The organism is Pontibacter ruber, from assembly GCF_023630205.1.
Classification (GTDB): domain Bacteria; phylum Bacteroidota; class Bacteroidia; order Cytophagales; family Hymenobacteraceae; genus Pontibacter; species Pontibacter ruber.
This window is the reverse complement of the sequence record NZ_JALPRR010000001.1, coordinates 403700-519042: the sequence shown is the minus strand read 5'-3', so window position 1 is coordinate 519042 and position 115343 is coordinate 403700. Positions and strand designations below refer to the sequence as shown.

Genomic DNA, 115343 nt, shown 5'->3' with positions numbered 1-115343 from the left:
GTTGTATACCTAAGTTATTACCTCCGGCGAATCCCAGATTGGTCTTGCTGGCGATAAGTATAATTTCCGGGAAAGCACGTTTGAACAATTCCGGGGAGCATTCGGTGGAAGCGTTGTCTACTACAAGTATTTCAAAACTTACTCCTTCTGTAAACTCATAAATGGATGCAATGCACTCGCAGGTGAGATCAAAGGTATTGTAGTTTAAAATAATGACGGAAACGTCCACCATAGTCATGCAAGCAGAAGTATAGTTGCAAATATAACCCTACTTTGGGGTTTTACCCTAAAAGCAAAAGAGGAGGCACTTACTTGTGCCTCCTCTTTTGCTTGGAAGTATAATTATACTTATGGTTTGAGAACTACCTTCACGCAGTTGTCTTCTTTCTTGTTAAAGATGTCATACATCCTGGAGGCTTCGCTAAGCGGCACATTATGCGTGATGATGTCGTCGAGCACCACCTTGCCGTCCTGCACGAGCGAAATGAGGTTATCGATGTAGCGGTGCACCCAGGCCTGGCCACCCATCAGTTTAATGCCTTTATCGAACCACTGGTGCAGCGGGAAGTTGTTGTAAGGCGAACCGTATACGCCCACCACCGATACCGTACCGGCGCGGCGAACCGAATCAAAGCATCGTTCCAGAACTTTCATCGAGCCTTTTTCCATTTGCACCACATTCATCGCTTTTTCCATAGCGGTGCGGTCTGCCTCCATGCCTACCGCGTCAATGCATACATCTGCACCGTAGCCGCCGGTCATGTCGCGGATTACCTCTACGGCATCTACGTTTCTGGCATTGATGGTCTCTACATTGGCGCTTTTTTCTGCCATTCGCAGGCGGTAATCCTGTATGTCTATGCCAATCACGCGCTTGGCGCCCTGCAACCAAGCTGACTTCATGGCCATAATACCTACAGGTCCGCAGCCCCAAACCGCTACTGTTTCGCCTCCCTGCAGGTTCGCCCAGTCTACTGCTGCCCAACCGGTTGGGAAGATGTCTGTCAGGAAGAGTACCTGTTCATCGGTGAAGTTATCCGGCACTTTGCGTGGTCCGTAATCGGCGTAAGGAACGCGCACGTACTCTGCCTGTCCTCCGTTATAGCCGCCGTACAGGTCAGTGTAGCCGAACAAAGCAGCGCCTTTGCCTTTCAGCAGTTCGCCTTCCGGGCCATAGTTTTCCGGGTTGGAGTTCTCGCAGTGCGTAGGCAGTTGCATGTTACAGAATCGGCAGGTGCCACACGAGATCGGGAACGGTACCACCACACGGTCGCCTTTCTTCAGGTTCTTCACACCCGGGCCAACCTCTTCCACGATCCCCATAAACTCATGGCCTAGTACCATGTTTCGGGGCTGCGGGAACATCCCGTTATAAATGTGCAGGTCAGAGCCACAGATGGCTGTGGAGGTAACGCGAAGTATGGCATCGCGGGCTTCTTCTATGCGCGGATCGTCTATTGTCTCGACCCGGACATCTTTCGGATTGTGGAATACAACTGCTCTCATAGTTTATATTTTGTTGGTTTATGTACTGCCACTCTAACAGGCAGTAGTGAAGTATGTTTAACGGCATACTATGCAACAGGTTAGCAAAGTATAAGCGTATGCGTTAGAGAAGCAGCCTTCCTTTGCCGATTTGCCGGGGGAGTGCGCCGGCTTTGAAAAGTATAAAACCTCCTCAACTGAAACTATGGAAAATTACCGCTTTGCTTTCCTCTCCGAAAAAGAGCTTCCCGAGCTGCATCAGACTTTCCTGAAAGCTTTTGCCGATTACTATGTGCCGATACAGTTAACGTGGGAGCAGTTTGAAGCTAAAATAAAACGGGAGGGAGTGGAGCCTACTTTCTGCGCGGCAGCTTTTCACGGAGACGAAATGGCCGGCTTTATTCTGACAGGGCTGGGAGAGTGGCTGCGCAGGCCTACTGCCTATAATGGAGGCACAGGCGTTGTGCCGGAGCACCGGGGGCAAAACCTGTCGCAGCGGTTGTATGAATTTATGCTTCCGAAACTGCGTGAAAGCGGCATGGAGCAATGCCTGCTGGAAGTGCTGCAGCAAAACGAGCCTGCCAAAAAGGTATACACCACCACAGGTTTCCGAACTACGCGTGTGCTTGATTGCTTCCGGACACCGAAGGCTGACGTACTGCTGCGAAACACTGCTGCCGACGTAACCGTCGAGAAGGCGTTAAAGCCGGATTGGGCAACTTATACTTCTTTTTGGGATATACAGCCTTCCTGGCAAAACACAGTAACGGCGCTGCGCAGATGTCCGGCTGAAAAAGTGGTGCTGGAGGCCCGGTTGGAGGATGAACTTGTTGGTTATATTATTTTTTACCCTAGCAACGGAGCCGTGGCCCAACTTGCCGTGGACCCGACACATCGTGCTAAAGGTATCGGAACCCTGCTGCTGCAGGAAGCCTTGCAACTGATTAAAGCGCCTGCCGTGATGCTGATAAACGTGGATGAAGCCGGCGCTTCGATCATCAGCTTTCTGGAGCGGCGCCATTTTAAGTGCGTGCTGGTGCAGGAAGAGATGTTGCTGACGCTCTGAGCTGGCCGGGTTGAATCGTTTTCTTTTCTTACCTTTACCCAAGAACAAAGTATAGCGGCACAAAATGAATACAGCCTGGGTTTACCTTATTTTAGCGGGCATCTGTGAGATTGGCTGGGCTTTCGGCCTGAAGTATAGCGAAGGATTTACGAAGATAGGTATCAGCATCGTAACGGTGGTGGTGATGATCTTAAGTTTTGTGCTGCTGTCGCAAGCCATGAAAACACTGCCCCTGGGCACAGCCTATGGCATCTGGACAGGCATTGGTGCTGCCGGTACGGCTATACTGGGCATCGTTTTCCTCAACGAGCCCCGCGACCTGATTCGCATCATCTGCATCTTGATGATTGTTGCCGGCGTGGTAGGGCTGAAGGTGTTTGCCGGCGGAAAATAACTACTCCAAAGTATAAAGATCTACTTCGTTTTTCGTGAAGAGGAAAATGTTGTTGTCGCCTACCAGCGCACTTACATAGGCCTTGTTCCGGGGCAGGTCCAGCGTGCGCTCCTGCAGCTTGTAGAGATCAAAAAAGTGCAGCTTGCCTTCTTTTACAAAGTATAGCTCATTGCCTCTGAAGCCGATGTAGCTTAGGCCGGTAAAAGGGAGCTTCTTTTTATAGTTGCCCAGGTTGTCAAACACGTACACGCCACCATTGGCATCCAGCAGGTAAAGCATGTTCTGGTACTCGCGCATAAACCTTACATCAAACCTTGCTTTATCCAGCACCAGGTCCAGGGGCGTTTCCACAATTGGTTTCTGGTACCGGATATCGATCTTGCTGAGTGAAAAGTCCGTCTCGTTAAAAAGCCAGAAGCTGTCGTCTGATGCCAGTGTGGCTGCGCGTATGTTGCCGGTGTAGTTATAGTCTGCAAGGCGGGTGCTGCCTATCGGTCGCAAAAACCTGTCGAGCAGCAAAAGCTCCTGCCGGTCTTCGTAAAAGAGAAACAGCTTCATCGGGTTCCACACCTCAACAGCCGATATCCTGCCTCTGCTTGGAGGAGAGAAATTGCTTACCGGCTGCCCCAGCGAGTCGAGTTTGGTCAGGTTACGTCGTGTATCCAGGAAGTATACCGAGCCATTCCGGTCGATGGAGATGGTGGAGGGACTGCTTGTGGCAAAAGAGCGTCTATACGTTAGTTGCTGTTGCTGCGCAAAAACAGGAGCAGCCAGTAAAACCAGCGGCAGTAAAAGCAAGCTAACGTATAAACTAGGCTTCAAAGTGCTTCAGTTCTAAGGTTTGACCATCGTACACGGCATACGAGCAAAAATTGACCCATTCTCCCAGGTTTACATACCGGCTGCCGTCGCCAATGGGCAGATCCAGCGGCAGGTGGCGATGGCCGAACACGTAGTAATCGTGGTGCTGCTGTGCTTCCACCTCTTTGCAGTATTGCACCAGCCACTCATCATCCCCTAAAAACTGCTCATCTTTTTTGATGTTGCTGATGCGGCTCCTCCGCGACCACAGGTTGGCAATGCCAATGCCCGTGTTTGGGTGGATGCGCGCAAAAAGCCACTGGCAGGCTTTGTTGTTGAACACGCGCTTGAGCACCTTGTAGGTATGATCACCAGGACCAAGGCCGTCGCCATGGCCGATGTAGAAGGCCTTCTCACCCAAGTTGGTTGAGATCGGTTCGCGCAGGATGGGAATGTTGAGCTCCTTGGGGAAGTAATCGAACATCCACATGTCGTGGTTGCCCGTGAAAAACAGTACCGGAATACCGGCATCGGTTATTTCAGCAAGCTTGCCCTGCAACCGGATGTAGCCTTTCGGAATGGCATGCCGGTATTCGAACCAGAAGTCAAAGATATCGCCCAGCAGAAGTATAGCGGCTGCGTCGTGCTTTACGCTATCCAGCCAGCGCACGATCTTTTTTTCGCGCGCTTTGCTGCTCGCTTCGTCCGGCACACCCAAATGGAAATCAGAGGCAAAGTATATTTTCTTACCCGGCTCTAACTTGTTAATGCGGAAGGTCATCAATCAGAAATAGTACGAGTTGCTTCGGGCCGTGAGCACCCATTACCAACGTTTTTTCAATGTCGGCGGTGCGGCTCGGGCCACTTACAAGCGAAACCATAGACGGGAAATTCTCTTTATACTTGTTGCGAACCTTCTGCAGGCCGTCCTTTATATCGGGCACCAGCTGGCTTGCTTTTGCTACGACCATGTGCGTGGCAGGATAAATGCTAAGCCTTCTGCCGCCAGCGTTGGCAGAGCTTACCATAATGCTGCCGGTGCGCGTGATCAGGGCTTCGCAGGTGGTCAGGCTGGCGTCTGCGTCGCGTATAAAGGTCTCTTCACTTTCTATAAATTCGATGCCTGCATGGTATAAAATGCGCTGCACGTTAGATTCCCACACAAACATGTTGTGCAGGTTCTGCTCCTGCTTGTAGGCATACAACTGATCGAAAAAGTCCTCCTCTGATTCGCAATAGAAGAATACCCCGGCATTGGCGATAAACTTCTGGGCAAACTCTACGGACATGTCCTCGTTAGGTGCCGCATGGAGCGGCGAGGTGAAGTCGGGGGTAGGAGGCAGAAAAGGCGCTGACTTAGCCAGCGCCTCTCTTACTCTTCTTAATACTATTTCCTTGGATTTAGCTTCGTACATGCTATCTCTAAGCTGTTCTTGAGTTTACAGAATTGTCCTGACGGGCTGCCGCTTCCTCTTCGGTTAACGGCGTTCCGTTTTCCTGCTCTTTATGAGTAGGTAAACCATGTTCCAATGGATGCTTTTGCTCCAGGTCGCTCTTGGTCTCGCTGCGGTCCGTACCGGCTGTATGTGCCTGGTATGTTGTCAGCGTGTCAAACGGACGCTTGCCCACCAGACGCTCCAGATCGTTCTGGAACAGGATCTCTTTTTGCAACAGCTCCTGCGATACAATTTCCAGTTCGTGGCGCTTGGCCATAAGCAGGTCTTTGGTACGCTGGTAAGCAGCCTCGATGATGTTGCGCACTTCGTTGTCGATGGTTTCGGCTGTCGCTTCAGAGTATGGTTTGTTGAACGTCATATCAGACTGCTTCGAATCGTAGAACGAAACATTTCCGATTTTAGAGTTCATGCCATACATGGTAACGATGCTGTAAGCCATTTTGGTGATACGCTCCAGGTCGCTCAGGGCGCCGGTTGATATCTTGCCAAATACGATCTCCTCAGCCGCACGTCCGCCCAGGGCCATGCACATCTCGTCGATCAGCTGCTCGGTCGTGTACAGGAACTGCTCCTTCGGCAGGTACTGCGCATAACCCAGCGCGGCCACACCACGTGGAACAATGCTTACTTTTACCAACGGATCGGCGTGCTCCAGGAACCAGCCTGCAATGGCGTGGCCGGCCTCGTGGTACGCCACAATCTTTTTCTCTTCCGGAGAGATGATCTTGTTTTTCTTCTCCAGACCACCGATTACACGGTCAACGGCATCGTTGAAATCCTGCTGATCTACCGCTTTTTTGTTACGGCGGGCAGCAATCAGGGCTGCTTCGTTACAAACGTTGGCGATCTCGGCACCTGCAAAACCAGGCGTTTGCGCTGCCAGTTTCTTTGCGTCAACATCCGGAGCCAGGGTAAGTGGCTTCAGGTGCACGTTAAAGATCTCGGTACGTCCGTTAATGTCTGGCTTGTCGATGCTGATCTGGCGGTCGAAACGGCCCGGACGCAGCAAGGCAGAGTCCAGTGTATCTGGTCGGTTGGTAGCGGCAAGTATGATTACGCCTGAGTCGGTAGCAAAACCGTCCATCTCCACAAGCAGGGAGTTCAGCGTGTTTTCGCGCTCGTCGTTACCGCCCTGGATCTGGCCACGGCTACGGTGACGGCCAATGGCGTCGATCTCGTCGATGAAGATGATACAAGGGGCCTTTGCTTTTGCCTGCTTGAACAGGTCACGCACACGGGCAGCACCCACACCCACAAACATCTCCACGAAGTCAGAACCGGAAAGCGAGAAGAACGGCACGTCAGCTTCACCTGCCACGGCTTTTGCCAGCAAGGTTTTACCGGTACCCGGAGGGCCTACCAGCAGGGCGCCTTTCGGTATCTTACCACCCAGGATCGTGAATTTAGAAGGGTTTTTCAGGAACTCTACGATCTCCTGTACTTCTTCTTTGGCCTCTTCCAGGCCGGCCACGTCCTTAAACGTGATCTTTACTTTGTTCTCAGCGTCGAAGAGCGCTGCTTTCGATTTGCCGATGTTGAAGATCTGGCCACCGGCTCCGCCCGCTGTTACACGGCGCATCAGGAACCAGAAACCGAACAGCAACAGGATCAGGAAGCCCCACTGCAGGAAGAAGTCAGCAAAACCGGTACGTGTATCTAAAGTATAGCCCACGCGCTGGTCTTTTGGTATGTTCTCCTGCAGCTTCTCTAAGTCTTCTTTGAAAGATTCTGCTGAAATGATCTTGAAGTGATATTGCGGACCCTGACCAACGGTAAAAGAACCGCGGCTCTCCAGCTCGGCTTTATACTTGTCGTTCTGTAAGGCTTCTTCTTTCAGGTAAACCTCCACCAGGTTGCCGTTCACGATGGTCAGCTTGCTGACATCGTTGCTTAGCAGCATCTCTTCGAAGTCCTGTTGTGTGGTTTCAACAGAGGCACTGCTCTTGTTTAAGTATGTTAGGCCGAAGATCAGCAGTATCAGTACGGCCAGCATCCACAACTGCATCGTTGGCCGTGGAGGCGTAGACGGGATCATCGGCTTTTTCTTTTTGTTGCCTTTATTATTTTCTGCCATGAATGTTTAGTTACAATTTGGTAAAAACACCAGCCGGCCCGATTTGTTCAGACCGGCTACTATCTGAGTTAGACAGACTCAACGTGTTTGATGCTGGCATCGCCCCAAAGCTCCTCCAGTGCATAAAAATCACGCTTGTCTTTCAGGAAAATATGTGCCACTACGTCTACGTAATCCAGCAGCACCCACTCTTTGTTGGTGCGGCCTTCGCTTTGCCATGGGTTCTGGCGAATAGCTTTAAAAACTTCCTCCTCAACGGAACTGGCAATGGCGTCAAGTTGTGTATCGGAATTGGCTGATGCTATAACGAAGTAATCGGATACGGCGTTTTTTAGCGATTTAAGATTAATAACGACAATATCGGTAGCTTTCTTTTCCTGCATTCCTTTTACTACAATTTCTGCCAATATGTCCGAATTAGCCTCAACCTTGGTTTCTTTCATCTGTGTTACTTAAATTTGATATACAAAAGTATTAAATTCTGCTTAATATATGTTGCCTAATACGCTGTTTATGGGCCAGCAGCTGTATTTTCTGCCGGTTTGTGAATCAACTAACTCCGAGGCCCAACAGCTTCTTAACAAAAACAAAGCCACAGAAGGTTGCGTGGTACTTACAGACGAGCAAACGAAAGGTCGTGGCCAGCGGGGTAATGTATGGGAAGCTGCGCCTCACCGAAACATTACAATGTCTGTTATTCTGTCACCAACGTTTCTGGCTACCAGGCAACAGTTTTACCTGAACATGGCCATATCGCTGGCCGTGCTGGACCTTCTGCGCGAATACGGGGCAGAGCAGGCGCAGGTTAAATGGCCCAACGATCTGTACTTTGAAGACAAGAAGCTTGGCGGAATCCTGATTGAAAACACAATTAACAGCTACCACTTACAACACGCGATCGTTGGAATTGGTTTAAATATTAACCAACTGCATTTCAGTGTACTTACGGCTACTTCGCTGGCAAGTATAACCGGCGTTCAGTACGAGTTACCGGTGTTGGTGGCGCGCCTGCTGGAGCTGCTCGAAAAACGGTACCTGGAACTTAGAAACGGGAAACTGGCAAAGCTCAAGTATGAATACCTGCAGCGCCTGTATCGGTACCAGGAACCGCATACGTTTGAGGTGGAGGGCAAGCAGGTGGAAGGCTGTATTGCCGGAATAGATGAAGACGGGCGACTGGCTGTGGAAATTGACCGGGAGCTGCGCTACTTCGCCTTTAAAGAAATTGCCTACGTTATTTAGGAGAGCGCCTGGCGTGCAGGGTAACCTGGCGCTGTGCTACAGGCTTTGAGGCTGGCTGCAATAGCATATCTACCAGTACGTTAATATTCTCTGCTGCCACGCCGGAAGTAAGTTTGGGGGCTTCGATGGCATGATCCTGCAGGTTTACTGCAAAGTCGGCTACCAGTTGCAGGGCATCCCCGTGCCTGGTAAGTGTGCCTTTTATCGTGCGTTTCTGAGGGATTCCGTGTATGGTCAGGATGCCTTTTGCCATTACCTCCTGTGTTATTTCCTGCAAGGGAAGTGTAACTCCCACCAGTTCCCCCACAAAAGTGGCGCGCGGATGCCGGCTGCTCTGCATGTACTTGTCGTTGAAGCGCTCCTGCATCAACGAGATAGCAAACTGAAAAGAAGCAGAAGCAGCTTCGAAGCGGATCTTACCCGTTCTGGTATCAATAAAGCCACCAGCACTCGGAGAAGTAGCTTTGATAAGGTTTAAAGGGCCGTTAGCTGCAAAAGAAACTGAGCCCGTGCCTTTGAGGATGTTGTTTTGTGCCAGACTGCTGAAGCATTGGCAGCAGAGGCACAGGAGCAGCAGAAATAATGATCTCATGGCTGTTGATGTTTAGCAGGTGCCTATAGTTATATTTAACTGGTATTGAGCCAGATAGTTTTGTGTAAAGAATAAAAAAGCGGGAGTTTTTTGCTCCCGCTTTTAACTATGTGTCGGACTGGTTTCTTTAGCGAATTATCAGCTTCTGTGTTTGCAGGCTGCTGCCATCCTGGAGGCTTACCATGTACATGCCCTGTGGTATCTGCAGCGATGGCAGGGAGATATCTACCTGCTGCTCGCCGGCAGCAACTTCCTGGGTAAAGACCACCCGGCCGTTCATGTTTGTGATGCGGATAAGGGTATTACCCGAAGCTGCATTGCCTAACGAGATGGTAATGTTGCTGCCTGTGGCCGGGTTCGGATATACAACCATGCCCGTAGTTGCCAAGCTGGCTCTGTTCTCGATAGCGATCACGTTGCTTAGTTCATACTTGCCGTCGAAATCTACCTGGCGGATGCGGTAGTAGTTCGTGCCCTGCGCTGCCTTTTTGTCGGAGAAATTGTAGTGCAGTAGCACATTAGAGTTTCCGGCGCCTTTCACTGTACCAATTTTGGCAAACGTATGCCCGTCCTGGCTGTGCTCCACCTCAAACCTGTCGTTATCTTTCTCGGATGCGGTAGTCCAGTTCAGTTCGATGCTGCTTTGCGTTACCTTGCCCTGGAACGATACCAGTTCTACTGGCAGCGGGGTAAGCGGCGTGTCTTCGCAAGTTACCGTGTTGAAACCGGTTACAGAGGTAACGTCGCCGGCTGTTGCACTTAAGGTAAAGTATGGATTGGTGTTATACGCCTCGGTTGGCATGATTAACACGAACATATCGCGCTGGCCGTTGGCAAATCCTCTGGTGTTCTGTGCGTTGTAAGAGATAATGCCTGCTGCTGCATCAATTTCTACCTGGTAGTTATACTTGGCACGGTAGGCAGCGCCATTTCCTTCAATTGCTAGTGGCTGCGGAGCGTCTGCTACTTCAATGGTAAGTGCTTCCAGGTCAGTGGCGGTGTTGTTCTGCAGGCTGAAGCGTACCGTAGTGGTGCCATCTTCGTTGTCTGTCGCATTGATAAAGCCAAAGGTCATGTTTTCGTCGCCCAGCGTACAGAAGGGCTCAGGTGTTGTGGATCTGATACCGCAGGCTTCAAAGTTGAAGGATGTGTTGCTTACGGTACCGCCTGATTTTGCTTGGATTCTTACATCCTGCATGGCCATCAGGTCGGCTGTTTCCAGGTAGTAGCGGAAGGTGTCGATGGCTCCGTTGTTCAGATCATACTTGTTTTTGGCTGTAAACTGGATGGCATTGAACTCTGTTTCAATTTTTTTACCGCTTGTGGTGCCATTGTATACATTATACTTAGGGTCACGGGCATAGACATCGGCCGGAGTCGCTGCTTTCTTGCCTTCAGGTAATTCAAAAGCAACGTATTCTAAACGTTCTGAGCAGTTTACCTGCAAAGTATAGGTCAGGATGTGAATATTTGGGTCATCTGCATTTTCTGTAGCTCCAAGGTATTGAAACGTAAAACAACCCACCTCCTCTGTGCAACCTGCTGGTGTGCCGCCGTCCTGGGCAGTCACTTGTGTAAGCGAAGAGAAAATAAATACCAGCAAAAATATATAGCGTTTCATGTAAAGTTTTATCATTTAAAGTAATCCTATTTTGTTTATAGGCTTTACTAACGGAGTACTTTTTTGAGAGTTGCACAATATTTATATCTTGTTTCTATAATACAATCAGATTCTTTATAAAATTCAATATATAAAATGGACTATGTTTACCGAATAATGGCCTGAAAGCCTTGGTTGGCAGAATAGGAGGGGGTGGGATGTTAGAAGGGGTGTGTTCAATAGATTTGAACAATTTTTATAAAAGGTTATTGTTATTTTTCAATATAAATTGTAATGATAATTTGAAAAGTATAAAATATGGTGCATTTAAGGTGTTGCGTGTAGGTATGAAGCAGAGGCCATAAGGAAGTGTTTTGTAGAAAGGGTATGCTACTTAAAGTAAAGGCATGGTTCTTGCTAAACTTCAAGAGTTGGCAGAACAAAACAGGACGTGAGTAATTTCTGTGTAACACATCAAGAGCTTTTACTCACTAAATATTTTAGTTTTAATATTTACTTTATCATCTTTTGCTATATCTTTGAATGATATTGTCATGATATAGTTAACATTTTAAGCACGAGGCACTATATATGAATACTTTTACCCGATTGTTTTTAATTGTCACCCTGATAGGCTCGAATCTGAGCAGCTATGCTGTGAAAGCACATAGCACTGCCAGTAGCAGGCCGGAGGCGGGCGTGGCACCTGCATATAAAGGAGGTTCTACCCTATGGAAACTGATGCCTGAGAAAAAAGCAGGACCTGTTGTTTCTGCACAGAACGCTGCACCTGCTTTCGTATTGCATAAAAAGAACCATACTTGCTCCCCGTTGTATGCTTCTGCGGTAGGAGAGGCTTTCCATGCAGTAGAATCTGCTGAGATCAGCAAGAGTATGTATGCGGTTACGCTAGCCAGCATTGCACCGGGCCGAGACATCAAGCCTGTGCCGTCGATCAGCGCTTATCCGAATCCGTCGCGCGGCATAACCAAGCTGACGCTGAGCCAGACCAGCGGCGATAATTACAAGATCAGGATTTCCAACACCATTGGCAAAGTAGTAGAAATGCGCGAGCTGCATGCTGCCGAAACGAACTCGCTGGAACTGGATATGCGTGGCTACCCGGCCGGCGTATACTTCTACAGCTTGCTTGTAAACGATAAAACAGTTGAGACAAAGCGCCTTATACTTCAGAAATAAGCTGCTTCAAAGCGAAGGATCTACAGAAAGCCGGCCGAAAAAGCCGGCTTTTTTTTGTATTGTTAAGCAAAAGTGCAGAAGCACAAAAGATATTTAGTATTTTCGAAGCTGAATATTAAAAGCTATGACGGATTATCGAAAGATAAACAACATTGTGGGCTGGGTCGTGTTTTTGATCGCGACGGCCGTTTATGTGATGACGCTGGAACCAACAGCCAGTTACTGGGATGCGGGTGAATTCATTGCCTGTTCTTATAAACTGCTGGTACCACATCCTCCCGGAGCTCCCTTCTACCTGCTCCTTGGGCGCATCTTTTCCATGTTTGCAGGCGATGTAACACAGGTGGCCTGGTGGGTAAACCTGCTATCTGCGTTGTGTAGCTCCTTTACGGTGCTATTCCTGTTCTGGTCCATTACCATACTTTCGCGCAGGCTTCTGGTAAAAGAAGGGGTGGCACCAACCAACGGCAACACCGTGCTGATTATGGGGGCTGGCGCCGTAGGTGCCCTGGCATATACTTTCACCGATTCTGCCTGGTTCTCGGCCGTGGAGGCCGAAGTATACGCCATGTCTTCTTTCTTTACAGCCATCGTATTCTGGGCCATGCTGCGCTGGGAGTCTAAAGTGGGCGAGGCACTTTCAGATAAATGGCTCATCCTGATCGCTTACCTGATTGGTTTGTCAATCGGAGCTCACTTGCTGAACCTGGTAGCCATACCGGCGATTGCCTTTATTTACTACTTCCGTTTATACAAACCTTCTTTTAAAGGCGGTGTAATTGCGTTTCTGATCAGCGCCGTTATTGTGGTAGCCATTCTGTGGGGCATCATACCAGGGCTGCCATCGCTGGCCGGCAACGTGGAGGTGTTCTTTGTAAATACCTTTGGTTTGCCGTTCGGCTCCGGTATCATTGTGTTTGTAGCGCTGCTGGTAGGAGCTATCTTTTATGGTATCCGTTATTCTATCAAACATGACAACCGTATCCTTAACACAGCCATACTTTGCTTTGTGTTTATTCTGATCGGCTATTCTTCTTACATGATCATTCCGATCCGCTCGGGCTACAACCCGACCATCGACGAGAACGATCCGCAGGACATCCTGAGCTTTGTATCTTACCTGAAGCGTGAGCAGTATGGCGACCGTCCGTTGTTATACGGGCCTCAGTACAACGCGCAACCTGTAGACCAGAAGGAAGGAGCAGAACGTTTTGTGAAGGGCAAAGAGAAGTATGTGAGCACAGGCCGTAAAGTGGAGCCTGTTTATGATAGCAAAGATAAAACCCTGTTGCCGCGCATCTACAGCGACAATCCGCAGCACCTGCAGGAGTATAAAAAATGGGTAGATCTGCGCGAAGGGCAGATGCCAACGTTTGGTCAGAACATGAGCTTTTTGTTCCGTTACCAGCTGGGCCACATGTACTGGCGTTATTTCCTGTGGAACTTTGTAGGCCGCGAAGGCGATGTGCAGCAGTCGGGTGTGCTGTGGTTTGGCAAGAACAACGAAAACCTGCCCGACCGTGTAGCAAACAGCAAGGCACGTAATGCGTTTTATGCGCTGCCGTTGCTGCTGGGTATACTTGGTTTGATTTACCAGGTGCGTAAAAACGACCGCGATGCCTTTATCGTTGGTTTGCTGTTCTTCTTTACCGGTGTGGCCATTGCCCTGTACCTGAACCAGCCTCCGATTGAGCCGCGGGAGCGCGATTATACATTTGCCGGTTCCTTTTATGCCTTCTCTATCTGGATAGGTCTTGGGGTATTGGGCCTGGCCGATCTGCTGAGCAAAGTGATGCGCAATGCTACCGCCCGTGCTGCCGCGGCTACGGCAGTGGCATTGGTGGTTCCAGTTATACTTGCTGCCGAAGGCTGGGACGACCACGACCGTTCCAACCGCTACCATTCCGTAGACTCGGCTAAAAACCTGCTGGATTCCTGCGCACCAAATGCTATCTTATTCACCAACGGCGATAACGATACCTTCCCGCTGTGGTATGCACAGGAGGTGGAAGGCTACCGCACCGATGTGCGCGTGGCTGTACTCAGCTACCTGAACACCGACTGGTACATCGACCAGATGAAGCGCCAGGCATACAAATCCGACCCGTGGCCGCTGTCGCTGGAGAACGAGAACTACCGCCAGGGCACCAACGATTACCTGCCTTACGTGGAAAGGCCACAGGTTGCAGCGGGCATTGACCTGAAACAGTTCATCAGCCTGGTGAAACAGAACCACCCTGCGCTGCAAGTACAGTATGGCTCCGGCACTACCCTGATGAGCTTCCCGACCAAGAACTTCTTCCTGAACGTGGATAAAGAGAAAGTCAGAAGTATGGGCTTTATTCCGAAAGAGAAAGAAGGAGAGATAACAGACCGTATGCAGTGGACCACTTCGCAAGGGCTGCTGGAGAAAAAGCACCTGATCATCCTGGATCTGCTTGCTACCAACAACTGGGAGCGCCCGGTATACTTCTCCACAACAGTGAACAGTGCGGACTTTATCGGCCTTTCGGATTACTTTGAGTTGGATGGACTGGCATACCGCATCGTACCGGTTAAGTCGAACAACCCGGATATGCCTGGTTACATCAACAAGGAAGTGATGTACGAGAACCTGATGAAGAAATTCAGCTTCCGTGGCTTTGATGATCCGAGCATTTTCTACGACGAGAACTATTACCGTTTCTCAGCTAATGCCCGCGATAAATTCGGCAAGCTGGCGGCTGCTTACCTGGAGTCAGGAGACAAGGCCCGTGCGAAGCAGATCATCGATTACTGCTTTGAGCAGCTGCCTGTAAAAACAGTGCCTTACGACTACTACACGCCACAGTTCATATCGCTGATGAACGGAGTAGGAGAGGAGCAACGTGCCAAAGAACTGCTGGAAGCTATGGCTAAAAGTGCACAGGAGTCGCTGGATTATTTCTTTGCAAAAGGCTCTTTGTTCGATACTGAGATCCAGACAAATATGTATATGCTGCAGCAGTTAGCCGGTGAGGCCGAGAAAATAGGAATGCCGGAACGTTCGCAGCAATTACAACAATCGCTCATGCAATATCTGCAGCGCATGCGGCGTTAAACAAAATAGAGAGTTAAACAGTAAAAAAGCCAGGCCGCCCATAGTGGCCTGGCTTTTTGTTTTTTCTGGCTGTTGTGTTATCCTGTTGCAAATGAAGCACTCAACGACTCTGGTGCCCCTGCTGGCACTGTTACTAATGCTAACGGCCTGTGGTGGAGGCGATGTGCCAACTGCAGCCATCAGCCCACAAGGGCAAAGGCCGTCTGTTACCCGGCCCGTTAGCCCGGTCGTGACAATGCAACACGACTTTTATACTTACAACGATAGTCTCCATCTTTTCCTTCGGTTCGAGGACGCCAGCCAGGTAATGGACCTGCAGCAAACTACCCAGCAACTCGAGTATAGTGTCAGGTCGGGCAGCCGCGAAAGAGACGCTTTGCTTGTGACCGACACCCTGATGGTTACCGGGCAGAAAACAGCTGAAGGCGATGGAGGCGTATACTTTTCCTTTGCGGTTCCGAGCCAGCTGATCGCTGCACCCAACACACTGCACGTGCGGCTCTGGCAAAAACTCGCGGGGCAGGAGCGCGTCGCAACGCTGCACAGCCTGACCCTGAAGCCTGAAATGCTGCAGAAGAAATACCTGATGGTGCAGGCCGGTTCAGGCAAGCCGTTGTTCCGGAACTATGCCAACACCTCAGAAAGGCTTCTGCTGCAGCAATATGGGGAGGCGAAGCCGGTACGGTTTCAGCTGCTGGAGAGCCCCTTTACGCCTGCGCTGCCGCCCATGTCTGTGAAACAGGAGGCGCCCCCTAAGGGAATTCAGGTAATTGATACGCTGCAATTTGAACCAGCCGATACCATAAAGCTGGAGCAGCCGGGCTTATACTTGCTGGCATCGGATTATAAGGGTTCCGGCGGGCTGTTGGTGCAGCCCGGAGCTTTCCCGTTGGTGTCTACGGCACAGGAGCTGCTGCAACCTCTTATTTACCTGACAACATCTACCGAGCGGGAGGCGCTTTTCAGAACAAATAATCCCAAGGCTGCCGTCGATGGCTTCTGGCTGAAAGTAGCCGGAGACAAGAGCACTGCCCGTGACCTGATCAGAACCTATTACAGAAGAGTAGAGCACGCTAACCGGCTTTATACTTCGCACAAGGCCGGCTGGACCACTGACCGGGGCATGATCTATATCGTTTACGGAAGACCCAGCGACATCAGCCGGGTTGGGGCAACAGAAACCTGGATTTACCGTGAATCGGAGTCATCGCCTTACGTGAAGTTCGTTTTTAATAAAAAAGAGAATACCTTTACTGAAAATCACTATGAGCTGATACGGCACCGCGATTACGAGGAAAGCTGGTACAGCACCGTCGCACAATGGAGAGCAGGAGTAACCGAAATGTAGGCAACCGCTACGGAAGCCCAAGAACACCACGAGAAGAAAAGATTGAGATGATCTTCGGATCGCGCCCTATACTGGAAGCTATGCTGGCCGGGAAGGTGCTGGAGAAGATATTCCTGCAGAAAGGAGCGCGTAACCCAACTACCGACGAAATCATCGCGACAGCCAAGCGCTTTGATGTGCCGGTTGTGAGCGTGCCAGTAGAGAAACTAAATAACCTGACGCGTAAAAACCACCAGGGCGCGGTGGCCTTTATTTCGGCTATTACCTATTCGCCGCTGGAGGAGATTGTTACCTCGCTGTTCGAGCAGGGTAAAAACCCGCTGCTGCTTATACTGGACCGCATCACAGACGTGCGCAACTTTGGCTCTATTGCCCGTAATGCTGAATGCCTTGGGGTAGATGCCATCGTGATACCAAGCCGTGGCGGCGCCCAGATCAACGCCGATGCGATTAAAACCTCAGCCGGTGCCCTGCACCTGGTGCCTGTGTGCCGCGAAAACAATCTGAAAGATACCCTGGATTACCTCAAAAACTCAGGCATACAGCTTGTAGCCTGTACCGAGAAAACAGAGCAGAACCTGACGGATGGCAACGTTGACTTTGTAGGACCAACTGCCATTATCATGGGAAGTGAGGAAGACGGCATTTCGCCGGAATACCTGAAAAAAGCGGACGCTAAGCTGCGTATTCCGCTGCTGGGCCAGATCGGGTCGCTAAACGTGTCGGTGGCAACCGGCATCATACTTTACGAAGCCATGAGCCAGCGCCTGCGCGACAGCGGCTACTCCAGCCAAAGCACCTTCGAGCCAAGATAGCAGATTTATACTTTAAGAAAAAAGCCCCTGCAACCATTAGCTGCAGGGGCTTTTTATGTCCAAAAAATTACTAAGTCAGCGGGTTTATACTTCTCTGAATTCGTAATTCATCATTTTTAATTCATAATTCTGTTAAATGTACTCTGCGCCTTTTTTAGACTTGGCGTCGTACATGAACTCCTTTACTTTCTGTTCTTCCTCGAGCCGGCAGATCATCAGCACGTTGTCATATTCTGCCACGATAAAGCCTTCCATTCCCTGTAGTACCACCAGGCGCTCCTTCGGCGTTTTGATGATGCAGTTTTTAGTATCGTAGAGCATTACCTCGCCATCCACTACGTTGCCGCTTTCATCTTTCTGGCCAATGGTGTACAGCGAGTTCCAGGTGCCCAGGTCAGACCAGCCAAAGTCGCTGAGCACCACATATACGTTGTCTACTTTCTCCATGATGCCGTAGTCGATGGAAACGTTGCGGCAATGGGAGTAGGCACGCGTAATAAAGTTCTGTTCTGCCGGTGTGTTATAGATGCTGCTGCCTTCTTCGAAGATCTCGGTGATCTCTGGGAGGTAGAGGCGGAAGGCGCTAAGTATACTTTGCACGTTCCAGATAAAGATACCGGAGTTCCATACAAAGTCACCGCTGTTGATGAACATCTGCGCCAGTTCCAAGTTAGGCTTCTCTGTGAACGTCTTCACCTTTTTGATAGGTTGCGCCTCGTCGTCGATGAACTGGATGTAGCCATAGCCGGTATCAGGTCTGCTTGGTGTAATGCCCAACGTGATCAGTACATCGTCTTTGGCAGCGGCCTCAAGCGCCTGGTCAACTACGTTCGTAAAAGCGTCTTCCTTGAGCACTACGTGGTCGGAAGGTGCAACGATCAGGTTCGCCTGCGGGTTGATCTGCGCGATCTTGTAAGAGGCGTAGGCAATGCAGGGAGCGGTGTTGCGGCCGATCGGCTCCAGCAGGATCTGGTTATCGCTTAGCTGTGGCAACTGCTCTTTCACAAGCCCCTCGTAATCCTTGTTGGTTACGATGAACAGGTTCTCGGGCGGGCAAATGCCTCTGAAGCGTTCTGCTGTCATCTGCAGCATACTTTTGCCTACACCCAGCACATCATGAAACTGCTTGGGGTAATCGGTACGGCTAAACGGCCAGAAGCGGCTTCCGATGCCGCCTGCCATTATCACCACGTAGGTGTTCTTATCCATTTTATACAAGTCCTTCTTTCAGTAAATCGTGGAGGTGCACGAAGCCCTCAAATTTACCTGATTTTGTGACAATGAGTTGTGTAATATTTTTTTCTTGCATGATGGCCAAAGCCTCGGCTGCATAATGGTCCGGTTCAATGGTAAGTGGTGAAGGCGTCATGATATCTGCAGCCTGTATACCTTCCAAGTTATCAAATTTATTCAGCATACGGCGCAGGTCGCCATCAGTTATGATGCCAACCAGCTCGGCAGTGTTATCCTTTACCACTGCCGTGGCACCCAGTCTTTTAGAAGATATTTCTATAATAATTTCTTTCAGGCTGGCGTTCTCCCTAACACTTGGAGCCTGGTTCTGGCCATAGATGTCTTCAACCATCAGGTAGAGGCGTTTGCCAAGCGAGCCGCCCGGGTGAAGGTTGGCAAAGTCGGCGCTGCTAAAGCCACGGGCTTCGAGCAGGCTAACTGCCAGCGCATCGCCCAAAGCCAGTGCTGCCGTGGTGCTGGTAGTAGGAGCCAGGTTATGCGGGCAGGCTTCGCGCTCCACGTAAGCGTTAAGTATAAAATTGGCATTTTGAGCCAGGTAAGAGTCTTTGCCGGAAACAAGGGCAGCCAGTTGCGAGCCTTTGCGCTTGAGCAACGGAACCAATACCTTGATTTCGGGTGTATTACCGCTTTTGGAGATACAGATAACGAAGTCCTCGGGCTGGATCATGCCCAGGTCACCGTGAATGGCGTCGGCGGCATGCATAAACAAGGCAGGGGTACCGGTGGAGTTAAGGGTAGCAACGATCTTCTGGGCGATGTTGGCACTTTTGCCAATGCCTGTCACTACCACCCGGCCTTTGATCTGCAAAATGGCTTCGACACAATTTTCAAAGTCTTCGTCTATGAAATCAGCCAGTTTAGCGATTGCCTCCGCTTCAGAGTGCAATACTTTTTTTGCAGTAAGTGTAATGTTATTAACTAGATTCAAATTAAATTTGTGTTAAAGGCATCCTAAAAGGATACGTTAAAGATTAAATTTTCCGCAAGCTTACATGTCAGTAAAACAAGAGGTAAATCTCAAGAACAAATTAAAGGAAGTTTTCGGGTATAATCAATTCAGAGGAAATCAGGAGCTGATAATTAACAACATTATCAACGGAAAGAACACCTTTGTGATTATGCCGACCGGTGCGGGCAAGTCGTTGTGTTACCAACTGCCTGCTCTTTCACTTCCGGGTACAGCGATCGTGATATCGCCATTAATTGCCCTGATGAAGAACCAGGTGGATCAGCTGAATGCATTCGGTGTGAATGCGCAGTTCCTGAACTCCACGCTGTCGAAGTCTGAAATAAACAAGGTGAAAAAGGAGACGCTGGCCGGTGAGGTTAAGCTGTTGTATGTGGCCCCGGAGTCGCTTACGAAAGAAGAAACCGTGGAATTCCTGCGCGCTTCCAATATTTCCTTTGTCGCCATCGATGAGGCGCACTGTATCTCGGAGTGGGGCCACGACTTCCGTCCGGAGTACCGTCGTATCCGCGGCATCATCGACCAGATCGGGGAGTTGCCTGTTATTGCGCTGACAGCTACGGCTACGCCTAAAGTGCAGCTCGACATCCAACGTAACCTGCAGATGGACGAAGCTTCTGTGTTCAAATCCTCTTTTAACCGCACCAACTTATACTACGAGGTGCGCCCGAAACACAATACCAAAAAGCAGCTCATCCAGTATGTGAAGAAGAACAAAGGGAAGAGCGGCATTGTGTACTGCCTGAGCCGTAAGAAGGTAGAAGAGATTGCGGAATTACTGCGTGTAAACGATGTGAAGGCCCTGCCATACCATGCCGGTCTGGATGCCAACATACGCATGGCCAACCAGGATGCCTTCCTGAACGAGGAAGTGGACGTAATTGTAGCCACCATCGCTTTCGGTATGGGCATTGACAAGCCGGACGTTCGTTTTGTGATCCACTACGACACGCCTAAATCTATAGAAGGCTATTACCAGGAAACAGGTCGCGCCGGTCGCGATGGCCTGGAAGGTAACTGCATCATGTTCTATAGCTACGACGACATTATCAAGCTGGAGAAATTCAATAAAGACAAGCCGGTTACCGAGCGCGACAACTCCAAACTGCTGCTGCAGGAGATGGCCGCCTATGCCGACTCGGCTGTGTGCCGCCGCAAACAGCTGCTGCACTACTTTGGCGAAGCCTACGAGAAAGACTGTGGTTTCTGCGACAACTGCCTGCATCCGAAAGAGCGTTTTGAGGCGCAGGAAGAGGTAGTGCTTGCCCTGAAAGCGGTTCATCAGACAGGGGAGCGTTTTGGTATTGACCACCTCACGGCGGTGCTCACAGGGCTGCGCAACCAGTACGTTACCAGCTACGACCACGACAAACTGGAAGTGTTTGCCCAAGGTAAAGAGCAGGACGTGCAGTTCTGGAGCTCTGTGCTGCGCCAGATCCTTTTATCAGAGTACCTGGAGAAGGATATCGAGAACTTCGGCGTACTCAAAATGACGCAGAAAGGACTTGATTTTATCCAGAAGCCACACGAAATACAGCTGACCAAAGACCACAACTACGAGCAGGAAGTAAAGGAAGACGAGGAGAAAGAAGAAACGCAGGCCCAGGCCGGCCACGATGAAGTACTGTTCGACCTGCTGAAAAACCTGCGCAAGAAGCTTGCCCGCGAGAAGAACCTGCCACCTTATGTGCTGTTCCAGGACCCTTCTCTGAAGGAGATGGCTACGGTGTACCCGACCACGAAAGAAGAGCTGGCGCATATCGCCGGAGTGGGTATGGGCAAGGTTCAGAAGTTTGGCAAGCCGTTCCTGGACATGATCAGCAAGTACGTAGAGGAGAACGACATTGTAACAGCCTCTGACGTAGTGGTGAAAACCACTGTAAACAAGTCCAAGATCAAGATCTACATCATCCAGCAGATTGACAAGAAAGTGGACCTGGAGGAGATCGCAGCATCCAAGGACCTGACCATGCAGGAACTCATCGAGGAGATCGAGCACATCTGCTACTCGGGCACCAAGCTGAACCTGAACTATTATATCAACAGCATTTTGGACGACGAACGCCAGGATGAGATCTACGACTACTTCATGAATGCCAGCACCGATAACATCGGGGTGGCGCTGAAGGAGCTTGGCACCGACGACTATACCGAAGAGGACCTGCGCCTGATGCGCATCAAGTTCCTGTCGGAGTATGCGAATTAAATTGTTGATTGATCCATTGTTGATTGTCTGACAGAAAAAAACAGCAGGAATACGTGCAAAGAGACCGTTGTATCAGAGCAGCGGTCTCTTTGTTTTAAATACTCTTTGAAAGTAAAAACAATGGTTTGTGCTGCACTGGCAATTATAAATCTTTAACTTCGCAACAGTAGTTGAGTAAAGCTGAGTACAGCAAAAAACAATCAGCAATTAGAGATTAAGAAGACTATGAACGTACTGATAATAGGGTCTGGAGCGCGCGAGCACGCTATTGCCTGGAAACTAAGCCAGAGTGAGTACTGCGATAAAGTGTTTGTGGCCCCCGGCAATGCGGGCACCACTTGTTTTCACACAACCGCAAGTATAGATATCTATGATTTTGAGGAGATAGCCAAGTTTGCTTCCGATTTCAATATCATGATGATCGTGGTAGGATCAGAAAATGCGCTGGTTGAAGGGATTCATGATTACTTCCAGAGTACGGAGTACCTGAAGCATATTCTGGTTGTAGGGCCAATGAAACTTGGTGCACAGCTGGAAGGCAGCAAAGACTTCTGCAAAGGATTTCTGCAGAAGTACAACATCCCTACTGCCCGTTACCAGACATTTACAGAAGAAACATTCCGTAACGCAGTAGAGTACCTGCGCAACCATACGTACCCTGCAGTGCTGAAAGCCGATGGACTGGCTGCAGGCAAGGGCGTTATCATTGCCAAAGATTATGAGGAGGCCATTTTTGCCCTGGAAGACATGCTGCGCAACAAGCGTTTTGGCAATGCCAGCAGCAAAGTGGTGATCGAAGAATACATGCAGGGAATCGAAGTATCGGTGTTTATACTTACCGATGGCAAAGAGTATGTGCTGCTGCCGGAAGCAAAAGACTACAAGCGCATAGGCGAAGGCGACACCGGGCTGAATACAGGCGGTATGGGTGCTATTTCGCCGGTGCCGTTTGCCGATGAGGTATTCATGCAGAAAGTGAAAGCCAGGATCATCGAGCCTACGTTGCAGGGCCTGCAGGCAGAGAACATCCCGTACACCGGCTTCCTGTTCATCGGGCTGATGAACGTGAACGGCGAACCTTATGTAATTGAGTACAACGTACGCCTGGGCGACCCGGAAACCGAAGCCATTCTGCCGCGCATCAAATCTGACCTGTTCGAGCTGTTCCGTGCCCTGCACGACCATACTCTGGGAAGCTATAAACTGGAGATAGACCCCAGAACGGCAGCTACGGTGTTCCTGGTATCAGGTGGTTATCCGGAAGGCTTTGAGAAAGGCAAAGAGATCTCAGGCCTCGAGAATGTGCCGGAAGATGTGCTGGTGTTCCATGCAGGCACCAAGCTGGTAGACGATAAACTGGTAAGCAGCGGCGGCCGCGTAATAGCAGTTACAGCCCTGGGCGATACCTTGGATGCTGCGCTGGCAAAAGCAAATGCAGCCGCAGAAGCTATTACCTGGCAGGACCGCTACTACCGCCACGACATCGGTTTTGACCTGCGGCAGGTGAGTGCCCGGTAATGCACGTATAAAGTATAAATAAGTATAAAAGTAAAAGGCCGATGAGAAATCATCGGCCTTTTACTTTTAACGGTTTCTGAAAACTTAGCAGTATGCTTCGAAAGCACCCTGCAAGTTGTCTACAATGCGGTTCAGGTCGTTGCCCTCGATGTGGTAACGCTCGATCATGTGCACCAGTTCGCCGTTCTTGAACAACGCGATAGACGGTGAAGACGGAGGATAAGGCAGCATGAACTCACGAGCCTTTGCTACAGCTTCCTGCTCCATGCCTGCAAACACGGTGATGAGTTTATCCGGTCTTTTCTCGCTGGCTGCAACAGCCATTTTCAAAGCAGGGCGTGCCTTAGAAGCAGCACAACCGCATACCGAGTTGATTGCCACCAGTACAGTACCGTTGTCAGTAGACAAAGCCTGTTGTACCTCTTCTGGTGTCATCAGCTGCTCGAAGCCTGCAGAAGTCAGGTCCTCACGAATCGGGGCAACCATATATTCAGGATACATTCCCATAATTATCTGTTTTTAAGTATGTAATAAAGTAATGGTACAAAAGTAACAAATATTCCACAATTAAAAGTTTACAAAGCAGCATGTGCTTTTATTTCCTTTCCGGGGTTCTGTAAAATCACTAAACTGATATTCTTGCCATAATTTATGGGATAGATTTATGAACTTTTGCAAAGAATAAAACCATAATACGACATCTTCTGTATATGCCGTTTACAATAAGATACAGTGCAATTCGACAACCAGTGATTTCAGCAGAAAGTGTCCTGAGCAAGTGTGGATTAGAGCATATCCCTTGCTTAACTACCAATGCAGAGTTGCCCCGAATCATTTATATAAAACAGAAGGTACAGGTAAATTAAGTTTGGTTTGGCTGCACAGTCATACTTTGGCTGCCGAACTACTTATAATACAGTTATTGTACCTGACGCCGAATGTAGGAAATGTTACCCTATTGATATGAAAAGCACTCACCCGGAAAAGCAGAAAGTGCAGGTTAGTTATTACTACATGCCTGCCGGACATGACAGGAAAGCTGAAATCATCCAGATAATCAACAGCGATTCGTGGTGCATCGAAGTACCGACCCGGGAGGAGGACCTGGAGCTGTTTTCCTTTTTTCAGAGAATAGCCACTGTTACCGAGATTGCTCAGTTTGGAACAAGCCAGACCTGGCGGATCTTTACCTCCTGGGAAGCGCTGGAAGAAGATCATCATCTGTACCAGGTAGACCAGGATATCCTTGCCATCCTGATGGCGCACCGGGGTAATTACAGGCTATCAGAAGAAATAGCGGCTTAGCCGCTGAAAGTATAACATAACTTAAAATAGGGCGCTGCTTACGGGTAGTGAGCAGTGTACCTGAAGTATACATAAAAGGGCGGCAGCGTTAAGTTGCCGCCCTTTTATGTATAACACCAGCCTTCCAGCAGTTGTACTTTAGTGCCTTTAAAGCTATATTACCTATACACTTATAAAAAAAAACATCATTTAAATAGCTAATATCTGATTTACAGTTACTTGCGTATAGCTGTTTAAATGTTTTAATGATAACTAACAATTTATAGTTGAACGTGTTCGGGTATGAGGTACAGGTTTGTTCATACCATGCCGACAGCATGGTCGCTGGAAGAGCAGGAACTACTTGATGAGGCTGTTACTTTTACAAATGATTATGTAGGAGACGATTTCTTCAGAGATGTCAGTGTTTTCATTTCGGAGAAGCTGGCAATCGATTATGTTGTAATCGGCAAGTTCGTGCAGCCTGATAATGAAAAAATAAGAACTCTGATTGCTGTGCATGACGGTGAGCCGTTCGGGAACTTTGACTATGACGTGAAAAATACGCCCTGTGAGCATGTACTCATCAATGGCGTGTGCTTTTACCCAAGCGATGTAGCAGATCATTTCCCGGAGGATGTAGCCTTGCAGGAGCTATCCATACAGAGCTATATGGGTACGCCCCTCACCGATGTCGATGATAACCGCATCGGGCTGATCGTGCTGATGAATATTGGAGAGATCAGGAACCCAAATCTTGTACAAACTTTTCTGACCATTATTTCTCCCAGAATAGAAGAGGAAATCCTAAAAGGAGAACAGCAGGCAGCTGGCTAAGAAATAAGACAGGAGAGGTACAAGAATCTGCAGAAATTAAAAAGCCCATCAGATCGCTCTAATGGGCTTTTTCGGTGGTCGCGAAGGGAGTCGAACCCCTAACCTTCTGATTCGTAGTCAGATGCTCTATCCAGTTGAGCTACGTGACCGTTTCCGTTATTGTGAGTGCAAAGTAAAGGCCTTTTTCCTTTCAAAGCAAGCCCTCCCTGCAAAAAAAATCAACTTTTTACGGACGCGTCTTTTAAAGCTTTCTTCAGTGCGCGGTCAAAAACAAAGTATAAACCGCCTATCGAAATGATTATCAGCGCGATCATGAGCAGCTGACCGCCGCTGCCGCTGTCCGGGTTCTGCAATAAATTTATGACATCGCTGGCCTGAGTGCCTATCCAAAAGAAGAAAAGTGTGCGGGGTAGCATGCCAACGATACTTGCCAGGAAGAATTTTTTGCGGTCTACCTGCAGCAGCGACAGCACAAAGTTCATCAAAGCGAAAGGCAGTACCGGCGAAATGCGCGTCAGGATGATGAGGCTCCAGCTTTGCTGGCGCAGTTCCTGCATCAGGAAGAGGGCCTTTTCAAACCGGTTAAGAAACGACATCATTTTACCGTGGTCGATCAGCCGGGCTACGCTGTAGCCTACCAGCGCCGCTATGCCATATGACACGATCAGGCCCGGGAACAGCGTCCAGCTCAGGTAAAAGCCGCTGACCAAAGCTACAAAAGTGGTAGGCGTGAGGGCAAAGGCCATGGTTACCGATACGGCAGCAAAGTATAAAAGCATTTCCCACCACTGCAGGTTCTGCAACAGGCCCTGGTACTGGTACAATACAAGGGCAATGGTTGAGCTTACTACTACCGGCACTACCACCAGTAGCAGCATGGATACAAACGTAGAGGCATTCTCACGTATAAAGCTCCGCAGGAGCGGCAGTTTTTTCATAAACTATACTATAGGCACCGCTCGTTAAAGAGGCAGCACCAGGCAAAACAAACTATAAATAACACATACGGTAGCGAAGCCATAAATCCTGAAAAGTAAATTTATTAACTTGCGGCATACCGTTTTATCCTAAAACATACAAACGCATGAAGTTCGGAACAAAAGCTATACATGCTGGCGTAGAGCCAGATCCAACCACAGGCGCCATCATGACGCCAATATACCAGACCTCTACTTACGTACAACGTTCGCCTGGCGACCATAAGGGCTACGAGTACTCACGTACGCACAACCCAACCCGTACAGCCCTGCAGAACGCGCTGGCAGCACTGGAGAACGGCAAGCATGGCCTTTGTTTCGCCTCTGGTATGGCAGCCGTAGACGCGATCATCAAGATGCTGAAGCCTGGCGATGAGGTGATCTCCACAAACGACCTGTACGGCGGCAGCTACCGCATTTTTACAAAGATCTTCCAAAACTACGGTATTAAGTTCCACTTTACTAACATGGGCGACCTGAGCAAGGTGGAGGAACTGGTGAACGAGAACACCCGCATGATCTGGGTAGAGACGCCAACCAACCCGCTGCTCAACATCATTGATATAAAAGGCTGCGCGGCTATCGCCAAAAAGCACAACCTGTTGCTGGTAGCCGATAACACCTTCGCTACGCCCTACCTGCAAACCCCACTTGACCTGGGAGCCGACATCGTGATGCACTCGCTGACCAAGTATATGGCCGGCCACTCGGATGTGGTAATGGGTGCTGTGATCGTGAACGACGACCAACTGCACGAGCGCCTGGCATTTATCCAGAATGCCTGCGGTGGCACACCGGGCCCACAGGACTGCTTCCTGGTGCTGCGTGGCATTAAAACGCTGCACATCCGTATGGAACGCCACTGCCAGAACGGCCGCAAAGTTGCCGAATACCTGAAAAACCATCCGAAAGTGGAGCGCGTGTTCTGGCCAGGTTTTGAAGACCACAACAACCACAACGTGGCACGCGAGCAGATGAACGACTTTGGAGGTATGATCTCGTTTGTGCTGAAAGGAGACAGAATTGAGGATGCCATGCGTACGTTGGAGCGCTTCAAGTTCTTTGCACTGGCAGAGTCGCTGGGCGGGGTAGAGTCGCTTTGCGGGCACCCGGCTACCATGACACACGCCAGCATTCCGGCTGCCGAACGTTTGAAGGCAGGCCTGAGCGATTCGCTTATCCGTTTGAGCGTAGGCATCGAGGATGCAGAAGACTTGATTGCTGACCTTGAGCAGGCAATTGGCTAAAGTGCCCGAATAAAGAAAGTATAAAGCCGTTTGTTGTAAACTACAGCAGGCGGCTTTTTTCGTATGTCGGTTTATACTTTACACTATGGCAGCACAGGCTATACTTTTTAAGGAAAAGCAACGCTACACGCAGTTTTGGTTATGGGCCATTTTGCTGGGGGTATCGGGGCTGTTGCTTGCCGGCTTTGTGTACCGGGTGTTTCTGGGGAGCAATATGGGCAACCATACCCTCTCCGATATACAACTGGGCTTGGTGGTATTACTGGTAGGAGTGGGGCTTCCGCTTTTCTTTTTCAGGATGAGGCTGATCACTAAGGTGCTGCCTGGAGAGGTGCGGGTGCGATTTTCTCCTTTCCAGCTGAAAGCAGTGCGCATACCGCTGCACCTGGTGCGTGATTTCGAGCGGCTGGTGTACAACCCCATTGGTGATTACGGTGGCTGGGGTATACGCTGGAGTTCCAAAGGCAAAGCTTACAACATGTCGGGCAACGAAGGGGTGCAGCTATACTTCTACAACCGCAAGCCCATCCTGATAGGCTCGCAGCGCTCGCTGGAGCTGTTCGAAGCAATCCGTAAGGCAAAGGAGATGGGACCGGGAAAGGAAGTATAAGTATAAGTATAAGTATAAGTATAAGTATAAGTATAAGTATAAGTATAAGTATAAGTATAAGTGCCACTACAGCGCTTATAAAAGAAAGAGCCGGAGCTTTTAGCAAGCTCCGGCTCTTTCTTTTAAAGGAATATTGAATTAAGACTGGATACCCAGGATCTTGTAAACTTCAGTCAAGTCTGGCGTCAGGATGATCTCCGTACGGCGGTTCTTTGCTTTAGACGAAGCGCTGCGACCTGTATCTACAGGCTGGAAGAAAGCGCGACCTGCAGGAGTGATTCTATCAGGCGACAAACCTTTGTTAGTCATCATACGGGTGATCTCAGTGGCACGCAGCACGCTCAGGTCCCAGTTATCGGCAATTTTCTTGGTTCCTGGCAGAACTTCCACATCATCTGTGTGGCCTTCCACCATCACGCCAACTTCCTGGTTCTTGTTCAGTACCGATACCAGTTGGTCCAGCGCTTTCTGGCCGCCGGCGTTTACCTTGGTGCTGCCTGTGGCAAAAAGCAGCTTGTCAGACATCGACACATATACTTTTCCATCGCGAACGCTTACGCTCATATCGCCCTGGTTAAAACCTTTCAGTGAAGCAGCTACTTCGTTTTTCAGGTTGTCCAGCGTTTTTTGCTGCTCGTTCATGGCACGCTCCATATCAGCCAGTTTCTGCTCACGCTCTTTCAGGGTGTTGCTTAGTTCGTCTACTTTCTGACGGCTGGCAGCCTGTTCGCGCTCCAGTGCTTCTTTGCTGGCTTTCAGGTCGTCGTACTTTTTAGAGGACACGCAAGAAGCTAAAAGGCTGGAGCAAAGCAGCACAGAAAGAGAGGCTTTAGTGAAGTTGAATTTCATGTGTTTTACTTTTGGTTGTTGAATGTTTTGATAGTATAGTAATAAGTTGATGTTACAAATATGGTAAATGATCAGGTGCTAAACTATATAAAATAACAAAAAGGCAGCTGCTTTAGAGACAGTTTTATGCCTAAACGGTATAATTTCTTTAATATTTTATAATTCCTATATTTTTAATTAAACAGCTGCTTTTCAATGTGTTAATTTTAGATGGATGCCTGAATTAAGCGAAAGCAAAGTTGTTGAGCAAGTACCTGGTGCAACAATAGGCAGGACTGATTTTATACCTACCGGAGCAGCCCTTGCTGGTAAAGCCAGTCAAAGATCAGTTTGTCTACTTCCGATACCTGCTGCCTGTGCGCGTAGCTGAGCCACACGAACTCTTCAATTTCGGAACTTGCCACCATGTTGCCTTTATAAGTGCCGCTGTAGCAGGTCATGCATACTTCAATGCCCGCAGCATGCCCGTGGGCCTGGGCTCTGAAGGTGCCTACATAGGTCAGGGATGCCGGTTCAAGCTCTATGTTTAGCTCCTCTCTTATCTCCCGCACCAGCGCTTCGGAATCTGTTTCGTTGCCTTCCCGCTTGCCTCCGGGTATGTAGTAGGTGTCTTTGCCTTTGCTGCGGGTGCTTAGTATTTTGCCATCCTGCAGTTCGAGCCAGGCCAATTTGTCGATCCATTTCATGCTGCGAAGATAAGAAAAGCGCAGAGGCACTAAAAACCTTCACCAACCGGGGTAGTCCCCTATACTTTTCAATTTGCGAAGTAGGTAGGGTGTCTGTCTTCGCATTGAAAGAAGCGATGTACCTGTCTGCAAAGACTTGTGGTTGCGGCAAAGTATAAAAGAGAAGGGCCGGGTAGTTATGACCCGGCCCTTCTCTTTTATACTTGTAGTTATACTTCAATGCTTAGGCATCTGATTTGATCCAGTTCATTGCGTGCATGCGTTGCTCGGGTTCAAAGTACTTGATTTTGGCGGTGGTAAACGGCGAGGCCATGATCGTAAGCCAGTCGATCCATTTTTTGTCGCCCACGATGGCTGCCTTTTTAAAGTCGGCGGCGTGCCTGAAGTCGAAACGTATTTCGTCCCAGAGTGCGCGCAACGACAGGTCTTCTACGTCCTGTACATCTGCAAACACCTTGATTTTGCCGTACTGCTTTATCTTTTCTTCCAGAATTGGCAACATCACATCGTAGTCTCGCTTATCCACATCCCCGGACAGCCGGAAAGCAACTATATCGTCCTTTGATTCTTCTAATAGTTGTAGCATAGCTGAAGACGTTTAGTGTTTATTCTAAAGTATAGTACTGGTTTGGTGCAGAACTAAAGCACTTTTGCTCAGGGCATGTGCCTTAAAGTCTCCTTACAACAGGAAAAAGTGTGCATTATTTCCCTTCAATTCTTTTAAGCTCGCGCTTCAGCAGATCTCCCAGCCTCACAACCTGGCCATCGGGCATTTTCACGGTATAGTATTCGCCTGACATAGAAGACTTAGTTGCCAGATGCTGGATAAACTCTTCTGCCGTTTTTACTTCGGAAGCATGTTTTTCACGCTTCACCTGCAGGTGGTCTGCTGCCTCGGCCGGATCGTGCTGGCTGCCGTTACGGATGCAGGTGGCGCCTTTCAGCCCCCGGATATAGTTCAGCAACATATCTATCTTCTGATCTTCGGAAAGCGTGGTAGTGGAAACAGGCTGTGTGGTTGCTTTATTGCTTTGCTGCGCAGTTACGTGCTGTAATGGTGTGAAGCCGGCAAGCGCAACGATGGCAAAAAACATTACTCGGAACATAAACTGATAATTTATTTTAAACTTATTGATGGTACCCTTTACGTTAACTTTGAATACATGCAACGGGTTTTGCAGTTAAAGGGATGTTTTATTTCATTCCCTGGGTTTAGCAATGACCTGTAAATAAACAGGAACTACAGCTTTCTGCCTGCTACCAGAAGTATAAAAGCTACCTTGCCGGGTACTAGATACAACGTTAAATCGGGTACTTAGGATAAGTAACAACGCGCCGTTTATTCCTGCAAGCTCCTAAATTTCAGTATAATCTAAACCTGTGGTCATTGTGTAGCTATAACTTTCGGAGATATGCTTCCGTTTGGGATGGGTATGCCTGAATTTTTTAACATGGCCTTTGGTGTTGCAGATACCACGTTAACCTGGTGGCAGATGTCTCTGCGCGCAGTAGTGGTTTTCTTAGCCGCACTTGCTATTATCCGGATAGGGAACCCACGTATCTTCGGCAAAAGTACCGCCTTTGATATCGTGCTGGGAATCATGTATGGTTCCTTGCTGAGCCGTGCCATTACCGGAAATTCTCCCTTGTTTCCTACTATCGTTGCCTCGCTTGTGCTCGTGCTGCTGCACCGTGCTTTGGCATCTGTGGCCTATAGCATGCGGTGGGGTAGTGTCAGCGACTTTCTGAAAGGAAGAACGATCACGCTTATTAAGGATGGAAAGCTGCAACAGGAGGCGCTACGGGAAAACAGCATTACTGAAAACGATCTGAAAGAGGCCTTGCGCAAGCAAGGCTGCACCGACTTGGAAGATGTGCACACCGCCTGCCTCGAGCGCAACGGCGACATCAGTGTAGTGAAGAAAAAAGAATAAGTATAAAACGCGAAAGCCTCTCCTGTGAGGAGAGGCTTTCGCGTAAATATAAATAATACGTTAGCTTACGCCATTTGCGCATCCAGTTTCTGAGACAGCACGTTTTTAGGCACAGCGCCTACCTGCTTGTCTACTACCTGACCGCCTTTGAATACCAAAAGTGTTGGGATGCTGCGGATACCAAATTTTGCAGAAACCTGAGGGTTAGAGTCTACATCAACTTTACCGATAACGGCTTTGCCTTCGTACTCACCGGCCAGCTCTTCTACGATCGGGCCTACCATGCGGCATGGTCCGCACCACTCTGCCCAAAAGTCTACCAGCACAGGTTTATCTGAATTGATGATCTCATCAAAATTAGCGTCTGTGATTTCTATTGCTTTGTTAGCCATAACTTTAGCGTTTTGTTGGTTAATTTCTGTGTTATAAATATAGTAACAAATATAGGTTCGTCAAATTTGAGCCCAAACTGCAGCTCATGACATCTTGTCCTACATCTGTAGCTGCCTTCGTAAATCCGAGATTTATACTTACGAAAGAACGTAGCTAAAGGTGTAATTTCATTTGTATAAACAAATGTTGTAAATAAAAGTTTCTGAAGCAAGCGGGGGAATAAAAACAAGCATTAAGGAGAACCAATGTTAACATCTGATATTTATCTTTAGTCAATAATAAGTATGAATAAAGTGATTGTAGTATAGACCATTAAGTTTTGATAAGCTTTTAATCGGCCAGGTTGATGAAGAACCTTTGTTTTCTAACGCTAATTCTATCTCTGTTGCTTTCTCGAAGCTTTGGAGTCTATGCACAAAGTATGGAGGGGGCATCCGACAGCAGCCCTAGGACTAATGTAGTTAAGCTGAATACACTGCCTCTGCTGGTAGGCTCTTTTAACTTGTCTTATGAGCGGCGCATCTCTTCGTATTTTTCTGGGGCTATAACAGCTACGGCTTATCCAAAGCGATTGGCTTGGTCTGAAAAGGATACGACTTCTGCTTACGCCCTTACAGTTGATTTTAAAATTTATGTGAAGGGAGAGTCGCTTAACGGGATTTATGTAGCGCCTTTCCTTAAGTATCGCCTGCGAAGAAACAATGCAAAAGAGGGAACGAGCACAGGGGGAGCTCCATTCTTTTTCTACAGACCTGACCGGGAAGAAGAAAGGTGGGTAGGTTATGGTGCCGGTGCTACGGTAGGCTTTCAGCAGGTATTTCCGAAAGGCTTCACGTTGGATACGTTCCTGGGGTATGGCAAGTATTTTCACCAGGATCTGGTCGGCCAAACGAATTATACAAAGCAACAGATGGAATATCGTAAGCCTCTACAACACGACTTTCGCCTAGGCCTGTTGCTAGGGTATGCTTTTTAAGGTAATGCTGCTGTTTCGGACAGAGATGTCCGGATGAGCATAATGAGCGCAAAAGAAAAAGGTACGCCACCGTAGCAGCGCACCTTTTATACTTTTAAGTATGAGCAGATTCATCTTCACATCTCCTCATCTCCAAATTAACTATAGCAGCTTGCACTCACCCAGCCCCAGATCCTTGATTGAGTTCAGGAATAGTTTCGGGTCTACTCTATACTTACGGGAGTATGTCGGCAGCGCCAGTTTTTCATCCGGAACATGCAACGTTATCTCCAGTCGTTTCTGGCCGGCACTATTCACAATGGCATTCTCCAAAGCCTCAGCCAGATTAGGCGTGAAATGCTGCAGGTTCACGTTTACCTGTACCCCTTGCGCCATTTTGTCCATCACATCGCCAAGCAATTGGATGTTAACAGGCTTCAGCTCCCACTGGTCTTCGGTTTTGTAACGCAGCTGTACTTTGCCCCGGATGAACAAGTACAAGCCCTGCTTCAGGTAAGGCGAGAACTTCACGTAATCCTCCCCGAACAACGCCATTTGCAAGGTAGAGTCGTAGTCTTCGATAGAGAACAGCGCGAATGGGTTACCGTTCTTCGCAGTTCTAATCACCACCTCCGATACCATACCTGCTACGTTGATATCTTTATTCTTATGGTTGGCAATGTCAGCTAAGGCCGAAGTACAGTAGGAATCAATTTCCAGCTTGAACTGGTCGAGTGGGTGACCGGAGATGTAGAAACCTACTACCTCTTTTTCGCGGCGCAGCATTTCGGCCTGCGTCCAAGGGGCTACTTCCGGAATCTTTGGCATTGGCGCAGCTACGGCGGCACCTCCTCCAAACAAGGACTGTTGTGCAGCCTGCTGCTCTGCCTGATAGTTGTTGCCGTAGCGCACAGCCTTCTCCAGTAAGCTGATGTTTTCGCCTTCCGGTACTTCCATCAGCTGGGCGCGGTGATACAGGCCAAAAGAGTCGAAGGCTCCGGCCAAAGCCATACTTTCAAACGTCTTCTTGTTCACGGCACGCAGGTTCACGCGCTTTGAGAAATCGAAGATATCCTGGTACATGCCGTTCTTTTCCCTTTCAGAGATGATGGCATCTACGGCAGCTTCACCGGTTCCTTTTATCGCAGCCAGACCGAAACGGATCTGCCCCTGCTCGTTCACGTTGAACTTGAGCAAAGATTCGTTCACGTCCGGACCCAACACCGGCACACCTTGTTTGCGGGCTTCCTCAATAAAGAACGTCACCTTTTTGATGTCGTTCATGTTGTTAGTGAGCACCGCCGCCATGTACTCGGCAGGGTAATGAGCCTTCAGGTAGCCAGTCTGGTAAGCCACCACAGAGTAAGCGGCAGAGTGAGAGCGGTTGAAGCCGTACTGGGCGAACTTCTCCATCACGTCGAACACCTCCGAAGCCTTCTTTGCTGGGATCTTATGCATTTCATGAGCACCGGCAATAAACTTCTCGCGCTCCTCGGCCATCTTCTTCATGTCCTTCTTACCCATGGCGCGGCGCAGCAAGTCGGCACCACCCAGCGAGTAACCGGCCAGAATCTGGGCCGTCTGCATGATCTGCTCCTGGTATACCATGATCCCGTACGAGTAGTTCAGGATCGGCTCCAGCAGCTCGTGCGGGTATTCTACCTCTTCTTTGCCATGCTTACGGTTAATGAAGTTCGGGATGAACTGCATCGGGCCCGGACGGTAAAGGGCGTTCATGGCAATCAAATCTTCAATGTTGGTAGGCTGCAGGTCCTTGAGGTACATGCGCATACCTTCCGACTCAAACTGGAACGTACCAATGGTGTCGCCGCGCTGGTAAAGCTGGTAGGTCTTCTCGTCGTCAATCGGAATTTCATCAATGTTGATGTCAACGCCGTGGTTCTTCTTGATCAGCTCCAGCGCGTCTTTGATGATGGTCAGGGTTTTCAGGCCCAGAAAGTCCATCTTCAGCATGCCAGCACTCTCGATCACTTTGCCATCGAACTGCGTTACCAACAGGTCAGCGTCTTTGGAGGTTGATACCGGGATATAGTTGGTAATATCGTCCGGGGCGATGATTACACCCGCAGCGTGTATACCGGTGTTACGCACCGAGCCTTCCAGCTTTTCAGCCAGCTTGAGTACGGCAGCGCGGGCATCGTTACCCTCACGAATAGCGGCCAGCTCCAGGTTCTCCATAAAGGCTTTCGCCAAGGTAGTACCCGGTGTATCGGGTACCATTTTGGCCAGTTCGTTGGCTTCGGCAAGCGGCAGGGAGGTAGAGCGGGCCACGTCTTTGATAGACGATTTAGCCGCCATGGTACCGAAGGTAATGATCTGCGCTACCTGTGTTTTACCATACTTGTCCACCACGTAATCGATCACGCGCTGGCGGTTCACGTCGTCGAAGTCAATATCAATATCGGGCATGGATACACGCTCCGGATTCAGGAATCGCTCGAACAGCAGGTTATACTTGATCGGGTCGATGTTGGTGATACCAACGCAATAAGCCACCGCCGAACCAGCCGCCGAACCACGACCAGGCCCTACGAACACGCCCATATCACGGCCTTTGTTAATGAAGTCCTGCACGATCAGGAAGTAACCGGCAAAACCCATCGTCTTAATCACGTGCAGCTCAAAATCTAAGCGTTCGGTTACCTCGGCAGTGATCTCAGAATATCGCTTAGCTGCTCCTTCGTACGTCAGGTGGCGCAGGAAGTCATCGGCATCCGCATGCTGCGGCGGAATAGGAAAGTTTGGTAACAGGATGTCACGCTTCAGTTTCGGAGGCGTAATCTTGTCTACGATCTCGTTGGTATTATCGACAGCCTCCGGAACGTCCTTGAACAGCTCGTTCATCTCGGCCTGTGTCTTGAAGTAGAACTGGTCGTTCGGGAAACCAAAACGGGTTTTCGGGCCAGCCTCGTCAATGCGCTGCAACATCTGGCGGATGTTTGGCATGTGGCTATACTTGTTGCGTACATTATCAACCGTATCGTAGATTACCTTCTGGTCATCTGTCAGGAAACGGTAATAGCGCGTCTGAAAGTCACCAACCGGCGTACTTTGGTCTTCTCCTGTGTTCACGCAAAGCAGGATGTCGTGCGCGTTCCAGTCTTCCTGGTCCACGTAGTGGGAGTCGTTGGTGCAGATCACCTTCACGTTATACTTCTTGGCCCACTTCAGCAATACCTGGTTAATGTCTTCCTGGCTTTTGCCGGTGCCGTCGATGTTCTGCAGGCCGTGGCGCTGTATCTCGATGTAATAGTCTTCGCCGAACACATCGAGCCACCACTTAAATATCTCTTCTGCTTCTTCTTCGCTTTTCCAAAGTATAGCCTGTGGTACTTCGGCACCAATACAGCAACTGGTCGCAATAAGGCCTTTGCTATACTTCAGCAGCAGCTCTTTATCAATACGCGGCCACTTGCTGTACACCCCTTCAATATAAGACAGCGAGCAAAGCTTGGCCAGGTTCTGATAGCCTTCCTGGTCTTTTGCCAGCAATAGCTGGTGGTGGCGCACATCTTTCTGCTCTTTGGTAAAAGTTTTCAGGTGGCGGTCAGTAACCAGGTAAAATTCGCAGCCCACGATCGGTTTCACGTTATACTTGTTGGCCTCGTTCACGAAGTTGAAGGCGGCAAACATGTTTCCGTGGTCGGTCATGGCAACGGCAGGCATGCCATCAGCCTGAGCTTTTTTCATAAGCGCGCTAATGCTGGCCTGGCCGTCGAGCAGCGAGTATTGTGTATGGGTGTGTAAATGCGAAAAAACAGGCATTTATGGGGAATTAAGAATTACGAATTATGAATTACGAATGACTACAAATCTGGAAAACCATTTCTAGCTGCTACTTTACCAATTTTAGTTTTAGAAATATCATAGGATTATGGAAGCGGGAAAAATCATACTTTCCTGCATTCATAATTCATAATTTATAATTCATAATTGGCGCAGCCCAAGTCATTTTCGGGATGTTAAAATTACGGAAAAACGGGCGGCTGCCCAAACTATAAAGCAGCCCATTTACCAACATACTTACCAACAAAAAAGCAGCGGAAATAGTCTCCGCTGCTTCGTTATACTTTAAAGTTTAAGCCAAGATTTACCTATAGCGTTGCGCTTCTTTTTCCTCTTCTAGCTGCTCGTTTACCACAAAAAGCTTTCGGGTAGGGTAGGCAAACTCAATGCCCCGCTGCTGAAATTCCTGGAAGATGCGCAGGTTGATTGCCTGCTTGATATCCATATGCGTGTTGTAGTCTGATGTGAGCGCGTTGTAAACCACTACAAAATCAAGTGTAGAGTCGCCGTAGGAGGCAAAGTGGGCACGATCAAATGCCACCTGTTCCTGTTCAGTGATGATCTTTTTCAGTAAATCCGGAATCGCTTTTAAATTCTCCATAGAAGTCTCGTAGGCTACACCAAGGGTAAACTCCACCCTGCGGCGTTCCAGGCGTTTATAGTTGTGTATCCGTGAGCTGGTCAGGTCGCTGTTAGAGATGATGAGCTGCTCACCGGTTAGGCTTCGAAGGCGTGTCGTTTTTACCCCGATGTGCTCAATAGTACCGTTTTTGTCACCTACTGCAATCGAGTCGCCTACTTCAAATGGACGGTCCAAGAAAATGACAAAGTAGTTGAAAAGGTCGCCAAGTATATTCTGGGCAGCCAGCGCCACGGCTATACCTCCAATGCCCAGACCGGCAATAATGGCCGTCAGGTCGTAGCCCATGTTATCGAACAGAAAACCAAGTCCAAGGCCCCACACTACAATGTTGATGATCAGGCTTATGGCCCCCATCTCGTTGAGGTGGCTTTTATCGTTGTACTTCCTTTTAAAGTATGACCGGATCAGCAGCACCAGCGTGGAGGTAACAAACCGGATCACCATAAAGGTAATGGCCACAGTAGCGGCTATGGTAACGACTCTGGTGGCAGTGGGCGTCAGGGTCAGGTAGTTGATCCCGATGTAGATAACTATAAAATGCAGGACAGGAATACCGAATCGGGCAAAGCTGCTGACAACAAAATTATCAAATTTGGTGTGGGTGTTTTCGGTCCATTTTCGGAGCCGGGTCAGGACAGAGCGCCTGAACAGGGTAATCAGCAGCGAGCCCAGCAGGATAATTCCGATTGCGATCAGGTAATCCTGTACGGTATTGTGGAAGTAAACTCGTTTTAATAATTCATCCATGCATTATGATGTATACTGTAGAGAATAACTAATACAACCAAAGTGAAATTGAATTGTTTGGATGCATGTGTTTGATTGTGCTTCTGTTATACTGAAAAAGAAAAGAATAATTTTGGATTATGGTAAGGATTTGTATTTCGCAGGGATGGAATCTTATAACTTAAGGGGCTGCCTGATGCGTAAGCAGAAAGCTGTGTACAGACAGCAGCTATAACATACTATGGAAGCAGTTGAGAAGGAAAGTAAACTAGGAGGGATGTTCAGGGCCTTGCAGTATCGCAACTACAGGCTCTTTTTTGTGGGGCAGGGCATTTCGCTTATCGGCACCTGGATGCAGCAGATCGCGCTGAGCTGGCTGGTGTACCGCCTTACCGATTCTGTTTTCCTGCTGGGTGCTGTTACCTTCTCCAGCCAAATCCCCTCGTTTATACTTGGGCCTTTTGCTGGTGTAATTGCTGATAAGTTTGAGCGGCGCAAGGTGCTGGTGGTAACGCAGGCGCTTTCTATGTTACAGGCTTCTACGCTGGCCGCCCTGGTACTAACTAACTCGATACAGATCTGGCATGTGCTTACGTTAAGCGCTTTTTTAGGTGTGATCAACGCCTTCGACATCGCAACCCGACAGGCTTTTGTGGTGCAGATGGTAGAGCGGCGCGAAGACCTAAGCAATGGCATTGCACTTAATTCATCCCTATTCAACATGGCCCGTTTGGTGGGCCCCTCTATTGCAGGGGTGCTGATAGCGGCAGTAGGAGAGGGCATGTGTATACTTATAAATGCGGTTAGCTACATTGCCGTAATCGCCTCGTTGCTGCTGATGCGCCTGAAGCCGTTTGAGCGGGTAAAACGGGAGCATAAAGTATGGCGATCGCTACAGGAAGGCTTCGTTTACAGCTACAACTTTGCCCCGATCCGGGCGCTTATATTTATAGTTGGGTTGCTTAGTTTGTTTGGTATGCCGTTCAGTGTCCTCTTGCCTGTTTATGCCCGCGACATACTGCACGGTGGCGCTAACACACTTGGTTTTTTGATGGGAGCCTCCGGAGTAGGGGCGCTAACAGGTGCTTTGTTCCTGGCGCAGCGGAAATCTGTGGTGGGGTTAGGCAAGGTGATCATCTTTACCATGCTGCTGTTCGGTACGGCACTAATTGCTTTCTCCTTTTCCAAAACGCTTTACATTTCGCTGCTGCTGATGTTATTCACCGGTTTTGGTATGATCGTTTCGATGGCCTCGTGTAACACACTGCTCCAGACGATTGTGGATGAAGACAAGCGGGGCAGGGTAATGAGCCTGTATGCAACGGCTTTTATGGGCATGGCACCGGTAGGAAGTATGCTGGCCGGCTCGGTGGCTGAACTGATCGGAGTAAACTATACCCTGGCAGCCTGCGGACTTTTATGTACAATAAGTATCATTCCGTTCGCAGTTCAGCTAAACAAGCTCCGGCAAATGGTATGGCCAATTTACCAGCGCCTGGGCATTGTGCCCGAAATTGCTACGGGCCTGCAAACAGCTTCTAACCTGACGGCCCCGCCGGAGGAAAGGTGAGTTAGACGTTAGACGCTAAATATTAGACGTTAGACAAACGATCAAAACGGAAATCACTATAAACAGAAAGGCCAGCTCTTGTGCTGGCCTTTCTGTTGTATTGGTCTAATATCTAAAGTCTAGCGTCTTTTGATCAGCAGTTTCTCGCCGGGCTTCACACTGAAATCAGATTTGCTGTTCCACTCCATAATGTCTTTTATAGTTACGCCATACTTGCGGGAAATCTGGTACATGCTTTCGCCCTGGGCTACCGTGTGGTAAGCCTGGGAGCTGCCGGCGCCGCTTGCTTTTCCTTCTGATTTCACCGGAGCCTCGTTAGCCTTTGAGGGAGCAGCAGCCGGAGCTACGATGCGCAGTTGCTGCCCCAGGGATAAGGCATTGCCTGTAAGCCCGTTCCAGGTACGGATCTCGTCTACTGACAAGCCATACTTCTTCGATATCTGGAATAATGTTTCACCGGCTACTACTGTATGATAGCCACTGCTTGCTGCAGCTGGTGTTTCTTCCTCCTCAGGCGTAACCTCCGGTATCGTTTGCGGCTCTGCAATCAGTAGTTCCTGCCCTATTTTCAAAGGTGTGTCGCCCAGGTCGTTCCACTTGCTGATGTCGTGAACGGATACTGCATACACTCTGGAAATGCTGTACAAAGTTTCACCCTGCTTTACGGTATGTCGTGCCGGCTTTACTGCAGGCTGATCCTGGAGGGCAGGCGCTGGCTTGGCAGCAGCGGGTACAGGTTTTGTTGCAGGAGCAGCGGCTGGTTTTATTGGTTTTGCAGGCGCTTTCTCTTCTACAACAGCAGGCTCGTTTTCATAGCCCAGAAATTCCTCCGATTCTTCTACCTGGCCTTTGGTCGGGAATTTTGAAGGATAGGCAGTTTGTTCTTCAGTTGCTTTTTCCGGGTTAGCAGGTGCTTTTACTTCCTCCTGAAAAACAATCGTTGAATCTGTAGCTTTTACAGGAAATGGCTGTTCTTTACTTTTTTTGTTTGGCAGACCGGAAGTATCCTGTGTTGTTGCCGCCGTGTCAGGAAGTACCAACTCAACCTCCTCTACTTTTTCAGCCTGCTTCTGTTCTGTTACAACAGCAGGCTCTGGCTTATTGCTTACCGCAGGCTGGGCAGGTCTGGTCTCAGGCGATGTAAGTACAGGTTCTGTAGCAGGTGTTTCTTCTTCAGGTTGTGGCGCCGGCTGTGGTTTTTCCAGGTTCAGGTCTTTCTTCAGTTTTGCAAAAAAGCTTTTTACCCGCTCCACAGGGCTCTGCTCAGCACTGGTGGCTTTTTTAGGTGTGTTCGGAGCTGTTTTAGCAGTGCTGGTTTGTCTGCTTGCCGTGCTTGGCTGGGCTTGCTTTTGGTCGCGCACCTCTACTGGCGTAGTGCCCGGGCGGCGTTTTTGCAGCCAGAGCACACGGCCCGCAACAGGCACTTCGTTACGTGCCATTCGGTTTCTGAACAGCAGGTACTGCAGCTTAATACCGTAGTTCTGAGAGATCTGCTGCATGGTTTCGCCGGCTTGTACTACGTGGTATTCTGCATCGGCTGTGCTACGCTTCGGCTGCGTATAATAAGCCTTGCCTTCCTCCAGCTTGTCGAAGCTGCGCAGGTCGTTATACTTCAGGAACTGTCGCGTTGTGATGCCAGCCTGAAGTGCCAGTTTGTCTTTGGTATCGCCTTTTCGGGCAACCAGGGCATTCAATCCGTTACGCTTTACCACAGATGCGGCAGCAGCTGCTTTTGCAGCAGGTTGAGCCACTGCGGGAGCAGCGGTTTCAGTAGAGGCCAGCAAGCCAAGATCGTTGCCGTTGCGCACCGGTACCATTACAAAATAATCTTTATCAGAAGGGATAGAACCTCCTAGCAGCCATTTGTTATACCTCTCCAGCTCGGCAGGGTCGGTTTGGGTTGCCAGTGCAATATCAGCAAGGCTTTGCCCAGGGGTGGCACGCATTTCACGGAGCGATAAAGCGGGTGTAGCCGTTTTGCCTACAAAGTTCTCATACGCTACTTTATGTGCCAGGAACGTGAGCACGTAAGGGTGCGTTCTGTCGGTGATCTCCATTCTCTTGGCACCTTTGTCGGATGGCTTGGCGTAAGCTTTGGCGCCGGTATAGCCCTCCAGGTACGAAAGCAGCGTGATCAGCCAGTTGTCGTAGTAGTTGTTGCTGCGCTTAAAGTATTTGGCAGCTCCACGGCTGGCTTCAACAATATGGCGTCGCTCGTCTATCACATTGTCCATCCGCAGGTTAAAGTCGGATGCAGCCTCTTTCTTGAATTGCCAGTAACCCACTGCGTTGGAGGTAGAAACTGCATCTCCTCTCAGGCCGCTCTCCTGTAGCGCCAGGTACTTAAAATCGTCCGGAACTCCTTCTTCTTTAAACGTGCGTTCAATCAGCGGAAAGTAGGCATTAGCCAGATCTACCTTCATATGAAAGTAGGTAGGGTTGCGGTGCAGGGCGTCTACTTTTTTCTGTATTTCCTGCTGCCCCCTGTCCGTAATGGTCAGGTGGATATCTGCAAAGTATACATTTCTGGGTACTGTAACAGACTGGGCAAAGGCCAGCAAGGGCAGAACAAGAAGCAGGAGAAGGGGTAGAGATTTTCTCATAAACGTAATCGGTGTACTTTGGCTAAACTATTGGATCTGGTTCTACTGTCTGTTGAAACAGGAATTGGTAAACAGTTAAAATATAGCGTGTTCAGAATATAGAAAACACATTGCAAAAATAACGGAAATTCCCCCGCATTCTAAAGTTTACAACGCAGATCTTTTCGGGAAATTTTCCGAGTAAAAAATAACAATAGATGTATGCTATATAGAGCGGCGCTCGTAATAATGCTAAAACCAACGAGGCAAAATTGGTTTTGCTCCGCAGTGTGTGGTGCAGCAGGGGGATAAAAACAAAAGCGGCTAATAAAATTATCCTTAGCCGCCTTGATGCTTTATAGTTTGCGTGCCACCATCAGGCCATCGCGGACGGAAAGGAGGATGTTCTCAACCCGGTCATCATCCTGCACCTTTTTGTTGAAGGCGAGCAGGGCAGCCGTGTCTTCGTCGAGCTTTTTGCGGTACTTCTCCAGCACTTTGCCGCTCCACAACACGTTATCGGCGATGATGTAGCCGCCGCTTGCCACGCGGTCGAACACCATATCATAGTAGGTGGCGTAGTTGATCTTGTCGGCATCGATAAACACCAGATCAAATGTGGCATCGATGGTGGGGATGATGTCAAGGGCGTTGCCGATGTAGAGTTTTATACTTTCCTGCAGGCCGGCTTCAGTTATGTAATTGCGCACCATATCCTCCAATTCCTCGTTTTTATCGATGGTGTGGAGGGTGCCGCCGGGTTGCAGGCCTTCCGCCAGGCAAAGAGCCGAGTAGCCGGTATACGTGCCGATCTCCAGTATCTGCTTAGGTTGGATCATGTGTGAGAACATCGACAGCAAACGCCCCTGCAGGTGCCCGGAGAGCATGCGTGGCTTCATCACGTTCAGGTGCGTCTGGCGGTTCAGGCGCTGCAGCAGCGCCGATTCCGGTGAAGTATGCTCCTCAGCATACCGTTGCAGGTCCTCGTCTAAGAATTCCATAGTTCAGATTTGGAGATTTGGAAATGTGGAGAAGTGAAAATGCCCCACCATTCATAATTCATAATTTCTAACTCATAATTCCGGCTTAGGCCGGAACATAATTCAGGAAGCTGAGTTGCTCTTCGCGCAGCACGTCGTTGGCGATATCTACCAGTTCGCCGGCAGTTATACTTTTGATCTTGTCAAAGATCTCGTTCAGCGATTCTACTTTATCGAGGTCCAGTATACTTTTGCCCATCATCATCATCAGCCCGATGTTGCTTTCTTCGGCCATGGCCAGCTGGCCCATCAGTTGCTCTTTGGCCGTGTGCAGTTGCAGCGAGCCAAGCGGCTTTTCGCGCAGCTTTTTCAGCTCCTTCAGTACCAGCGAGGTAGTGCGCTTCAGCTGCTTTTTCTCGGTGCCAAAGTATATGGTGAGCAGGCCGGTGTCGATGTAGGTGGCGTAGTTGGCGTCAATGGTGTATACCAAACCATATTTTTCGCGCACGGCCAGGTTCAAGCGGGAGTTCATACCGGGGCCGCCCAGCAGGTTTACCAGCATAAAGAACGGAATGCGGCGCTCATCGGCCAGGGCATAAGCCGGTGCGCCCAACACGCAGTGTGCCTGCGAAATAGGTTTCTCTATGGTGATGATCTGTGGCTTGTAGTTGCTAACCGGCACGCGGTCGAGCTTTTTGCTGATTGTCGGGATGCCCGCCAGAAACTTTTCCGCCAGCTTTACCACCTTATCAAAAGAAAGGTTGCTGACAGAGCAGAACACGAGTGCATCAGTGCTCAGGTTCCGGTCTATAAAGTTCAGGAAATTCTGTTTCTGAAAACCGGAAACACTTTCTTTGGTGCCCAGGATGTTGTTGCCCAGCGGATGGTTGGGGTATATCACGGCGTCAAACTCATCAACAATGGCTTCTTCCGGCGTGTCCAGGTACATGGCCATCTCCTCCAGGATAACGCCGCGCTCTTTCTCGATCTCTTTCTCCGGGAAAATGGAGCGGAAGGTAATATCTGTCAGCAGCTCAAACGAGCGTTCGAAATGTTTGTCCAGCACGGAGCTATAGAAACAGATCTTCTCCTTGGTGGTGTAGGCATTCAGTTCGCCACCCACCGACTCCAGGCTGTTAATAATGTGGAAAGATTTGCGCTTGGCAGTACCCTTGAAAGCCATGTGCTCCCAGAAGTGCGCCAGCCCCAGCTCGTCAGACAGCTCGTCACGGCTCCCGATGTCCATGATGAAGCCGCTGTGCGCGATCTTGGTATGTGTTACTTGTTTGTGAACGATGCGGATGCCGTTCGGTAATGTATGGATATGATAATCAAGCATTCAGTCTCAAATTAGCCTGCAAAGGTACGGAAAAAGTACCAGAATTGATCTAGCAGTACAAGGGTTGTTTGTCTTGCCCTGATCAGGTTTATGCTCTTTAACAGGAAGCCACAGGCATTTGTTTGCCGCTTTTAGAAGGAAGTATAAATAGGAAGTATGGCAACAGCCAGTTTCTATTTAAAGGGGTTGAGGAGTGAGTGTTATCTCCTGCTAATTCAGATCTCTCCCACGTCGAGATGACAGCAAAATAGTTAAGTATAAGCTCTCCCTTAATTAAGGAGGGGGCAGGGATGGTGACCATATCAATTGTGAAAGTATAACTTCACCTATACCAAAGGCCAAATCCCCTCTTGGGAGGGGTTGGGGTGGGTTTATACATTGCCCGAACAACAGATCATCATTGCTATTTCCTGCCCCTTCAGGCCAGTTGTGTCAGAGAATCAACACCATCCTAAGTCACGAATCTGGAGATTCGCGCCAGAAATTTTAGAACGTATTGCCCTAGCTATTGTGAAGGGTAGGTTTATACTTTGCCCATACCGGATCTCTCCTATCGTCGAGATGACATAAGAAGTAGTAATTGTGAAACTCCCACTCCTGTTTTTAGGAGAGGGCCGGGGTGAGGTAAAGTAAGTACAAGCCTGGGCAGCGAACAAACTCAGAACTCAGAACTCGTGACTCAGAACTCAATAAACTACCTGGCCAGCCGGCGGCCGCCTACGTTGATTACAAATCCAAGGGAGAATACCGAGTAACCGGCTGTGAGGGTCTTGTTGTTTTTGAGGCCGAAGTTAGAGCCACTGGTGTACTGCAGTTGCACCGATGGGCTAAGGGCCAGGCGGGTATAAAAGATAGGCTCCAGAAAAATATTGGCTTCTGTTGGCTGTTCCACACCGTTCAAAGTATACTCGTTCATGTTGATGTAGCTGGCACGTAGGGCAGTACCGTAGTTCAGCGGAAACTCGTTGCCGAGCAAACGCAGCGATTTCTTTTTCTTGGAGGTAAAATTAACCTGCACAAAATACTTGTTGAATTCCGCTTCACGTCGATCGTAGGTCAGCACACCTTTCTCATTCTCCTCCTTTTCAACGCGTTCGCTGCTGCCGGTGCCAATACCACCATATATCTCCAATATCCGGTTCTGGCTGGGCCCGAAGGTGGTAAAATAGCCACCTGCAGCCTCTATAAGGTTATGCTTGAAATCACGCTTTTTACGTTCGCTGTTGAGCATAGAGCCGTTCACCATCACCCCCACATGGTCTGAAACAGCATAAGCCGTGTTAAACGTGATGTTGCCTTTTGGTGTGATATGGCCAGCGGCGCTCAGTTCTCCTTTCTGGGTGAACATCGGCACGTTGGGCACGTTGGGCATGTAGGTAGAAACACAACCTGTCATCATCAGCGAAAAGAGCAAGGCTATACTTTTAAGCAAGGGTAAAGATGTTTTCATATTCATAATGGTGGCAGCTGATGGTATGCTATTTTAAAATTTACTTTTTGTACTTCAAATTTATGGGCTAACAACGCAGTGGAGGCATACAGATTTTGCAAATCCCGTTTGCCCGGTACGTTTATACTTCCGGCAGCGATAAACAGAATGTGCAAATCGCTATAAAAGTATATTCAGAACCGCTAATCTAATTGCCTAAAGTATAAGAAGAAAAAAATATCTATACTTTTCCGTAAACAAACCCGGACACGCTTCCTGTAAGTGGGCTCTCGATGTGCTTGTGCCTTTATAATTCGGTGCAATAACGTAACTTTGCCGGGCGCAGCTACAAGGCATGAAAAAAATACTGATTATACAGACGGCTTTCCTGGGAGATGTGGTGCTGGCAACAGGCCTTGTGGAGAAACTGCATGCTTTTTACCCGGACGCACAGCTGGACTTTTTGCTGCGCAAAGGAAACGAATCGCTGCTGAAAGGGCACCCGCTGCTGCGCCAGGTGCTGATCTGGAACAAGCAGGAAGGCAAGTATAAAAGTCTGCTTAACTTGCTGAACCAGATACGTCAGGAGAAGTATGACTTGGTGGTAAACCTGCAGCGCTTTGGCGCCACGGGTGTACTTACTGCTCTGTCAGGCGCCTGCCAAACGGTAGGGTTCGATAAAAATCCATTCTCCCGCTTTTTCACCCGCCGTTACCCCCACGATGTGGAGTCGGGCACACACGAGGTGGAGCGCAACCACCTGCTGATCGAATCGCTTACCGATAAGCAGCCGGCAAAGCCTCGGCTGTACCCGTCAGAGCAGGATTTTGCTAAAGTACAGCCCCTGCAAGGAGAGCCTTTTATCTGCATGGCGCCCACTTCGGTGTGGTTTACCAAGCAGTACCCGCTGGAGCAGTGGGTGACGCTTATTAATAGTATAGACTCAAAGTATAAAGTATACCTGCTGGGCTCGCCTGCCGATAAGGAGCACTGCGACCGGATCATAGCACAAAGTGTAAATACACGTGTGGAGAACCTGTGCGGGCAGCTGAACCTGTTGCAGTCGGCGGCGCTGATGCAGGATGCCGTTCTTAATTATGTAAACGACTCCGGCCCGATGCACCTGGCCTCTGCGCTGAACGCACCTACCTGCGCTATTTACTGCTCTACCGTCCCTAAGTTTGGTTTTGGCCCGCTGGCAGATTTTGCACAGGTAGTGGAAAAAGAGGAGCCGCTTTACTGCCGCCCTTGCGGTTTGCATGGGTACAAAGCCTGTCCGGAAGGGCATTTCAAATGTGCACGCGACATCCGCAATGAGCAGTTGCTGCACGTGCTTGATGTGGCAGGGCAACAGGCGGTATAGAAGTATACTTTATCGGATACCTGCTTCATGCTTTAGGTCTGTTCAAGTCTATACTTCAGAATTATTCTTATCTTAGTAAGCCTGTACTTTTTAAGTATGGTGCTTCGCATTTCAACCCATACAAGAATAAAACCATGAGATATCTGCCCATCAGCCAGGAGCTCTTCATTCACAACCGCCACAACTTCCGGAAACAGCTCAAGCCTTCTTCCATTGCCATCTTTCACTCCAACGACATCATGCCGACCAATGCCGATGGCACGATGGCCTTTCGCCAGAACAACGACTTGTTCTACTTGACAGGCATCGACCAGGAAGAGAGTATTGTCATACTTTTCCCGGATGCACGTGACCAGCGCATGCAGGAGATTTTGTTCCTGCGCGAAACCAACGAGCAGATCCTGACCTGGGAAGGCTACAAACTAACAAAGCAGCAGGCACAGGAAGTGAGCGGAATTAAGACCATCTTCTGGCTGCACGAGTTTAAGCAGGTGCTGAACTCGCTGATGATGGAGGCCGAGCATGTGTACTTGAACAGCAACGAGCACCTGCGGGCCGTGGTGGAAGTAGAAACCCGTGATGCCCGCTTTATCAAGTGGTGCAAGGAAACGTATCCGCTGCACAAGTATGAGCGCAGCGCACCCATCATGCACTACCTGCGGGCAATCAAGTCCGATATCGAAATTGCGCTGATCAAAAAGGCCTGTCACATTACCGAGCTCGGCTTCCGCAGGTTGCTTGGCTTTATCAAACCGGGTGTGATGGAGTATGAGATCGAGGCGGAGCTGTACCACGAGTTTTTACGCAACCGCTCCCGTGGGCCTGCCTATAGCTCGATCATTGCATCGGGGGCCAATGCCTGTATCCTGCACTATGTAGACAACAACCAGGAGTGTAAGGACGGCGACCTGGTACTGATGGACTTTGGCGCGGAATACGCCAACTACGCCTCTGACCTTACCCGCACCGTGCCCGTAAACGGCAAATTTACCGACAGGCAACGCGATGTGTACGAATCGGTGCTGCGTGTGATGAAAGCTGCCACCCAGATGCTGGTGCCCGGCAATACCCTGGACCAGTACCATGCCTTTGTGGGCACCGTGATGGAAAACGAGCTTATCCGGCTGGGGCTTCTGAACGAAGGTGATGTGCGTAACCAGGATCCGGCAAAACCGCTTTATAAAAAATATTTTATGCACGGCACCTCGCATTTTCTGGGGCTGGATGTGCACGACGTGGGCAGCAAGTACCGTCCCTTTGAAGAGGGGATGGTGTTTACCTGTGAGCCCGGAATTTACATCCGCGAAGAGGGAATAGGCATCAGGCTGGAGAACGATATTTTGGTAACAAGAAGCGGGCCGCAGGACCTGATGAAAGATATTCCGCTGGAGGCCGCTGACATCGAAAGCCTGATGAAACGCTAACCCGTATTTTGCACTAATGCTCAGGATTAAGGAGGCTGTTGGTAAAACCGACAGCCTTTTTTGTACTGCTTCCTAAATTTATAAGTGCCTCCAGTAAAAAAAAATGGATGTTTAAAACCTTGCCAAATGCATACAGTTTTTAATAAACAAGCAGCCGGTTTTGCAGAAAAACATAACATTTTATGTTATTAAGCTGTAACAAGATAGGATGTAATAAGAATGTATGTATGATGAAAAGTTATCAGGTTTTTGCGTATGATTAGATTTTACACCTCTCCTTTTTTTGCCCTCCCCAGCACTAAGTCAAATTTGTTGTGCCCACACTTTTGGATACATTTGTGGGCGTGCAAAAAACTTAGCTGAAATATGTACGTATTGACATATCAAAATATACTATCAATAGAACTATGCGAAAAACACTAACAAAACTAAGTACAGCAGCACTCGCGACTGTATTTATGATGTCTGCAAGTACAGATCTACTTGCGCAAAGTGCTGATCAAAAGACAAACCTCCAGATATACGGAAGTGCCTTGCAGTATAAAGGTGAAATGGAAGACCAGCTCTGGGAAAGCAACCGACTGGAGTGGGGCGGCGGAATTGGGTTGAACCGCTACCTGAGCCCTTCTTTTGATATAGGCTTGCATGGAACATATGGTAGCACTGAAGCCAGAGTTGATGACCAGAACAACTTCGACTCCAGGCTGGGTACTGTAATGTTAAACGTGCGTCTGAAGATGTATGGCAATATCCTGAAAGAGGATGCCTTTATCGGGCCATACCTGTTTGCTGCCGGTGGTGCCATGTTTGCAAAGTCAGATGGTGCTGCAGATGGTAACTCGTTCCGGAACAGCTTTGCTACTGGTGTAGGTATGGGCGGCGCAGGTTTACGTTTCCGCTTCTCAGATGCCATCAGCGCCTTCATTCAGACTGGTTATATTTTCCAGGGCCAGGATAAGATCGATGCCCGTTTCGATGACGACGACAACGATAAATTCCTGATGCACAACATTGGTCTTGGCTTTAACTTAGGAAAGGCAAAAGACACGGACGCTGACGGTGTGCCGGACAGAAGAGACAAATGCCCTGACACTCCATCAGGCGTGCAGGTGGACAAAGAAGGTTGCCCTGTTGATACAGACGGCGACGGTGTTGCTGATTACCAGGACGAATGCCCTGGCGAAGCGGGTGTTGCTAACCTGGGTGGATGCCCTGACCGCGATAGCGACGGTATAGCCGACAAAGACGATCAGTGCCCTGATCAGGCTGGTACTGCTGCCACACAAGGTTGCCCTGACGCTGACGGCGACGGTGTAGCTGACGCAAACGATAAGTGCCCTGACACTCCGGCTGGCCAGAAAGTAGGTCCGGATGGTTGCGCCACTGACTCTGACGGCGACGGTGTAGGTGACGACGTGGATATCTGCCCTAACTCTGCAGGCCCTGCTGACAAAGGTGGTTGCCCTGAACTGGACGCACAGACGCTGAAACTGATGGAAGAAAAAGTTCGCTTCGAGTTTGACCAGGCACGTGTGCAGCAAGGTTACCAGCAACTGCTTGACAGCATCGTGGTTGCCCTGGAGAAATATCCTGACCACGTTCTGCTGATCAAAGGCCACGCTGACCACATCGGTTCTGAAGAGTACAACCAGGCACTGTCTGAGCGCAGAGCGCAGGCTGTAAAAGATTACCTGGTAGAGCGCGGTGTTCAGAACCCTGACCGTCTGGTAACGAAAGGTTATGGCGAGACACAGCCACTTGTAAAAGTGAACACTCGTCTGTCTAAATCCAGAACAGCATCAGCAAGAGCCCGAAACAGAAGGGTTGGCTTCGAGATGAATACTCCAGACATGAAGCTGGATATGGACTAATAATTGAATTGGAAAGAATAGCGAAAAAGGCGCCGCAGGTTTCTGCGGCGCCTTTTTGTTTAAAGGAGAAGAGTATACCTATACCCGGTTTATACTTCAGACTTGTTAAGGCAGCAGCTTAGCTAACAGTTCCTGCCCTTCCGGCCAGTCGCCCAGGTTGGAGTAGGAATTGATGTGGCCTTTGGCGCCTACGTTTACAAATTCACTGCCCCACAGCTCAGCCAGGTACTCCGCCCGTTCGATGGTCAGGTAGTCGTCGTCGGTGCTGGCTACCAATATACTTCGGAATGGCAGTTTGCTTTTAGGGAAAGGCGCAAAGTCCAGCACCTCTTTCAGTTCAACATTTAGTTCCACTTCTGGCGGGGCTACCAGTAAGGCGCCTTTGATGTTGGCTTTATACTTCTGTGCCCAGTGGGCTACCGTCAGGCAGCCGAGGCTGTGTGCTACCAGTATAATCTCTTTGCCGCTTGCCTGCTCAATCACTTCCTGTAGCTTTTCCACCCAGTCCCTGCATACGGGGTTGTCCCAGTCGGATTGCTGCACGCGTATACTTCCCGGCTGCTGCGCCTGCCATAAGGTTTGCCAGTGTTCCGGGCCCGAGTTACCTAAGCCGGGTATGTGTATGATCTGCGTTTGAGGCATAGTCTATACTTTGTTGATGCTGTTTAAAGCCGCAAGGTAGCAACGTTTAAAGTATGGTTGTGCTTTGATATAAGAAGGAAAGCAGGAGTTATACCTGGGAGAGTGAAAAAGCCTCTGCAAGCAAGCGGTAGGATTCAAGTCTGTCTTCAAAATCATAGGTGATGGTAACAAGTATGAGCTCGGCCACATCGTATTCGGTTGCCAGCTTCTCCAGCTTTTCTTTTACCTGGTCCGGGGTGCCGCTGATCATGCGGTGGCGGTTGGCCTTGATGCGCTCTTGCTCTGCCTCTGTGTATTGCTGGTTTTTCACATCTGCGTAAGGTGGCGTGCCTGCGCTTATATTTTTCCCGATGCGCAGCATCACCAGGTCCATGGTTTCCTGCAGTTCCTGTGCCTTTTCCTCTGTTTCGGCACACATGACAAACACCGCTACGTTTGCCTCCGGCTGTTTCAGAAATTCGGAAGCCTCAAAGTGTTCTCTGTAAGCTTTCACCATCTGCGCACCGCCAACAGGGTTTATGAAGTGCGCAAACGAAAAACCAAAGCCAAAATGTGCAGCAAACAGCCCGCTTTGCCCGCTGGAGCTCAGCAGCCAGACAGGAGGCACCGAAGTGGTAGTAGGCGTGGCGCGTACTTTTTCGGTAATGTCGCCAGCCTCGAAGGTGTCGTGCAGGTAATGGCCGATGTCTTTCAACTGTTGCATAAAGGCTTCGTCGCTGAAGTTGTTGTAAGGGTTCAGGACAGCGGCCGTAACACGGTCGGTGCCAGGCGCACGGCCTATGCCCAGGTCTATCCTCCCCGGAAAAAGATTCTCCAGCAGCTTAAAATTCTCGGCTACTTTCAGGGCGCTGTAGTGGGGCAACATCACACCGCCGGAACCAATGCGTATGCGGCTGGTCTGGCTGGCCAGGTAGGGGATGAGCACCTCCGGTGTAGAGCCTGCCAGCCCGCGCGTGTTGTGGTGTTCCGATACCCAGAAGCGGGTGTAGCCCAGTTTATCTGCCTCTTTGGCCAGCGCCAAGGTTTCCTGCAAGGCCTGCGCGGCATTGCCTCCTTTGCGTACCGGCGACTGGTCCAGTATACTTAGTCTGATCTTGTTTTGCGAATTCATACTTGTAGTTTATGCTGATCGGCTCAATAGGTTACAAATTGATTTGTAGACAATCAGCCTCAAGCAAGTATAACCAACCATCTGTGTATCTGTTCAGCAGGTATAAAAAAGCCCTGCCTCTTTAGAGAAGCAGGGCAGAAGTATAAGTCTTTTAAGTATAGATCTACAAGTATAACCTTACCCTTTCGAAGCCAGCAAGTATAAAACTGCCATGCGTATCGCCACACCGTTCTCTACCTGGTTCAGGATGATGGAGTGGTGCGAGTCGGCGGCATCGGAGCTTAGTTCTACGCCCCGGTTTATCGGACCAGGGTGCATGATTGTGATCTCTTTATTCAGGCTGTCGAGCAGCTTTTTGTCGATGCCATAGTATAAGGTATACTCACGCAGCGATGGGAAATATTTCATTTGCTGGCGCTCCAGCTGTATGCGCAGCACGTTGGCTACATCGCACCATGCCAGGGCCTTACGTACATCCAGTTCCACTTTCACGCCTAAGTCTTTGATGTACTTGGGCAGCAGCGTGATCGGGCCGCAAACCATCACCTCTGCACCTAGCTTCTGCAGCGCAAAGATGTTAGAAAGCGCAACCCGCGAGTGCAGGATATCGCCTATGATGACCACCTTTTTACCGGCTACTTCGCCATACTTCTCCCGGATGGAAAAAGAATCAAGCAGAGCCTGGGTTGGGTGTTCGTGGGTGCCGTCGCCGGCGTTTACGATGTTGGCATCAATGTGGCGGCTCAGGAAATGCGGTGCTCCCGGGCTGGAGTGGCGCATCACGATCATGTCCACCTTCATGGCCAGGATGTTGTTTACCGTATCGAGCAGGGTTTCGCCTTTTTTAACGGAGCTGCCGCTGCTGCTGAAGTTGATAGTGTCTGCCGAAAGCCTTTTCTCGGCCAGCTCAAACGAAAGGCGCGTTCGGGTCGAGTTCTCGAAAAAAACGTTGGCAATGGTAATATCCCTAAGCGAGGGCACTTTCTTGATGGGGCGGTTCAGGACATCTTTAAAATTATCGGCGGTCTCAAAAATGAGCTGAATATCTTGTGGAGTGATGTCTTTGATGCCTAACAGGTGCCGGACGCTGAGCTCTTGCATGAGTAAGATTTATTCTTCGTTTTTGGTGATAAGCCAGATATTGTCTTCTGCTGTACTGTCATCCTGCCACTCTACCAGCACCCGCTGGTTTTGCAGCGAGTCTACCCGGCGGCCGACGTACGTTGCCTCAATGGGCAGGTGGCGGCTGTAGAGGCGGTCAATCAGTACCAGCAACTCCACATTGGCCGGGCGCCCGTACGCGATCATGGCATCCATGGCAGCCCTTACCGACCGGCCCGTGTACAGCACATCATCCACCAGGATTACTTTTTTGCCTTCGATCAGAAAATCAATGTGGGTGGCATTGGCTGTAAGCGGTGTTTCCCTTCTCCGGAAGTCGTCGCGGTGGAAGGTGGTGTCGAGGTAGCCGGTTGGGACGGTTTTGCCAAGTATGGCTGCCAGGGTGCGCTGAATGCGCTGTGCTACCTGCTTGCCACGTGGCTGCAGGCCAATAATTACTGAATCAGAAAAGTCGCCATGGTTCTCGATGAGCTGGTGGCAAAGGCGCATCACCATGATATCGAGCAGCTGGTGGTTTACGATAAGTCTTTTCTGCATAGCCGGAAGTATAGTTGCAAATATAGAGAGTTCGGGTAAAATGTTAAACTGTTAATTGCGATTGTTAATTGCTGATTGATGGAAGGTTCAGGCAGTGCCTTTATATCACCTGGTGTTGTAGGCATTGTTTAATGCACTCTTTTCCTGCAGACTTAGCTCATCAGCCTAAAACAGCAATACAACCAATCAACAATAAACAATAAACAATCAACAACCAACAATCAAAAAGTGATCTTGTTGATGTAGAACACAGAGCGGGTGCCGTTGCCCGATGATTTGACCCGTTGAAATCCATAGGCGGCAAAACTTGATCCGTACCAGGGAATAAGGCGTGGCTCTTCGGTACTCGTTATTTTTTCCTTCTCTTCGTAAGTCTTCAGGTCCACGAATGTTTTTTCGTCGCTATAGCTGTCCTGCTGCATCACAGAGTAGATGATCTGGTCTTCTTCCGGGTAGGCCATAATCATGCGCCCGTCAAGGGTGTAGGCTACTTCTATGGCATGGGTGAGTTCGGGGGTGGAGAGGTCGCGGAGCCTGAAGCTGTTATCCCAGAGCAGAACGCCGTTCCGGTCGAAGCCTGCGGCAATGGCATGGGTACGTTTGTAAGCTGCCAGCCAGCGGGAGCCACCGCGCACCGAGGCATCCATGTAACCGCCGGAGTTGCGGTATTGCGGGTAGTATACTTCGGCAGCCAGTACGTAGCCGGTAGGAGTGGAAATAAGGTCGTGGAGGAGAAAGCGGTAACGGAAAGTTGGCTCTTTGCCGGCTTTCAGGCGCTGCGCTTCACGCTGGCGGAAACGCTTCTCCCGCTTCGGCTTCATGAACTTAAAGGAGTTTTTTAACTGCAGCAGGTTGTAAAAAGTAGCTTCTTCGCCCCGCGAGGCAACCGGCGTAACAAAGAACCCCTTAGAATACCGCAGGTCGCGGGTGCCGTAGGTGCCCACAAGCATTTTGGTGGCGCTGTCGCCGGGGGTGGCCTCCGCGTTCAGAAGGCTTTTATCTTCCTGCTGAAGTATAAAAAAGTTGTTGATCAGCTCGCCGTCTGCATCAAAGCTTTTTACCTGCAGCCGCGAAATGCGTCCGTTCGATTCGGTAAGTACCGCATCTACTCGCTGGTGCTCTGCATCTGCAAGCAGGTCTGAAAACGACGACTCCTCCGCGTAAATGGTCGGCAACAGTTTTATCTCATCTTTTTCCGGGTTGATGTGCAGCAACACCGGCTTTTCGTCCTGCCTGTTCCTCCCGATCACAAAGTAGCGGCCTTGCAGCACATTGTATTCGTAGATCAGGTCGATCGTTTCTATCTTGTGCGCGGTGGCCTGAATTGCTCCCGTAGCCAGGTCGATCTTCAGAAATTTATAGTTCCTGGTGTCGTCACTGCTGAAAGCGATGTAAGTATAAGGTTGCTCAGTGAAGAAACGCTCGAAATAGCTGTCGGGCTCCAGTTCTACTTCCTTGCTCCAGACCCGCTCCAGCTGCGCATTATACTTCTCAAAAAGAAAGGTAGCCTGTGTTCCCCAAACGTTACTGGTTTTGCTGTACACAAGCAGGCTGCTGTCTGGCAGAGCCATTAGTTCTACCTCTGTTTCCTCCAGTTTATAAGGCAGTTCCAGGCGCACAGGTTGTTTGGGCTCCTGTCCCCAGAGGCAGGTGGGTAGCAGAGCAAATAGGCATAGCAACAGGCAGTGTACTTTAGCCATAGGTAAGCGTTACATGCTGTTTGGTACCGGAAAAATCTTATGTGGCAGAACTATAGCATTGTACTCTGTTTTACCACATATCGTTGTAAGGTGCTGCCAGCAATTTACCTGCCCTTGCCTTCCTAGTTGCCCAGGGCCAGCAGCACGTCGAACTCCTCGGGCTTTAGCGGCATCACCGACAGGCGCGACTGGCGCAGGAGGGCAATGTTTTCCAGGCGCTTGTCCTGCTTGATCTGTTCCAGTGTTACCGGATCCTTGAAATCACGGAAGGGTATCAGGTCCACGGCAACCCATTTGGCGTCGTCGGCAGTAGGGTCGGGGTAAGCGGCTTTGTCTACTTTGGCGATGCCTACCACGGCTTTTTCGGATACGCTGTGGTAAAAAAGCACCAGGTCGCCGGGCTGCATCTGCTGCAGGTTGTTGCGGGCCTGGAAATTGCGAACACCGTCCCAGCAGGCACGGCCATCTCTCACCAGATCAGCCCAGGAAAAAGTTTCAGGTTCTGATTTTACTAACCAGTAATGCATGTAGTATGTAAGTAAAAGGTATTTGTTAAGTATAATTATTTCTGCTCCTGCTGTGGCAGGTCAGGCTGCTTGCGCACTTTCAGTACTTCATCTTCCAGCGACACAATCTCCAGGCTAAAGTGCTGTTCCGGGCGACCGTTTCCGGGCAAATGCACGATCACGTTGTTCTTTTTACCTAATTTCCAGGTGCCCTCGTGCGCTTCGAGGCCATCGGTAGGGGCAATGTCATACTGCTTGGCCACGCCGCCTTTTTCCAGTAAAAAGCCTGTTCTTCCTCTCGATGGAGCAAAGTCGTAGGTGTTGGGCCGGTACACGATAATGTCGGCCTGGTCTTCTTCAAACGAGTGCAGCCAGGTTTTGCCCAGCAGCTCGGCCTCCAGTTTGTCTTTTTTCTTGCACGTATTCGCCAGCAGCAGCAGGCACAGGATAAAGAGCAGCGATACTTGTTTCATAGCAGTTGTGGTTTTTGCCCGCCCACAGAGGCTTTAGCGAAGCTAAGGTACGCATTTCATCTTTTATATAGAAGCTACCGAATATAAAAGCCCGGCCATTGGTGTGAAGTTGATACGCGTGGTTTTTCTATCTTTGTACCTATACGATGTATCGCTTTGGAAAATAAAAAGATCATAAAGCTCTTCAAGCTGACGGCCGAGTTGCTGGAGCTGCACGATGCCAATCCGTTTAAGGTGCGCGGCTATGCCAATGCCGTAGCGGCACTGGAGCTGGTGGAGGAACCCCTGGTTGTTAAAACGCAGGCCGAACTGGAGAGTATAGCCGGTGTGGGCAAAGGCATCGCCGCTAAAATTGTAGAGATAAATACAACCGGCTCTTTCGAGGAGCTGGACCAGATGCTGGCAGCTACGCCTCCGGGGGTAGTGGAAATGCTGGGTATAAAAGGCATCGGTCCCAAAAAAGTACGCCTGATCTGGAAAGAGCTGGGTACCGAAACGCTGGAGGAGTTACTGGACGCATGCGAGCAGGACAAGCTAAGCAAGATTAAAGGCTTCGGCGCCAAAACGCAGGAAAACATAAAGCAGGCGCTGCTCTTTACCCAGCAGAACCGTGGCAAGTTGCTGTATGCCGAGGCTGAGTCGGCCGCTGAGGAGCTGCTGCAACGTATAAAAGAAGTTCTGCTGGAAACCAGGGTAGAAGTAGCAGGCGATATACGGCGTAGGCTTGAGATTGTAGAATCGCTGTTGTTTGTGGTGGCGACAGCAACGCCGGCCTTTGCCCAGGAAAAGCTGAATAGCCTGGAGGTGGTAGAGCAGGATACCCGGAAGTCGGGGCCGTTTGCATGGCGCGGGCAGCACCGCGTAAGTGGCCTGGGGCTGGAAGTATACTTTGCTTCTCCGGAGAATTTTGGCAGCGAGCTGCTGAAGCGTTCTGCGGCACCGGCGCACCTGTCGCAGGTGTTTGCAGCGGGCAAGTGTCTGCTTGGCGTTGCAGGCGAAGGAAATCATGCGTCAGAAGAAGATGTGTACGCATCGGCAGGTATGGCTTACGTAGCGCCTGAACTGCGTGAAGGCACCAACGAGCTGCAACTGGCGATGGACAACAAACTGCCCAAGCTGCTCGAGTTCACTGACCTGAAAGGCATACTGCATAATCACAGTACCTACTCCGACGGCGCCCATACCCTGGAGCAGATGGCTACCTTCTGCCGCGATATGGGCTATCAGTACCTGGGCATATCCGATCACTCTAAAACTGCAGCCTATGCAGGCGGATTGCGCGAAGGTGACGTGATGCGCCAGCACCGTGAAATTGACGAGCTGAACCAGAAACTGGCTCCGTTCAAGATTTTCAAAGGCATCGAATCGGACATTTTGGGCGATGGCTCCTTGGACTACGAAGACGATGTGCTGGCATCTTTTGACTTTATTGTTGCCTCCATCCACAGTAACCTGAACATGGACGAGCAGAAAGCCACTGCCCGTTTGATCACCGCTATCGAGAACCCTTATACTACCATACTTGGCCACCCGACCGGCCGCCTGCTATTGCGCCGTGAGGGTTACCCGATCAACCATAAGATGGTAATTGATGCCTGCGCGGCCAACAACGTCATCATCGAGATCAACGCCAACCCCTGGCGATTGGACCTGGACTGGCGTCATGTGCAGTATGCCTTGGAAAAGGGTGTGATGATCAGCATCAACCCGGACGCTCACCACACCAGCGGCTACGACGACATGAAGTATGGCGTGCTGGTAGGTCGCAAAGGAGGCCTTACAAAAGAGATGACCTTCAATGCCCGATCAGCTGAAGAAGTTGCACAGTATTTCAGGAAGCGGAAGGAGAAGATAAAGTAACGAATGCCTAAAATCCTCATCCTACGTTTTTCTTCTATCGGCGACATCGTGCTGACGACGCCCGTTATCCGCTGCATCAAACAGCAGGTGCCGGGGGCGGAGGTGCATTATTGTACCAAGCAGGGCTTCAGAAGTATACTTGAAAACAACCCTTACATAGACAAGCTGCACCTTTTAGGTGATAGCCTGAGTGACCTGGTGCAGCAGCTGAAAGCCGAGAACTTTGATTACGTAGTAGACCTGCACAACAACCTGCGTACCCGCATCATCAAAACACGGTTGGGCAAGCCGAGCAAGAGCTTTAACAAGCTCAACTACGAAAAGTGGCTGATGGTCAACTTCAAGATCAACCGGCTGCCCAACATGCACATTGTGCAGCGCTACCTCGACGCTGCCGCGCCGCTGGGTGTAAATGATGATGGTCTTGGCCTGGATTATTTTATACCTGCCCAGGATGAGGTGGACCTGCAGACATTGCCTGGACCATTCCAGCAGGGCTATGTTGCCTTTGCCATTGGCGCACAGCACTACACCAAGCGCCTGCCTACGGCACGCATTATAGAATTGTGTGAGAAATTGCAGCAGTCAATTATACTTTTAGGCGGAAAGGAAGACGCTGCAACCGGAGATGAAATCGCCGCCCACTTCCAAGAACAAAACACAAAACACGAAACGCGCACTACCATTCTCAACGCCTGTGGCAAGTATAACCTCAACGGGTCGGCATCGCTGGTACGGCAGGCCACGCAGGTAGTAAGCCACGACACCGGCCTGATGCACATTGCAGCAGCTTTCCAAAAAGACATCATCAGCGTGTGGGGAAATACCATTCCGGAGTTCGGCATGTACCCCTTCCGGACAAAGTATAAAGTGCTGGAGGTAAACGGCCTCAGCTGCCGTCCCTGCTCCAAGATCGGCTACAGCAAGTGCCCGAAAGGACATTTCAAGTGCATGTGGGATATTAAATTTGATAATCTAGAAGTATAAATATGCCAAAGTATAACCTAACATGGCAGGAGGCAGATGCCGTTTTGCTCGATTCACTGCTGCTGGCAACCGGTGGTGAAAGCGGTGCAAGTCTGCAGGATATGCTGCTGATGGCAGACGCCATAGACGGCACCGTGTTCACACTGGAAGAACTCGAAGAGGGACTGGAGAAGCTTGTTTCTGTTGGCTTTGTAACAATCCAGAAAAATAAACTGTCGCTTACGCCTGAATTCCTGGAGAAGTATGAACAGATCACTTTACAGGAAGGCGTTACTGAAGACCAAAAGCCACTTATAACACTACTGGAACAGCAACCCTTAAGCGGAGATAAAATAGAAGAAATAAGAGTAACTGTACTCAAGAAGTATAAGCTGAAAAATTACTACCAGCAGTACCTGGAGCAGTTTGGGTAGATAATTTGGAGATTTGGAAATGTGAAGATGAGGGAGTGTGCCTGTTTTTTAACTGACTGATAAGCTAGCGTATTGTCTGTTAATTAAACTAAACAAGTAAAATAAAAGAGCCGCTGATTTACCAGCGGCTCTTTTATTTAATCAGGAGAAATCATTTTCACATCTTCAAATTTTCAAGTCTTTTCATCTCCTCATTTTCAAATCTCCAAATCATTAAGAGATCTTATCAAATCCTAAGTATGGGTGCAGCACTTTCGGCATCAGGATACCATCCGGTGTCTGGTTATTCTCAAGTATAGCGGCTACAATACGCGGCAAAGCAAGAGCGCTGCCATTCAACGTATGGAGCAGCTGTGTTTTACCGGATTCTGTTTTGTAGCGCAGCTTCAGGCGGTTGGCCTGGTAGGTTTCGAAATTGCTGCAAGAGCTTACTTCCAGCCAACGGCCTTGTGCTGTAGAGTATACTTCCATGTCGTACGTCAGGGCAGAGGTAAAGCTCATGTCGCCGCCGCAAAGGCGCAATACACGGTAAGGCAGCTCCAGTTTCTGTAACAATCCTTGTATGTAGCTGCTCATTTCTTCCAAAATCTCATACGATTTCTCCGGAAGCGAAATCTGTACAATTTCTACCTTATCAAACTGGTGCAAACGGTTCAATCCGCGAACATCGGCACCCCACGAGCCCGCCTCTCTTCTGAAGCAGGGTGTGTAACCCGCGTTTTTGATCGGAAGTTTGTCAACCGGTACAATTTCGTCGCGGTAAATATTTGTGATCGGTACTTCGGCTGTTGGGATCAGGTACAGGTTGTCGGCAGTAGCATGATACATCTGTCCTTCCTTATCAGGCAGCTGGCCAGTTCCGTAGCCCGATGCTTCGTTTATAAGTATAGGCGGCTGTACTTCCATGTAGCCGGCATTCATGGCCTCATCCAGGAAGAAGTTGATGAGTGCGCGCTGCAAACGGGCTCCCTGCTTTTTATACACCGGGAAACCGGCACCTGTTATTTTGTTGCCCAGGTCGAAGTCGATGATGTCGTACTGCTTGATGAGCTCCCAGTGTGGCAGCGCATTTTCGTGCAATTTTGGAATTTCACCGTGTTGCAGAACTACTTCGTTGTCTTCTGCTGTTCTTCCTTCAGGAACACTCTCGTGCGGTAGGTTAGGCAATTTGTATAAAGCATTCTGCAATTCTACCTCCAGTGAAGATAACTGCTCTGCCAGGGTTTTGGCTTTCTGCTTCAGGTCAGTTGTTTCTGATTTAAAGGCTTCGGCTTTGTCGCGCTCCCCGTTTTTCATCAGGATGCCTATTTCTTTTGAGATGCTGTTGGCTCTGGCCTGAAGCTCGTCGTGCTCGCTTTGTACCTGGCGGCGCTGTTGATCAAGCTCCAGCAGGGCAGCCACTTCGGCTGCTGCATTTTTGTAGTTTTTCTTGTTTAAACCTGCCACTACCAGGTCAGTCTGCTCTCTTAAAACGGTTAGCTGTAGCATAGTTTGGAGTTATATAGAGGTACAAAAATATACTTTTTTGCCTAGTTAGCGGCATTTACGAAATCTTTTAACAAAAATCTGAAACATTTTCAACAAAAACCTGCGTAATATTTGTTAATTAAATGGCATTGCAATAACATTGCAGTACAATTTATAGCAGGCCCTTTCCTGAGCCTCACTAACCCTAGCACAACCTGTTTCTGTTTTCCTAATTAAAAAAATCTCTCGCTGCGTCCGCACACTGCGCACCTGGCAAGTATAGTTAACTACCACACAATTATTTATGTATAATATTGAAGAATTGAAAGATAGGCTTCTTTCAGAACTCAAGGAAATTGCTGAAGATCTGGGTGTTAAGAATTTCAAAAAACTTAGCAAACAAGAAATTGTCTATAAGATCCTTGATCAGCAAGCCATCACCCCTCCCGAAAAACTCCCGAAAAAAATAAAGTCTGCTGCCCGCCCTGAAGCCGAAACCGAAGTGGACACTTTGGAAAGTACAAACCCAATAGCTGAGACCCCTGCCATACAAGAAGAGCCTGTAGCACCACCTGTAGCTCAGGAAAGAAGGGCACCGCGTGAGCGTGAGCGTACCGAAGTCCGTACTCAGACTTTTGTACAGGCACCAGCCCCAGCCAAAGACCACGGTCCACAGCAGCAAAGAGAGCGCGTGCAGCAGCCACGCCGCGACAACGAACAGCGTTTTGAGCGTACAGAAAACAGAGAGCAGCGGTTTGCAGAGCGTCCGGAACGTACCGAGGCACGTGAGCAGCGTCCGGCTGAACAGCGCCCAGAACGTACCGAAAACCGTTTCGAGAACCGTGAGCAGCAGCAGCAGCAGCAATCGCGTCCGGAGCGTACGGAAGTACGCGAGCAGCGCGAGTTTAATAACAACCGCAACAACGATAACCGAAATAACGACAACCAGCGTCGTGGCGGCCAGCAACAACAGCAGCAGGTAAGCAACAGCAACTTCAAGGAGTTCGACGGAATAATCCTAAACGAAGGCGTGTTGGAACTGATGCAGGATGGCTATGGCTTCCTTCGCTCTACGCACTATAACTACCTGGCTTCTCCGGATGATATTTACGTATCGCCGTCGCAGATAAAGCTGTTTGGTCTGAAAACCGGTGATACGGTAAAAGGCCAGATCCGCCCGCCGAAAGAAGGAGAGAAGTATTTTGCCCTGCTGAAAGTGGAAACGGTAAACGGACGTACCACCGAAGAAATTCGCGACCGTATCCCGTTCCAGCACCTGACACCGCTCTTCCCGGAGGAGCGCCTGAAACTGACCACTCGCCCAAGCATGCTGTCAACCCGCATCCTGGACCTGTTTGCCCCTATCGGTAAAGGCCAGCGTGGTATGATCGTGGCGCAGCCGAAAACAGGTAAAACCGTGTTGCTGAAAGAGATCGCCAACGCCATCTCTGAAAACCACCCGGAAGTATACCTGATGATCCTGCTGATCGACGAACGTCCGGAAGAGGTAACCGATATGGCCCGCAGCGTTAAAGCAGAAGTTATCGCTTCTACCTTCGACGAGACTGCCGAGCGCCACGTGAAAGTATCGAGCATTGTGCTGGACAAAGCAAAGCGTATGGTGGAGTGTGGCCACGATGTGGTAATCCTGCTGGACTCTATCACGCGTCTGGCCCGTGCCTACAACACTGTGGTTCCTTCGTCTGGTAAGATCTTATCAGGTGGTGTGGATGCGAACGCGCTGCACAAGCCGAAGCGCTTCTTCGGTGCCGCCCGTAACGTAGAGAACGGTGGTTCCCTGACCATCATCGCTACTGCCCTGATCGAAACAGGCTCTAAAATGGACGAGGTGATCTTCGAAGAATTTAAAGGTACCGGTAACATGGAGCTTCAGCTGGATCGTAAGCTTTCGAACCGTCGTATCTACCCTGCTATCGATGTGCCTGCATCCGGTACGCGTCGCGAAGACCTGCTGATGGACAGAGACGAACTGAACCGTGTGTGGATCCTGCGCAAGTTTATGTCGGATATGACCTCTGTAGAAGCAATGGAGTTCCTGAAAGAAAGAATGACAGGAACCAAGAGCAACGAGGAGTTCCTGATCTCGATGAACGGTTAAGGTATAGATCGATAAAGTATAAAAACCGCCTGCTTTTCTTTGGATAAGCAGGCGGTTTTTGTTTTATTTTATAGTCTTTCTATCGGGCACTTTTACTTGCTGTCATTTCGAGCACAGCGAGAAATCTGTTGTAGAAACTTATACTTTGTGCCGGCAAGCCTTCGCTTCGTAGCTTACTTTAATTCCTTAGTCAAATTTCCTATAATTCCATAGTTTCTATTGATGCGCTCAAGGCCGCGGGGCCTTGTCCTCGGGCATCGCGCTGTCTGGCTTTCCTTTGCTACCCTTCGGTCGCAATGCCCTTTGGGCACCGGAAACCCAGAAGGCGCTCAACCCAAGGACTGGTAACGACACTGCTTCGTTAGCTGCTATGCAACGGGACCCATTTGTAGGGACAGGTCGCGACCTGTCCGCGTTATACCTGCAGCTATGAAACTCATACTTACAGCATAAGTAAGATCAGACTCCCCTCCTTAGACAAGGAGGGGTTAGGGGTGGTTGGACAACGGCAGGTATGAAACTTATACTTGCAAAGGCAGATATTTCCCGCTAGGGAGGGGCAGGGGTGGGTATATACTTTTGCAGAAAAAAACTCCAACTCCTGTTCTTAGGAGAAGGGTAAAGTGAGGTCACCCGCGGATCAGGAGATACGCAGCAGCAAAGATTCCGGATTAAGAAATCTGGAACAGCAAATGAGGTCTGGGTGATTTCAAACAAACTCGCGACTCAACACTCGAGACTCAGAACTCCTATCGCCTTACTGCCAGAAAGTATAATCCGGCTGCTCGAGAAGGTAGAAAGTATAAGCTACCACAAACCCGTAAACAATGTGCGCAAAGATCAGGGTGATCAGGTAAGTCCGCAGAGGAATACGGGGTGGCTTGGGATACACCATAAGAAAGAGATACCACAAAACCATGGCCAGCAAGCCGTGCCCGAGTCCGAACAGCAGGCCCCAGCCTGCGGTGGGCAAGCCTACCTCCGAATCCCAAAGGGCAAGATAACCAATTGCGAAAACAATGCCCATCAGGTAATGCGCTGCATTGCCGACTACCTTGGTGCTGCCAGCCTCTGATATGCTGCCGTCAGGTCCCGTGCGACCGGTAAGCATGGTGCCCAAAATCATCACGACTTTCATAACACGGTGCGTCGCAAAGGAAAGCAGGTAAAGAAACGCAGTCATGGCGGCGGTGCCGGCCAGGCCAGCTAAGATGGCGTGCAGTAGCTTCATACCAGTGGTGCTGTGGTTTGAACTATATACGCAATTGGTGCAACAGGTTGGCAAAGTACAATAAATAGAAAGAAAAGTATCCTCACTAAGTATAACTAGAGCACGATCATCAGCATAAAGGCAAGACTGATGCAGAGCGATGAGATCTTGTTCATCTGCATGGTATTCTCATAGTTTACCTCTTGTCTGTCCTTGCGCGCTCGCCAGACCCATCCGGTAAAGAAGTATAAAACAGGAGCGGTGCAAATAAGAAATATCCAGATGTTTTGAATCTGGCCGGTGGTAAAGTATAGCCAGAGCAGGAGCAAGGTGCCAGCGGCAAGACCAAGGCCGGCAAATACAAAAGTGCCTGTAATGCCCAGCAGCAGGCTCAATGTTTTATCGCCTCTTCGGCTGTCTTCGCCATGCTGATAGATCTGCGTAAGCGGGTAAGATCCACATAAAAAAAGCGTGCTGACTAACGCAAACCATACATTAGGCTGCCAAAGCGTTTCCTCCAGCGAAAGCCCGATCCCCACCTGTACCATTACATAGGTAAAAGCTCCCTGAAATAAAGTAACCACAAGCGTACTGAGTATCGGGTACTTTTTCAGGCGGATGTACTCATTGCTATATGCTTTGGAAACCAGCAGATACACTGCAACCAAAGCACCAAACAGCGGCGAAAGAAGCAATGCCGTTGCAACAGCCAGTGCATCGAACAACAGAACAAGGTGCAGCAACTCACGCGTTACTTTGGGTGGCCGTTTTAAGCCGCCTATACTTCCCTCATCTCGGTCGCAGTAAGAATTATAGCCATTGCTGGCCGGGTACACCAGCACATGCAGCACCAAAAAAACAGCTACCGCCCGCCATACCTCATAACCTGCAGTGCTGCTCAGCGCAAACCAGAAGATCGGCATGAGGTACACCGAAAACGGAATACGCATCAGTGTAAGCGCACTGCTATACCGTACAGAAAGTGGCGTGTCGAGTAGCTTCAATTAAGTTAATTGTTAAATTGTTAATTGGCTAAATTGTTGAATGTTGGTTTTTACACCTCATGAATATGTATCACTTACAACTTCTAACTCCTAAAGGATATTAAACTTTCTAACTTTCTACTTTTCTAACTTTCTAACTTCCTTCCGGGTACCCGATGAGGTAGATTACGTATTTTCCTGGTTTTGTTCCTGCTTTGCCGGCTCGCCAGGTATAATTGGGTGCGTGTACGTTGGCAGCCATTTTGCGCAGCATGTCGGGTGTATAGATGCGCAGCAAGGAAACGGTGCCATCCCAGATAATGCCTAGCGGGATGAGTGGAACAAGGTACGTGAAAAACAGGCGGCTGAGCTTGAAAGGCCTGATAAAAGGCGTTACCAGAAGTATAACGAACGGGAACACAAGCCACAGCAGGAGTAACTCCGGCCATGTTTTGCTGGCACCTTCAAAGATTCCAATAGCAGCTCGCTTATCGGCGGCATCCTGAAGTATAGCCTGCGCTGCTTTTGGCGGAAAATGATGGAAAGAAGAAAAGATGGTACGCACTCCTTTTACCGTTGCAGGTACTGCCGTTGCATCAACCGGTTCAGGTATAAAATCTATCCTTCCTCCGGATTGCGCCCGCAGGTACTCATACGATTTGATATTCGGATAAAGGTCTGATAGCGTAACATGAACAGGAAAGCCCATGCGTTTGCTCAGCGCTTTTTGTATGCCCTCTATACCGCCGCTGGCTCCGGAGCAAAGGTCTGTAACGTGTCGTTGCTGAGTTCTTTCCAGCAGTTCCTGTAGCAGGGGTAATCCCTCTTCGTATGCCCCCAGCTTGCTGATCATGAAGCGCAAAAAGTCCAGCATGCCCTGCCGGATCACGTGCGGAAACCACGGCTGGTCTTCTAATTCAAAAAGCTGGAGGCGGATGTTCAAGGGCAGTTTTTAGGAAAGCTTACTCAACACCCGCCTCAAAGGTTCTACGGCAGCTTGGAACCGCGCTGGCTCAACCAGGGATGCAGCTCCATGATCAACTTGCCGGCTTTTACGGCCGGGTCTGCTTCAGTAAGTGCTTTGGCTTCTTCTAGGGTAGCTACATCAAATATAAAAATGCCGCGCAGGTCGCCGTTGTCCAGGAAAGGACCTGCCATCACCAGTTTGCCATCGGCAGCCATTTTACGGATATGCGCCATATGCGCACGCTGAATGCTGTTTACCTCGGCTGTGTCGGTAGGCTGATACGGACCACGTTTCAGAAAAGCCATGTAATAGGTTTTCATCTTTGGCATCTCTTCGTCCTGTTTTTGCTGCACAGGCTGCTCGGTTTTCTGCTGTGCCTTTTTGGAGGGCGCCTTTTTCGCAGATTGTGCCTGCGCACCTACTACGCTGCAAAGTATAAGCGCAAGTATACAGGTGCTTGTTCCAAGTAAGTTTCTCATCAATGGAGTAGCCCTGTTAAATATTTTGTGCTGTTATGCCTGTTTCACCTGCCTGAATGCTGAGTTGATCGCCGGTGTTGCTGAAGAATTGCCAGTATACTTCGGCTGGCTTACTCGGGTCAGGGCTTACCACAAGCTGCGCCTCGTTTACAAAATACAGGATAAAGCCATTGTTTTCCTGTGGCTCTATCCGCTCTACAGCAAGTGCCTGGCTGTCCTGTATCAGTTCATGCAGGCGCTGGTCACGCAGGTTGGCTCCGGGTATTTTCCAGTCAAATTTCAGCGAGGGCATGCCTGCCTCCCGTTTGCGCATGAACACTTCGTTGTGCCTGATCACATCCCCGCTCTTTGTTTGCAGCTGCCACGGGCAGTTCAGTGCCAGCGTGTAAGCGCCAACATCCAGAATCAGCCCCTGGCTGGTAGTATAGGTGGTGCTCCCGAAATGGAAATATTGAATTAGTTCGTTGCGGGTGGTTTTGGTCAGGGGCAGGCCGGTTATCTTACTGAAAGCCTGTTGTAGTTGCTCTTGCATGATGGTATGAAATTAAGAGTATGCACTAAGCTGCGGGCAAATATAGGCAGGTGCCGGCAAAGTATAGCAGATGAGGTTTCCGCTTTACTAAGTTTTATACAGTATATCTCAAGTTTGTTAAGTACAAAAAGTATATTTGCGGTAGATTTGAAAGAAGTGTGAAAGGGAAAAATACTTCCCCTGTAAGAGAACACCATGCTTAAAGAGCAAGAGGAAAAACAAAAATCACATACATCCATCTACCGGAGAATTGTAGGGCTTACCTGGAAAACGTTCTTTTTCGGGTTTATCGCAGTAGTTGGATACCTGGTAAGCGTAGAGTACAACCTCTTTTACCTGTTCGGCTCTTCGCCAAGCCTGGATAAGTTGGAAAATCCGCGAAGCGATCAGGCATCTGAACTATACACTGCCGATGGCAAACTGATCGGAAAGTACTTCAAGGAGAACCGCTCACCGGTAGGCTACAAAGAGATGTCGCCGATGCTGATAAAGGCACTGGTTGCTACCGAAGACATCCGCTTCTACGAGCACTCCGGCATCGATCCGGCCGCTATTTTTGCCGCCTTCTACGACAACCTGCGCGGGCAGGGCCGTGGTGGTAGTACCATTACGCAGCAGCTCGCCAAAAACCTGTACAAGACCCGTACCGACGATTCCAAAGGAGCACTGGGCCACATACCGGGCCTGAACGTGATCATCGCTAAAACCAAGGAGTGGCTGACCGCCATCAAACTGGAGCAGCGCTACACCAAGGAAGAGATCCTGGCCATGTACCTGAACACCGTGGACTTTGGCAGTAACTCGTTCGGTATCAAGGTGGCTGCCAAAACGTTTTTCAATACCTCTCCCGAGAAACTGAAAACAGAACAGGCTGCCATACTTGTTGGCCTGCTGAAAGCTCCGACCTACTACAGCCCGAAGTTCAATCCTGAAAATGCTACCCGCCGTCGCAATACCGTGCTGGCACAGATGGCTAAGTATAACTATCTGCCGCAGGCTCAGGCCGATTCGCTGAGCAAGCTTCCGCTCGTGTTGCAGTACAGCGTTGAAAGCCACTACGACGGTCCGGCGACCTACTTCCGAGGTGCCGTTGCCGATTACCTGAAAGAGTGGTGCAAAGAGAACGGCTACGACCTGTACCGCGATGGCTTGAAAGTATACACCACCATCGACTCCCGTATGCAGGCGCATGCCGAAGAGGCCATGGAGAAGCACATGCGTACGCTGCAGCGCCGCTTCAACAGCCACTGGCAGGGCAAGAACCCTTGGGTAGACGAGAGCAACAAAGAGATACCGGGCTTTATTGAAGAAACGATCAAGCGTACCGATTACTACCAGCGCCTGAAGAAGCGCTTTGGTAACGATCAGGCTGCTATCAACAGAGAGCTGAATAGGCCACGCGAGATGAAGGTCTTTACCTGGGATAACGACTCGCTGGAGAAGAAAGTAACCATGTCGCCGATGGACTCGCTGCGTTATTACAAGCGCTTCCTGCACGGCGGTATGATGACCATGGATCCGTTTACAGGCCATATCAAAGCATGGGTGGGCGGTATCAACTTCAAGTACTTTAAGTACGACCACGTGAAACAGGCACGCCGCCAGCCGGGTTCTACGTTCAAGCCTTTTGTGTATGTGGCTGCTATCGACAACGGCTACTCGCCCTGCGATAAAATTGTAGACCAGCGCATCACCATCAACTATGTAGAGAAGGGTGAGAAGAAGAGCTGGTCGCCTACCAATGCCGACTGGCAGTACACGGGTGCTCCGATGACGTTGCGCCGCGGTATGGGGAAATCGGTTAACTCTGTAACGGCAAAACTGACAGAGCAGATTGGCTGGGAAACGGTCGTGAAGTATGCCAAACGCCTGGGCATCAAAACGCCGTTGCAGTCGGTGCCTTCTATCGGCCTTGGGCCGAGCGATGTAACCATTTTTGATATGGTAGGCGCCTACAGTACGTTCCCGAACCACGGCTTCTATACCGATCCGATGTTCATTACGCGCATCGAAGATAGGAACGGCAACCTGATCCATCAGTTTACTCCAAAGCAGAAGAAAGTGCTGAGCGAGGAAACGGCCTTCCTGATGATGCACATGCTGAAAGGCGGTATTGAGGAGCCGGGCGGTACGTCGCAGGCGCTGTGGGAGTATGATCTTTGGAAAGGAAACGAGATCGGTGGCAAAACAGGTACCACCTCCAACCACTCCGACGGCTGGTTTATGGGCGTAACCAAAGACCTGGTGACCGGTGTGTGGGTAGGCGGCGAAGACCGCAGCATTCACTTCCGTACTTCATCGATGGGAGAGGGCTCTAAAACAGCGCTGCCGGTGTTCGGCCTCTACATGGAGCGTATCTATAAGGATAAAGAGCTGGGCTACACCATGGGCCGTTTCCCGGGGCCTACGGTCAAGATCAGAAAAGAGTACAACTGTACTACCCCGTGGCCTAAACGAGCGGAGGTAGACTCTACCGCGCTGGACGAGCAACTGGAACTGATGAACATCGACTCGATCCTGAATTAAAGCAAACACAAGTATAAAAACAGAGAGGCCAGCTAAAGTATAGCTGGCCTCTCTGTTTTTATACTTACATGCTCCGAGTGATGTGTTGCCGGGTTATGAAGAAAACACTGTTCTGACCAGGCGGCTTATTCTTCTGTCCGCTAATAAACCGGCGAAGTGTGGCAGTAGTATAACGGACCGGTTATTCGTCCATTCATGTGTCGGTAGCAAAGCCATAAGTATAAGTTCTGCGCAGATGTATGGAAAATCACGATCAAACCCAGTCCTTTACAATATGTCCATACCCAATCAGAGGCTTTTCTAGGCTCACCCATCAGGCGATCGAACCTGCTGCGGAAAGTATAGCTGTAGAGATAAAAGCAAAGCAATGCTATAGTTATGTGTAAAACTAGCGCCATTTGATGAAGCTTAAAGATTGAACGAAAAGTACTGGGAGGTTAACGTTCTCTGTCGCGAAAGCTTACTAAAGCTACACTTTTCTTAATACTCCTTCTCGTAAAAAGAGTCAAGCGCTTCCTCTAAGTAATTGTACTCGAATGTGAAGCCGGTCTGCAGTACTTTGTTGGCGCTCACCCTCTGGCTTGCTAACACTACTTCACTCATCTCACCCATCATCAGGTTGATAGCAAAGGCCGGCACTTTTGGCAGCACCAGGGGTTTGTGCATCACTTCTGCCAGTTCTTCGGTAAACTCTTTGTTGGTTACCGGGTGCGGTGCTACGGCATTGTAAACGCCTTCAAACTGGGTATCCTCTATTGCTCTTATAAACAAGCGGCAGGCATCGTCGATATGTATCCAGGACATGTATTGCTTGCCGGATCCGAGCGGTGCACCGGCCATCATTTTCACGGGGCGCGCAATCTGCGGCAGGGCGCCTCCTTTATCGCTGAGCACAATGCCTAACCGGAGTATAACCGTGCGCAGGCCCAGGTCTTTTACCTGCCAGGCAGCGGCCTCCCAGGCTTTGCTTACATTGGCAAGAAAGTCATCGCCGTACGTGCTCTCTTCCGATACTACCCGGTCACCGGAGTCGCCATAGATACCGATGGCAGAAGCAGAAATGAAAGCCTTTACATGATGGTTTGCTTTCTGGAGGCAGCTGTAGAGCAGGTTGATGCTGTCTACGCGGCTATTCAGAATTTCCTTCTTACGCTCATCCGTCCATTTATCTGAGGCTACACTGGCACCTGCCAGGTTGATGATGTAATCGGGGTAGAAGATAGCATCGTCGTCGATGTGCGGGTGCTTGACATCCCAGCGGAAGGTCTTGTAGCGTGAGAACTTATCAGGATCTCTGCTCAGGTGAGCCACTTCGTAACCCTGATCGATCAGCATCTCGGACAGGCGGGTGCCTATCAGGCCTGTTCCTCCTGTAATAAGTATTTTACCTGGCATAATTTTCTTTTTCCATAGAAGAGGCGTGTTAGCTTATCCCTATACGAGGTTTAGGCTGTGTTCTGTTTTCTATAGCAGCTTAATAAGCCGGTGGAGCAGGTTACATGGTATAGCAGGCGGGCTTACTGCTTGCGAATGTGGCTCAGAAACTCGTTGCGGTACTGGTCCTGCTCAAACAGGCCGGAGTACTCCGCTGTGATGGTGCTGCTGCCTACATCGTTTACGCCGCGACTCATCACGCACAGGTGGTCTGCCTCTATCAGCACGGCCACGTGTTCTGTGTTAAGGGCTTCCTTCAGCTCATTGGCGATCTGCATGGTCATGCGCTCCTGTACCTGTGGGCGGCGGGCATAGTACTGCACAATCCGGTTCAGTTTCGAGAGGCCGATCACGTGCTCGTTTGGCATATACGCCACATGTGCTTTGCCAATAATAGGTACAAAATGGTGTTCGCAGGAAGAGTACACGGTAATGTCGCGCTCTACCAGCATCTGCTTATACTTATACTTGTTTTCGAAGCGGCGTACAACTGGCTTGTTATCGGGGTGCAGTCCGTGGAAAATCTCTTTTACGTACATTTTAGCAACACGCATCGGGGTACCTTTCAGGCTGTCGTCTGTCAGGTCCAGGCCTAAGGTGTGCATAATTTCACGGAAGTGCCCGGCAATGATGGCGATCTTCTCATCATCGGAAAGGGCAAATGCGTCCGGTCGCAGGGGTGTTTCCAGCGAGCTCATGATGTGGTCATCCATCGCCTCCTCTTCACGCTCCAGGTGCTGGTTATCCATTATATTCAACAAAGTTTCGTTCAGTTTCATAAAGTGTGACAGCTAATTCATAGTCCCTGCTGATCTTTTCCCGCAATATCCCCCAGATCGCCACGGCAATATTCTCTGCTGTCGGGTTCTGGTTTCTGAACTCTTCTGTATCAAGGTTCAGGTTCTTGTGGTCAAACCGCTCCACTATCTCCTGCTGCACGATGTTGCTTAGTTGCTTCATGTCGTACACGTAGCCTGTTTCCGGGTCAACAGAGCCGGTCAGTTTCACAATAAGCTCATAGTTGTGGCCGTGGTAGTGGGGGTTACTGCATTTGCCAAACACGGCTGCGTTCTGTTCGTCACTCCAGGCAGCATTGTGTAGCCTGTGCGCAGCATTAAAGTGCTCTTTCCGGCAAACGGTTACTTTCATAGTTTTTCCAACAACTACAGGTAGCTAAATGTTCGAATGCATGTAAAAAAGGACGCAACGGCTATAAGCTTACAAAGTTAGCGATGCCAACCCGAAAGGCAAATCAATACAGCCTTAAATTAATAAAACCACTATATCTGGTTTTTTCTATAGTTTGCTTATTTTCGTAGCACGACATTAATATTTATACTTTAATAACAGGCTGAGGATGTGTATGAAAGGAATTTTACTCGGATTATTTTTACTAACAGCAGGTGTGGCGCAGGCCCAATCAGTAAAGCTGGAGGAGCAGGAGCAATCCGTTAACGGGGTTACGCGGCGCGGGCAGCAACTGACGGTGCAACTCGATCAAAAGCTGGTAGAGAAACTCTGGAAGGAACATCTGTCAGACAAGGCAGGCAAGATAAAGTCTTCAAAAGGCGTGTATACCGTGGAGGGTGCCGAGATAAAAGACATCTCGAAAGAACCCATGCGTGTGGTGTCGCAGGTAGGCAGCAACGGGCTGGGCAGCTATGTATGGTGGTCGCTGGACATGGGAGTAGCCTATGTAGACAAGGACGCTACACCCAAAGAGTATGCGGCTGCAGAAGATTTTATGAGAGAGTTTGCCCGCAAGCTTTACCGCGAGGATGTACTGCGGCAGATAAACCAGGCCGAAGATGTGCTGCGTTCAACCAAATCGGAGCAGGACCGGGTGGTAAAGCAGGCCAATGACCTGCAGCTGAGCATCGAGAAAAACAAAAAGCGCAGAAAGGACCTGGAAGCCGAACTGGTACGAAATGCAGAAGACCTGAAACAACTGGAGCGCGAAGTGGAACTGAACGAAAAGCAGCAGGCGGCCAGCCGCGAACAGGTGCGTAAAATGGAAAAAGCTGTGGAAGAGGTTAAGGACAAGCTCAAGGATATGAAATAAGATGTAAGACTTAAAAAGACTAAACAGAAAAGCCGCGCTACAGCGCGGCTTTTCTGTTTAGTCTAAAATCTACTATCTAAAGTCTAACGTGTAGCTCAAAGTTTCATCCACCGCTGGATCATCTCTTCAGCGAAACGATCGTCGCGCCAGCCGGCAACTTTGGTATTGGTAGTTGGGCTGTGGTTGGCAAACCACTTGTGCAGGATGTCTTTTACGGCAGGGTATTGCCTGCTCAGGCTGGCATAATCTGTGGCCGAGATCAGCTGCTCGCTTGGACGGGAAGGTACAGCCACCACCACCGGCTTTAACTCTCCGGCCACTTCTACCTGCAATACGCCAACGGGTATTACCTCCATCACAGTGCCGGTGGCCACACTTTCTGCTATTATCAGTATGTCCAATGCTTCGCCCTGACGGTTTACTTCTGTAGAAGGTATAAAGCCATAGTTGCCGGGGTAAGGCAGAAATCCGATCACACGGTCTTTGCCGGCCTCTTTAGCAGGTATAAACTCTTTCGTCTCGGGGTTGTACTGCAGCACGCGGTTTGTGCCGGCAGGCACCTCTATCACAGCCTGTAGCTGCTTGGTAGGGGTATAGGTAGGCAGGTTAGCATAATCGGTTTTGCAGCTGGCCAGTAGCAGCACCAGCAGGCCCAGGAGAAGGTTCCTATAGTATGTCATGTAAAGTAGCTGAAAAGACTAAAAGGTTCTCCTGCAAATATAATCCTCCTGCCTTTACCTCCTAATGTTACTGCACCGGTTGCGGCAGGTACAGGCAAAAAAAGAGGAGCCGTTGGTATACGGCTCCTCCTTACTAAAACTATGGAAAACTTATGAAAACAGGTATCCTTATCTTCTTTCCTTGATTCTGGAAGCTTTACCTGACAGGCCTCTCAGATAGAATAGTCTAGCTCTTCTTACTTTACCTCTTCTTACCAGCTCGATCTTCTCGATGCTTGGCGAAAGAAGTGGGAAAATACGCTCTAATCCGATTTGGTTAGATACTTTTCTTACAGTGAATGTTTCACCGTTTGTGTTGATGTTTTTACGCTGAATCACAACGCCCTGAAACTGCTGGATACGCTCTTTGTTACCCTCACGGATTTTAACGTGAATGTTTATAGTATCGCCAGCCTGGAAAGAAGGGAAAGAGGCGCGCTTGTCTGTTGATTCCTGCTCAATAAATTTTAATAGTTCGCTCATGACTATGTTCTTAAAGCTAAAGTATCTTCTTCAAAATTCGGACTGCAAAGATATGTAATTATTTATTACATAAGAAGATTTGCAGAAAAAAATATTTATGTGTTGCAACCTATCAGGAGGTAATATCGTCTGATCTCCTCTTTTAATTCGCTGATAGGTGTTGCAAAGGTATTTACTGTTCGCCCAGCAGATCCGGGCGTCGTTGTTTGGTGCGGGCTACCGCCTGTTCAAAGCGCCACTGCTCAATTTTCGGGTTATCGCCGGAGAGCAGGATCTCTGGTACCTGCATGCCTTTGTACTCCGCTGGCCGTGTGTACACCGGCGGCGCCAGCAGGCCATCCTGAAAAGAATCTGTCAGGGCAGATGATTCGTCGTTCAGCACACCGGGTATGATGCGGATGATGGCATCGGCCAGCACAGCTGCACCCAGTTCGCCTCCCGACAGCACATAGTCGCCTATGCTGATCTCATGGGTAATGAAATGCTGCCGCACACGTTCGTCCACCCCTTTGTAGTGCCCGCAAAGTATAATGATGTTCCGCAACAGCGAAAACTGGTTCACCATGTTCTGGTTAAGCGTCTTGCCGTCGGGCGTCATGTAGATGATGGCGTCGTAATCACGCTCGGCTTTCAGGCCGGAGATGCACTTGTCAATGGGCTCAATCATCATGACCATGCCGGCTCCACCGCCAAAAGCATAATCATCGATCTGTCCGTGCTTGTTTATGGCAAACTGGCGCAGATCGTGCACATGCACTTCAACAAGATTCTTTTGCTGTGCCCTCTTAAGTATAGAGTGGCTGAAAGGGCTGGTTAATAACTCTGGTTGACACGAAATAATATCAATGCGCATTGTTTTCCTCCGTCTCCTCCTGGTCTTCGTCGTCCGCTTCGTCCGGAGTGCCGGGCTGGGTGTATACTTCCAACAGGCCTTCAGGCAGGTGTACGTGCAGTACTTTTGCCTCGTGGTCAGCACGAAGCATGGTTTCGTCCATTACCGGTATCAGCATTTCCTGGTTCATGTAATCCATGGCCATTAGTTGCTGTTGCGGCATGTCGTAAAAGTCTTTCACGGTGCCCAGTTCGCCGTGGTTCTGGTCCACTACTTTGTAGCCGATCACGTCGTGGAAGTAAAATTGTCCTTCCTCCAGTTCGGGCAACTCGTTCAGGGGTAAGTATAACGCGGCATTACGCAGTTTCTCAGCCTGTTCCATGGTGTTGATGTCCTCGAACTGGATGATGAATCGGCCTTTCTGCTGCGGCTCCATTACATCAATAAAAAAAGGAATCAGTCTTCCTCCTTGTTCAAGGAAGACTGATTCCAGATCATCATAATCTTCAGGGTGATCCACATCAAAGAATGCGACTACCTGACCTCTGGTGCCATGCGTCTTGACGATATAGCCTAACAGGAAACAGTCATCAATATTCATGGCGCAGTGGTTTATGCTTGTTCTTCAGTAGACTCAGTTGCTTCGCCTTCAGCCGGAGCTTCAGTAGCCTCAGCAGCAGGAGCGTTCGCAGCAGCCTTCTCAGCTTCACGCTGACGAAGTGCCTCAGCACGAGCTTCTTTTACTTTAGTTTCAGCTTCTAGAGCAGCTTTACGCTTCTCTTCTTTAGCAGAACCAAGTGTCTGACGCTTGTTCTCGATCTTAGCTTCTTTTGCGTTCTTCCACTCTTCGAAACGTGCATCAGCAGTTTCCTGAGAGATAGCACCTTTGTTTACACCAATTTGCAGGTGTTTTTTGTAAAGGATACCTCTGTAAGAAAGCATTGCTTTTACAGTATCAGTTGGTTGCGCTCCGTTCATCAACCACTGGAATGCCTTCTCTTCGCTGAAGTCGATAGAAGCAGGGTTTGTGTTAGGGTTGTAAGTACCCAATTTCTCGATGAATTTACCATCACGTGGTGCACGAGCGTCAGCTACTACGATATCGTAGATAGCGGCTTTTTTGCGGCCTCTGCGGGCCAGTCTGATTTTAACTGCCATTTTTTATTAAATAGTTAAGTCGCCGGATCCCGTCCGGCATTTTTTAGAACCGCAAAGGTAGGTATAGTTTCGGTAATTTCAAACTATAGTTAACAGCCAATTCTTTTGAAGTTATAGTTGGTAAGCTGCAGATTTGTAACTGGTTGCAAAGAGCATGCAGGCATTTAAAGCAGCACAGTTGATGGCTCAACACCTTGTTGCCTATGGTAGGGGGAGGGAAGGAGTAGTTTGGTTGTGAATTAAACAGTAGGGTGAGGGCGTGCCGGCACAGCTGTCTTGCCCTATTATACTCATAATCAGTTCAGTCTTGCGTAAACAGTAATGCCCTCGCTCGCCTTTGGCAAGTGTGCGCTATCCCTTGGCCTCTGGCCGCTGAGATTTATACTTTATACTTCTGCCTACACTTTTATACTTGTGGTGCAACGTGGCGGGACGCCACTCCATAGCTCACACTCGCCAGAGGCGAGCGAGGGCTTAATTGGAGCTTATACAACTATTTTATAGTACGAAAAAAGCCCTCCGTTTCGGGAGGGCTTCTGTATACTTAAGCGTTGGCTGTCGCTTTTGCTGTCTTTACTTTTACTGGTTTCAGCTTGATGATGCTCAGCTTGTCCAGCGTCCAGATAACAGGCCAGGTTGGGTCAAACTCCCACCATTTTACACCAAAGTTAACGCGGTTAGGCAGCTTGTGGTGGTTGTTCTGGAACAGTTCTCCGCCGGTCAGGAAGTCGAAGAAAAGCGAGTTTCTGGATTTGTCGTTGTTGTCGAAGTTCTGGTAGCCATACTTATGGCCGCTCCAGTTTACGATAGCGCCGTGCACCGGACCCATCAGGAAGTGGATCGGCAGCAGCAGGAACATCCACCACTGCGTGGCAAAGGCGATGTAGAACAACACGTACGCTACACCCCAACCAATTCTGGAGAAGTATGAATCGCCTACTTTTTCAATGAAGTTCCACACCGGATAGTTGCCATCAAAGCGACGTTCTGTCTCAACTCTGTTGTTCAGCACGTTGTTGTAGATCTCCTTGGTCTTCCACATCATCGTGAAAGCGTTGTTAGAGAAGTGTGGCGAGTGCGGGTCGCGCTCTGTGTCGGAAAAAGCGTGGTGCATGCGGTGCAAAATTGCATAAGCACGCGGCGAAAGGAACGAGGATCCCTGCGCAATGTACGTCAGCAGGTAAAATGCCTTCTCCCAGAATGGGTTCATCGTGAACATCTTGTGCGCCGCATACCGGTGCAGGAAGAATGTCTGAACGAAAAGAGAAAGGTACCAGTGTACCAAAAAGAAAATGAGAATTGCCATTAAATTTCTTAAATGATAAAGTATGGGTTTTGTTTGGGAGAAAGCAACGTGCTATAACTATGCCACTTCTATCTGCAAAATTACAACTCGCCTATTAATATGAAATAGAGCCACAAGTATAAAAGTTCAGAAAGTGATAAAAATCATCTTTCTATAAAGGTGCCACCTAAGCATGAACGCTACTTTATACTTCTAAAAGGAGCCCATACGGGTGTTGCAGGTAGGGGAGCACTTACTGTGATCATCTCTTTTAATGTCGGGTGCTCGAACTGCAGCTTACGGGCGTGCAGGGCTATACTTTTATCGTGCAGTGGTTCCGGGGCACCATACTTCAGGTCGCCGGCAATGGGGCAGCGCATGGAGGCCAGCTGCACCCGGATCTGGTGCGGACGTCCGGTAATAGGGTTTACTTCCAGGAGGTACCTGTGCTGTTGCTGGCTGAGCAATTTATAGTTGAGTTCAGAGCGAAGGCCGTTCTCGTTAGGTTTGCCGTAAGCTTTTGTTATGTTTTTGGAAGTGTCTTTTACAAGCCAGTGCACAAGCGTGTCGTTCTCGCGCGGTGGGCGCTGAAGTACAACGGCCCAGTAGGTCTTCTGTGTTTTTTTGCTCCGGAAAAGCTCGTTCAGGCGGGTGAGTGCTTTGGAGGTTTTAGCCAATACCACCACGCCGCTTACCGGCCGGTCGAGACGGTGCACTACCCCAATAAATACATTGCCCGGTTTGTTATACTTCTGCTTGATGTACTCTTTGGCCACTTCTGCCAGGGGCTGGTCACCGGTCTCATCGCCATGCACCAGCATGCCGGCAGGCTTGTTTACCACCAGCAAATGGTTGTCTTCAAAAAGAACATCTAACATTTGAATTACGAATTATGAATTACGAATTATGAATTACAAAAAGAGAGCGGCACGTAACTGAAGCAGCACCCCCCATTCGTAATTACTAATTTGTAATTCGTAATTAATTTAATACGCTTCTGATTCGTTCGGGAAGTCTTTGCTTTTTACGTCCTGCACGTAGTGCTGCACGGCTTCTGTCATGATGGCGTGCAGGTCGGCGTAGCGGCGGAGAAAGCGTGGTTTGAATTCTTTGTTGATGCCCAGCATGTCGTGCACCACCAGTACCTGGCCATCTACGTGCGGTCCGGCACCGATACCAATAATCGGAATATTCAGCGATTCAGCTACCTTTTTGGCAAGCTCTGAAGGGATCTTCTCCAGCACGATCGCAAAGCAACCAAGCTCCTGTAGCAATTGGGCATCTTCTATCAATTTCTGCGCTTCAGCCTCTTCTTTTGCCCGTACAGTGTAGGTGCCGAATTTATAGATGGACTGCGGCGTCAGGCCCAGGTGGCCCATAACCGGTACGCCAGCGCTCAGGATGCGAACAATGGAGTCTTTGATCTCAGCGCCGCCTTCCAGCTTTACGCCATGGGCACCGGATTCCTTCATGATGCGGATAGCGGAGCGCAGGGCCTCTGAAGAATTACCCTGGTAAGAGCCAAAAGGCATATCCACCACCACAAACGCACGCTTTGTGCCTCTTACCACCGAAGAAGCATGGTAGATCATCTGGTCCAGCGTAATAGGAAGGGTTGTTTCGTGACCGGCCATTACATTAGAGGCAGAGTCGCCTACCAGCAGCACATCTACACCGGCAGCATCCAGGATGGTAGCCATGGAGTAGTCGTAGGCAGTGAGCATGGAGATTTTTTCTCCGCGCTCTTTCATATTATGGAGCTGGTGCGTGGTTACTACTTTAACGTCGCGCTTCTGTACTGACATAGTATGGGGTTGTTAACGGAACTCAAAAGTATAAAAATCAAAAACAATAACAGCCATGTCTGTGAGGCTGCCGGGGTTAGCGGTAGTTCAGACCTGTTCTGTTTCGGGTCAGGCGCAGGTCGCGTAACAACGAAGACCGCGCATTGATCGTGAAGTTATAGCCACGCTGAAAGCCGAACGGAATCCAGCTGATGCTCATTTCCCAGCAATGCAGGTCGCGGTAAATGTCCAGTCGGGCATTGGCCAGGTTGTTATCGGAAATGTTGTAGGTAGCAAAGTAGCCGACCTTCCATTTTTCTGTAACGTTCACAGACCCGTCAAATCCTACTGTCTGAATCAGATTGCTCCGGTCAGTAGCAGTGGTGGCAGCTGTATAGTAAACCGTGTAGTCAAGGTTCATGGTCCACGGAATGTTGAAGTCTACATAGTTCGGCACCAGCGGGTCCAGCTCGGGCTGCAGGCTTGGTAGGTTATTAGGCGTTGCCGCCGGTGTGCGTCTTGCTTCCGGGTTAAGGCTGGCCGTCAGGCCGAAGTTTGCCTGCGTGAGCCTTGCCGGCCTGAATCCGGAGCCTGACAACATATACTTGTTTATGCGACGGGAGCGGCCTTCGGCATCTACCACAGTTTGATAAGGATCAAAGGTAGAGTTGAAGTTGATGTTGAATGTTTTGAGTACCCGCGTGTTCATGCTCAGGGTCACCGGGCTGAGGTTGAACGAGTCGGCTGCAAAGTTGTAGAAGGTGCTTAAGCGCAGGTTGTCGATCAGGCTGACCTTTTCGAAGTTCTTGCCAGTTCCGGTAGTATCATTCTTGCTTTTAACCTTCATCTCCAGGTTGTTGTCCAGGCTGAAGGACAAACCGCTCTGTAAACCCGGCGAAGGTACGCCCCTGGCAAAACGTGGCAAAGTGCGGTAGACAGGCGCGCCTGTGTCACTGGTATCTACCTGCACCGTCTGGTAAAAACCAAACTGGTCCTCGTTGCCGAAGTCAGGTCTGTAGCGGTAAGCTATACTTGGGCGGATAATGTGGCGAATGGCTTCCACGCGTTTGCCCTTTACATAAGCGGTACCATATACCGTTGTGTTAAGGGAGGCGCCGGCACTGTATTCGTATACGCGACCAAAGTTAGCAGTGTCTACTACCACTTTCTTCGATTCCTCATCAAAGCGATACGAGAATTTTTTGTCCAGCCACGTCTCCCCGTAAGACACAGTTGGCGTCAGGTTGAAATAGCGCATAACCTTGTAGTTGCCCAGGCCGATCTGAAAGTTATGTACGGCGCTGCGCTGGCCGTTTTCCCAGATTTCACTCGCGTTAGCCGGGTTTAAGGCAATGACTGTATCCTGGGTTGTTCCGCCTGCTAAAAACTCCGGACGAACACCACTCAGCTGTTGCGCCTGAAAGCGGTTGCTTACCTCATTACGTGCATTCACGCTATATCCGAAAGTGAAGTTCTCGTACCACTGGCCTGTTGGTACTCTGCCGGTAAGGGTTTCATAAATGCCGATCTGGGTCATGGCAAAGTTCAGGTCTGGCAGTACAAAGTTCATTACTCCGACATTCTTGGCCGATTTCGTAGAGTCCTGCTGCTGCTGCCGCATCATTGCTGCCCCGTTCTGCTGGCTCTGGTTTACCCTGATATCGAAGCTGAAGGGCGTATTCTGGAAATTCTTCTGGTAAGATACGCTGGAGTTAAAGTTTGGCGCCAGGTAGTTCGACTGGCTGGTATAAGACAAACGCTGGTACAGGCTGCTACCGGCATTTACGCTTGCGTTGAAACGTCCTCTGCCCGGTTTCTGCACAGGAGAGTGCGACCAGTTGATCCAGAACGAGCGGGTAGAGGGAGGTAACTGCGTTCTCTGGTCTGTTGACCTGGACTGCTCTGCAATATCTGCCTCGTCATTTTTAAAGTAATCGTAGCTGAAACCGAACGTGCCCTGGTAAGAATAACGCTTCACGTAAGTATTGTCGATGTTCACTTTATACCCGCCCAGTGAGTAAATGTCGCCGGTAATACGAGTGCCGATGTAGTCGTTCAAAGCCAGGTAGTAGCCGCCGCCGGTCAGCGAGAAGCCACGCAGCCTAGATTCGCCGAACTGGGGAATGATGACACCCGATGCGCGTTTGTTGTTTTTAGGCGTAGGGAAGAGGCCGAACAGGAACCCTAAAGGTGTTGGGATATCTGCAATAACCAGGTTGAATGGCCCGGACATGACTTTGTCGTTAGGGATTGCCTTTATACGCGTCGCGTTGATGTAAAAGTGCGGGTGCTCCAGGTTACAGGTCGTGTACTTGTTGTGGAGGCCGAAGATTTCGTTTTCCTCGTTCTTTTTTACAACTTCTGAATGTATATATCCTTCGCCCTGCTGCGTTACTACTTCACTGATACGTCCTTTTTTAGTTTTATAGTTATAGGCGATCTTTTTGGCAGCATAGGTCTCGCCACCATCCGCAAATACCGGAACACCAACCTCTTTGCCGGTAGAATCCGGAAGGGTGGTAGCTGTAAGCATGTTCTTGTCGTAGTCGATCGAGATGTAGGCTGCGGCAAGCGACATGGTGCCATAGTTGATCTTGGCGTCGCCGTAGAGGTGCACCACCTTGCGGTCAACCTCAAACTGGATGGAGTCTCTGGCAGAATATTTGATAGTCGTCTCGATATCGCCTTTCGGGGCGGCAAGTGCTACCGTCGTATCCTGGGTAATGGTGACGGTATCTTTTGGAGAGGCAACAGTGCGTGGAACCCTTTGCCCTTTAGCCGGCAAGGAGGAAAGTATCGTGAGCTGCAGCAGCAGCAAAAAAAACAAATTGTGGTGTAACTTCTTCAGACTTCCCTAAAGTTTTATATACTTTTGTACAAAGTTATTGTTTTTAACTTTTAACTAACGAACGTTGTGAGAAATATTGTTACTGTTACGTTTCTGGCTTTTGTATTATTGTTGTGCTCTTCCAGCAAGCTTGAGTACCGTAAAGACTATAAGATACGCACGGTGGTGATAGATGCCGGCCATGGCGGAAAAGATGTTGGCTGCAATGGCAAATCTTCTCATGAGGCAGATGTCGCCCTGAAGCTTGCCCTGCAGGTTGGCGCCTTGATCCAGCAGAATCTCCCCGACGTAAAAGTGGTGTATACCCGCAAAACCGACACCTTCGTGGAACTGATCGATCGTGCCGGTGTTGCGAACAAAAACAATGCTGACCTTTTTATCTCCATTCACCTGAACTCCGGACCTTCTTCTGCTTACGGAACTGAGACCTATACGATGGGGCTTCATACTACAAACGGCAACCTGGCCGTAGCCAAGCGCGAGAACTCCGTTATCCTGCAGGAAGACGATTACAAAGAGAAGTATGGCGGCTTCGATCCGAACTCTCCGCAGAGCCACATCATGTTCGCCCTGCACCAAAGCGCTTACATCGACAACAGCCTTCGTTTTGCACAAAAGGTAGAACACCAGTTCAAGCACAAAGTAGGCCGCTCGAGCCGCGGCGTAAAGCAAGCAGGGTTTCTGGTGCTCTGGAAATCGTACATGCCCAGCGTGTTGATTGAGGCAGGTTTTCTTACCAACCCCACCGAAGAAAAATTTCTTAACGATAAAGCCGGTCAATCGTATATGGCATCAGGTATATACAGGGCTTTCAAGGAGTATAAGCAAGAGCTTGAAGCCATGAATTAATGCAAAGCCAAACGCTTTTACGTGAAAATATCCAAAGAAATTAAAGTAGCACTACTTGGTATAGTTGCTATTGTTTTACTCTATGTCGGTATCACTTTCCTGAAAGGGTCATCGGTATTCTCCAAAGCCAATACATATTATGTGGTGTACGATGATGTAGATGGCCTTGCTGTGTCGAATCCGGTATTCCTGAATGGGGTGCAGGTAGGTAATGTACAGAACCTGGAGCTGCTCACCGACCGGGCTAATCAGATACAAGTAGAACTGGAGGTGCGCAAGGACCTGCAGATAGGAGACTCTACCATCGCCAGCCTGGGCAATGCTGACCTGCTGGGCAGCAAAGCCATTACGTTACACCTGGGCAACAGCTCCAAAAAGTATAAAGGCGGAGAAGAACTGATCGCTTACAAGGAAGTAAGTATAACAGAAATGCTTTCTTCCAAATCGGTGCCGGTTATCGATAAGGTAGATACAGCCCTGGCCCGGGTAAACCGGATGCTGATGGACACAGAGGCAAGAAATAGTGTGAAGCAGATACTGGCCAACTCTGAAGCGACTACCAAAAACCTGAATGCTATCTTGGTGGCAAACCAGCGTAACATCAACGACATTACGAGCAACCTGAGCCGCCTTACCTCATCGCTGCAGAAAACCCAGCGCCACATCGATCGCCTGGCCCTGAACATGGCCGAAATAACCGATACCCTGAAACAGACCGAGATAAACAAGCTGGTAAACAACGCCAACAGTGCCGTAACAGAACTGGAAACGGCTGTTGCCAAGCTGAACTCCAACCAGGGCTCTATGGGCAAACTGATGAACGATGAGGCGCTGTACACCAACCTGAACCGCTCTACAGAGGCACTCAACTTGCTGTTGCGCGACATACAGGCTTACCCGAAACGCTACGTGCAGTTCTCCCTTATCGGGCGCCGCGACAAGTATAAAGTAGATGCCACAGGCCGTGTGATAACGTTGGATGAGGTAAAAGACATGCAGGATGAACACCCGGATGAGTTCCGCAGGCCAGCACCGGATACCGTTAAAACGACCAAACCGGATACTATAAAGAGTCAGTAAATTAACATTGTAAAATTGTATATTTGTGAAATCCGCTTTTTGGGCGGATTTTTTATTGAATCTCTTTCCCCCATACACCCACACAACCCTAATGGACATCGAATTCAACAAAAACGAGGACGCACTTAAGCAGCTGAGTTTCCAGCTGAAAAACAAACTAAAGAAAGTATACCTGGGCGGAGGCGAAAAACGCATCCAGAAAGAGCACGAAAGAGGCAAGATGACGGCGCGCGAGCGCATTCAGTACCTGCTCGATGAGGGCAGCGAGTTTCTGGAAGTAGGAGCCTTTGCCGGAGAAGGCATGTACCAGGACGTAGGCGGCTGCCCAAGCGGCGGTGTGGTAACGGGCATTGGCTACATCAAAGGCCGCCAGTGCGTGGTGGTAGCCAACGATGCCACGGTTAAGGCCGGTGCCTGGTTCCCGATCACAGCCAAGAAAAACCTGCGCGCCCAGGAAATCGCTATAGAGAATAGGTTGCCAATCGTATACCTGGTGGATAGCGCCGGCGTGTTCCTTCCGATGCAGAACGAGATCTTCCCGGACAAAGAGCACTTCGGGCGCATGTTCCGCAACAATGCCGTAATGAGCTCGATGGGTATTGTGCAGATTGCAGCCATTATGGGGAGCTGCGTGGCGGGTGGTGCTTACCTTCCCATCATGAGCGACGAGGCCCTGATCGTAGAGGGTACGGGCTCCATCTTTTTGGCCGGTTCTTACCTTGTAAAAGCAGCCATCGGCGAAAGTATAGACAACGAAACACTGGGAGGAGCCACAACGCACAGCGAGATTTCCGGCGTTACCGATTATAAGTGCAAAGACGATAAAGAGTGCCTCGATCATATCCGCAACATCTTTGATAAGATGGGCGATTTCAGCAAGGCCGGCTTCAGCCGCACCGAGCCTGCCGCACCGAAGTTGCACCAGAATGAGATCTATGGTTTGATGCCTGCCGATCGCGTAAAACCATACGACATGATGGACATCATCCTGCGTTTGGTGGATAATTCCGAATTTGAGCCGTACAAAGAACATTACGGACAGACCCTGATCTGTGGCCTGGCTCGTATTGATGGTTGGGCAGTGGGTATTGTGGCTAACCAGCGCAAGATCGTGAAGAGCAAGAAAGGCGAAATGCAGATGGGCGGCGTTATCTACTCCGACTCAGCTGACAAGGCGGCCCGTTTTATCATGAACTGCAACCAGAAGAAAATTCCGCTGGTGTTTTTGCAGGATGTGTCAGGGTTTATGGTGGGCAGCAAGGCCGAACACGGCGGCATCATCAAAGATGGGGCTAAAATGGTGAATGCCATGGCCAACTCTGTGGTTCCGAAGTTTACCATACTTATGGGCAACAGCTACGGTGCCGGTAACTACGCAATGTGTGGCAAAGCCTACGACCCACGCCTGATCTATGCCTGGCCAACGGCACAACTGGCCGTAATGAGCGGTGCTTCGGCTGCCAAAACGCTTTTGCAGATACAGGTGTCGGCGCTGAAATCGAAAGGCGAAGAAATTACACCAGAGGCTGAGCAGGAGTTGCTGCAGCGCATCACCGACAAGTATAACGAAGAACTATCGCCTTACTATGCGGCAGCCCGTTTGTGGGTAGACGGCATCATCGATCCGCTGGAAACCCGTAAAGTGATCTCTATGGGCATCGAAGCGGCCAATCATGCCCCGATCGAGAAACCGTACAACGTGGGTGTGATCCAAACGTGAGAGGAATGATGTATAATTAATAATGATGAATGAATAATTTTGGATAAAGTCTGAACTTCTGAAGTATGATCTGGATTAATAGAAATTCAAATCATAGGTAATGGAGAAAAGAGAGAATGTAATCCAGAACAAGTCGTTTGATTTTGCAGTACAAATTGTGTTGTTATGTCAGAAGCTAGCTGAGGAGAAACGTGAATTTGTGCTTTCAAAACAACTTTTGCGTAGCGGCACCTCTATCGGAGCTAACGTAGAAGAAGCAATTGCAGGTATATCAACAGCAGATTTCTCAGCAAAACTAAGTATAGCCTACAAAGAAGCACAGGAAACAAGCTACTGGCTTAGATTATTGCACGCAACGGCCTACATCGATAACACAACTTTTGAAGCTACTCATGCTGCTTATGTTGAAATTAGTAAGATACTTTTCTCTATTCTGAAATCTTCCGGAAGGATTAGAAGTAGAACTAATTGTTAATTGATCATTATTAATCGTTTGATTTTGCATTAATCATTATTCATTACTAATTATTCATTAGCTTGACGAAGAAAGAAATAAAGGCGATGATCTCGCTGCTGGATGACCAGGACCATGAAGTGGCCTCGCATGTGGAGCAGAAGATCGTGTCGATGGGAGAGAGTATAATACCGTTTCTGGAAGAGGAGTGGGAAGAAACGCTGGATACCGACCTACAGAAACGAATCGAGGACCTGATCCATGACCTGCAGTTTGGCGGGCTGATGGGCAGGTTGAAGGAGTGGAAAGAGAACGGGGCAAAAGACCTTATCGAGGGAATGTGGCTGGTAAACTCTTTTATGTACCCGGATGTGGATTTGGCCAACATCACGAAGGCCGTTGAGCAACTGTACTTCGACGCCTGGACACACATGAAGGAGAACATGCACCCGTTTGACCAGGTAAAGGCGCTGAATAATGTCCTGTTCCGTGAAAAGCGGTTCTCGGCCAATACCAAAAATTTCCATTCGCCGGCTAACTCCATGCTGCACCTGGCCTTGGAAACCAAACGGGGCAATCCGCTTACCCTTTGCGTTATCTACATGACCATCGCCCAGAAACTGGACATGCCGGTATATGGGGTGAACCTGCCCAACCTGTTTATACTTACCTATAAAATGGATGGCGTGCAGTTTTACATCAATGTATACAACAAAGGGCTGGTGCTGTCGAAGGCCGATATTGATAATTACATTCTGCAGCTGAACCTGAACCCGGTAGATATCTTCTATGAGCCCTGCTCTAACCTGGACATTGTGAAGCGGGCCTTGCGCAACCTGGCCTTTTCTTTTGAGAAAATGGATGACCTGGAAAAAGCGACAGAGGTAACCAAACTGCTGACTGCCATTTCAGACGATGACCCTACTTTATAGTTTACCAGACAAAGTATAAAAGAAGAGGGCCGTTTCAGTTAGCTGAAACGGCCCTCTTCTTTATAGCGCTAAGTATAGCGTTTTAGTACTTTTTGATCATACAGCCGGTGGCGCGCTTGCCCGAAACAGAGACCGCTTTGTTAGCCAGTACCTGGTCAATGGCAGTTTTAAGGAAATTACTTTTCACACCCGATTCAACCTGCGGGTTGTCATCTATCGCCCCTTTATACTTCAGCACGAACCCACCGCTCGTGTTGTGCAGCACGAAAACTTCAGGTGTTTTGGTAGCGCCAAACGATTGGCTTACCTTCTGCTCTTCGTCAGCCAGGTAAGGGAATCCGTAGTTCTTGGCGGCTAGGTTGGCCAAAGGCTCGCTGCCTTCGCCAGTACCCACGCTCGGGTTGATGAACAGGAACTGCACCCCCTGATTGGAGTAGGTGCTGGCAAGCGTTACCAGTCTGTTTTCGTACAATTTAGCGTAGGGGCAAAGGTTGTTTGTAAACACAATGACAACCGTCTTGCTCTTAGCCATATCGCTCAGCGACACCGAATTGTTGTTGCCATCCTTAAGGGTGAAGTCGGCAACCTTATCACCCAACTGATACCCGCCGGATTGTGCAAAAATACTGATCGAAACCAGCAGAGTTACGGCGAGCAGGGCCAAGTATCTTCTCATATAAAAGGTAATTAAGTATAAGTTCTAGTCAATAATATTGTCAATACTGTACGTTAATACGTGATTTTCTATTGTTTCAAAGTATACATGGTACAATTTAGAAAAATTATCGGTTTGCACAAGGCCTTGCAGCAGATTCGTGCAAGTGGCGGCTGGCTCCAGCTTTAAGTTTTCTTTAAACAGCAACCGCTTCTTACTGTATAGTTTGTACAACGTTTCCTTGGCGCTCCAGTACAGGCAGGTCTGCTGTTCATCTCCGGCGGTAAAACCCCGCTCCTGCTCCGACAAAAACTTACCTGCCACACGCAACGCTTTCGGGCTTATCAGTTCAATATCTATGCCAACTTCATACTTGCTGGAAAGTATAACGGCAGCCATTTCAGGCGAGTGCGTGATGGATACATGAAGTCCGGCTTCCGGGAAAAAAGGCTTGCCGGTAGCATTGCGGTGCAGGGCCAGGGGCTTGTCTGTAAAATGGCGAAGGAGGTCGTATAGCAGTACGCGGCTGGCCAGCCATTCCTGCTGGCGCTTGGGGTGGGCAGCATGTATAAACTCGCTTGCATCCAAGTGCGGAGGCAAGGCGTGCAGGAGCTCCTCTGCCTGTTCTGTCAACGTCCAGAGTCCCAGCAGGGTGTGTTCATCAAGTTGTCGTGTCTGGAACAGGGGCATAGGTTCGTGGTGCAATATTCAGAGGGTAACCAAGGCATTCCCTACATTTGTTGTAAATTTAGTCAAATTTAGAGAAGAAAGGATTTGCCATGACGGCACATAAGATAGAAGTACAAAAAATAGCTACACTTACCGGCCACAACGATTGCGTCTATACGCTGGTTCCGTCAGCCGATCCGGCGGTCTTCTACTCGGCAGGAGGCGATGGCATGGTTGTATCCTGGGACCTGCAGCAGCCGGAGAACGGGCAACTGGTGGCACGGGTAACAACATCCGTTTACGCGTTATGCGCTTTGCCGGAGCGCAACCTGCTCCTGATCGGGCAAAATACAGAAGGCGTGCAGGTAATTGATCTTCAGGATAAAAAAATACTCAAATCGGTGCCGTTGCCGAAGGTGGCAATTTTTGATATAGCCGTTGCACCCGAAAAAGGCAAAGTGTTCGTTGCTATGGGGAACGGAGCCATTGCGGTGCTGTCTTCTGAAACGTTCGAGTTGCAGACACTTATCCGGAAATCAGACCAGAGTGCCCGTTGCCTGGCGCTGAACCCGTACACTGACGAGCTGGCCGTAGGCTACAGCGATAACAAAGTACGGGTTTTTGATGCTGCCACCCTGGAGCTGAAGTATGAACTGGAGTCGCATACCAACTCGGTGTTTACGGTAGCTTACTCCCCTGATGGTAAGTTGCTGTTATCGGGAGGGCGCGATGCGCATCTGCGTGTCTGGAATGTGCAGGAGAAGTACAAAGAGCAGGGCTATGTTATCGCGCACATGTACACGATCAACCATATTACGTACAGCCCCGACGGCCGCCATTTTGCTACCTGCAGCATGGATAAATCCATCAAAGTATGGGATGCGCAGACGTTCCGGTTGCTGAAAGTAATTGATAAAGTACGCAATGCCAGCCACGGCACATCGGTCAATAAATTATTTTGGTCGGCTCATCATAATCAGTTAGTTTCGTGTAGTGATGACCGCACCATTTCGGTTTGGGATATAAATTTAGGTTAAAGTTATGAAGATTACACCGTTAGACATTAGGCAGAAAACGTTTGAGAAGGCTTTCAGAGGATTGGACAAGGATGAGGTGAACGCATTTTTGCTGACGCTCTCGCAACAGTGGGAAAAACTGCTGGATGAGAACAAGGACCTGCGCCTGAAGCTGGAGGCATCTCATCGTGAAACCCAGAAGCTGCGTGAGGTGGAATCTTCGTTATACAAAACCCTTAAAACTGCCGAAGACACTGGTAACAGCATTCTGGAGCAGGCAACCAAATCTGCAGAGCTGAAAGAGCGTGAGGCGCAGCTGAAAGCCGAAGAGCTGCTGAACCATGCCCGCAACCAGGCCAGAAGCGTGCTGGAGGATGCTGCCCGTAAGTCGGAGAAAATTGTGGCAGAAATGCAGCAGGAAGTGAAAGCCCTGGAGCAGGATTACCAGCGCATGGAAAGCTACCTCGACAGCCTGGTACGCGACTTGAAGAACCTGGCCAACGATGCTTTGGATAAGGTTGAAAAGACCAAATCAAAACCTAAGACAATTACATCCAGTATCCTTTCAAGAGCAGGAGAAGTAAAGCTGCAAGACGCAGACCTGCTGAAAAACTTGAAAGACATGAACACAACCACACTAACCAGACCAATACAGCTCGCTGAGACTACAGCAGCCAATGCACCTATAGTGGTGAGCAACAGCGTGAATCCTTTCGGAGACCCTGCACCGGAGGTAACACCGCCACAGCCTGAAGTACCGAACCCGGTAACACCGGTTCCGAACGTGCCTTCTCCTGAAGTGGAGCCGGTCCAACCGGATTATCCCGGAACGATACCAGCACCTGAGATCGAGAAGCCTATACCGGACATACAGCCGGTAACGCCGGACAAACCGGAAATCCAGCCTCCACTGACCGAGCCGTCACGCAACCTTGCCGACTGGGCACGTGCCCGTGAAAAAGAGAAGGCAGGTTCTTTCTTCGATGAAATAAGCTAAGAAAGCTTTATGGGACAGATTGCACTGGAAGGCCTAGAGTTTTTTGCCTTCCACGGCTACTACGACGAGGAGCAGAAGATCGGCAACAAGTATGGTATCGACCTGTTCATTAACGCCGACCTGCGCCGCGCCGCCGAGTCCGACGACCTGCACGAGACAGTAAATTATGAAACACTTTACGCGCTGGTAGTGGAGGAGATGAAAACGCCGGCCCGCCTGCTGGAGCACCTTGGGCACCGCATCATCGACCGCATCTATGAGCAGTTTCCGTTTGTGCAGTCGGTTAAAGTGAGCGTGTACAAGTATAACCCGCCGCTCGGAGGCATCTGCAAATGGGCAAAGGTTACGCTGGAAGAAGCCAGATAAAAATTTACTTATTGATAAGAAAGCAGCCGGTTCAGCAATGGATTGGCTGCTTTTTTTTTAAACTTACTTCATGTCATTTCGACCAGCGGGAGAAATCTGGTTGTAGCTGAGGTTTATACTTATGGCAAGCAGGTCTTTGCTTCGTAGCCTCCTCTTTTCCTCAGTTTTATTCACTTATTGTTTTATAGCGGCTTTTGGTGCGCTCACGGCCGCGGGGCCTCGTCCTTGGGTTGAGCGCTGTCTATTGAAGCTGCTCCTCGCTCCGCTGCGGGCTGCTTCGCTAAGCTCAGCACCGCAACAATAGAAGGCGCTCAACCCAAGGACTGGAAACAACACTGCTTCGTAAGCGGCTATGCAACTGGAATGGTTGAAGTGGTAAAAGCGGGAGTCCCTCCTTGAGAAGGGCAGGGAGGTGTTACAGCAGCAGCCATGAAACTTATACTTTCAAAGTATAGCAACAGCCAAGCCCCCTCTCCTGGCAGGAGAGGGCTAGGGTGAGGTGACACCTCCAGCTACAGAACTTATACTTTGAAATATAGTAACTGATAGTAAAATTCTCCTCTCGGGAGGGGTGCAGGGGAGGATTTATACTTTGCACGTATCAGATTTCTCACCCTATTCGAAATGACAGGCAGCCATCTGGAGGCTATTCATAATGTCTAATTCATAATTCATAATTAACTAAGTAGCCCTACACCAAACGTAACAACTCCGCTGCTGCTGCAAAAGCGGATTTCTTACCCTCTTTCACCTGCTCGGCTATACCTGGGAGTTGCTCTTTCACCTTTTGGTGAGCGTAAAAGTTCTCTTCCAGGCCCTGACGGATTGCTTCGTACATCCACTGCAGGTTTTGGTTGCGGCGTTTCTTATCGAAGTAGCCGTTCTGTTGTGTCAGTTGAAGGTACTCAGCAATGGTTTGCCAGATGGTGTCGAGGCCGGTTTGCTCAAGGGCCGAACAGACAGACACTTTAGGTAACCAGCCGGAGTGGCTCATCGGGTAGAGGTGCAGGGCGCTTTGGTACTCGGCACGTGCAGCCTTTGCTTTGGTGATATTGGCACCGTCGGCCTTGGTGATGGCAATGGCATCGGCCATTTCCATGATGCCGCGTTTGATGCCCTGTAGTTCGTCGCCGGCACCGGCCAGCATCAGCAGCAGAAAGAAGTCCACCATGGCGTGCACAGCCGTTTCTGATTGGCCCACACCTACTGTCTCCACAACGATGGCGTCGAAGCCGGCAGCCTCACAAAGTATAATGGTTTCGCGGGTGCTGCGGGTAACGCCACCCAGGGATTTGCCTGCTGGAGAAGGGCGAATAAAAGCTTGCGGGTTAATCGACAGCAATTCCATGCGGGTCTTATCGCCAAGTATGCTGCCGCCGGTGCGTTGGCTGGTAGGGTCTATCGCCAGAACGGCCAGCTTCTTTCCCTGCTCCTGAATCAGGTAGTTGCCAAACGATTCGATGAACGTACTTTTGCCTACACCGGGTACACCGGTTATACCTATGCGAACCGAACCTCCGGCATGTGGCAACACCGCATTAATCACCTGCTGGGCCAGGTCGTGGTCAGAGGGCAATTTACTTTCGATAAGGGTAATGGCGCGACTCAGCATCACCCGGTCTCTGGCCAGTATACCTTCTACATAAGTTTCAGCGCTGAATCGTTTTGCCAATGGTCAAAGTATAAGTGTGTAACAGAAAAAGGCTCTTCCTTACAAATTTATACTTATTACGCTATCGCACCATATGCGGCACAAATTCTCTGCAGAAGCTTATACTTTACAAAACAAGAAAGCCAGCTCCTTTACAGAACTGGCTTTCTTGTTTTATACTTGAACAGTATAGTTACTGCTTTGACATAGACTTAACCTGTTTGCCTAAGCCCTGCGGGAAGTTCGGTAAACCCAGGTCGCTTTTTTTACCGGCCAGCCGGAAGCCTTCGTCTTTGAAACCAGCTGCTTTGCCTGCTGCATTCGGCTTCTCGATCACAGCCAGGTGGTAGTTGTCTTTGCGGGCGATGTAGATCTTCCCGTCCGGAGCAAGCTGTAATCCGCCTATACGTGGACTGCCCGAGCTGCCGACCACTACTGCCGATTTTGTAATTGCTGCCGCATCGCCTGCCTTCAAGTCGAATTGTACTACCTGTGCTTTGCCGCCTCCTTTGGCGTTAACTGTACCATAAAGCTTGGTGCCGTCGGGCGAGAAGCAAACGCCATACGCCTCTACAAAGCCGGTTAAAAGAACAGGATCTGTCACTGCACCGGTGCTGCGGTTAAATCGTAACACTTCAAAGTTGCTTTTATCGTCCCAGAGTGCGGCGGCCAGGCGTGTTCCGTCCGGGGAGGGTACCAGGTAGCCGATGGCTTTGCGGTTGTTGCCACCGTGTATGGTGCCCACTCTGCTTATTACAGGCTCAGTAGCCACGCCTTCCGCATTTACCAAGTAGGCCATGTAGGCGTTGCTGTTCCAGCGGTGCCCGATCACCCACCAGTCGCGGTTGTTGCTGTGGCGCACTGCTGTCAGCTTTTCAGTGGCCGGCGCGATCATAAAGTTGTTTTTCGAGGTCAAGTCACCGTTGCCGCCGTCTTTGGTCATGTTCACGATGTTGTAGCGCATGCCGTTCGACTGGGCCTGAATATCGGTGGTGAAAATGTAATAGATGCTGTCATTGCCTGGCTTTGGTATAATAAGCGCTGATTGCGTAGACGAATTACGCCCCATCAGGCCGTTGCCGTTGGGCATTACACGGTGGTTTCGGTTCCAGACGGTAATACCGTTGGTATAAAACAGCAGGTTTCCGTCCTTGTCGGAGATGGTAGCGCTGCCTTCCTCGGTGATGAGGCGCCCGTTGGTAAGCGCAATAGCAGAGTCGCCTTTGAAGGCAATGCCCGCATTTTTGCCGAAGTACCAGTTGGCAGTTTCGCCCTGTGCAAAAGCTGCAAGGCTGCTTAGGCTAAGAGCAACAGCCGCTGCTATACTTTTAAATCTGATCATATACGCTACAGTAGTTATATCTATAACGCGCCTATTGCAAACAGAGTGCCAATACGTGAACGTATACTTACCGTTGGTGTAAGGCAGGCTCCTGTTGCTTCATTTCCTGCAGTTCCGGGTAAAGGGAAAGGAGCTTCAGCAGCACGCCATTTGTCCAGCCAAAACCATCCTGGTTCGGGTATTCGCCGCCGCCTGCTTGCAGGTTAATGGCTTCCACGTTATACTTCTCCATCAGCTTGCCTGTGCGCTCAAAAACATCGATGTTCTGACTCACCCAGTTCTCCGCGATGGTAGTTGCCAGGCGGTTATGTTTGTAGTTGCGGAGGCCTTGGATGGTCATCCACTGCAGCGGCGCCCAACCGTTCGGGGCATCCCACTGCTGGGTAGTAGGATTGAGCGTAGTTACCACACCGCCCGGTTTCAGGAAATCGGCCTCGATGCGTTGGGCAACGGCCTGTGCCTGCGAGCGGCGGGCCATGCAAAAGTACAGCGGGTATACAGCAGCCAAAGACGGTACATTGGTGGTAGCGCCTTTTACAAAATCGTAGTCGTAGAAGAAATCATCGGCATCGTTCCAGCAGTATTTCAGCAAGGCTTTGCGGCGGGCTTTTGCTTTTTGCTTGTACAGCTTCTCTGCGTCCTTGTCGCCTTCCAGTTCCGCCATTTCGGCCAGCGTCACCTCCACGTGAAACAAGAGGGCATTCAGGTCTATGGGGATGATCTCTGTGGTATGGATTGTTTCCAGGCTTTTGCCATCGGCAAACCAGCGGCTGCTAAAGTCCCAGCCCGACTCAGCTGCAGCCCGGATGTTGCGGTATACTTCCTCTGGGTTTCGGCCCGAAGCAGTGGCAATGTGTACGTCTTCTTTGTAAGCTTCCGGGCGGGGAGCAGGGCGGTCGTCCCAGTAACGGTTAAGTATAGTTCCGTCCGGCAGGCGCGCCACCCGCCGATGGGCTGGATTGGTAGCAGTCAACGTTTCGGCTCCGATCATCCAGAAGTCATACTCGCGGCGCAGGGCAGGGGCATAATCCTTAAGTACATCCACACCTTTTTCTTTGGCAAGCACACGCAGCATCAGGGCGTAAAAAGGTGGCTGCGAGCGGCTGATGTAATAGCTGCGGTTGCCGTTCGGGATGTGGCCCACCGTGTTGATCAGGTGCGTGAAGTTATCCACCATACTTTGGATCAGGTCGGTTCTGCCGCTCACCTGCAGCCCCAGCATGGTAAAATAGCTGTCCCAGTAGTAAATTTCGCGGAAGCGACCTCCAGGCACTACGTACGCGTTAGGCAAGGGCAGGAGCGAACCTGCCTCGGTGCTGGGCTCGCGGGTAAGTACCGGCCAAAGCTTTGCTATATGCTGTGTTACGGAAAGGGTGGTGTCGGTCTTAAAGTTGGTTGCCAGCTCAGGTGGCAGCTGAAAATGCTGCAGCACAAAAGCTTTCAGATCAAATCCTGGCTGGTTCTTCTGCTGCCGGTACGCCTGCAGAATCTGCTCCGGAGAAGCCAGTGGAACACAGTCCGGGAATGTTTTGGAATCCGGGAAAACTGCTTGTAGCTGTACTTCGGTGAATAATTCGCCCAGATCCTCTTCCGGGTGATGCTGTGCAAGCAAAGGGTGGTTGGCCCAGAGCAGGCAGAAGAGCAGTAATGGGTATGCGCTTTTATTGGCTGCCTGTTGGGCAGCCGGTACTATCTGGCTCATAAGGTAATGGATCGGCAGGCGGAGAAGCCGGCCGATTACTAGTGGCAAAAAGTTGAAAAAAAGTTTATGAGGTCTTTGAGCCAAATATAGGAGATTATGCTTCATAACAGCAGTGTTCGTTGCCAGAAAGATGAAAATTTTTTCTATCCAACTATATGCTTACTGCTGCATAAAAGTTGTACAAAAGACGGGCAAAGCCTTAGCGACTTGCCAGGTAGTATGATTTTAGCTTTGCCAGTAGCCGTATGTTGCTCCTGCAATGGGAGCCAATGATTTTATTGTTTCGGGTTTTATGCTCTGTAATCAGGTACAAAAAGAGGCAAGCGTAAACCAGCCTCCTTTTATACTGAAAATGCATTATTAGTTTGTTGTGCCACCTGTAGTAGAGCCCGATCCGGTAGTAGTGGTCCCGAAGTCGCCGGAGGTGGTAGAAGTAGTCGATCCGGATGTGGTTCTGCTGGTAGTGCCGCCAGATGTAGTTGCGCCACTGCCCGAAGTAGTACCGGAGGTGTTGCCGGTTGTGGTGCCTGTGCTGTCTGTTCCGGTTCCGGTTGCGTTGGTGCTCAGGGTATCCGAGGTGCCTGTTCCGGGCAGATCGCCGGTGCCTTCAACGCCTGTTTCCTGGGTATTGCCATGGGTAGACTCCGGTGGCATTTCGGTGTTATCGCCAGGACTGCAGGAGGTGAAGGCCAGAGAGGAGCAAAGGGCTCCGGTTGCTATCATTGAAATCCAGTGTTTTCTCATCATTATCAACATTTGATTATACATGTTGCTATTGTACGGTTATAAACCGTCTGTCGCTGACGTGGTGTACCAGATTTTGCTTCGCGCCCTTGTAGAGAGAGGCTGCAGCAGAGGGCTGTAAATGTTGTTTTACTGCTGGAAAGGACGCTTCTTAAAGGATACCTGTCCCATGGCATCCTTTTCGTACCGGGCAATACAATATGAATTATACTTTGGATCAAAGCTATTTGTACCCGGCTGTAGTTGCTGCGGTGCCGGCTGATCTTTCAGAAAGAAGCATACTTTGGTGTTGCCATACTTGGTGTGCGGCATGTAGTTGCCATACTGCTCCATCTCCTGCCACAGCGTATCCGACACGGTTACAGCATAAATCCTGACAATAGGGCCGGTATTGTTCTCATTGCGGTAAAAGGCCGTTTCTTTGAAATCGCCTTTCAGGTCATCTACACTGGGTTGAGAGAAGGAGTCGTAAACGAAGTAGCCGATAAGTATAGCCGATATAAGTATGAGGATGTATTTTAATTTCATGGCAAGATAAGTTTAGGCTTTCAAGCTTTTGTCTTGAACAGCCTTTGATTTAAAGAGTGAAGTGAAAAGAATATAAACTGCCGAGGGCAAACCTACCCACACCATTTCGCTTTTGATAACACGCCAGCCCCACTCGCTGAAGAAGTTGCCAACCCCGATAGGAGACACCTGTATGGGGCGCCAGGGAAGGAAGTAGCGCGTATTATCTAATGGAGCAAATACAGCAACGCCTAATCCGCCGTTGGTTAAGGCATCCAGCAGGATATGGGAGGCGGTGCAGAGCGTAAAGAACAGGATGTAGAACAGGCCCTTCCGGCTTGTCAGGCTTGTACTTTTGTAAAACACAGCTGTAACCATTATACCTAACAGCAAGGCAAATACCAGCGAGTGCGAAAAGCCCCTGTGCCCGAACAGATGCTCATACGGCACTCCGAACCTGAACATCACCACATCAGCATCCGGAATGATGGTGCACAGCATACCCAGCAGCCAGAACTTTAGTGAAGTATACGTGCGGGGGTATGTTTTACCGACAGCAACTGCTACCAGCGCATGTGCAAAAGCTGAGGCCATAATATACTCAGGAGTTGTTTTCGTGAAGGTAAGTATAAAGTTATACTTGTGGAAACAGAAGTAGCCAGGCTTCTACTGAATTGAAGGCTGTGTTGCAAAGCAGCAGAATCTACAAACAGAACATACCTGATGTATTGGAGGAGAATTTTACTTTCTAAAAAGAATGCCTGCCACAGCTACCGTTTTCTCTGTAGTAGCAGTGGCAGGCAGTATGCTCTTAGGTTTGCTTACTAGTTTGTTCCGGTTGTATCAGTAGTACCGCCCGTTGTGTCAGCAGCGTTATCCAGCCCTAGTTCGTTTCCTTCGTGTGTATCTCCTTCTATCGACCTTTCATCCGGCGCTTCTTTTTGCTCGGTGTTACAGGAGGTAAGTGTAAAAGTGGAACAAGCCAGTACAATTGCCGCTATTGCTATCGATTTTATTTTCATAGTGTTCAGTTTTTGGTGATAAAACAGTTACTCTTCCTGCCGAAGCATGAATTAACCGTTATACGGGATTTGTGGTGGGGGTAGGTGAGTTGTTTTGAGCAGGAATCAAAGATGGCTTTTATTAGCAGGCATGGAAGTGACTTCTGCGCTCTATATAATCTATTGGATGAATGTGATGGGAAGCCGGCCATGATCACCAGCATAATCTCGGGCGCTGCTGTAAAACCAGTGCTCTGGCTCCTCCACAAAACCTGCTGTAACTGGGTTGCGGTGGAGATAATCCAGCTTCTGATCCACTAGAGCATTATTGTCCAGCAATATAGGATGATAACCGGGTTGCCAAAACCTATACTCCTCATGCTTCGAACTCAATTCTCCTCCAGATTTTATTAGCCAGCTAAGCCAGCCTTTTCTACTTTCCTGTGGGTTCTGCTGAATAGCTCTATAAAGCTCTTTAGCTGTATACTTTTTGAAGTCTCTGATGGTGCTGGCAAGCATAGGAGAGGAGCAGATCAGGTGCAGATGATTTGTCATGATGCACCAGGCATATAGGGTAAGGTTCTTTTCTTTCAGACAATAGGCAAGGCTATTACAGATGATTTCACAATATTCCCTACGCGTAAAAACATCAGCCCACTGTACGACTGAAAAAGTAATAAAGTAGATTCCTGCCGGATCATTGGCCTTATACTTATCGCTCATGCTGTAAAGCACGGAAAGTATAAAGTTATAGTTACACTTCTGGCGCGGAAGTCACTTCCGTGACAAAGTATAAAAGCGAATCTCTGATTCGCGTGAATTATAAACTGAACCTATGCGAATCTCAGATTCGCTTTTATACTTTGTCACGGAGCTAAGCTCCGCGCCAAGTATAAAACAAAAAAGCCGCAGCTGATCTTTATCAACTGCAGCTTTTTTGTTCTATTAGTTAGCCTTTACGCCTCCACCCGCTTGATCAGCTTCTCCAGTATATTCTGGGCAGCAACCGAGATGATGGTGCCCGGTCCGAACACACCTTCAGCGCCTGCCTTGAAGAGGAAGTCATAATCCTGGGCAGGGATCACACCGCCTACGATCACCATGATGTCGTCTCGGCCGAGCTTGCGGAGCTCTTCGATGAGCTGCGGTACCAGTGTTTTGTGGCCGGCTGCCAGCGACGAAACACCCACCACGTGCACGTCGTTTTCGGCGGCCTGCATGGCAACTTCGGCTGGTGTCTGGAACAGCGGTCCTATGTCTACGTCGAAGCCGAGGTCGGCGAAGGAAGTGGCGATTACTTTGGAGCCGCGGTCGTGGCCGTCCTGGCCCATTTTGGCTACCATGATTCTTGGTCTGCGGCCTTCCAACTCCTCAAACTCGTCTGCCAGTGCTTTGGCACGCTCAAAGTTCTCGTCGTCGGAGAGCTCTGCAGAGTAAATGCCTGAAATAGATCGGATCACAGCTTTATGTCTACCGTAAATTTTTTCCAAAGCGTCAGATATCTCGCCCAGGGTAGCACGGTGGCGGGCAGCCTTAACCGCCAGCTCCAGCAGGTTGCCTTCGCCGGACTCCGCCGCCCAGGTCAGCGCCTTCAGGGCCTCCTGCACCGCTTCGTTGTTGCGGCTTTCCTTTACCTGTGCCAGCCTGCGCAGCTGCGACTCACGTACAGCCGTGTTGTCAATGTCGAGGATTTCGATTTCCTGCTCCTGCGACGGGCGGTACTTGTTCACACCTACAATAATGTCTTTGCCGGAGTCGATGCGGGCCTGCTTGCGGGCAGCAGCTTCTTCGATGCGCATTTTTGGCAGACCAGTCTCGATGGCTTTGGCCATGCCGCCCAGTTCTTCCACTTCCTCGATCAGCGCCCATGCTTTGTGTGCGAGCTCGTGCGTCAGGGCCTCTACATAGTAAGAGCCGCCCCAAGGGTCCACTACTTTGGTAATGTTCGTTTCCTGTTGCAGGTAGATCTGCGTGTTACGGGCAATACGCGCTGAGAAGTCGGTTGGCAGGGCAATGGCCTCATCCAGGGCGTTCGTGTGCAAGCTTTGCGTACCACCCAGGGCAGCTGCTAAGGCTTCCACGCAGGTGCGGGTTACGTTGTTGAATGGGTCCTGCTCGGTTAAGCTCCAGCCCGATGTTTGGCAGTGCGTGCGCAGCGCCAGTGATTTCGGATTCTTCGGGTTGAACTGCTTCAGGAGCTTGGCCCACAGCATACGGGCGGCCCGCATCTTGGCAATTTCCATAAAGTGGTTCATGCCGATGGCCCAGAAGAACGACAGACGAGGCGCAAAATCATCGATGTCCATACCTGCCTTCAGACCAGTGCGCACATACTCCAGGCCATCTGCTAAAGTATAAGCCAGTTCAATATCGGCGGTGGCGCCGGCCTCCTGCATGTGGTAACCCGAGATGGAAATGGAGTTGAAGCGCGGCATGTTCTGAGAAGTATATTCAAAGATGTCGGCGATGATCTTCATACTTGGCTCCGGCGGGTAGATGTAGGTGTTTCGCACCATAAACTCCTTCAGGATGTCGTTCTGAATGGTACCACTCAGCTGCTCCGGCTTTACGCCCTGCTCTTCGGCGGCCACGATGTAAAAGGCCATGATCGGCAGCACAGCACCGTTCATCGTCATCGACACCGACATCTCGTTCAGCGGAATCTGGTCGAAGAGGATCTTCATGTCTTCGACCGAGTCGATGGCGACACCGGCTTTGCCTACGTCACCTACTACACGCGGGTGATCGGAATCGTAGCCGCGGTGCGTGGCCAGGTCGAAAGCTACCGAAAGTCCTTTTTGTCCGCCTGCCAGGTTACGGCGGTAGAAGGCGTTCGATTCTTCAGCGGTAGAGAAACCGGCGTACTGGCGGATGGTCCAGGGCTTTTGCACATACATGGTGCTGTAGGGGCCGCGCAGGTAAGGCGGCAGACCGGCAGCAAAGTCCAGGTGCTCGAAGTGTGCGGCATCTTCCGAAGTATAAAAGCTCTTCACCTTTATCTGCTCCGGCGTTTTCCAGGTCTTCGGCTGCAGCGGGTCTTTCGGTCCATGCGCTGCCGAGGCAACCTTGTTTATATCTATTTTAGAAAAGTCAGGCTTCATATTTCAATTTTGATTGAGTGATTGAGTGATTGAGTGAATGAGTGAATAATACTTTTCAATTCATTCCTCATCAAAATCCGGTCATACTTTTTATAGTTTAAAATGAGTTTTCAAGTGAAAAAACATTCGCTCAATCACTCATTCACTAATTCAGTCATTACTCCCGTCATTACCCCCGTGCAGTCTCTTATGAACCAGCTCCAGAATGCTCTTCATATCGCAGTCTTCGAAGATAAGCTCATCGTAGCCGTTGGCCAGCATTTCTTCTTTCATCGACTGCGGATCATCTGCCAGAATGATAGTTGGCTTTGCATGGTAGTTACGGAGCCGTGGACCGAACTCACGCACATAAGCTGCTTCTGAAGACGATACAACCAGCACTTCGGCAGCTGCATGCTGCAATTTATCGGCTGCTTCTTCTACGGCAGTATAATGTTGTACATCGGTATCGAAACCGGCACAGCTGAAGAACTCCTGCGCAAAAGAGGCGTTTACCTGGCGCTGCTCCGAATTACCGATCACGGCTACAATCGCTTTCGGACGGCGCTTGCGCTTGCGCAGGTGCAGTTCGGTAGCCATGCGCATTACCTCGGTAGGATAAGCAGCGCGGGTGGTGTCGAAGTCGGCGCTCTGGATCAGTTCTTCCGGATCAAAGTCGATCGTCTCTTTAGGGTTTGGATATTTGTTGGTGCCTACCAGCACATCGCGGCCAGTAGCAATATTCCGGAACTTCTGGCGGCTTACATCGGTGATGGAGCCAAGAATAAAGCCGCTCCTGTAAGCTTGTTCAAAGCCTCCTTTTGCCTCCACTTCCCGGAACAGGTTCCAGGCTTTGGCTGCCAGTTCGTTGGTCAGCGACTCCAGGTAATAAGAGCCTGCGGCCGGATCGATGGCCTTGTCTAAGTATGCTTCTTCTTTAAGTATAATGGATACGTTGCGGGCAATGCGCTCCGAAAACTCATCCGACTGGCGGAAGGTGCTGTCGAAAGGCGAAACGGTAAGCGAGTCGCAGCCCGAAATAACTGCCGACATGGCCTCGGTAGTTACGCGCAGCATGTTCACGTATGGGTCCAACGTGGTCTGGTACCAGCTGGAAGTAGTGCTGTGAATACGTAGCAGGGCAGCCAGTGCCGGTTCTGCCTGGTACGCCTCAACCACCGATGCCCACAGCAGGCGCAGGGCGCGCAGCTTCACGATCTCGAAGAAGTAATTAGTGCCGGAAGCCATGTGGAACTGCATGTTACGCAGCACCGACTCCAAGGGCTGACCGGCATCAGTAAGCCTGTCGATGTAGGATACGGCAGCACTTAGCGTATAAGCTATTTCCTGTACCGTAGAAGCTCCAAGGCTGCTGAAGCTGGTGCCATTTACGGTAACGCCGTAAAACTCCGGGCTGTCTTTGGTAAGGTCGAGCACCTGCACAATGGCCTCGTTCTCGTCCTTTTCCAGCGTGCTTTTGATCGTGATCGGGTCGTAGTTCACGAAGCCCTGCAGGTTGCGGTGCGATACCTGCTTTTGCTCCAGGTGCGTGTACAGGCGCCTGATAAAAATATCAGGGCTGTAGCTGAGAGTATAGCTGACAGTATGTTTGCTCAGGTCGATGGTGTTAACCAGGTTGGTCACATCAAACTGCTCGTGCTGCTTTATTATGAAGTGTATGCCGTCGGCGCCTCTGTTCAACGCGTCGGCTGCTTTGCTGATAGCGGCTGCGCCGTCGCCTTCTGCCGTGATCTGCTGTATGTTCAGCCAGCTGTTTTCGCTGGTCTTGCGGCCGCGCAGAAACGGAAAGTCACCGGGCTTCTGCGTAACGAAAGGCAGGCTTTGTATGTCTTCTCTGGTAAAGTATGGCTTTATGTGGATACCCTCGTAGGTATGCCAGGTCAGGCTCTCGAGCAGGGTGTCGCGCAGGTCTTTGCGCGCTCGGTCTTCCCAATCGGCTGCGGTGGCAGGGGCAAATTCCGAGAATAGTTTCTGCGGAGTATTTTTCTCGTCCGTCATCATCTAAAGGAATAATTTCTTGTAAAGATAGAATTTTATACTTTACGGTTTTGAAGTTAAGTAAGCCAATGGCGCCTGTTTTTATGTGCTATTGTTCCCGGATATTGGCAAACCAGGTCTGGTACATCCAGTAACCGAGCAGGAGCCAGAGTATGATAATAGCGGCAGCCATGTAGTAGTTTGTTTTACGGATGAGCAGCTGCTGCTTTGCTTTGGCGCGGTACTCCTGCAGTACTTCCTTCGGGATCAGCTTTATAGACAGCCAAATGCCTAACGGCAGGAGCACCAGGTCGTCGAGGTAACCAAGTACAGGTATAAAATCGGGGATCAGGTCGATAGGGCTGAAGGCATAGGCAACGGTGAGCACCATTACAGCCTTTGCCATAAAAGGTATTCTGGGGTCGCCTGAGGCGAGGTACAAAGTATAAATGTCCTCTTTTAGTTTCCGGACAGTCTCTTTCCATTTTTGGAGCATACTGTGTTGTACGAGGAAAGAGTATTTGGCGTCGTTTCGAGCACAGCGAGAAATCTGCTACTATTTATAGCTGTTGTTTATACTAATGGCTGGCAAGCCTTTGCTTCGTAGCTGCTTGTATTCCTCAGTCTTACTAGCTACTCGTTTCATCTCTGGCTTTGGTGCGCTCAGGGCCGCGTGGCCTCGTCCTCGGGCATCGCGCTGTCTAGCTTTCCTGCCTAACGGCTGCCACTGTCGTGGCACCGGAAACCCAGAAGGCGCTCAACCCAAGGACTGGAAACGACACTGCTTCGTAAGCTGCTATGCAACCGGAACCATTTGTAGGGACAGGTCGCGACTTGCCCGTGGGATAGCTGTAGCAATGAAATTTATACTTGAACAATAGCAGTAGCAGAAACTCCCTCCTTGAGGAGGGCAGGGAGGTGTTATTGCAAAGGCTGCTGCTTCCGCAAACAAGATCCTTTCAAGATGACAAAATAAAGAGAAGGGCAGTAGCAAAAGTTCCCCTTTGAAGGGGGTAGGGGGATGACCTGCAGCAACTATGAAACTTATACTTTGAAGTATAGCAACAGCCAAAGCTCCCCTCCTTAGACAAGGTGGGTAAGGGGTGGTTGGAAGATAACTCAAAACTCTTAAATCTCCTGTGTTTGCATTTCCCGGAAAATCTGTAGATTTATAGTTAGCTACACTAAAAACATCTGAAAATGAAGAACAATCATACTTTCAAAAACCGGGTGCTGCCCCTTTGCCTTGGACTTGGGTTGCTGGCATCGTTTCCTGCTCTGGCTCAGGATGGCAAACTGCTGGCAAAGGCCAACACCATGGCTGATAAAGTAGAACCCAAAGTGATCGAGTGGCGCCGCGACTTCCACAAGTACCCGGAACTGGGAAACAAGGAGACTAAGACTGCTGAAAAAATTGCCAAGCACCTGAAGTCGCTGGGGATGGAAGTACAAACCGGCGTGGCCAAAACGGGCGTGGTCGGTATCCTGAAAGGCGGCAAACCAGGACCGGTAGTTGCGCTGCGTGCTGATATCGACGGACTGCCGGTAACGGAGCGTGCCAACCTGCCTTTTGCTTCAAAAGAAAAAAGTACCTACAACGGGCAGGATGTAGGCGTGATGCATGCCTGCGGCCACGATACCCACATCGCCATGCTGCTGGGCACAGCCGAGGTGCTCTCCAGTATGAAAAATGACCTGAAAGGCACCGTGAAATTTATCTTCCAGCCGGCCGAGGAAGGCTCTCCGGTAGGCGAGGAGGGAGGCGCTTACCTGATGGTAAAAGAGGGCGTGCTCGAGAAAGGACCAAAGCCGGAAGTGATCTTCGGCCTGCACATCAACTCCCAAACGGAAGTGGGCAAACTGAAGTACAGACCAGGCGGCACCATGGCCAGCGCCGACATCTTCCGCATAAAAGTAAAAGGCAAGCAGGTGCACGGCGCCTACCCCTGGGATGGCATCGACCCAATCGTGGTGTCTGCCCAGATCGTGAACGGCCTGCAAACCATTGTGAGCCGCCAGACGGAACTAACCGAAGATGCCGCTGTGGTAACGGTAGGAAGTATACACGGTGGCGTGCGCAATAACATTATTCCGGAAGAGGTGCAGATGGAAGGCACCATCCGTACCATGAGCCCGGAGACGCAGAAAGCCATACACGAAAAGATCAAGCTTACTGCTACCAAAATAGCAGAAAGCGCCGGTGCTACAGCCGAGGTAAGTATAATCCCGCAAACGCCGGTTACCTATAACGACCCGGCCCTGACTGAGAGAATGTTACCTGTTCTGCAGACCATTGCTGGCAACGATAATGTGATCCACACCAAAGCCGTGATGGGCGCCGAGGACTTTGCTTTTTACCAGGAAAAGATACCGGGACTTTTTGTGTTTGTAGGAGGCATGCAGAAAGGCAAAAAACCGGAAGAGGTAGCGCCGCACCATACCCCGGACTTTGTAATTGACGAAAGCGGCATGAAGCTGGGAGTAAAAACCTTAACGCACCTGACACTGAACTACATGGAAGGGAAAAGCAAAAAAGTGCAGTAGCCTGAAGTATAAAAGTATAAAAAGAGCCGGCTCAACGCCGGCTCTTTTTGCATTCAGGATATTTTATTGAAGCGAGTTGTAGTAGGTAACCAACTGCGTGAGGTCATCGGCGTTATTGAATTTTACTTTATTGTCGGTCGCGAACTTCTCTACCTGTGCCTGCTTATCGAAGGCTGCCAGTGTTTCTTTTTTATTCCTGCTAACTGGTATCAGTTCCTTGCTACCATCCTTGCGCAGAAAGTATACTTCTCTCTTCACAATACGATCTCTTTTCTCACCTGCATTCAAGGCAATGTTATAATTTGCTTTTAACAAGGATGTTTCCACTTTTCGGTACAGGTACATGTTGCCATCTGCCAGCACCTCCAGGAAGCCTGGGGCAGGGGCACCCTGCAGGGTATAGCCAGAATTTATACTGCTCACAAAGCCTCTTTTTCCCTGAACCGGATCATTGATCTCGAAAGCCAGCACCTGCACTCCGTTGATTACGCGCAAATCTTCCGGATTATCGGCCTGATCAGGCTTAGGCTTTTTAGTGGAAGTATTCAGCAGGATCTGGTTGTTCTCGATGTCATACTTAAACTTAGGTGTTTCGAGCAGCTGGTTGGGAGCAATGTAAATAGAACCGGCGCACCAGTTGTCTGTCAGGAAGGTATTGCCTACAACGGTAGGAGCATTGGTGTCGGCTGAGTTGAGGTCTACTGTGCGGAAATTACCAAAAGTGGAGCCTGACTCCGAAGAAAGGGTGCCAATGTAAGTGGGGATTCTGGTAGTAGTGGTGCTGGACTGGGCACTTGCTTCAGAAAAGGAGAAAAAGCAAAGTGCCGCCGCAGCACAGGTGAGTACAGGTGCTTTCATGGAAATATGTTTGATGAAAGTATAAATATAGCAATGGTAAATTGAAATAAAAACCGCCCGGCATAGAAGTATACCGTTACTGCAACAAAACTTTGCCTGCTTGGCTTAAATTGCCTTGGCGCATGATGCGGTACGTATAAAGCCCGGGGGCAAGTGCTGCCGGTTTCGTCAACTCGTTTTTGCCTGCTGTAAGGTGGAACCGGTGTACGAGTCTGCCTTCTGCAGAATAAAGCAGCAGGGTAGAGGGACCTGTAGCTTCTACTGTAAATTCCTGCCGTACCGGGTTAGGGTACACTACTCGCTTGTTTTTCGGTATTTCATCAGCCGCAGCAGTAGGCAATTGCAGTTCGCCATAGTAAAAGCTCACAAAATCCCAGCCGTAATCATACCTGATATAATTTGAGATGCGCGTGGCGCCACGAAGACCTATCGTATAGAGATAAGAAGGTTTTATATCCGGAGTCGGATTGAGCCGTACTGTTACCGCCAGGCCGTTGGCAGAATCCCGCACGGCCATTGTCGGCGCAGCCAGGTCAAGCGTGTCGATGTCGCTGAATTGCCTGGCACTGAGCGCAGAGTTGGTGCTGTTGGGAGCCTTTTCTACATAAAATTCCAGCTTAAGCGGTTGGTCTGCTTTGGCACGGACAAACCCGTTGCTGTCAAAGGTCAGGCGGTTCTGATTAACCAGGCTAACCCGCGGGTGCACGGTGTTCGTGTTGCTCCAATCCCCTCTGGGTTGTCCTCTTTCCAGCACACTCAGGTTTATATCCACTATGGTATAACCAATGGGTACCTGGTTTCTGTATTCCGTAATTTTCACAGAAATGGCATACGGGCCTTTTATAGCCGGATTTTCCCATTTCAGTTCGCCAGCCTGATTTATGCTCATCCCCGCTGGGATACGGTAGCCGGGCAAGTCACGTGGTATGCCATTTTTATCCAGATATTGGCTCGGCACCAGCTGATAATAAAGCTCATCACCATCGGCATCATAGGCAAGCATGTTAATCTTGAAAGGTTCTCCAAGGAAGGCCTCGAACGGTGCAGGTACAAGGGTCCTGACGCTGTGGTTGTTCCTACTGACAAGCCGGGCCTGCACTCGGGTGTGGATGAACTGCGACAGAAAATCTGATGGTCCGGCTACGTTGACCATTCCTCCGTTTCTGAAAATGCCGTTCCAGTAAACTAGGTAATCGCCGGGCTGCTGGTACGTGTATTCCCATTCGTATACAGAAAGCTCGGTATTATTATAATAGGGGATGATCCTGATCCGGGGTGCAACTACCTTGTTCATATCACCCATGCTGACCTGTATCTGCGGATCATCAGCCGGCGATTGGTCATTATCGAAAAGCGTGAACGTGAATTTATACTTCAGCGGGTTCTGTGGATCGACGGTGTAACTGAAATAACCGCCACTGATGTGCGTGGCCTTGCCAGCAAGCGGAATGAGCAGCAGGAGTGCCAGCGAAAGGAGTAAATATCTTATTTTCATAGTATAGGTGTGGGTTGTGGTGAAGATACTATAAAAACTTGATTTTTAGTAAGTTGTTGCTTTGAATAGTGCAATAAACTTTTGTATTAGGTTATCCTTTCAACGCAAGCCTTTGCAGTGTTTGGTTGCTGTTGCGCAGGCTGGTACCTTTGCGCTAGAATCAACACAAGTACATGAAACGGAACTTCACCCAAATGATAGCCGGCCTGTTGCTGGTGCTTGGTCTGGCTTCCTGTCAGCGCACCTGGCAGGCATCGCCCAGCCTGAGCACGACCGATGTACCGGTAGATAAAACCATCACCGCCGACGTTCAGACCGAAGCCCTGATAGAACCATACCGCGTGCAGGTAACTACCAAAATGTCGGAAGTGGTGGGCACAGCGCCGGTAGCCCTGAGCAAAGGAGACTACGAGTCGCCGCTGGGTAACTTTGTGGTAGACCTGCAACTGGCGCAGAGCGAGCCGCTGTACGGCAAACCCATCGACCTATCGCTGACCACGAACGGCGGCTTGCGTGTACCGCTGCCGGAAGGAAAGATAACAACAGGCAATGTGTTCGAACTGATGCCCTTCGAAAACGAGCTGCTGGTACTGACGCTGAAAGGTGAAACGGTAAAGCAATTGTTCGACTATGCCGCTGCTAATAAGAACGCCCCCATCGGTAACGCTACCTACACAGTGCAAAACGGCAAGGCAACTGATATCAAAATAAAAGGCAAGCCATTTGACCCGAGCCGGACTTATACCCTGGTAACTTCCAACTACCTGGCCGGTGGCGGCGATAACCTGAACATGCTGAAGGATGCCATAAAAACGGAGAATGTGGGCCTGCTGCTCCGAGATGCCATCCTGCAGCAGATCCGCCAGCTAACGGCTGCCGGCAAACCTGTTGTAGCCGATTCCAAAAAACGTGTGACCGTCCTCCCTTAAGTATAGCCAACCATGAAGAGAAGAGACTTTATCAAAACATCGGCTGTGGGAGCGGCGGGTATCAGCCTGCTGGGTTTCCCGTTCTCTGCGGAAGCAGCCCGAAGTATAAAATTAACCATCCTGCACACCAACGACCAGCACTCGCGCATCGACCCATTTCCGGACGACGGGCGCAAGTATGGCGGTATGGGCGGCATGGCCCGCCGTAAATCGCTGATCGAGAGTATCCGTAAGCAGGAGCCCAACGTGCTGCTGCTCGATTGCGGCGACATCTGGCAGGGCACGCCCTACTTCAACTTCTTTGGCGGCGAATTAGAGTATAAACTCATGACCCAGATGAAGTATGATGCGGCAACCCTCGGTAACCACGACTTTGATAACGGGCTGAAGGGGCTGGAGAAAATGCTGCCGCATGCCGGTTTCCCATTCCTGTCGGCCAACTATAACTTCTCCAACACCCTCCTGAAAGATCGTTTTCAGCCTTACAAGATTTTTGAGAAAGAAGGCGTGCGCATCGGGGTGTTTGGACTGGGCATCGAGCTGGAAGGGCTGGTGAGCAAAAACAACTACGGTGAAACTGTGTACCTGGACCCGGTAAAGGTGGCAGAAGAGATGGTGCAGGAATTGCGCCAGAACCAGAAGTGCCACCTCGTGATCTGCCTCTCACACCTGGGCTATAGCTACGAAGACCAGAAAATAGACGACCGTAAACTGGCGCAACAGGTAAGCGGCATCGACCTGATCCTGGGCGGCCATACCCATACTTTCCTGGACCAGCCGGAAGTGGTGCGCCATGCTGCTACCGGGCTTGATACCATGATCAACCAGGTAGGCTGGTCGGGCATTTTTTTAGGACGAATCGACTTTACGTTTGACCGACGCACCAAGGAAAAAGCCAATGTTAAAACGGCCATTCTGCCTGTGGATAACCCTGTATTAACTTCGTGAATAAATAATTTTTTGTTTAGAAATAATTAAGCAAATTTGTGACCCCCTGCCAATTAAGGAGAGGTTTGTTTAACACAAAACGAATCTAGTGAGTTTTGGAAAACTGGATGATTAAAGACTGTTCTACTGTATGGAATAACTGTTTACAGGTAATTAAGGAAAATATTGGTGAGCAAAGTTTTAAAACCTGGTTTCAGCCGATAAAACCTATATCCCTGCGCGACGGTGTTCTGACCATACAAGTGCCCAGCCAATTCTTCTACGAATGGCTGGAAGAGCACTATGTAGGCCTGTTAAAAAAGGTCATATACCAGGAGTTGGGTAGTGAAGGCAGGTTAGAATATTCTATTATCGTTGACCGTGGCAACGAGGTAAACAAACCTCAGACGGTTAATATTCCTACCAAGAAGATACCGGCAGCTGTCGTTAATTCTTATAAACCGGAGCAAAGCTTTATCAAGAGTCCGTTCGAGTCGAAGACCATCGACCGTAACTTTCTGAACTCGCAGCTCAATCCGACTTATACCTTTGAAAACTACATCGAAGGAGACTGTAACCGTTTAGCGCGCTCGGCAGGTTATGCTGTGGCCAACAAACCGGGCACGACTTCCTTTAACCCGCTGATGGTGTATGGCGGTGTGGGACTTGGCAAAACGCACCTGGTGCAGGCCATTGGCAACCACATCAAAAACAGCAACCCTGAGAAATTTGTATTGTATGTGTCGTCGGAGAAGTTCGTGAACCAGTTCATCGAATCCCTGAAGACGAATAACGTGCAGGATTTCGCCAACTTCTACCTGTTGGTAGATATCCTGATCATCGACGACGTGCAGTTCCTGAGCGGAAAAGAGAAGACGCAGGAAATGTTCTTCCACATTTTTAACCACCTGCATCAGTCCGGCAAGCAGATCGTGATGACCTCCGACTGTCCGCCGCGCGATCTGAAAGGCCTGGAAGAGCGACTATTGTCCCGCTTTAAGTGGGGCCTTACCGCCGACCTGCAAAGCCCGGATTTTGAAACACGTATGGCCATCATTCAGAAGAAGATGCAGAGCGATGGTATCGACATTCCGGACAACGTGGTGGAGTACTTGGCTTACAGCGTGGATACCAACGTGCGTGAGCTGGAAGGCGTGCTGATCTCGCTAATCGCGCAGTCGTCGCTGAACCGTAAGGAAGTGGACCTGGAACTGGCCAAGCAGGCGCTGAAGCACATCATCGAGGATGTGGAGACAGAGGTAAACCTGGACTTCATTCAGAAAACAGTGGCCGAGTATTTCCAGGTGAGCCTGGATTCGTTGAAAGCCAAAACCCGTAAAAAAGAGATCGTGACTGCGCGTCAGGTAGCGATGTACTTTGCCAAGGAGTTTACGAGCCACTCACTTAAGTCCATCGGTTACCACTTTGGTGGCCGCGACCACAGTACGGTAATCCACTCGGTGCAAACGGTTTCGGATATGATCGATACCGATAAGAAATTCAAGGCCAGCATTCAGGAGCTTCAGAAGAAGTTTAAGTCCAAGGCGGGTTAACAAGTATAAAGTATAAAAACAAAGAGGCCATACTTTGCTAAGTATGGCCTCTTTGTTTGGAGGCAGTAAGTATAGATTTTGGTCTGCCTTAAGCCAACTCCGCTGCCCTTGCTGTGTGTTTTCACTAGCAAGCACAGCGGCCGCTAAAGTGTGAACAAGCAACAACGGCGGAAAGTATAACCCACCTATAAAACTAGGAGCGCCATACTTAGCTAAGTATGGCGCTCCTAGTTTTATAGGTGGAATAGCTCACTACCTGTTTGCAGGAGCTTCCGTAACCTGGAAGCCATACACCGGAGCCATTTCACGAATCTTGTTTTTGATCTTCTCCAGGTCACGCCGCTTACGCACCTGCTTCAGGTCTAAGTATATTTTGTTTCCGGAACGTTCGGTAATGCGCAGTGCCAGAGGCGAAATGTGTACGGTCTCCACGTCAGGTATGGCGGTGATGTTCTTGGTGCGGAAAACGCCCTGCTTGTGTACGATGTACTGCGGGGTTACCTCGATGTAAGACTGCACGCCAAACACAGACGTATTTTGCAGCACAACATAAGCCAGGAAGAACAAAGCCAACCCGAAGAAAATGTAATACAGATAGTTCTGTCCGTCGGCACTGTTTTCTGTAGTGAGCAACATAACAGCCCAGGCCAGCCAGAACAAGGTAAGTATAAGCTGTACTGTAAATGAAATTTTTGCGCTGCGCGAAGGACTAAGCTGTACTAATAGCGAAGATCTTGCGCTACTACCGGTCGCTGCCATAGTTCTAAAATAAAGTTAAAAGATAGCGGCCAAAAAATGCCATTCCTGCAATATAGCTATTTTATTGTACTAAAGTAGCATTTACCGTAATTTCCGGTACAGCTGCAAGCGCTTTCGATACCGGGCAGCCGGCTTTTGCATCCTGCACCAGCTTCTGAAATTCCTCGTTCTGAATGCCTGAAGCTCTTACTTCTGTGGTCAGCTCTATTTTCATGATATGGGCTGCTCCGTCTTTTTCCCCAAGCGTTACGTTGGCAGAAGTGTTGATAGATTCAGGCGTATAATTAGCTTTTTCCAGCAAGGCGCTTAGGAACATAGAGAAGCATCCTGAATGCGCTGCCCCGATCAGTTCTTCCGGCGAGGTGGCCCTGGTGTCATCGCCAAATCGGGAGGCAAACGAGTAACCGGTTTTAACGTTGCCACGGCCGGTTTCAAATTCACCGCTACCCTCTTTGAGGCCGCCTTTCCATTGGGCTTTTGCTTTGTGTTGTTTCATAGCTTTTATCGTTTATGTGTGCTTTTAAAACTTAATTTATACGAAATGGTTAACTCAAATAGCAAATTTTACCAGTGTTAATGGCCAGATCAGCCGAAATTACGGGTTTATATTCTATCTTTACCTGCCACAAATTCTTTATACATGGGTGTAAAAGCATTGTTAAGCAAGCCATTTGCCGCTTATATACATAAAAAGCACCAACGCTGGATCGAAAACCCAGTGGAGGCGCAAGAGGCTGTGTTTCAGAATATTTTACAAAAAGCCCAGCAAACCGCATTCGGGCGCGACCACCGCTTTGCCAGCATCAGAACGCATGCCGATTTCGTGAAGGCTGTGCCCGTGCGTGATTACGAAGGCCTGAGTACCTACTTTAATTTTATCAAAGCAGGAGAGCGGGATGTCATGTGGCCAGGCAAACCACTTTACCTGGCTAAAACGTCCGGCACTACCTCCGGTACCAAGTACATACCCATCACCCGCGATTCTATCTCGAACCATATAAACGGAGCCCGCGATGCCTTGTTGGCTTATGTGTATGAAACCGGAAGATCGAAGTTCCTGGATGGCAAAATGATCTTTCTGTCCGGAAGCCCGGAGCTGGAAGAGGTAGGAGGTATCAAGACCGGACGCTTGTCGGGTATAGCCAACCACCACGTGCCGGGTTACCTGCGCACCAACCAGCTGCCCACCTACCAGACCAACTGCATCGAAGACTGGGAATCGAAGCTGGACCAGATCATTGAAGAGACCATCGACCAGGATATGACGCTGATCTCGGGCATTCCGCCCTGGGTGCAGATGTACTTCGATAAGCTGATGCGGCAAACGGGTAAGCAGATAAAGGACATCTTCCCGAACTTCTCTTTGTTTGTGTATGGTGGAGTTAATTTTGAGCCCTATCGTAAAAAGATGTTCGAGTCGATTGGCAAGCAGGTAGATTCGATCGAGCTGTTTCCGGCATCGGAAGGCTTTTTCGCTTACCAGAACCAACAGACGGATAAAGGACTTTTGCTGTTGCTGGACTCAGGTATCTTCTATGAGTTTATACCTGTGGAGGAGTATTTCAATGAGAATCCTACCCGCCTTACCATCGGCCAGGTAGAGCCGAATGTGAACTATGCTTTGGTGATCAGCAGCAATGCTGGTCTGTGGAGCTACTCCATTGGTGACACGGTGAAGTTTACTTCCGTGAAGCCTTACAAGCTGATCGTGAGCGGCCGCATCAAGCACTATATATCGGCTTTCGGCGAGCACGTGATTGCCGAAGAAGTAGAGGCAGCCATGCAGCGCACCATGGATAAGTATATCTCAGTGGAGCTGGTAGAGTTTACAGTGGCACCCTACGTTAGCCAGGACAAAGGGCAGTCATACCATGAGTGGCTTGTGGAGTTTTCCCGTCCGCCACAGGATCTGTCCGCTTTCGAAAAAGAGCTGAACGCACAACTGCAGAAGCTGAACACTTACTACGATGATCTGATCACAGGCAACATCCTGTCAGATTTGAAGATAAGGCCATTGCCACTTGGTACATTCCGCAATTACATGAAATCGCAGGGCAAGCTCGGAGGTCAGAACAAAGTACCCCGCCTGAGCAACGACAGGTCGCTCGCTGAAGGATTGCTTAGAGTGGCGAGTTCCTAATTCCGAGTTCCGAGTTGATATGAAGTATAAGCATGAGTAAGAGCATTATAGGAGAGAAGTCCTATGCCTTTGCTGTTCGGATAATAAAAATGTACCAGCATTTGTCTGCGGATAAAAAGGAGTTTGTTTTACTAAAGCAGGTGCTGCGAAGCGGAACTTCTATCGGGGCTAATGTTCAGGAAGCAACCGGAGGTCAGTCAACTGCAGATTTTATACATAAACTAAGTATAGCCAGAAAAGAGGCTCGCGAAACAGAATATTGGCTCAAGCTTTTGCACGATACCGGTTACATAGAAACAAGGTATTTCGAAAGTATTCATGCAGATTGTCAGGAGCTGACAAAGATTTTAAATAGTATCATACTTACGAGTAAAGGGAAGAGCAAAACTAACTCGGAACTAGGAACTCGTAATTCATAACTCACAATGAAGAGAATTGCCATACTTGGCTCAACTGGCTCTATCGGCACACAAGCCCTGGAAGTTATCAAAGCCAACCCGGATAGTTTTGAGCTGGAGGTGATCACCGCCCA

107 protein-coding genes and 1 tRNA gene (2 of these 108 running past the window's edge) are annotated in these 115343 nt (G+C 49.6%); 40 read left to right on the top strand and 68 right to left on the bottom strand.

All coding sequences use genetic code 11. The features are described from left to right. Together MJ611_RS02165 and MJ611_RS02160 are read right to left on the bottom strand one after the other, a co-directional pair. Positions 1 to 238, bottom strand: the 5' end (the start) of a protein-coding gene (locus MJ611_RS02165; protein WP_250427735.1) for a glycosyltransferase family 2 protein. The gene continues 638 nt to the left of window position 1, outside the view; the window shows 238 of its 876 coding nt (coding positions 1-238); its start codon is at positions 236 to 238; its stop codon lies beyond the left edge, outside the window. A gap of 110 nt (positions 239 to 348) precedes the next feature. Further along, on the bottom strand, positions 349 to 1506 hold the full coding sequence (locus MJ611_RS02160) for a zinc-dependent alcohol dehydrogenase (RefSeq protein WP_250427734.1): 1158 nt from the start codon (positions 1504 to 1506) through the stop codon (positions 349 to 351). A gap of 184 nt (positions 1507 to 1690) precedes the next feature. On the opposite strand from MJ611_RS02160, the gene MJ611_RS02155 reads away from it, so the two are divergent. Both MJ611_RS02155 and MJ611_RS02150 read left to right on the top strand, forming a co-directional pair. After that, on the top strand, positions 1691 to 2551 hold the full coding sequence (locus tag MJ611_RS02155) for a GNAT family N-acetyltransferase (protein ID WP_250427732.1): 861 nt from the start codon (positions 1691 to 1693) through the stop codon (positions 2549 to 2551). A gap of 64 nt (positions 2552 to 2615) precedes the next feature. After that, positions 2616 to 2945 (top strand): DMT family transporter, encoded by a 330-nt coding sequence (locus tag MJ611_RS02150; RefSeq protein WP_250427731.1) that lies wholly within the window; start codon positions 2616 to 2618, stop codon positions 2943 to 2945. Here MJ611_RS02150 and MJ611_RS02145 read toward each other — a convergent pair whose 3' ends face one another. The 5 genes from MJ611_RS02145 to rsfS form a co-directional block, all read right to left on the bottom strand. Beyond that, the gene (locus MJ611_RS02145) at positions 2946 to 3767 is read right to left on the bottom strand and encodes a hypothetical protein (RefSeq protein WP_250427729.1); all 822 of its coding nucleotides are present in this window, start codon (positions 3765 to 3767) and stop codon (positions 2946 to 2948) included. Then, the gene (locus MJ611_RS02140; RefSeq protein ID WP_250427728.1) at positions 3757 to 4527 is read right to left on the bottom strand and encodes a UDP-2,3-diacylglucosamine diphosphatase; all 771 of its coding nucleotides are present in this window, start codon (positions 4525 to 4527) and stop codon (positions 3757 to 3759) included. The genes MJ611_RS02145 and MJ611_RS02140 overlap by 11 nt, the downstream gene beginning before the upstream one ends. Beyond that, the gene (locus MJ611_RS02135) at positions 4511 to 5161 is read right to left on the bottom strand and encodes a LutC/YkgG family protein (protein WP_250427727.1); all 651 of its coding nucleotides are present in this window, start codon (positions 5159 to 5161) and stop codon (positions 4511 to 4513) included. Before MJ611_RS02135 ends, MJ611_RS02140 begins: the two co-directional genes overlap by 17 nt. Positions 5162 to 5168: 7 nt before the next feature. Further along, positions 5169 to 7277, bottom strand: coding sequence for an ATP-dependent zinc metalloprotease FtsH (gene ftsH, locus MJ611_RS02130; protein WP_250427726.1), 2109 nt, complete (start codon positions 7275 to 7277; stop codon positions 5169 to 5171). A 68-nt stretch (positions 7278 to 7345) separates the two neighbouring features. Continuing rightward, positions 7346 to 7720: a ribosome silencing factor gene (rsfS, locus tag MJ611_RS02125; protein WP_250427725.1), complete on the bottom strand. Its 375-nt coding sequence runs from the start codon at positions 7718 to 7720 to the stop codon at positions 7346 to 7348. Between the two features lie 49 nt (positions 7721 to 7769). Here rsfS and MJ611_RS02120 point away from each other — a divergent pair, with 49 nt between their 5' ends. Further along, positions 7770 to 8519 carry a biotin--[acetyl-CoA-carboxylase] ligase gene (locus MJ611_RS02120; RefSeq protein WP_250427724.1) on the top strand — a complete coding sequence of 250 codons (750 nt, stop codon included), beginning with the start codon at positions 7770 to 7772 and terminating at the stop codon, positions 8517 to 8519. On the opposite strand, the gene MJ611_RS02115 is transcribed toward MJ611_RS02120, so the two are convergent. Continuing rightward, a complete protein-coding gene (locus MJ611_RS02115) occupies positions 8512 to 9111 on the bottom strand; it encodes a YceI family protein (protein ID WP_250427723.1) in 600 nt (199 codons plus the stop codon). The two genes, MJ611_RS02120 and MJ611_RS02115, sit on opposite strands and share 8 nt — an antisense overlap. Before the next feature lie 127 nt (positions 9112 to 9238). After that, entirely contained in the window at positions 9239 to 10732 is a 1494-nt protein-coding gene (locus MJ611_RS02110) for a T9SS type A sorting domain-containing protein (RefSeq protein ID WP_250427722.1), read from the bottom strand. 636 nt (positions 10733 to 11368) lie between these two features. Here MJ611_RS02110 and MJ611_RS02105 point away from each other — a divergent pair. The 4 genes from MJ611_RS02105 (at position 11369) to rlmB (ending at position 17153) form a co-directional block, all read left to right on the top strand. Then, on the top strand, positions 11369 to 11911 hold the full coding sequence (locus MJ611_RS02105) for a T9SS type A sorting domain-containing protein (RefSeq protein WP_250427721.1): 543 nt from the start codon (positions 11369 to 11371) through the stop codon (positions 11909 to 11911). A 124-nt stretch (positions 11912 to 12035) separates the two neighbouring features. After that, positions 12036 to 14990, top strand: coding sequence for a glycosyltransferase family 117 protein (locus MJ611_RS02100; RefSeq protein ID WP_250427720.1), 2955 nt, complete (start codon positions 12036 to 12038; stop codon positions 14988 to 14990). A gap of 91 nt (positions 14991 to 15081) precedes the next feature. Continuing rightward, positions 15082 to 16338, top strand: coding sequence for a GWxTD domain-containing protein (locus MJ611_RS02095; RefSeq protein ID WP_250427719.1), 1257 nt, complete (start codon positions 15082 to 15084; stop codon positions 16336 to 16338). Then, on the top strand, positions 16311 to 17153 hold the full coding sequence (rlmB, locus tag MJ611_RS02090; protein ID WP_250427717.1) for a 23S rRNA (guanosine(2251)-2'-O)-methyltransferase RlmB: 843 nt from the start codon (positions 16311 to 16313) through the stop codon (positions 17151 to 17153). Before MJ611_RS02095 ends, rlmB begins: the two co-directional genes overlap by 28 nt. A 132-nt stretch (positions 17154 to 17285) precedes the next feature. On the opposite strand, the gene MJ611_RS02085 is transcribed toward rlmB, so the two are convergent. Both MJ611_RS02085 and MJ611_RS02080 read right to left on the bottom strand, forming a co-directional pair. Beyond that, positions 17286 to 18362 carry a mannose-1-phosphate guanylyltransferase gene (locus MJ611_RS02085; protein ID WP_250427716.1) on the bottom strand — a complete coding sequence of 359 codons (1077 nt, stop codon included), beginning with the start codon at positions 18360 to 18362 and terminating at the stop codon, positions 17286 to 17288. Position 18363: 1 nt separating this feature from the next. Then, complete coding sequence (locus MJ611_RS02080) at positions 18364 to 19335, bottom strand: KpsF/GutQ family sugar-phosphate isomerase (RefSeq protein ID WP_250427715.1); 972 nt, start codon at positions 19333 to 19335, stop codon at positions 18364 to 18366. Positions 19336 to 19399: 64 nt separating this feature from the next. Between MJ611_RS02080 and recQ the strand changes: the two genes are divergently transcribed. Then, positions 19400 to 21580, top strand: a complete 2181-nt coding sequence (gene recQ / locus MJ611_RS02075; RefSeq protein WP_250427714.1) for a DNA helicase RecQ — start codon at positions 19400 to 19402, stop codon at positions 21578 to 21580. 225 nt (positions 21581 to 21805) lie between these two features. Beyond that, positions 21806 to 23098, top strand: coding sequence for a phosphoribosylamine--glycine ligase (purD, locus tag MJ611_RS02070; RefSeq protein WP_250427713.1), 1293 nt, complete (start codon positions 21806 to 21808; stop codon positions 23096 to 23098). Positions 23099 to 23182: 84 nt separating this feature from the next. Here purD and MJ611_RS02065 read toward each other — a convergent pair whose 3' ends face one another. Continuing rightward, the gene (locus MJ611_RS02065) at positions 23183 to 23599 is read right to left on the bottom strand and encodes a BrxA/BrxB family bacilliredoxin (protein WP_317233135.1); all 417 of its coding nucleotides are present in this window, start codon (positions 23597 to 23599) and stop codon (positions 23183 to 23185) included. Between the two features lie 462 nt (positions 23600 to 24061). On the opposite strand from MJ611_RS02065, the gene MJ611_RS02060 reads away from it, so the two are divergent. Further along, positions 24062 to 24403, top strand: a complete 342-nt coding sequence (locus MJ611_RS02060) for a hypothetical protein (RefSeq protein WP_250427711.1) — start codon at positions 24062 to 24064, stop codon at positions 24401 to 24403. Positions 24404 to 24709: 306 nt separating this feature from the next. Next, positions 24710 to 25219: a GAF domain-containing protein gene (locus MJ611_RS02055; protein ID WP_250427710.1), complete on the top strand. Its 510-nt coding sequence runs from the start codon at positions 24710 to 24712 to the stop codon at positions 25217 to 25219. Between the two features lie 75 nt (positions 25220 to 25294). On the opposite strand, the gene MJ611_RS02050 is transcribed toward MJ611_RS02055, so the two are convergent. Both MJ611_RS02050 and MJ611_RS02045 read right to left on the bottom strand, forming a co-directional pair. Further along, positions 25295 to 25368, bottom strand: a tRNA-Arg gene (locus tag MJ611_RS02050). Positions 25369 to 25437: 69 nt separating this feature from the next. Further along, positions 25438 to 26157: a TVP38/TMEM64 family protein gene (locus tag MJ611_RS02045; protein ID WP_250427709.1), complete on the bottom strand. Its 720-nt coding sequence runs from the start codon at positions 26155 to 26157 to the stop codon at positions 25438 to 25440. Between the two features lie 146 nt (positions 26158 to 26303). Here MJ611_RS02045 and MJ611_RS02040 point away from each other — a divergent pair, with 146 nt between their 5' ends. After that, complete coding sequence (locus MJ611_RS02040; RefSeq protein ID WP_250427708.1) at positions 26304 to 27443, top strand: cystathionine gamma-synthase; 1140 nt, start codon at positions 26304 to 26306, stop codon at positions 27441 to 27443. Positions 27444 to 27528: 85 nt separating this feature from the next. Continuing rightward, entirely contained in the window at positions 27529 to 28053 is a 525-nt protein-coding gene (locus MJ611_RS02035) for a DUF6141 family protein (RefSeq protein ID WP_250427707.1), read from the top strand. A gap of 138 nt (positions 28054 to 28191) precedes the next feature. Here the strand turns inward: MJ611_RS02035 and MJ611_RS02030 are convergent, their stop codons facing one another. The 4 genes from MJ611_RS02030 to MJ611_RS02015 all read right to left on the bottom strand — a co-directional run bounded on the left by MJ611_RS02030 (position 28192) and on the right by MJ611_RS02015 (position 30694). After that, on the bottom strand, positions 28192 to 28902 hold the full coding sequence (locus MJ611_RS02030; protein ID WP_250427706.1) for an OmpA family protein: 711 nt from the start codon (positions 28900 to 28902) through the stop codon (positions 28192 to 28194). Between the two features lie 287 nt (positions 28903 to 29189). Next, a complete protein-coding gene (locus tag MJ611_RS02025) occupies positions 29190 to 29588 on the bottom strand; it encodes an NUDIX hydrolase (protein WP_250427705.1) in 399 nt (132 codons plus the stop codon). 223 nt (positions 29589 to 29811) lie between these two features. Beyond that, positions 29812 to 30174, bottom strand: a complete 363-nt coding sequence (locus MJ611_RS02020) for a SpoIIAA family protein (RefSeq protein ID WP_250427704.1) — start codon at positions 30172 to 30174, stop codon at positions 29812 to 29814. Positions 30175 to 30289: 115 nt separating this feature from the next. After that, complete coding sequence (locus MJ611_RS02015) at positions 30290 to 30694, bottom strand: DUF5329 family protein (RefSeq protein WP_250427703.1); 405 nt, start codon at positions 30692 to 30694, stop codon at positions 30290 to 30292. 327 nt (positions 30695 to 31021) lie between these two features. Between MJ611_RS02015 and MJ611_RS02010 the strand changes: the two genes are divergently transcribed. After that, complete coding sequence (locus tag MJ611_RS02010) at positions 31022 to 31522, top strand: DUF421 domain-containing protein (RefSeq protein ID WP_250427702.1); 501 nt, start codon at positions 31022 to 31024, stop codon at positions 31520 to 31522. A 65-nt stretch (positions 31523 to 31587) separates the two neighbouring features. Here MJ611_RS02010 and trxA read toward each other — a convergent pair whose 3' ends face one another. Beyond that, complete coding sequence (gene trxA / locus MJ611_RS02005; protein ID WP_250427701.1) at positions 31588 to 31914, bottom strand: thioredoxin; 327 nt, start codon at positions 31912 to 31914, stop codon at positions 31588 to 31590. 422 nt (positions 31915 to 32336) lie between these two features. Between trxA and MJ611_RS02000 the strand changes: the two genes are divergently transcribed. Next, positions 32337 to 32891, top strand: a complete 555-nt coding sequence (locus MJ611_RS02000) for a DUF3575 domain-containing protein (protein WP_250427699.1) — start codon at positions 32337 to 32339, stop codon at positions 32889 to 32891. A 141-nt stretch (positions 32892 to 33032) separates the two neighbouring features. Here the strand turns inward: MJ611_RS02000 and dnaE are convergent, their stop codons facing one another. Next, positions 33033 to 36656: a DNA polymerase III subunit alpha gene (dnaE, locus tag MJ611_RS01995; RefSeq protein ID WP_250427698.1), complete on the bottom strand. Its 3624-nt coding sequence runs from the start codon at positions 36654 to 36656 to the stop codon at positions 33033 to 33035. Positions 36657 to 36981: 325 nt separating this feature from the next. Beyond that, positions 36982 to 38067, bottom strand: a complete 1086-nt coding sequence (locus MJ611_RS01990; RefSeq protein ID WP_250427697.1) for a mechanosensitive ion channel family protein — start codon at positions 38065 to 38067, stop codon at positions 36982 to 36984. Positions 38068 to 38287: 220 nt separating this feature from the next. On the opposite strand from MJ611_RS01990, the gene MJ611_RS01985 reads away from it, so the two are divergent. Further along, a complete protein-coding gene (locus tag MJ611_RS01985) occupies positions 38288 to 39616 on the top strand; it encodes an MFS transporter (RefSeq protein ID WP_250427696.1) in 1329 nt (442 codons plus the stop codon). 119 nt (positions 39617 to 39735) lie between these two features. Here the strand turns inward: MJ611_RS01985 and MJ611_RS01980 are convergent, their stop codons facing one another. The 4 genes from MJ611_RS01980 to MJ611_RS01965 all read right to left on the bottom strand — a co-directional run bounded on the left by MJ611_RS01980 (position 39736) and on the right by MJ611_RS01965 (position 45967). Further along, a complete protein-coding gene (locus tag MJ611_RS01980; protein ID WP_250427695.1) occupies positions 39736 to 42219 on the bottom strand; it encodes a LysM peptidoglycan-binding domain-containing protein in 2484 nt (827 codons plus the stop codon). 335 nt (positions 42220 to 42554) lie between these two features. Next, positions 42555 to 43199, bottom strand: coding sequence for an O-methyltransferase (locus tag MJ611_RS01975; RefSeq protein WP_250427694.1), 645 nt, complete (start codon positions 43197 to 43199; stop codon positions 42555 to 42557). Positions 43200 to 43284: 85 nt separating this feature from the next. After that, on the bottom strand, positions 43285 to 44517 hold the full coding sequence (locus MJ611_RS01970) for a M16 family metallopeptidase (RefSeq protein WP_250427693.1): 1233 nt from the start codon (positions 44515 to 44517) through the stop codon (positions 43285 to 43287). Between the two features lie 694 nt (positions 44518 to 45211). After that, positions 45212 to 45967: a hypothetical protein gene (locus MJ611_RS01965; protein ID WP_250427692.1), complete on the bottom strand. Its 756-nt coding sequence runs from the start codon at positions 45965 to 45967 to the stop codon at positions 45212 to 45214. A gap of 334 nt (positions 45968 to 46301) precedes the next feature. Here MJ611_RS01965 and MJ611_RS01960 point away from each other — a divergent pair, with 334 nt between their 5' ends. The 3 genes from MJ611_RS01960 (at position 46302) to MJ611_RS01950 (ending at position 50604) form a co-directional block, all read left to right on the top strand. Further along, the gene (locus tag MJ611_RS01960) at positions 46302 to 47309 is read left to right on the top strand and encodes a glycosyltransferase family 9 protein (RefSeq protein ID WP_250427690.1); all 1008 of its coding nucleotides are present in this window, start codon (positions 46302 to 46304) and stop codon (positions 47307 to 47309) included. 134 nt (positions 47310 to 47443) lie between these two features. Beyond that, on the top strand, positions 47444 to 48733 hold the full coding sequence (locus MJ611_RS01955; protein WP_250427689.1) for an aminopeptidase P N-terminal domain-containing protein: 1290 nt from the start codon (positions 47444 to 47446) through the stop codon (positions 48731 to 48733). Positions 48734 to 49140: 407 nt separating this feature from the next. Continuing rightward, the gene (locus tag MJ611_RS01950) at positions 49141 to 50604 is read left to right on the top strand and encodes an OmpA family protein (RefSeq protein ID WP_250427687.1); all 1464 of its coding nucleotides are present in this window, start codon (positions 49141 to 49143) and stop codon (positions 50602 to 50604) included. 105 nt (positions 50605 to 50709) lie between these two features. Here the strand turns inward: MJ611_RS01950 and MJ611_RS01945 are convergent, their stop codons facing one another. The 7 genes from MJ611_RS01945 to MJ611_RS01915 form a co-directional block, all read right to left on the bottom strand. Further along, a complete protein-coding gene (locus MJ611_RS01945) occupies positions 50710 to 51246 on the bottom strand; it encodes an RBBP9/YdeN family alpha/beta hydrolase (RefSeq protein ID WP_250427686.1) in 537 nt (178 codons plus the stop codon). A gap of 88 nt (positions 51247 to 51334) precedes the next feature. Further along, the gene (locus MJ611_RS01940) at positions 51335 to 52357 is read right to left on the bottom strand and encodes an LLM class flavin-dependent oxidoreductase (RefSeq protein ID WP_250427685.1); all 1023 of its coding nucleotides are present in this window, start codon (positions 52355 to 52357) and stop codon (positions 51335 to 51337) included. Positions 52358 to 52534: 177 nt separating this feature from the next. Then, the gene (locus tag MJ611_RS01935) at positions 52535 to 53458 is read right to left on the bottom strand and encodes an aspartate carbamoyltransferase catalytic subunit (protein WP_250427684.1); all 924 of its coding nucleotides are present in this window, start codon (positions 53456 to 53458) and stop codon (positions 52535 to 52537) included. 9 nt (positions 53459 to 53467) lie between these two features. Continuing rightward, positions 53468 to 54016: a bifunctional pyr operon transcriptional regulator/uracil phosphoribosyltransferase PyrR gene (gene pyrR / locus MJ611_RS01930; protein WP_250427683.1), complete on the bottom strand. Its 549-nt coding sequence runs from the start codon at positions 54014 to 54016 to the stop codon at positions 53468 to 53470. A gap of 221 nt (positions 54017 to 54237) precedes the next feature. Then, positions 54238 to 55716: a hypothetical protein gene (locus MJ611_RS01925; RefSeq protein ID WP_250427682.1), complete on the bottom strand. Its 1479-nt coding sequence runs from the start codon at positions 55714 to 55716 to the stop codon at positions 54238 to 54240. 122 nt (positions 55717 to 55838) lie between these two features. Then, positions 55839 to 56243 (bottom strand): EVE domain-containing protein, encoded by a 405-nt coding sequence (locus tag MJ611_RS01920; RefSeq protein ID WP_250427681.1) that lies wholly within the window; start codon positions 56241 to 56243, stop codon positions 55839 to 55841. 35 nt (positions 56244 to 56278) lie between these two features. Continuing rightward, on the bottom strand, positions 56279 to 56695 hold the full coding sequence (locus MJ611_RS01915; protein ID WP_250427680.1) for a hypothetical protein: 417 nt from the start codon (positions 56693 to 56695) through the stop codon (positions 56279 to 56281). A 156-nt stretch (positions 56696 to 56851) separates the two neighbouring features. Between MJ611_RS01915 and MJ611_RS01910 the strand changes: the two genes are divergently transcribed. From MJ611_RS01910 to MJ611_RS01900, 3 genes are read left to right on the top strand one after another with little or no spacing between them, the layout of a single operon-like run. Next, the gene (locus tag MJ611_RS01910; protein WP_250427679.1) at positions 56852 to 58555 is read left to right on the top strand and encodes a DNA polymerase/3'-5' exonuclease PolX; all 1704 of its coding nucleotides are present in this window, start codon (positions 56852 to 56854) and stop codon (positions 58553 to 58555) included. A 3-nt stretch (positions 58556 to 58558) separates the two neighbouring features. Continuing rightward, a complete protein-coding gene (locus tag MJ611_RS01905; protein ID WP_250427678.1) occupies positions 58559 to 59542 on the top strand; it encodes a glycosyltransferase family 9 protein in 984 nt (327 codons plus the stop codon). A 2-nt stretch (positions 59543 to 59544) separates the two neighbouring features. Then, positions 59545 to 59955: a hypothetical protein gene (locus tag MJ611_RS01900; protein ID WP_250427677.1), complete on the top strand. Its 411-nt coding sequence runs from the start codon at positions 59545 to 59547 to the stop codon at positions 59953 to 59955. A gap of 213 nt (positions 59956 to 60168) precedes the next feature. Here MJ611_RS01900 and serS read toward each other — a convergent pair whose 3' ends face one another. Continuing rightward, complete coding sequence (serS, locus tag MJ611_RS01895) at positions 60169 to 61443, bottom strand: serine--tRNA ligase (protein ID WP_250427676.1); 1275 nt, start codon at positions 61441 to 61443, stop codon at positions 60169 to 60171. 283 nt (positions 61444 to 61726) lie between these two features. On the opposite strand from serS, the gene rho reads away from it, so the two are divergent. Further along, positions 61727 to 63541, top strand: coding sequence for a transcription termination factor Rho (gene rho / locus MJ611_RS01890; protein WP_250427675.1), 1815 nt, complete (start codon positions 61727 to 61729; stop codon positions 63539 to 63541). 757 nt (positions 63542 to 64298) lie between these two features. On the opposite strand, the gene MJ611_RS01885 is transcribed toward rho, so the two are convergent. From MJ611_RS01885 to MJ611_RS01865, 5 genes are all read right to left on the bottom strand, one after another. Then, positions 64299 to 64772, bottom strand: a complete 474-nt coding sequence (locus tag MJ611_RS01885) for a hypothetical protein (RefSeq protein ID WP_250427674.1) — start codon at positions 64770 to 64772, stop codon at positions 64299 to 64301. 95 nt (positions 64773 to 64867) lie between these two features. Continuing rightward, positions 64868 to 65755, bottom strand: coding sequence for a UbiA family prenyltransferase (locus tag MJ611_RS01880; RefSeq protein WP_250427673.1), 888 nt, complete (start codon positions 65753 to 65755; stop codon positions 64868 to 64870). Positions 65756 to 65888: 133 nt separating this feature from the next. Further along, on the bottom strand, positions 65889 to 66677 hold the full coding sequence (locus tag MJ611_RS01875; RefSeq protein ID WP_250427672.1) for a class I SAM-dependent methyltransferase: 789 nt from the start codon (positions 66675 to 66677) through the stop codon (positions 65889 to 65891). Between the two features lie 44 nt (positions 66678 to 66721). Beyond that, a complete protein-coding gene (locus MJ611_RS01870; RefSeq protein ID WP_250427671.1) occupies positions 66722 to 67180 on the bottom strand; it encodes a YciI family protein in 459 nt (152 codons plus the stop codon). A 16-nt stretch (positions 67181 to 67196) separates the two neighbouring features. Next, positions 67197 to 67712 carry a hypothetical protein gene (locus tag MJ611_RS01865; protein WP_250427670.1) on the bottom strand — a complete coding sequence of 172 codons (516 nt, stop codon included), beginning with the start codon at positions 67710 to 67712 and terminating at the stop codon, positions 67197 to 67199. Between the two features lie 195 nt (positions 67713 to 67907). On the opposite strand from MJ611_RS01865, the gene MJ611_RS01860 reads away from it, so the two are divergent. Next, entirely contained in the window at positions 67908 to 70238 is a 2331-nt protein-coding gene (locus tag MJ611_RS01860) for a penicillin-binding protein 1A (protein ID WP_250427669.1), read from the top strand. A 140-nt stretch (positions 70239 to 70378) separates the two neighbouring features. On the opposite strand, the gene MJ611_RS01855 is transcribed toward MJ611_RS01860, so the two are convergent. The 4 genes from MJ611_RS01855 to MJ611_RS01840 form a co-directional block, all read right to left on the bottom strand. Further along, positions 70379 to 70636, bottom strand: a complete 258-nt coding sequence (locus MJ611_RS01855; RefSeq protein ID WP_250427668.1) for a hypothetical protein — start codon at positions 70634 to 70636, stop codon at positions 70379 to 70381. A gap of 82 nt (positions 70637 to 70718) precedes the next feature. Continuing rightward, entirely contained in the window at positions 70719 to 71633 is a 915-nt protein-coding gene (locus MJ611_RS01850) for a TIGR01777 family oxidoreductase (protein WP_250427667.1), read from the bottom strand. Positions 71634 to 71755: 122 nt separating this feature from the next. Then, entirely contained in the window at positions 71756 to 72421 is a 666-nt protein-coding gene (gene folE, locus MJ611_RS01845; protein ID WP_377496543.1) for a GTP cyclohydrolase I FolE, read from the bottom strand. Continuing rightward, the gene (locus tag MJ611_RS01840) at positions 72414 to 72821 is read right to left on the bottom strand and encodes a 6-pyruvoyl trahydropterin synthase family protein (RefSeq protein WP_250427665.1); all 408 of its coding nucleotides are present in this window, start codon (positions 72819 to 72821) and stop codon (positions 72414 to 72416) included. Before MJ611_RS01840 ends, folE begins: the two co-directional genes overlap by 8 nt. Positions 72822 to 73035: 214 nt before the next feature. On the opposite strand from MJ611_RS01840, the gene MJ611_RS01835 reads away from it, so the two are divergent. Then, a complete protein-coding gene (locus MJ611_RS01835; protein ID WP_250427664.1) occupies positions 73036 to 73734 on the top strand; it encodes a coiled-coil domain-containing protein in 699 nt (232 codons plus the stop codon). A gap of 95 nt (positions 73735 to 73829) precedes the next feature. Here the strand turns inward: MJ611_RS01835 and MJ611_RS01830 are convergent, their stop codons facing one another. The 9 genes from MJ611_RS01830 to MJ611_RS01790 form a co-directional block, all read right to left on the bottom strand. Beyond that, entirely contained in the window at positions 73830 to 74414 is a 585-nt protein-coding gene (locus tag MJ611_RS01830; RefSeq protein ID WP_250427663.1) for an inorganic diphosphatase, read from the bottom strand. Between the two features lie 168 nt (positions 74415 to 74582). Continuing rightward, positions 74583 to 74936 (bottom strand): 50S ribosomal protein L19, encoded by a 354-nt coding sequence (gene rplS, locus MJ611_RS01825; protein ID WP_250427661.1) that lies wholly within the window; start codon positions 74934 to 74936, stop codon positions 74583 to 74585. Positions 74937 to 75108: 172 nt separating this feature from the next. Continuing rightward, entirely contained in the window at positions 75109 to 75789 is a 681-nt protein-coding gene (gene trmD / locus MJ611_RS01820; RefSeq protein ID WP_250427659.1) for a tRNA (guanosine(37)-N1)-methyltransferase TrmD, read from the bottom strand. Continuing rightward, positions 75779 to 76369 carry a ribosome maturation factor RimM gene (gene rimM / locus MJ611_RS01815; protein ID WP_250427658.1) on the bottom strand — a complete coding sequence of 197 codons (591 nt, stop codon included), beginning with the start codon at positions 76367 to 76369 and terminating at the stop codon, positions 75779 to 75781. Before rimM ends, trmD begins: the two co-directional genes overlap by 11 nt. Before the next feature lie 11 nt (positions 76370 to 76380). Next, positions 76381 to 76926, bottom strand: coding sequence for a 30S ribosomal protein S16 (locus tag MJ611_RS01810; protein WP_250427656.1), 546 nt, complete (start codon positions 76924 to 76926; stop codon positions 76381 to 76383). Between the two features lie 544 nt (positions 76927 to 77470). Further along, positions 77471 to 78232, bottom strand: a complete 762-nt coding sequence (locus tag MJ611_RS01805) for an acyl-CoA desaturase (protein ID WP_250427654.1) — start codon at positions 78230 to 78232, stop codon at positions 77471 to 77473. Positions 78233 to 78411: 179 nt separating this feature from the next. Next, complete coding sequence (locus tag MJ611_RS01800; protein WP_250427653.1) at positions 78412 to 79089, bottom strand: RluA family pseudouridine synthase; 678 nt, start codon at positions 79087 to 79089, stop codon at positions 78412 to 78414. A 108-nt stretch (positions 79090 to 79197) separates the two neighbouring features. Beyond that, the gene (panB, locus tag MJ611_RS01795; RefSeq protein WP_250427651.1) at positions 79198 to 80016 is read right to left on the bottom strand and encodes a 3-methyl-2-oxobutanoate hydroxymethyltransferase; all 819 of its coding nucleotides are present in this window, start codon (positions 80014 to 80016) and stop codon (positions 79198 to 79200) included. 76 nt (positions 80017 to 80092) lie between these two features. Continuing rightward, positions 80093 to 82813, bottom strand: a complete 2721-nt coding sequence (locus MJ611_RS01790; protein ID WP_250427650.1) for a putative LPS assembly protein LptD — start codon at positions 82811 to 82813, stop codon at positions 80093 to 80095. Positions 82814 to 82909: 96 nt separating this feature from the next. Between MJ611_RS01790 and MJ611_RS01785 the strand changes: the two genes are divergently transcribed. The 5 genes from MJ611_RS01785 to MJ611_RS01765 all read left to right on the top strand — a co-directional run bounded on the left by MJ611_RS01785 (position 82910) and on the right by MJ611_RS01765 (position 87878). Further along, positions 82910 to 83692: an N-acetylmuramoyl-L-alanine amidase family protein gene (locus MJ611_RS01785; RefSeq protein WP_250427649.1), complete on the top strand. Its 783-nt coding sequence runs from the start codon at positions 82910 to 82912 to the stop codon at positions 83690 to 83692. Between the two features lie 21 nt (positions 83693 to 83713). Beyond that, positions 83714 to 84772 carry an MlaD family protein gene (locus MJ611_RS01780; protein ID WP_250427648.1) on the top strand — a complete coding sequence of 353 codons (1059 nt, stop codon included), beginning with the start codon at positions 83714 to 83716 and terminating at the stop codon, positions 84770 to 84772. A gap of 91 nt (positions 84773 to 84863) precedes the next feature. Continuing rightward, positions 84864 to 86492 (top strand): acyl-CoA carboxylase subunit beta, encoded by a 1629-nt coding sequence (locus tag MJ611_RS01775; protein ID WP_250427647.1) that lies wholly within the window; start codon positions 84864 to 84866, stop codon positions 86490 to 86492. A 100-nt stretch (positions 86493 to 86592) separates the two neighbouring features. Further along, positions 86593 to 86967 carry a four helix bundle protein gene (locus MJ611_RS01770; protein WP_250427646.1) on the top strand — a complete coding sequence of 125 codons (375 nt, stop codon included), beginning with the start codon at positions 86593 to 86595 and terminating at the stop codon, positions 86965 to 86967. Between the two features lie 62 nt (positions 86968 to 87029). Beyond that, on the top strand, positions 87030 to 87878 hold the full coding sequence (locus MJ611_RS01765; RefSeq protein ID WP_250427645.1) for a transglutaminase-like domain-containing protein: 849 nt from the start codon (positions 87030 to 87032) through the stop codon (positions 87876 to 87878). 82 nt (positions 87879 to 87960) lie between these two features. Here the strand turns inward: MJ611_RS01765 and MJ611_RS01760 are convergent, their stop codons facing one another. Continuing rightward, positions 87961 to 88554: a thioredoxin family protein gene (locus MJ611_RS01760; RefSeq protein WP_250427644.1), complete on the bottom strand. Its 594-nt coding sequence runs from the start codon at positions 88552 to 88554 to the stop codon at positions 87961 to 87963. A 24-nt stretch (positions 88555 to 88578) separates the two neighbouring features. Continuing rightward, on the bottom strand, positions 88579 to 89238 hold the full coding sequence (locus tag MJ611_RS01755) for a 4'-phosphopantetheinyl transferase family protein (protein WP_250427643.1): 660 nt from the start codon (positions 89236 to 89238) through the stop codon (positions 88579 to 88581). A 74-nt stretch (positions 89239 to 89312) separates the two neighbouring features. On the opposite strand from MJ611_RS01755, the gene MJ611_RS01750 reads away from it, so the two are divergent. Genes MJ611_RS01750 through folB form a run of 3 tightly spaced genes read left to right on the top strand, consistent with a single transcriptional unit; the run spans position 89313 to position 91581 of the window. Beyond that, positions 89313 to 90239: a WD40 repeat domain-containing protein gene (locus MJ611_RS01750; protein ID WP_250427642.1), complete on the top strand. Its 927-nt coding sequence runs from the start codon at positions 89313 to 89315 to the stop codon at positions 90237 to 90239. A 4-nt stretch (positions 90240 to 90243) separates the two neighbouring features. Then, a complete protein-coding gene (locus tag MJ611_RS20515) occupies positions 90244 to 91215 on the top strand; it encodes a DivIVA domain-containing protein (protein WP_262921574.1) in 972 nt (323 codons plus the stop codon). 9 nt (positions 91216 to 91224) lie between these two features. After that, the gene (folB, locus tag MJ611_RS01735; RefSeq protein ID WP_250427641.1) at positions 91225 to 91581 is read left to right on the top strand and encodes a dihydroneopterin aldolase; all 357 of its coding nucleotides are present in this window, start codon (positions 91225 to 91227) and stop codon (positions 91579 to 91581) included. A gap of 691 nt (positions 91582 to 92272) precedes the next feature. Here folB and meaB read toward each other — a convergent pair. From meaB to MJ611_RS01680, 11 genes are all read right to left on the bottom strand, one after another. Continuing rightward, complete coding sequence (meaB, locus tag MJ611_RS01730) at positions 92273 to 93253, bottom strand: methylmalonyl Co-A mutase-associated GTPase MeaB (RefSeq protein ID WP_250427640.1); 981 nt, start codon at positions 93251 to 93253, stop codon at positions 92273 to 92275. A 172-nt stretch (positions 93254 to 93425) separates the two neighbouring features. Further along, positions 93426 to 94574 (bottom strand): TolB-like translocation protein, encoded by a 1149-nt coding sequence (locus tag MJ611_RS01725; protein WP_250427639.1) that lies wholly within the window; start codon positions 94572 to 94574, stop codon positions 93426 to 93428. A gap of 67 nt (positions 94575 to 94641) precedes the next feature. Then, positions 94642 to 96276, bottom strand: coding sequence for an alpha,alpha-trehalase TreF (treF, locus tag MJ611_RS01720; protein WP_250427638.1), 1635 nt, complete (start codon positions 96274 to 96276; stop codon positions 94642 to 94644). Between the two features lie 360 nt (positions 96277 to 96636). Continuing rightward, a complete protein-coding gene (locus MJ611_RS01715) occupies positions 96637 to 96999 on the bottom strand; it encodes a hypothetical protein (protein WP_250427636.1) in 363 nt (120 codons plus the stop codon). Positions 97000 to 97149: 150 nt separating this feature from the next. After that, positions 97150 to 97548, bottom strand: a complete 399-nt coding sequence (locus MJ611_RS01710; RefSeq protein WP_250427634.1) for a hypothetical protein — start codon at positions 97546 to 97548, stop codon at positions 97150 to 97152. A gap of 12 nt (positions 97549 to 97560) precedes the next feature. Further along, positions 97561 to 98121, bottom strand: coding sequence for a metal-dependent hydrolase (locus MJ611_RS01705; RefSeq protein WP_250427633.1), 561 nt, complete (start codon positions 98119 to 98121; stop codon positions 97561 to 97563). Between the two features lie 230 nt (positions 98122 to 98351). Continuing rightward, a complete protein-coding gene (locus tag MJ611_RS01700; protein ID WP_250427632.1) occupies positions 98352 to 98549 on the bottom strand; it encodes a hypothetical protein in 198 nt (65 codons plus the stop codon). Positions 98550 to 98708: 159 nt separating this feature from the next. Beyond that, positions 98709 to 99251, bottom strand: a complete 543-nt coding sequence (locus MJ611_RS01695; protein ID WP_250427631.1) for an REP-associated tyrosine transposase — start codon at positions 99249 to 99251, stop codon at positions 98709 to 98711. Positions 99252 to 99484: 233 nt separating this feature from the next. Then, entirely contained in the window at positions 99485 to 101629 is a 2145-nt protein-coding gene (gene scpA, locus MJ611_RS01690) for a methylmalonyl-CoA mutase (RefSeq protein WP_250427630.1), read from the bottom strand. Positions 101630 to 101779: 150 nt separating this feature from the next. Then, positions 101780 to 103627, bottom strand: coding sequence for a methylmalonyl-CoA mutase family protein (locus MJ611_RS01685; protein ID WP_250427629.1), 1848 nt, complete (start codon positions 103625 to 103627; stop codon positions 101780 to 101782). A gap of 88 nt (positions 103628 to 103715) precedes the next feature. Further along, positions 103716 to 104102: a YkvA family protein gene (locus tag MJ611_RS01680; protein ID WP_250427628.1), complete on the bottom strand. Its 387-nt coding sequence runs from the start codon at positions 104100 to 104102 to the stop codon at positions 103716 to 103718. 704 nt (positions 104103 to 104806) lie between these two features. On the opposite strand from MJ611_RS01680, the gene MJ611_RS01675 reads away from it, so the two are divergent. Further along, a complete protein-coding gene (locus tag MJ611_RS01675; RefSeq protein WP_250427626.1) occupies positions 104807 to 106150 on the top strand; it encodes an amidohydrolase in 1344 nt (447 codons plus the stop codon). 63 nt (positions 106151 to 106213) lie between these two features. Here the strand turns inward: MJ611_RS01675 and MJ611_RS01670 are convergent, their stop codons facing one another. Then, on the bottom strand, positions 106214 to 107008 hold the full coding sequence (locus MJ611_RS01670) for a hypothetical protein (protein WP_250427625.1): 795 nt from the start codon (positions 107006 to 107008) through the stop codon (positions 106214 to 106216). Positions 107009 to 107084: 76 nt separating this feature from the next. Beyond that, entirely contained in the window at positions 107085 to 108503 is a 1419-nt protein-coding gene (locus tag MJ611_RS01665; RefSeq protein WP_250427624.1) for a T9SS type A sorting domain-containing protein, read from the bottom strand. A 173-nt stretch (positions 108504 to 108676) separates the two neighbouring features. Between MJ611_RS01665 and MJ611_RS01660 the strand changes: the two genes are divergently transcribed. The 3 genes from MJ611_RS01660 to dnaA all read left to right on the top strand — a co-directional run bounded on the left by MJ611_RS01660 (position 108677) and on the right by dnaA (position 111912). Continuing rightward, complete coding sequence (locus MJ611_RS01660; protein ID WP_250427623.1) at positions 108677 to 109432, top strand: 5'-nucleotidase C-terminal domain-containing protein; 756 nt, start codon at positions 108677 to 108679, stop codon at positions 109430 to 109432. Positions 109433 to 109444: 12 nt separating this feature from the next. Next, on the top strand, positions 109445 to 110380 hold the full coding sequence (locus MJ611_RS01655; RefSeq protein WP_250427622.1) for a bifunctional metallophosphatase/5'-nucleotidase: 936 nt from the start codon (positions 109445 to 109447) through the stop codon (positions 110378 to 110380). A 107-nt stretch (positions 110381 to 110487) separates the two neighbouring features. Then, positions 110488 to 111912 carry a chromosomal replication initiator protein DnaA gene (gene dnaA / locus MJ611_RS01650; protein ID WP_250427621.1) on the top strand — a complete coding sequence of 475 codons (1425 nt, stop codon included), beginning with the start codon at positions 110488 to 110490 and terminating at the stop codon, positions 111910 to 111912. Positions 111913 to 112164: 252 nt separating this feature from the next. Here dnaA and MJ611_RS01645 read toward each other — a convergent pair whose 3' ends face one another. Beyond that, a complete protein-coding gene (locus MJ611_RS01645) occupies positions 112165 to 112671 on the bottom strand; it encodes a hypothetical protein (RefSeq protein ID WP_250427620.1) in 507 nt (168 codons plus the stop codon). A 61-nt stretch (positions 112672 to 112732) separates the two neighbouring features. Next, positions 112733 to 113167 (bottom strand): OsmC family peroxiredoxin, encoded by a 435-nt coding sequence (locus MJ611_RS01640; protein WP_250427619.1) that lies wholly within the window; start codon positions 113165 to 113167, stop codon positions 112733 to 112735. A gap of 144 nt (positions 113168 to 113311) precedes the next feature. Between MJ611_RS01640 and MJ611_RS01635 the strand changes: the two genes are divergently transcribed. The 3 genes in view from MJ611_RS01635 to MJ611_RS01625 are tightly spaced (at most 32 nt apart) and all read left to right on the top strand, a layout consistent with a single transcriptional unit that may run on beyond the window. Next, a complete protein-coding gene (locus MJ611_RS01635; protein ID WP_250427618.1) occupies positions 113312 to 114811 on the top strand; it encodes a GH3 auxin-responsive promoter family protein in 1500 nt (499 codons plus the stop codon). Between the two features lie 32 nt (positions 114812 to 114843). Continuing rightward, the gene (locus MJ611_RS01630) at positions 114844 to 115230 is read left to right on the top strand and encodes a four helix bundle protein (protein WP_250427617.1); all 387 of its coding nucleotides are present in this window, start codon (positions 114844 to 114846) and stop codon (positions 115228 to 115230) included. Between the two features lie 6 nt (positions 115231 to 115236). Then, on the top strand, positions 115237 to 115343 hold the 5' end (the start) of the coding sequence (locus MJ611_RS01625; protein ID WP_250427616.1) for a 1-deoxy-D-xylulose-5-phosphate reductoisomerase. It continues 1042 nt past the right edge of the window; only the first 107 of its 1149 coding nucleotides appear in the window; its start codon is at positions 115237 to 115239; its stop codon lies off the right edge, out of view.

Bases quoted from the DNA above. Each gene is read 5' to 3' on its own strand.
- MJ611_RS02160 (WP_250427734.1), bottom strand. From the start codon at position 1,506: ATGAGAGCAGTTGTATTCCACAATCCGAAAGATGTCCGGGTCGAGACA.
- MJ611_RS02155 (WP_250427732.1), top strand. From the start codon at position 1,691: ATGGAAAATTACCGCTTTGCTTTCCTCTCCGAAAAAGAGCTTCCCGAG.
- MJ611_RS02150 (WP_250427731.1), top strand. From the start codon at position 2,616: ATGAATACAGCCTGGGTTTACCTTATTTTAGCGGGCATCTGTGAGATT.
- MJ611_RS02140 (WP_250427728.1), bottom strand. From the start codon at position 4,527: ATGACCTTCCGCATTAACAAGTTAGAGCCGGGTAAGAAAATATACTTT.
- MJ611_RS02135 (WP_250427727.1), bottom strand. From the start codon at position 5,161: ATGTACGAAGCTAAATCCAAGGAAATAGTATTAAGAAGAGTAAGAGAG.
- ftsH (WP_250427726.1), bottom strand. From the start codon at position 7,277: ATGGCAGAAAATAATAAAGGCAACAAAAAGAAAAAGCCGATGATCCCG.
- rsfS (WP_250427725.1), bottom strand. From the start codon at position 7,720: ATGAAAGAAACCAAGGTTGAGGCTAATTCGGACATATTGGCAGAAATT.
- MJ611_RS02120 (WP_250427724.1), top strand. From the start codon at position 7,770: ATGTTGCCTAATACGCTGTTTATGGGCCAGCAGCTGTATTTTCTGCCG.
- MJ611_RS02115 (WP_250427723.1), bottom strand. From the start codon at position 9,111: ATGAGATCATTATTTCTGCTGCTCCTGTGCCTCTGCTGCCAATGCTTC.
- MJ611_RS02110 (WP_250427722.1), bottom strand. From the start codon at position 10,732: ATGAAACGCTATATATTTTTGCTGGTATTTATTTTCTCTTCGCTTACA.
- MJ611_RS02100 (WP_250427720.1), top strand. From the start codon at position 12,036: ATGACGGATTATCGAAAGATAAACAACATTGTGGGCTGGGTCGTGTTT.
- MJ611_RS02095 (WP_250427719.1), top strand. From the start codon at position 15,082: ATGAAGCACTCAACGACTCTGGTGCCCCTGCTGGCACTGTTACTAATG.
- rlmB (WP_250427717.1), top strand. From the start codon at position 16,311: ATGGAGAGCAGGAGTAACCGAAATGTAGGCAACCGCTACGGAAGCCCA.
- MJ611_RS02085 (WP_250427716.1), bottom strand. From the start codon at position 18,362: ATGGATAAGAACACCTACGTGGTGATAATGGCAGGCGGCATCGGAAGC.
- recQ (WP_250427714.1), top strand. From the start codon at position 19,400: ATGTCAGTAAAACAAGAGGTAAATCTCAAGAACAAATTAAAGGAAGTT.
- purD (WP_250427713.1), top strand. From the start codon at position 21,806: ATGAACGTACTGATAATAGGGTCTGGAGCGCGCGAGCACGCTATTGCC.
- MJ611_RS02065 (WP_317233135.1), bottom strand. From the start codon at position 23,599: ATGTATCCTGAATATATGGTTGCCCCGATTCGTGAGGACCTGACTTCT.
- MJ611_RS02060 (WP_250427711.1), top strand. From the start codon at position 24,062: ATGAAAAGCACTCACCCGGAAAAGCAGAAAGTGCAGGTTAGTTATTAC.
- MJ611_RS02055 (WP_250427710.1), top strand. From the start codon at position 24,710: ATGCCGACAGCATGGTCGCTGGAAGAGCAGGAACTACTTGATGAGGCT.
- MJ611_RS02045 (WP_250427709.1), bottom strand. From the start codon at position 26,157: ATGAAAAAACTGCCGCTCCTGCGGAGCTTTATACGTGAGAATGCCTCT.
- MJ611_RS02040 (WP_250427708.1), top strand. From the start codon at position 26,304: ATGAAGTTCGGAACAAAAGCTATACATGCTGGCGTAGAGCCAGATCCA.
- MJ611_RS02035 (WP_250427707.1), top strand. From the start codon at position 27,529: ATGGCAGCACAGGCTATACTTTTTAAGGAAAAGCAACGCTACACGCAG.
- MJ611_RS02030 (WP_250427706.1), bottom strand. From the start codon at position 28,902: ATGAAATTCAACTTCACTAAAGCCTCTCTTTCTGTGCTGCTTTGCTCC.
- MJ611_RS02025 (WP_250427705.1), bottom strand. From the start codon at position 29,588: ATGAAATGGATCGACAAATTGGCCTGGCTCGAACTGCAGGATGGCAAA.
- MJ611_RS02020 (WP_250427704.1), bottom strand. From the start codon at position 30,174: ATGCTACAACTATTAGAAGAATCAAAGGACGATATAGTTGCTTTCCGG.
- MJ611_RS02015 (WP_250427703.1), bottom strand. From the start codon at position 30,694: ATGTTCCGAGTAATGTTTTTTGCCATCGTTGCGCTTGCCGGCTTCACA.
- MJ611_RS02010 (WP_250427702.1), top strand. From the start codon at position 31,022: ATGCCTGAATTTTTTAACATGGCCTTTGGTGTTGCAGATACCACGTTA.
- trxA (WP_250427701.1), bottom strand. From the start codon at position 31,914: ATGGCTAACAAAGCAATAGAAATCACAGACGCTAATTTTGATGAGATC.
- MJ611_RS02000 (WP_250427699.1), top strand. From the start codon at position 32,337: ATGGAGGGGGCATCCGACAGCAGCCCTAGGACTAATGTAGTTAAGCTG.
- dnaE (WP_250427698.1), bottom strand. From the start codon at position 36,656: ATGCCTGTTTTTTCGCATTTACACACCCATACACAATACTCGCTGCTC.
- MJ611_RS01990 (WP_250427697.1), bottom strand. From the start codon at position 38,067: ATGGATGAATTATTAAAACGAGTTTACTTCCACAATACCGTACAGGAT.
- MJ611_RS01985 (WP_250427696.1), top strand. From the start codon at position 38,288: ATGGAAGCAGTTGAGAAGGAAAGTAAACTAGGAGGGATGTTCAGGGCC.
- MJ611_RS01980 (WP_250427695.1), bottom strand. From the start codon at position 42,219: ATGAGAAAATCTCTACCCCTTCTCCTGCTTCTTGTTCTGCCCTTGCTG.
- MJ611_RS01975 (WP_250427694.1), bottom strand. From the start codon at position 43,199: ATGGAATTCTTAGACGAGGACCTGCAACGGTATGCTGAGGAGCATACT.
- MJ611_RS01970 (WP_250427693.1), bottom strand. From the start codon at position 44,517: ATGCTTGATTATCATATCCATACATTACCGAACGGCATCCGCATCGTT.
- MJ611_RS01965 (WP_250427692.1), bottom strand. From the start codon at position 45,967: ATGAAAACATCTTTACCCTTGCTTAAAAGTATAGCCTTGCTCTTTTCG.
- MJ611_RS01960 (WP_250427690.1), top strand. From the start codon at position 46,302: ATGAAAAAAATACTGATTATACAGACGGCTTTCCTGGGAGATGTGGTG.
- MJ611_RS01955 (WP_250427689.1), top strand. From the start codon at position 47,444: ATGAGATATCTGCCCATCAGCCAGGAGCTCTTCATTCACAACCGCCAC.
- MJ611_RS01950 (WP_250427687.1), top strand. From the start codon at position 49,141: ATGCGAAAAACACTAACAAAACTAAGTACAGCAGCACTCGCGACTGTA.
- MJ611_RS01945 (WP_250427686.1), bottom strand. From the start codon at position 51,246: ATGCCTCAAACGCAGATCATACACATACCCGGCTTAGGTAACTCGGGC.
- MJ611_RS01940 (WP_250427685.1), bottom strand. From the start codon at position 52,357: ATGAATTCGCAAAACAAGATCAGACTAAGTATACTGGACCAGTCGCCG.
- MJ611_RS01935 (WP_250427684.1), bottom strand. From the start codon at position 53,458: ATGCAAGAGCTCAGCGTCCGGCACCTGTTAGGCATCAAAGACATCACT.
- pyrR (WP_250427683.1), bottom strand. From the start codon at position 54,016: ATGCAGAAAAGACTTATCGTAAACCACCAGCTGCTCGATATCATGGTG.
- MJ611_RS01925 (WP_250427682.1), bottom strand. From the start codon at position 55,716: ATGGCTAAAGTACACTGCCTGTTGCTATGCCTATTTGCTCTGCTACCC.
- MJ611_RS01920 (WP_250427681.1), bottom strand. From the start codon at position 56,243: ATGCATTACTGGTTAGTAAAATCAGAACCTGAAACTTTTTCCTGGGCT.
- MJ611_RS01915 (WP_250427680.1), bottom strand. From the start codon at position 56,695: ATGAAACAAGTATCGCTGCTCTTTATCCTGTGCCTGCTGCTGCTGGCG.
- MJ611_RS01905 (WP_250427678.1), top strand. From the start codon at position 58,559: ATGCCTAAAATCCTCATCCTACGTTTTTCTTCTATCGGCGACATCGTG.
- MJ611_RS01900 (WP_250427677.1), top strand. From the start codon at position 59,545: ATGCCAAAGTATAACCTAACATGGCAGGAGGCAGATGCCGTTTTGCTC.
- serS (WP_250427676.1), bottom strand. From the start codon at position 61,443: ATGCTACAGCTAACCGTTTTAAGAGAGCAGACTGACCTGGTAGTGGCA.
- rho (WP_250427675.1), top strand. From the start codon at position 61,727: ATGTATAATATTGAAGAATTGAAAGATAGGCTTCTTTCAGAACTCAAG.
- MJ611_RS01885 (WP_250427674.1), bottom strand. From the start codon at position 64,772: ATGAAGCTACTGCACGCCATCTTAGCTGGCCTGGCCGGCACCGCCGCC.
- MJ611_RS01870 (WP_250427671.1), bottom strand. From the start codon at position 67,180: ATGAGAAACTTACTTGGAACAAGCACCTGTATACTTGCGCTTATACTT.
- MJ611_RS01865 (WP_250427670.1), bottom strand. From the start codon at position 67,712: ATGCAAGAGCAACTACAACAGGCTTTCAGTAAGATAACCGGCCTGCCC.
- MJ611_RS01860 (WP_250427669.1), top strand. From the start codon at position 67,908: ATGCTTAAAGAGCAAGAGGAAAAACAAAAATCACATACATCCATCTAC.
- MJ611_RS01855 (WP_250427668.1), bottom strand. From the start codon at position 70,636: ATGGCGCTAGTTTTACACATAACTATAGCATTGCTTTGCTTTTATCTC.
- MJ611_RS01850 (WP_250427667.1), bottom strand. From the start codon at position 71,633: ATGCCAGGTAAAATACTTATTACAGGAGGAACAGGCCTGATAGGCACC.
- folE (WP_377496543.1), bottom strand. From the start codon at position 72,421: ATGGATAACCAGCACCTGGAGCGTGAAGAGGAGGCGATGGATGACCAC.
- MJ611_RS01840 (WP_250427665.1), bottom strand. From the start codon at position 72,821: ATGAAAGTAACCGTTTGCCGGAAAGAGCACTTTAATGCTGCGCACAGG.
- MJ611_RS01835 (WP_250427664.1), top strand. From the start codon at position 73,036: ATGAAAGGAATTTTACTCGGATTATTTTTACTAACAGCAGGTGTGGCG.
- MJ611_RS01830 (WP_250427663.1), bottom strand. From the start codon at position 74,414: ATGACATACTATAGGAACCTTCTCCTGGGCCTGCTGGTGCTGCTACTG.
- rplS (WP_250427661.1), bottom strand. From the start codon at position 74,936: ATGAGCGAACTATTAAAATTTATTGAGCAGGAATCAACAGACAAGCGC.
- trmD (WP_250427659.1), bottom strand. From the start codon at position 75,789: ATGCGCATTGATATTATTTCGTGTCAACCAGAGTTATTAACCAGCCCT.
- rimM (WP_250427658.1), bottom strand. From the start codon at position 76,369: ATGAATATTGATGACTGTTTCCTGTTAGGCTATATCGTCAAGACGCAT.
- MJ611_RS01810 (WP_250427656.1), bottom strand. From the start codon at position 76,926: ATGGCAGTTAAAATCAGACTGGCCCGCAGAGGCCGCAAAAAAGCCGCT.
- MJ611_RS01805 (WP_250427654.1), bottom strand. From the start codon at position 78,232: ATGGCAATTCTCATTTTCTTTTTGGTACACTGGTACCTTTCTCTTTTC.
- MJ611_RS01800 (WP_250427653.1), bottom strand. From the start codon at position 79,089: ATGTTAGATGTTCTTTTTGAAGACAACCATTTGCTGGTGGTAAACAAG.
- panB (WP_250427651.1), bottom strand. From the start codon at position 80,016: ATGTCAGTACAGAAGCGCGACGTTAAAGTAGTAACCACGCACCAGCTC.
- MJ611_RS01775 (WP_250427647.1), top strand. From the start codon at position 84,864: ATGGACATCGAATTCAACAAAAACGAGGACGCACTTAAGCAGCTGAGT.
- MJ611_RS01770 (WP_250427646.1), top strand. From the start codon at position 86,593: ATGGAGAAAAGAGAGAATGTAATCCAGAACAAGTCGTTTGATTTTGCA.
- MJ611_RS01760 (WP_250427644.1), bottom strand. From the start codon at position 88,554: ATGAGAAGATACTTGGCCCTGCTCGCCGTAACTCTGCTGGTTTCGATC.
- MJ611_RS01750 (WP_250427642.1), top strand. From the start codon at position 89,313: ATGACGGCACATAAGATAGAAGTACAAAAAATAGCTACACTTACCGGC.
- MJ611_RS20515 (WP_262921574.1), top strand. From the start codon at position 90,244: ATGAAGATTACACCGTTAGACATTAGGCAGAAAACGTTTGAGAAGGCT.
- folB (WP_250427641.1), top strand. From the start codon at position 91,225: ATGGGACAGATTGCACTGGAAGGCCTAGAGTTTTTTGCCTTCCACGGC.
- MJ611_RS01725 (WP_250427639.1), bottom strand. From the start codon at position 94,574: ATGATCAGATTTAAAAGTATAGCAGCGGCTGTTGCTCTTAGCCTAAGC.
- treF (WP_250427638.1), bottom strand. From the start codon at position 96,276: ATGAGCCAGATAGTACCGGCTGCCCAACAGGCAGCCAATAAAAGCGCA.
- MJ611_RS01715 (WP_250427636.1), bottom strand. From the start codon at position 96,999: ATGATAGCAACCGGAGCCCTTTGCTCCTCTCTGGCCTTCACCTCCTGC.
- MJ611_RS01710 (WP_250427634.1), bottom strand. From the start codon at position 97,548: ATGAAATTAAAATACATCCTCATACTTATATCGGCTATACTTATCGGC.
- MJ611_RS01705 (WP_250427633.1), bottom strand. From the start codon at position 98,121: ATGGCCTCAGCTTTTGCACATGCGCTGGTAGCAGTTGCTGTCGGTAAA.
- MJ611_RS01700 (WP_250427632.1), bottom strand. From the start codon at position 98,549: ATGAAAATAAAATCGATAGCAATAGCGGCAATTGTACTGGCTTGTTCC.
- MJ611_RS01695 (WP_250427631.1), bottom strand. From the start codon at position 99,251: ATGAGCGATAAGTATAAGGCCAATGATCCGGCAGGAATCTACTTTATT.
- scpA (WP_250427630.1), bottom strand. From the start codon at position 101,629: ATGAAGCCTGACTTTTCTAAAATAGATATAAACAAGGTTGCCTCGGCA.
- MJ611_RS01685 (WP_250427629.1), bottom strand. From the start codon at position 103,627: ATGACGGACGAGAAAAATACTCCGCAGAAACTATTCTCGGAATTTGCC.
- MJ611_RS01680 (WP_250427628.1), bottom strand. From the start codon at position 104,102: ATGCTCCAAAAATGGAAAGAGACTGTCCGGAAACTAAAAGAGGACATT.
- MJ611_RS01675 (WP_250427626.1), top strand. From the start codon at position 104,807: ATGAAGAACAATCATACTTTCAAAAACCGGGTGCTGCCCCTTTGCCTT.
- MJ611_RS01670 (WP_250427625.1), bottom strand. From the start codon at position 107,008: ATGAAAGCACCTGTACTCACCTGTGCTGCGGCGGCACTTTGCTTTTTC.
- MJ611_RS01665 (WP_250427624.1), bottom strand. From the start codon at position 108,503: ATGAAAATAAGATATTTACTCCTTTCGCTGGCACTCCTGCTGCTCATT.
- MJ611_RS01660 (WP_250427623.1), top strand. From the start codon at position 108,677: ATGAAACGGAACTTCACCCAAATGATAGCCGGCCTGTTGCTGGTGCTT.
- MJ611_RS01655 (WP_250427622.1), top strand. From the start codon at position 109,445: ATGAAGAGAAGAGACTTTATCAAAACATCGGCTGTGGGAGCGGCGGGT.
- dnaA (WP_250427621.1), top strand. From the start codon at position 110,488: ATGATTAAAGACTGTTCTACTGTATGGAATAACTGTTTACAGGTAATT.
- MJ611_RS01645 (WP_250427620.1), bottom strand. From the start codon at position 112,671: ATGGCAGCGACCGGTAGTAGCGCAAGATCTTCGCTATTAGTACAGCTT.
- MJ611_RS01640 (WP_250427619.1), bottom strand. From the start codon at position 113,167: ATGAAACAACACAAAGCAAAAGCCCAATGGAAAGGCGGCCTCAAAGAG.
- MJ611_RS01635 (WP_250427618.1), top strand. From the start codon at position 113,312: ATGGGTGTAAAAGCATTGTTAAGCAAGCCATTTGCCGCTTATATACAT.
- MJ611_RS01630 (WP_250427617.1), top strand. From the start codon at position 114,844: ATGAGTAAGAGCATTATAGGAGAGAAGTCCTATGCCTTTGCTGTTCGG.